Genomic DNA, 115,343 nt, shown 5'->3' with positions numbered 1-115,343 from the left:
CATGGCTTTAACGACTGGAATGTTATACCAGAACATAGCTACCGTATTTATAAAGCTGCCACAGAAAAAGGCTTGCCTACGCAAATATACTACCACCAAAACGGACACGGCGGACCACCACCAATAAAAATAATGAACCGTTGGTTTACACGTTATTTACACGGTGTAAAAAATGGTGTAGAAAATGACAAAAAAGCGTGGATTGTTCGTGAACATGATACTCAAGACAACCCTACTCCCTATGATGCATACCCTAATCATAATGCTTCTGACATTACTCTGTATTTAAAAAACGGAGCTCCTACGCAAGGAAAATTAGTTTTAGAGCCTACAAAAAAGCAAGCTCCAGAAACTTTAATAGATGACCATAACATTGCTATGGAAGATTTAGCACAAGCTGCTTCATCAAAAAACAGGTTAGTATTTACTACACCTACACTAACAAATGATGTTCATATTTCCGGATTAGCATCTATTACCATAAAACTTGCAAGTAGTAAACCTGCTGCAAACTTATCTGTAGCTTTAGTTTCTTTACCTTGGAACACAACTGAAGGTGCTGTTATTACAGATAATATTATTACTCGTGCTTGGGCAGATCCTCAAAATCACAAATCTATTTCTGAGAGCAAGCCTTTAAAACCTGGTAAATTTTATACTATGACATTTAATTTTCAGCCAGATGACCAAATAATAAAAGCAGGACAGCAGATAGGATTAGTTGTGTTTTCTAGCGATAATCAATTTACTATTTTACCTAAACCTGGAACAGAATTATCTGTAGACACTAATAACACAAAAATTACTTTACCAATTGTAGGCGGACAAGAAGCATACAAAAAAGCGGTAAACTAATAACAACTATGGAAGATAGAAATTCGCTTACATTTAAAGGTTTTTTAAAAGTAATGTCTGTTATGCACATTGCTTTTTCTGGCGGACTAATACTATTTACAGCAATATTATATTTTCAGCAAGAAAAATGGACATATAGTATTCCTGTAAGTAGTATACATATTGTAATTACTCCTCTTGTTGCCATTACAGGCATTTTTTTAGGTAATTACATTTTTAAAAAGAAAATTGAACCCGTTTTAGGAAAAAAATCTTTAAAACAGAAACTAGAGGTTTATCAATCTGCATTATTAACCAAATATGCTTTTATAGAAGGTGCTGCCTTTATTAGTTTGCTTTTTGCTTTATACAACAGTAATTTATTTTACTTATTTATTACTATCGCTGTTATTATTTACTTTTTATTTTTAAGGCCAACAAAAGGTAAAATAGAAAAACAACTACAACTTAAAGGAGAACAAAAGGAACAGTTTAAAAGAGAAAATGATGTAATAACTTAACATTAATTACACCCTTTTTTACGTCTTGTATCTATTAGATAAATAATTTTCCACTTACCATTATTCTTAAATAATTGAAAAGAATTTACACCACAGTGACTAAATTTTCCATTTAACCAAAATTCATACTCTGTCCAAGCATTTGCCATATCTCCATCTACCTTGATACTGTAAGAAATTAGCTTTTCTCTAAAATTTACTTCTTTAGGTATGCTTACAATGTTTTTTATAAAATCTGAATAATTCTCTGTTTTCACAACTGTATTACCATCTTTATCTACCCCTATAGTTTGTAATATAACAGTGCTAGTAGTTAGCGCTTTTAATTGCACAGAATCTTGCTTATGAAAAGCATCAAAAAACAAGTTTATTGTATTTTTAACATCAACTTCATTAGCTTGTGCAGATACAAAAACGCTAAATAAGATTGTAAATACGAGTAAAATATTTTTCATCATATTAATTTTTATCAATTTATAAAAAATATATCACATTCTTAAGTTTGATAAACGCCATAATTCTTAATCTTTTTTCATAATTTTAGACCATCTAAACTAAATAAACTTACAATGTCAGTTGCCAAAAAAGAATACAAGAGAGTTACTGTAAAGTCGCTCATAGATATGAAAAAAAACGGAGAACGTATCTCTATGCTTACTGCTTATGATTACTCTATGGCTAAGATTATAGACGATGCCAATGTAGATGTAATTTTGGTTGGTGATTCTGCTAGTAATGTAATGGCTGGTCATGAGACTACATTACCTATTACTCTAGACCAGATGATTTACCACGCATCTTCAGTAATACGAGCTATAAACAGATGTTTGGTTGTTGTGGACATTCCTTTTGGTAGTTACCAAAGTGACCCTAAAGAGGCTCTACGTTCTGCAATACGTATTATGAAGGAAAGTGGCGCACACGCTATAAAAGTAGAAGGTGGTATAGAAATTAAAGATTCTGTAAAACGTATACTCAATGCCGGAATACCTGTTATGGGGCATTTAGGATTAACGCCACAATCTATCTATAAATTTGGTACTTATACCGTAAGAGCTAAAGAAGAGGCTGAAGCTAAAAAACTTAAAGAAGATGCCTTATTGTTGCAAAAATTAGGATGCTTTGCTATTGTTTTAGAAAAAATACCTGCTAACCTTGCCAAGGAAGTAGCTGCAAGCTTAACAATACCAGTTATTGGTATTGGTGCTGGTGGTGATGTAGACGGACAAGTATTGGTTATACACGATCTTTTAGGTATGACAAAGGAATTTAACCCTCGCTTTTTAAGACGTTATATGAACTTATATGAAGAAATGGGTTCTGCTATTTCGCAATACGTAGATGACGTAAAAACTAAGGATTTCCCTAATGAAGAGGAACAATACTAAGTAGTTAATACAAATTATCAATAGCTCTTTTTAGAATATATTTTAAATGAAAACCGTTTCTACTCCTCAAAATCTTCAGGTATTATATGAAGACAATCACCTTATTGCTATTAATAAACGTGTTGGTGATATAGTACAAGGAGACAAAACTGGTGATGCTCCTTTAAGCGATATTGTAAAAGCTTATATTAAAGAAAAATATAACAAACCAGGCAATGTATATCTTGGTGTAGCGCATAGATTAGACAGGCCAACTACTGGTATTGTAGTCTTTGCAAAAACATCTAAGGCACTACCTCGTTTAAACAAGCTTTTTGCAGAAAAAGATGCTAAAAAAACTTATTGGGCTGTTGTTAAACAGCAGCCTAAAAAGCAAAAAGATACACTTGTAAATTGGCTTAAAAGAAATACAAAACAAAATAAATCTTACGCCAATATAAAGGAAGTTCCAGATAGTAAAAAAGCAATTTTAGATTACTCAATTCTTAAAAAGCTAGACAATTATTACCTATTAGAAATAAATTTACAAACCGGAAGACACCATCAAATTAGATCTCAATTATCTGGTATTGGTTGTCCCATTAAAGGCGATTTAAAATACGGATTTAACCGCAGTAATTCTGATGGAGGTATACATCTACACGCTCGTAAATTATCTTTTACTCACCCAGTTAAAAAGGAGCCATTAGAAATTATAGCTCCTTTACCTAAAGATCCTATTTGGGATGCTTGCTCTTAGTTTACCTTGTTAATTTTTTAGCTTTTTCGCGTACAATTTCACCAACAGGTTTATTGTATAAATGACTCTCTAACCAAGAGATAATATCTAAATATAAAAAGGCTCTTTTCTCGTATGGATGATTCTCATACTTTTTTAACTCGGTATGCAATTTTTTAAACTCGTTACGCAAATCTGTTGGGTAAATGTCTCGTAAGTTTCTTAAAAACTTTATCATCTCCTTTTGTACAGCGTGCATATCATTCATCTTAATTAAGAATTTATAAGTACTTTTTAACTGTACCTCTAAATGGTAATCCATACCTGCTTCATAATGTGCAACCAGACTTAAAACACGAGAAAAACACATAAGATCTTCTCTCATTTTTAAGTTTTTATTATTTATAATTTTCTTTAAATACTGTATACATAATTTATTATCACCAACACCAAAATACAAACAAGCACACTTGTAATAAAGCAACATTATATGATGCTCATCTATACGGTCTTTATGCTTATTAATACCATATTCTACAATACGTACCAAGTATAAACCTTTTTCAAAAGTACCTTCTAAAAAGTGCTGATTTAGTTTGTTAGAATTTAAATACAAGAAAGCCAGCGAAGAAATATTATCATTTTTAGGAAAACTTTTACTCTCTATCATTGCTTCCATTTTTGTTAATGTAGCTTTAAATTGAGTACTATACTTTACGTAAAATAAAGATTCTAGTAAATAATGGTTTCCTTTTAAAAAGAATACTGGATTTAAGTAAATCATATCCTTATTTTCATAAAAAAGATCTACCCATTTATTAGCGTATTTGTAACAAGATAAAAAATCCTGTATTAAAAAACTATACCATAAATATGCCTTGTATAACCATAGTTTTTCTCTAAAACCTAAATCTTCAATATTGTAAATTGGCAAATGATCATTAAAGTAGGTTTTTACTTTTTTTAAGTCTTCATCACTACGTACATACCCTACTTTTAACATCATACCATACAACTGCAAAGACAAGTTGCTAAGTTTACTTGTCATTACATTATGCGCAGACAACTCTTTAGCTTGTACAGCCAACTCATTAGCCCTGTCAGGAATACTACGCGTTATATATTGAGTTTCAATTACTTTTTCTAACTCTACTATTTCATAAGCTATATTTTTTTCCTCGTTTTCTATAGCTATACCTTTTACTTTATCTAAAAGTTTTAAACTCTGTTTATATAATCCCTTTTGATATAAAATAGTAGCAAAATCTAACTGCTCTCTAATTTGAACACGGATATTTTGATTAACTGGATTTAATCTAAGACTAACAAGAATTTGCTTATATAGGTGTGCTTTTAAGTTAGATAGCTGTGCTTTTTTCACAATACCACTATCTAAAATAACTTTTTCGCTATAGGTTTTTGCTTTATCTAAAAGATTAAAAAGAGATAAAAACTTGGCATCTGTATTAACCCCTAAGCGTCCTACATACAATTTAAACTGTCGCTTTTCTGACTTAGAAAGTGACTTTACCAATACAAACAAGGCATCTTTATGAGGAGTTGTCATCGTAAAAAAATGAATTTAAATAACTGATTATCAATTAATTAATATTTCAAAAAAGCACTTAAACGTTGTAAATGTTTTTTTGCTGATTCAATATTAATAATAAAGGACTATATATTCGTATAGCAGCCCAAAATTAAATAAAATAAAATGAGTAAAGATAAAGTTCAAATATTTGACACCACACTAAGAGACGGAGAGCAAGTCCCAGGATGTAAGTTAGACGCTAAGCAAAAGCTAATAATAGCAGAGCGTTTAGACTTATTAGGGGTAGATGTAATAGAAGCTGGTTTCCCAATATCTAGCCCAGGAGATTTTAATTCTGTAATGGAAATATCTAAATTAGTTAAAAATGCAACAGTTTGTGGTTTAACTAGAGCTGTAAAAAAAGATATAGAAGTTGCTGCAGAGGCTGTAAAATACGCTAAAAGACCAAGAATACATACTGGTATTGGAACATCTGACTCGCACATAAAGCACAAATTTAATTCTAACAAGGATCAAATTATAGAAAGAGCTGTGGCTGCTGTAAAATACGCAAAAACATTTGTTGAAGATGTAGAGTTTTATGCAGAAGATGCAGGTAGAACAGACAATGAATTTTTAGCAAGAGTATGCACAGAGGTTGTAAAAGCTGGTGCAACTGTATTAAATATACCAGATACAACTGGATATTGTTTACCTGAAGAATACGGTGCTAAAATGAAATACTTATATGAAAATGTAGAAGGCATTCACAAAGCAATTTTATCTTGTCACTGTCACAACGATTTAGGTTTAGCAACTGCAAACTCTATTGCTGGTGTTATGAATGGCGCAAGACAAATAGAATGTACTATTAACGGTATTGGAGAACGCGCTGGTAACACTTCATTAGAAGAAGTAGTTATGATATTAAGGCAGCATCCAAACCTTAATTTAGATACAGATATTAATAGCAAACTACTTTATGATACTAGTTTAATGGTATCTAGTAAAATGGGAATGCCAGTGCAACCAAACAAAGCAATTGTTGGCGCAAATGCATTTGCACATAGTTCTGGCATACACCAAGACGGCGTAATTAAAAACAGAGAGACTTACGAAATTATAGACCCAGCAGATGTTGGCGTTAACGAATCTTCGATAGTACTTACTGCACGTAGCGGTAGAGCCGCTTTAGCTTACAGAGCTAAAAATATTGGTTACGAACTTACTAAAACACAATTAGATGTGGTTTACACAGAGTTTTTAAATTTTGCTGATAGAAAAAAAGAAGTAGTAGATGAAGACATACATGAAATAATAAGTGTCTGTAACATACAAATAGAAACAACCGTATAATATGAATTTAAAAATAGCTCTTCTTGGCGGTGATGGTATAGGACCAGAGGTTCTTGCACAAGCTGTTAAATGTCTACAATCTGTAGAAACTACATTTAACCACCATTTCACCTTTTCCCCTGCCTTAGTTGGCGCTACTGCTATAGACCAAACTGGCAATCCGTTGCCAGATGAAACCTTAGAAATCTGTAGAAACTCAGATGCTGTTTTATTTGGTGCTATTGGCGCTCCTAAATATGATAATGATCCTAATGCTAAAGTACGCCCAGAACAAGGTTTACTTAAACTTAGGAAAGAGTTAGGCTTGTTTAGTAATGTTAGGCCTGTACATGTGTACCAGAGCCTAATAGACAGATCACCGCTAAAAAAGGAAATTATTTCTGGAGTAGACTTTACCATTTACAGAGAATTAACTGGTGGTATCTATTTTGGAGAAAAAAAATTAAACGAAAAAGGAACAGTTGCATCTGACCTTTGTGAGTATTCTGAAAAAGAAATAAGCAGAATTGCTCATTTAGCATTTAAAGCGGCTAAAAACAGAAGAAAAAAAGTAACACTTGTAGATAAAGCAAATGTATTAGAGTCTTCTAGATTATGGCGTAAAGTAGTTACTAGAATAGGTGAAAGTTATCCTGAAATAGAATTAGACTTTTTATTTGTTGATAATGCTGCTATGCAAATGATATTAAATCCATCACAGTTTGATGTTATTTTAACTAACAATATGTTTGGCGATATTATTTCTGATGAAGCTAGCGTTATAACTGGTTCTATTGGTTTACTTGCCTCTGCATCTGTAGGTGCAGAAAATGCAATGTTTGAGCCTATACACGGTTCTTTTCCTCAGGCAACGGGCTTGGATATTGCCAATCCAATTGCCGCTATATTATCTGCCGCAATGTTACTAGAACATCACGGTTTAAATGAAGAAGCACAAGCCATACAAATGGCTGTAGAAAATGCTATTATTAATAATGTTGTTACATCAGATCTAAATCCAGATAGCACATTAGGAACAGATTATGTTGGCGATTATATTGCTAACAGCATTGTAGATACAGATGAATATTTACACTTAAACAACGAAAACATAGGCTTAGGAAAATCTACTATTATTTAGTAGATTTTTCCTTTAATAAGCTATTTATTGTTTGCGTAAAATCGGTTTTAAATTCTGTGTATTTTTCTCCTGTAGCAGGCCCATCAAACCCTGTGTGTATTTTACGCACATTACCACTTCTATCAATTAGTATTGTTGTTGGGTAAGACAAAATATGATTTAACATTGGTAATTTCTGTTGTGCCTTTTGCTTGCTAGAATTACCATATTGCGCCAATAAAATAGGATACTCTACTCCTATTTTTTCTTTTAAACGCTTTATTTTATTAAAAGCACTTTCTTTTGTTTTAGCATATTCAAAAGCTAATGAAATTATTTTTAAATCTTCATTTTTATTGTCTTTTAAAAACTGAGTTAAAAACTTTGTTTCATCTAAACAATTAGGACACCAAGTACCCATAATTTGTACTATTACCACTTTATTTTGATAAACCTTATCACTTAAAGAAACAGTCTTGTTATTTACATCAGGAAAAGAAAAATCTAACTTTTTGTAACCTTCATTTAAATAGGTAAGTGTGGTATCTGCAGGCAGCTCATAACTTTCATTTCTTTTTGCTAAAAAAGGTTCTTTAAAATGATTACCAGAATAAAAAGTTCCTTCTAAAACCGAATCTGTTAATTTACCAGTAAACAAAAACGCATGTGCACCATCAAAAGTAGAAAGTTTTAAAGAGTCGCCATCTACAACCCCCTCTAAATACCTATAATCACCCGTAGTGGTTCTAAAAGTACCTGTTACTTTAGTATTATTCTGTTTAAAAACACCTTTAGCAATGTAACTATCTTCTGTTTCTGGACTAAAAATAGTCTCCCAAACTCCACTAACATTTTTATTTGGAGTTTTATCCACTTTAAATCGTTCTACATCATTATTAAAAACAGCTTTAAACGGCACTACCCTATCTAAACTTTCTTTAATAAAACTTCCACTAATTTCTGTAGCTGTAAATTTTCCTTTTAAATACCCTTCAAAAACCGGCATTTTAATCGTTATAGAATCGTTTTTTATACTAATTTCATCTACATCTATTACTTCCTCTGCATTAAAAACTTGTATTGCAATTACATTTTTATCGTTATAATTTAATGCAAAAATAAAGGGTAGCACCTCATTATCTTGCACTTGCAGTTGAGCCAACCATTTACCTTCTTTTAATTTTTCTGTTTTAGGTGTTGAACAAGAATAAACAAAAAATAAAACAATAGTTAACAGCCCTAATTTCTTCATAATAAAGTGGTTTTTGTAAAAATCGTAATATAAACTAAAAGCTTACAATAAAAAATGGAAAATGGTTTAAATATGTGTTGAATGTCTTTACGCATTGTCCTATCTTTGGGGCTTTAAATTTTTAGAATGAAAATATCTTACAACTGGTTAAAACAGTTTTTACATATTGATTGGGAAGCTGATAAAACGGCAGAATTATTAACAGATTTAGGTTTAGAAGTAGAAGGCATTTCTGAATTTGAAAGTGTTAAAGGTGGACTAAAAGGTATTGTGGTTGGGCACGTATTAACATGCGTAAAACACCCTAACGCAGATAAACTAAAATTAACTACTGTAGATATAGGCGCAGATGCTCCTGTACAAATAGTTTGTGGCGCTCCTAATGTAGACAAAGGACAAAAAGTACCCGTTGCTACTATTGGCACTACCCTTTACACAGAAGAGGGTGAAGCTTGGAAAATTAAAAAGGGAAAAATACGTGGTGAAGAAAGCCACGGAATGATTTGTGCTGAAGACGAACTTGGTTTAGGCAAAGGTCATGATGGTATTATGGTTTTAGCAGAAGACTTAAAACCTGGAACTCCTTGTGCTGAAATTTTTGAAATAGAATTAGATACCGTTTTTGAAATTGGTTTAACACCAAACCGTGCAGATGCAATGAGCCACTTTGGTGTTGCAAGAGATTTAAGAGCCGGATTAATTCAGCAAGAGATTAAAAAAGAATTAATTACACCTCCTGTAACAAATTTTAATGTTGAAAATAGATCATTAAAAGTTGCTGTAGATGTTTTAGATAAAGATTTAGCACCTAGATATTGCGGTGTAACCATAAGTAACTTAGAAGTTAAAGATTCTCCTGATTGGTTAAAAAACAGGTTACGATCAATAGGGTTAACTCCTAAAAACAACGTTGTAGATGCTACCAACTATGTACTACATGAGTTAGGACAGCCATTACACGCTTTTGATGCTAATAAAGTTAAAGGTCACAAAATAGAAGTTAAGACTGTTGCTGCTGGCACAAAATTTACAACTTTAGATGATGTAGAAAGAGAACTACATGAAGAAGATCTAATGATATGTGATGAAGAAAAACCACTGTGTATAGCTGGTATTTTTGGAGGCAAAGACTCTGGCGTAACAGAAAATACTACTGCTATATTTTTAGAAAGTGCTTATTTTAATCCTGTTTCTGTACGTAAAAGTGCCAAAAGACACGGTTTAAATACTGATGCTTCTTTTAGATTTGAAAGAGGTATAGACATACAAAATGTAGAATATGCATTACGCAGAGCAGCTTCATTAATTAAAGAAATTGCTGGTGGTGATATTACATCAGACATTGTAGATCTTTATCCTAAAAAAGTTGAAGATCACGAAGTATTTTTAACTTACGAAAAAATTAACAAGTTAATTGGACAAAACATACCAGGAGAAACTATAAAATCTATTTTAACATCTTTGGATATTAAAGTAAAAAATGTTTCTGAATCTGGAATGGGACTTGCCATACCTTTTTACCGTGTAGATGTACAAAGACAAGTAGATGTTATTGAGGAAATTCTTAGAGTTTATGGTTATAACAACATTAACTTTACAACAAAACTTAATGCATCTATAGCTTCTAAATCTAGGTTTGAAGATTATAAGTTACAAAACGTAATTGGAAACCAATTGGCTAGTCAAGGTTTTTATGAAATTATGGCAAATAGCTTAACAACTATAGACTATAATAAACACTCTGAAAACTTAAAGGATGACAACTCTGTTGTTATGCTAAACCCTCTTAGCTCTGACTTGTCTGCATTAAGACAATCTATGCTATTTAGCGGCTTAGAAGCAATATCACACAACATAAACAGAAAAAACTTAAACTTAAAGTTTTTTGAATTTGGAAAAACGTACCATAAATTTTTAGACAAAAGAATAGAAAATAAGCATTTATCTTTATTCTTAACAGGCAAACAGGAAGATGACAACTGGTATGCTACACAAAACAAATCAGATTTCTTTTACCTAAAATCTTATATAGAAACTGTTTTTAGTAAACTTGGAATACTTAAAACAAATTCTTCTCCTGTTGAAAACGATATTTTCCAAGAAGGTTTAGTATTAAAATCTAAAAAAATTACTCTTGTAGAGTTTGGTGTTATTAAACCATCTATTACATCAGATTTTGATATAAAACAAGAAGTATTATTTGCAGATTTTAACTGGGATAATATTATAAAGTTAGCAGCAGAAAATACAGTTGTATTTAAAGAAATTAGCAAATACCCTACTGTAAAAAGAGATTTTGCTTTATTGCTAGATACAAAAGTTAACTTTAAAGATCTTTATGATATAGCTTTTGAAACAGAAAAGAAGTATTTAAAAGAAGTTAATTTATTTGATGTGTACACAGGAGATAAACTTCCTGAAGGTAAAAAATCTTATGCGGTAAGTTTTACCCTGTCTGACGATAAAGACACATTAAAAGACAAGCAAATAGATAAAATTATGTCTAAGCTTAGAAACAACTACGAGAAAAAGTTAGGAGCAGAATTAAGATAGTATCTTAAATCTGCTTTGGCAAAATTACGCTGTCTATAAGATGCATTACACCATTACACTGTTCTGCATCTGCAGCTGTAATTTTTGCAGAATGCCCTAAAGCATCTGTAAGTATGATATCTGTACCTTTCATTGTAGCAACAATTTTTTTACCTTGTATAGTAGTATAAGTTGCAACACCATTACCCTGGCACATTGCCTTTAAAATTTTTGATGCAGATATTTTACCTGCAATTATATGATAAGTAAGTAAAGAGGTTAAATCTTTTTTATTTTCACTTTTAAGCAACTTAGTTATTTTCTCTGACGATATTTTACTAAAAGCTTTGTCATTAGGTGCAAACACCGTAAAAGGACCATCGTTACGTAACAAGTCTTCTAAATCTGACCCTTGCATTGCTGCCAATAAAGTCTTATGTGTTTGTGATTGCTGTGTATTCTCTACAATAGAAAAATTGGGGTTCATCCCTTGATTTGTAGTAGTTGTAGAAGAATTTTGAGCTGATAAATAGCCTGCAGATACTAAGGCTAGTAGTAGATGAATTAGGGGGAATTTCATACGAATGTAAAAGTAAATATAATTAAGATTGTCGGTGAACGGTGAAGTTCACCTACAATATACAACTTTTACATTACTGTACAACTATAAAATGTGTATTTTATCGATAAGATAACCTTAAATTAAGATTGGTACAGCTTTTCTCTCTGCTCTTTTATAGACTTATCAGACATATACTCATCAAAAGTTAAGTATCTATCTATAGCTCCATTAGGCGTCAACTCTATTATTCTATTAGCAACTGTATTAGCAAACTCATGATCATGTGTAGTAAACAATACTGTTCCTTTAAAGTTTTTTAATGAATTGTTAAACGCAGTAATACTCTCTAAATCCAAGTGGTTTGTAGGTTCATCTAGCATAACAACATTGGCCCTAAGCATCATCATTCTACTTAACATACAACGTACTTTTTCACCTCCAGAAAGTACTGTACATTTTTTTAACCCTTCTTCTCCACTAAAAAGCATTTTACCCAAAAAGCCTCTAATGTGCACTTCTTCTCTTTCTTCTTCAGTTTTTGCCCATTGACGCAACCAATCTACTAGGTTTATTGGTTTATTAAAGAAATCTGAGTTATCTGCTGGCAAATAAGATTGTGATGTTGTAACACCCCATTGAAATTCACCTGTAGTAGCTTGTTTGTTATTATTTACAATTTCATAAAAAGCAGTACTTGCTCTAGAATCTTTAGAAATTATAGCCACCTTATCTCCTTTGGCTAAATTTATATTTACATCTTTAAAAAGTAAATCACCATCTTCTGAGGTTGCTGAAAGATTTTCTACATTTAATATTTGATCTCCGGCTTCTCTTTCTCTTTCAAAAATAATTGCAGGATACCTTCTACTTGATGGTTTAATATCATCAATTTTTAATTTAGAAAGCATCTTTTTTCTAGACGTTGCTTGTTTACTTTTTGCAACGTTAGCACTAAAACGCATAATAAACTCTTGTAGTTCTTTTGCTTTTTCTTCTGCTTTCTTATTTTGTTGTGCTCTTTGTCTTGCTGCAAGTTGACTACTCTCATACCAGAACGTATAGTTACCAGAATACAAGTTTAGTTTACCAAAATCTATATCACCTATAGAAGTACAAACAGCATCTAAAAAGTGTCTATCGTGAGATACTACAATTACAGTATTATCATAACCAGCTAAAAAGCGCTCTAACCAATTAATGGTTTCATAATCCAAGTCGTTAGTAGGCTCATCCATAATTAAAACATCAGGACTACCAAATAAAGCTTGAGCTAATAACACACGTACTTTTAATTTTGAATCTAAATCTGCCATTGAAGAAAAATGAAACTCTTCAGATATACCCAAGTTAGACAACATTGTAGCGGCTGCACTATCTGCATTCCAACCATCCATTTCTTCAAAAAGAACTTGCAACTCCCCTATTCTGTCTGCATTAGCATCATCATAATCTGCATAAAGGGCATCAATTTCTTTCTTAATTTTATATAATGGCTTATTACCCATTACCACTGTTTCTTGCACTGTAAACTCATCATAAGCATTGTGGTTCTGCTCTAGAATAGACATTCTTTTTCCTGCCTCTAAATGTACGTGTCCAGAAGTGGCATCAATTTGCCCAGATAGTACTTTTAAAAAGGTAGATTTACCAGCACCATTGGCACCAATTATACCATAACAATTTCCTTGAGTAAAAGTTACGTTAACATCATCAAAAAGGATTCTTTTTCCAAATTGAACAGATAAATTAGATACTGATAGCATAGTTTTATTTTAAAATTTGTGCAAAAATAGTGAATTTAAACCCCTAATACCAATACATTTTAACCAATAAACTATGTATTTCATCTTTGTATTAATTTTTTTAACTACACATTAACAATAGTACACCCTAAGGTTCATTAAATTTGTGTGTAACGTTAGCTATTACTATATGAATAAATTTTTACTCTTTCTTTCCATTTCTTTATTAATAAGTTGTGGTGAGAAACAAAAAAACTCCCCATACATATACTTTGCTGGTGAAATTGTAAACCCCAAAAACGACAGTGTTGTCTTATATAAAGATGACCGTAAAGTTTGCTCTAGAAAATTAGACAATGATAATAGGTTTGCTTTTGAATTAGATTCTTCTGCTGAAGAAGGTTTATATCATTTTGGGCATAAAGAAGTACAATATATATACCTAGAAAAAGGAGATAGCCTATTAATACGAGTTAATACGGTAGATTTTGATGAGTCGTTGGTATTTGATGGTATTGGTCAAGAAATAAATAACTTTTTACTTGAAATGTTTTTGATTCATGAGAATGAAGAATTAAACATTGTAGATAAATTATATGTTTTAGAGCCTAAAGCATTTAGTAAAAAAGTTGACTCCTTACACAGTATAAAAATAAATGCATTAAATAATTTAAAGATCGATGCTAATTTATCTGATAACGCGGTAACAATTGCTAAAACAGGAATAGATTACACTACCTATTTATACAAAGAAAAGTATCCTTTTAAACACAGAAGAGCTTTAAAAGAAAAGGCACTTATGCAACCGCCTGAAGATTTTTATGCTTATCGAAAAGATCTTACATACAACAACCCAAATTACACTTACATTACTCCATATTATAATTTTATGAAGCAACACTTTGGAGGTATGTCTTATATTAATTGTAAAGAAGGTTGCGAGCTAAATGGCAGTTACTACATAAACCAATTACATTTTAGCGAACACCAGCTTAGGCTTATAGACAGTATGGTTGGAGAAAAAAATTTAAAAGACAACCTAATAAGAAATGTAGCTTTAAATTACCTTTTACGTTCTGATGATACTTATGAGAACAACAAGGCATTTATGACAGACCTACATAAGATTGCTAGCAAAAACAAACATATAGCAGAAATAGATTCTTTATTTGTTAATATAGAAAAACTACAACCAGGTTCAGTTTTACCAGGAATATACGTTCAGAATATTAACGGAGAACAAAAGACACTAAAAACAATTAGCGAAGAACAAAAAAATGTAGTTTTTTACTTTTGGATGGGAGAAAATAATATTCATTTTAAAAATATCATAAACCGTGTGAATGATTTAAAAGAAAAAAACAAAAACAACTATACTTTTGTTGGTATAAGCTTAAGAACAAATAAGAAAAACTGGGAAAATATTGTAAAAGCTAACAACTTAACCAAAGAAACTCAGTATAGAGCAGATGATTTAAAAAAGATAAACAATGCTTTAATAATAAACGGTAAGCTTAACAGAGCTATAATAACTAAAAATGGTAAAATTACTAATGGCTTTGCTAATATGTATGGTCAGTTCTAGAGAGTAAAAATCCTAACTTATATATAACTAAAAAATCCCCTAGAAGCAATTCTAGGGGATTTTTTTATATTAGAAAAAGAAATGTTAGTTTCCTTTTTTGTAATCTTCTAAAAATTTAGCCAATCCGCTATCAGTTAAAGGATGTCTTAACAAACCTTCTATAGATGATAAAGGCCCTGTCATAACATCTGCACCAATTTTAGCACAATCTATAACGTGCATTGTGTGCCTTACAGATGCGGCTAATATTTCTGTTGAAAAAGCATAGTTATCATAAATATGTCTAATTTCTGCAATAAGATTTAAACCATCTGTAGAAATATCATCTAACCTACCAATAAAAGGAGAAACATAAGTTGCACCAGCTTTTGCAGCTAATAATGCCTGCCCTGCAGAGAAAACTAAAGTAACATTAGTTCTAATTCCTTTATCAGAGAAATACTTACACGCCTTAACACCGTCTTTAATCATTGGTAATTTAACAACAATTTGCTCGTGTAGTTCAGCCAACTCAGTACCTTCTTTTATCATTGCTTCATATTCCGTAGCAATAACTTCTGCAGAAACATCACCATCTACAATGTTGCAGATATCTACATAATGTTTTAAAATATTATCTCTACCTGTAATGCCCTCTTTGGCCATTAAAGAAGGGTTAGTTGTTACACCGTCCAAAACACCTAGTTCTTGTGCTTCTTTTATTTGTGCCAAATTTGCTGTGTCAATAAAAAATTTCATCTTTTTGTTATTTTAAAAATTATGATTTAAATAATAGGTTCACTGTTAATCAGCTTATTTTACAATTTCTGCAAAATTACAATTTGTAATGATTCAATAATAATTTTTCATATGTTTTATCTGGCAAAATACTCTTTAAAAACAATGAAAATTTCTGCATAAAAGCACCTACTTTGTAATGCACTTTTGGCTTTTTTGTATTTATTATCTTAAACACCATTTTAGCAACTTGTATTGGATCCTCGCCAGAATCTACATGTTCATTCATTACCTGTAATGTATTACCATAAGGAGTTTTATAAGCAGAATCATTTAAAAGCGGTACATGGTACCTACCAGAAGCTATATTTGTAGCAAAATCTCCTGGTGCAACAGTTGTTATATGCACTCCAAAATCTTTAACCTCCATACGCATTGCCTCTACCACAAGCCCCAAAGCTCCTTTACTTGCAGAATAAATTCCTCTGTAGGGCAAGCCCATATAACCAGCAATAGAAGTAATATTTATAATTAGACCATTGTTTTGCTTTCTCATTTGTGGCAAAACAGCCTTCATTAAGTGTATTGGTCCGTTTAAGTTAATATTAAACGCATTTAAAATTTCTTCGTTAGGAGTTTCTTCTATTGGTCCAGTTATACCAACACCAGCATTGTTAACCAAAACATCTAATCTCCCCTCTTTTTCTATCACAAAAGAAACGGCAGACTTTATTGTTTCTGGTTTTCTAACATCTAAATCGACTAAATTAAAATGATTAAAATCTGGATATTTTTCTTTATTCCTTGTTGTACCATATACGGTATAGCCTTTAGCAGTTAAATATATACCTATAGATTTACCTATACCTGAAGAACCGCCTGTTATTAAGACTACTTTATTACTCATATTACTTTAAATAATTATGAGTGCAAATTAACAAATAAATAAAGGATGGTGGAAATTATGCTTTGCTAAATTTAGCGCATAAAAAAAGGCAAGCTACCTACATCGCACCGCTCAACCGCGTACCCTTGCTGCGTTCCCACCCTGGGGGATTAAACAGGAGCTGGTCGTGTAGGACTTGCCGGTTGCAAATATACAATCTTTTAAATTTTTCGCAATCATTTTTCATTCTAATTTTAATTAAATACCTTGCTAATACTAACACCATTATTATGAAAACACTTAAGCTTTTAACTTACAGCACACTAACAGTTTTATTATTTTCTTGCGGAGGAGCAAATACTCCTGCTTCTAGCCTATTTGAAATTCAAATTACAGGCAAAAAAGCTAAATTTAACCAAAATGAAACAGTAGATATTAACCTTAAGAACAAAAAAAACAAAACTATTAATGCTATAACATATACTATAGATGGTGAAAAAGTTGAAGTAAATAATAATAAATTAGTATTAAATTCTAAAAAAGTAGGCAACAAAACTATTACCGCAGAAGTAAGTTATGATGATACTACAGCTAAGGTTTCTAAAAAAATAACCGTGTTTGCTGGTACATCACCTAGTATTTATACTTATGAGATTTTAAATGAGTATCCGCATAATCCAAACTACTTTACTCAAGGCTTAGAGTTTTACAAGGATACCTTATATGAGAGTACTGGAAAGAGAGAGAAATCTGTATTGGTAAAAAAAGATTATAAAACAGGTACTATTTATAAGGAGCATAAATTAAAAGATACCCAGTTTGGAGAAGGTATAACTATTTTAAAAGATAAAATTTACCATTTAACGTGGCAAAGCAACATTGGATTTGTTTACGATGTAAATACTTTTAAAGAAATAGACCAATTTACATACGGAAAAAGTAGAGAAGGCTGGGGTTTTTGTAATGATGGAGAAAAATTATATAAGAGTGATGGTTCCGAAAAAATATGGACATTAAATCCTGATACTTTAATTGAAGAAGATGCTATTGAAGTATATACAAATAGTAAAAAACTTATTAAAATAAATGAGTTAGAGTATGTTAATGGAAAAATTTACGCTAACACTTGGCAATCTGGCCAAGATGTAGCTGTAATTATAGATCCAAAGAGTGGTGTTGTAGAGGGCATAATTAATTTTAACGGTTTAAAAGATAAGGTTACAAAAACTGATGATGTAGATGTTTTAAATGGTATTGCATATAACCCAACCACCAAAACATTTTTTGTTACTGGTAAAAATTGGGATAAAATGTTTGAGGTAAACATTTTAAAAAAATAAATAGTGAAAATCTACAACAAAACTATTACTGTCACCGCAGATGATTTAGACGATTTAAACCACGTTAATAACGTTAGGTATTTGCAGTGGGTACAAGATATATCTAAAGAACATTGGCAAGCATCTGCTAGCAAAGAAATACAAAACAACCATATGTGGGTTGTTAGCACTCATTTTTTAGAGTATAAATCTGCTGCTGTTTTAAATGATATTATTAAGGTTAAAACCTATATTAAAAAATCTGAAGGAGCAATATCTATTCGTATTGTAGAAATGAGAAATGCAGAAACAAACAAACTTATTTTAAAATCTAAAACAGAATGGTGCCTTTTAAATGCTAAAAGCTTAAAACCTATACGTGTATCAGAAAAAATAAAGAATATTTTCATTGATACCAATCAATAAAATATAAAATTCTACTCCTTATTATACAGCTATAATTTTTTATTACTATATAATAAGGATATTACAAATTACCATTACAGTTTAAAAAACTTCACTCTTAATTTCTTTTTTAAACAAACCAAAGTGACTCTAAAATTTCACCAGTAAATAATAAAAATTTATCATCTTAAAATTAATGCTTACAGTTTTCTAGAAAACAACTATTTATTCTATTTTCCTTTTTATTTGTAAGTTTTTACCCCTAAAAGGCAAAAAAACAGACATTTTAACACTCAAAACCACAAAAAATTAGAGGTTTACGTGTAATCTGTTTCATAAATGTATATGTAATTTTATGCTAGAGAATATTAGCAATGAATTACTCATACACAATAATAGGTAACTCTGCTTCTTCTAATTTGCAACTTCAGCATTTTTTAGAAGAGTATAATGACTTTATGTGTGTAGATATTTCAGAAAATTCTAACAGTGCATTAAATAGTATTTTAAAATATAGTCCTGATATTATTTTCGTTGACCTACAAAAAAATGCTGAAGAATATTTTAGAATGGTTTCAGATTTATATCAATATATAAATAACATTCCTTTAATAATAGGTGTAAGTAAAAATAAGGAACACGCCTATGATGCTATAAAGAATGGATTTTTTGATTATTGGCTACTACCATATAATGAATTTGATATTAGGAAATCTGTTTTAAAAATAAGAAAGCAAACTCCAGTAAAGGAAACTTCACCAACATTATGTCTTCAATCTTATAAAGATTACCAATATATTGACACTTCAGATATATTATATTTAAAAGCAGACAACAACGCCACAGATATATACTTGCATAGTGGTAAACGAATAAGCGCTTTTAAAACATTAAAGACATTTGAAAACAAATTACCCGAAAATTTCATAAGAATACATCAAAGTTACATCATAAATAGCAGCTACGTATCCGGAATTAATTACGGAAAAAGCGTATGCGTCATAAGAAAAAGTGATGTAAAACTACCCTTTTCAAAATCATACAAAGAAAAAATAGATACTATAAAGAATAAGATTAGTAAAAATGCTATTTCTACACATAATTAATCAAATACTAATAAAAATAAACTATAGACTCACAAAAACCAACTACATACTAATGAAAATAAATTCTTACTATTTTTATAAGATATTGATTATACTTTAGCAAAGCAATAAAAACATATTTAACCTAAAACAAAAATTATGAAAAATCTAATTAACCTACTTGCCTTGTTTATTTTCAGTCTATTATTATTTTCTTGTGATGCTGATAGTAATTCTAATGATGCTCTGTATGAAAATGTAAGCCTTACTGATGACGATGAAGTAGAAGGCCCTAAAGGTAGCGGTGGTGTAGCAGCTACAGATGACGATGAAGTAGAAGGCCCTAAAGGTAGTGGTGGCGTAGCAGCTACAGATGATGATGAAGTAGAAGGCCCTAAAGGTAGTGGTGGTTCTGTAGATTAAATACCAACTAAGAAATAAAAAAGTAAAGCCTTAAATGTTAAATTTAAGGCTTTTTTTATACCTTAGGCTATTCTAAAATCCAATTTTCGTGCAAAAAATATGTACTCTACTTATTATAACTACATTACTCTTTTCATGTAAAAATGAAAAAGAAAAAATAGAGACCACAGTTAACGTAAAATACGAGCAAAAAAATAGTGATACAACTAATTTATTACAACATAAAAAAGATTCCTTGTATAGAAAAAGGTTACACTCATTAGCTTATACATATTTAACACAAAATGATTCTCTAAAATTTAGAAAAACGAACCAAAAAGTAATAGAGTTATCTAAAAAACAAAATGACTCTACCATATTAGCAAATGCATATTGGGATTTGGGATATTTTTTTGACAAAAAAGTAGAAATAGATAGTAGTTATTTTTACTATTTAAAAGCTCAAAAAATTTTTAATCTTCAAAAAAAACAAATAAAAGAAGGTAAGGTATTGCGATCTATTTCCCTTATACAATCTAATGTTAAGGACTATAGAGGCAGTGAAATATCTACCATAAAAGCTATTGAATTATTTGACAACAAAAAAGGAACAGATATAGATTTATATCACTCTTATAACAACTTAGGGTCTGTTACTAATGCTTTAAAAGAGCATGATAGAGCCTTAAAATATTACAACAAAGCTCAAGAATACTACAAAAAAATAAAACCTAAAAGCAAAATAAATACTGCATTAGTTAATAATATAGCAAATGTATATAGAGATAAAGAAGATTATAATAGCGCTATTAAAAACTACAAAAAAGTACTTGCTGTAGATAGCCTATATGAGAAAAAAACTTTGTTCTACGCTAAAGTATTAGACAATTACGCCTACACAAAGCTAAAACTAAAAGATACTGCTAATGTAGAGCAACAATTATTACAATCATTAAAAATAAGAGATAGTTTAAATGACATTTCTGGTTTAGCAGTGAGCCACTTTAACTTAGCAGAGTTTTATATTCTAAAAAAAGATACTTCAAAGGCTTTAGATAATGCTAAAAAGGCTGAAGAATATTCATTAAAGACAAAAAACAATAAAAGATTATTACAGGCTTATGACCTACTTACATCTATAGACCCTATTAACGCCAGTAGTTATGCACATAAGTACATTGTGTTAAACGATAGCTTAATTGCAGAAGAAAGGTTACTACAAGATAAGTTTACCAGAATTAAATATGAAACAGACGAAGTTTTAGAAGAAAAAGAAGTTTTAGAAGAGCAAAAACAGCTACTTATATACTTTGTTATTGGTGCACTACTACTGGCTTTTGCAGTTTTTGTAATTGGTAGTCAATATATAAAAAATCAAAAGTTAAGGTTTGAACAAGAGCAGCAAGAAACCAACTTAGAGACTTTTAATCTAATGCTAGATCAAAAAGGTAAACTAGCAAAAGCTAAACAAGAAGAGCAAATACGAATATCTCAAGAGTTACATGATGGTGTTTTAGGCAGTTTAACAGGAATAGGTTTAATATTAAAAGCTACTAACAAAAGAGCAGACCAAGAAGCCATTGATGAACGCTTAGATCTTATAAAACAATTACAAGAAACAGCAGAAGAAATTAGAACAATTTCGCACACCTTAAGTGCTGCTTCTTCTAAAAAAATGCAAAACTTTACAAATTCTATTATCGAATTACTACATAACACTGGCAAAGCTTCAAACATAAAAACAAGTTTTACATTTGATAATAAAATAGATTGGGATCATTTAAATGCTGAAATTAAAATTAACCTTTATAGAATGATACAAGAAGGGGTTCAGAATTGTGTAAAATATTCTAAAGCAGAAAATATTTTATTAGATTTAAGTATGAAGAATTCAAATTTATCAGTAATTTTATCTGATGACGGTGTAGGTTTTAACCTCCAAAAGAAAAAAAGAGGCATAGGGCTTAAAAATATATTTTCTAGAGCTAATAAAATAAACGCTAAAGTAAATATTGACAGTACATTAGGAAATGGAACAAAAATTCACATTTCTATACCGCTAGATAAAAAAGATACATTTAATACATAACCCAGATCAAAGTTTAATAAAATATGCGAACCCTAAAAATATTAGCTGTTGATGATCATCAACTTATACTAAAAGGATACCAGTATACATTTGCAGATATAAACCCAGCTAAATATAATATAAACTTAACCACAGCAGGTAGTTACCAAAAAGCAAAACAATTAATAGAATCTAACATTTTTGATGTTGCTTTTTTAGATATTCAGATTGAAAGGCCTGATAAAGATAATATTGATGGTAATAAAACAGGAGAAAACTTAGGAATACTTTTAAGAGATATTTCACCAAAAACAAAAATAATATTTCAATCTTCATTTAGTGATAGTTTAAGAATTAGTAACATCTTTTCATCAGTAAATCCAGATGGTTACATTGTTAAAACAGAAGTTAACGAGGAGGTTATAGAAAAAGCATTAGACAATGTTTTAAACGACAGCACCTACTATTCTAAGTCTGCTATAGATGTTTTTAGAAAAACAATGACTAACAACATTATGATTAATGAAGATGATAAAGAAATTCTTTACCGTTTATCATTAGGTATAAAAACTAAAGATTTGGTTGACTATGTAAATTTATCTGTTACGGGTATAGAAACAAGAAAACGTAAATTAAAATTTATTTTTGATATTGAAAATGAAAACGACCTTGCTTTAATTAACGAAGCAAAAAGGAGGGGTTTTATTTAAAAGCTTGTAAGTACCAACTTACCTTGTTAAAAAATTTAACATATTTTTTGCCGTTTGAGCTAATAACCTCAAAAAATCCAAGGTTTACGTATAATCCAAACTCAAAAAATCATCATAGTTTTGTAGTAAGTATAACCTACAATTCATACTATGATGCCTAACCCATCGAGATATAAAGACATACGGTATTCTAATAACGTCCCAGAATGCATATTAGAACAACTAGAAATTTTTAGGAATGAACTAGAGAAAGCATATTTCTCTAAAGTTCTAATTAGAGTATTAAATAATAAGCCTGATGCCTATGAAATTGGAATAGAATTTCAATCTAACTTTTGGTTATCTGAAAGCGTTTGCTATTATAATAACTCTAATTGGCTAAAAGACAAGTTAGATATTAACTCATCTAGATTAGAGCAATTTTATAAGAGCTTAGAAAAACTAAGGTGTAATACAGAACAATTTGTAGATATAGCAGAATGCGCAATATATTTAGCAGATACATCTGTAATTATAAGCAAGGTGTGCACTAACAGTATTATAAACAGTTTAGATGCTATATTAGATACCTTAGTTACTAATGTAGAGTGTTTAATGACTGAAAATTTAGAACTACCTACAGAAATACACTTACCAATTTTATCTGAAGATAATATAAACTTAACCAATAATATAACTGAAAAATCTTACTTCGGGTTCTGGGGACTTTATTATGAGTCTGAAGAAGATGCCGTTATTTATGATGTGCGCAACAACAGCACAAATAGAGGTGACCTATTTATGATAGATCATATATAATAAATGGAAAACCAATTAAGGTTTTCCATTTATTTAACGGTTTTTTATTTAAAATATTAATTAAACAATGCTCTACCTTCCATTAGAGCATTTACTTTATCTCTAACATTTAAAATAACCTCTTCATCTTCTGGGCTATTAATTACGGCATCTACAAAGTCTACAATAGTTTGCATATCTGCTTCTTTTAAACCACGTGTTGTAATAGCTGCAGTTCCAAAACGGATACCAGATGTTACAAAAGGAGATTTATCATCAAAAGGAACCATATTTTTATTTGCAGTAATATCTGCTTTTACCAAAGCATTTTCTGCATCCTTACCTGTAATATTTTTATTTCTAAGATCTATAAGCATCATATGGTTATCTGTACCACCAGATATAATTTTATAATCTTTTTTAACAAATGCTGCGGCCATAGCTGCTGCATTTTTCTTTACCTGAATCATATAATGTAAATACTCATCAGTTAACGCCTCTCCAAAAGCTACTGCTTTTGCGGCAATAATATGCTCTAAAGGTCCGCCTTGGTTCCCTGGAAAAACTGCCAAATCTAATAAAGCAGACATTTTACGCAAGTTTCCGTTTTTAAGCTTAATTCCAAATGGGTTTTCAAAATCTTTCCCCATCATAATCATACCTCCTCTTGGACCACGTAATGTTTTGTGCGTAGTTGTTGTAACAATATGGCAATGTGGCATAGGATCATTTAAAATACCTTTAGCAATTAAACCAGCTGGATGAGAGATATCTGCTAACAACAAAGCACCAACACTATCTGCAATTACTCTAAAACGCTCAAAGTCTATATCTCTAGAGTAAGCAGAAGCACCAGCAATAATCATTTTTGGCTTTTCTTTAGTAGCTATCTCTTGTATTTTATCATAATTTAAAACTCCTGTTTCTTCCTCTACTCCGTAAAAAACTGGGTTATACAAACGACCAGAAAAGTTTACTGGAGAACCGTGAGTTAAGTGTCCACCGTGAGACAAATCAAAACCTAAAATAGTATCTCCTGGTTTTAAACAAGCGTGGTATACAGATGCATTTGCTTGTGAACCAGAGTGTGGCTGTACATTTACATATTCTGCACCAAAAAGCTCTTTAGCTCTATCAATAGCCAATTGCTCTACTTCATCTACAACCTCACAACCACCATAATAACGCTTTCCAGGATAACCTTCTGCATATTTATTGGTAAGCACAGAGCCTGCAGCTTCCATAACTTGTGGACTCGTAAAATTCTCTGAAGCTATTAATTCTATTCCTTCTAATTGACGTTCTTTTTCGTCATTAATTAAATCAAAAATTTGGTTATCGCGTTGCATAGATATTTTATTGCGTTAATAAAGTGTAAAAATACAAATTGCGATTCTTTAATCAGAAGAAAATAATATATTTGAAAAGAAATTTATCAAAAAAAAATTAACACGTACAATATGCCTATAAAAACTAACGATCCTTCAAAAAAATCTTGGATTTCTGTTGATTCTACTTCAGATTTTCCAATTCAGAATATTCCTTTTGGTGTATTTTTAACTAGGGAAGATATTATTACCATAGGTACTCGTATAGGAAACTATGCTATAGATTTAGGTGCATTGCACCAATTAGGGTATTTTGATGGTATACCGTTAACAGATGATATATTTTTACAAGATTCTTTAAATGATTTTATATCAGACGGAAAAAAAACTTGGCGTTTAGTTCGTAACAGAATTAGCGAAATATTTGATATAAATAATACAGCATTACAAAACAACGAAGAGCACAAAAAAATTGTGTTATTTACTATGGACGAAGTAGAGATGCAACTACCAGTTCAAATTGGTGATTACACAGATTTTTACTCTAGTAAAGAACACGCTACTAATATTGGTACAATGTTTAGAGATCCTAACAATGCATTGTTACCTAACTGGCTGCATATACCTGTTGGTTACCACGGTAGAAGCTCTACAATTATACCAAGCGGAACTCCTGTACATAGACCTAACGGGCAAACATTACCAAAAGGAGCAGAAACACCTGTATTTGGACCTTCTAAACTAGTAGATTTTGAATTAGAAACAGCTTTTATTACTACTGATGCTAACCTTTTGGGTGAGGCAATACCTGTAAACGAAGCTGAAGACTATATTTTTGGAATGGTTGTTTTTAACGACTGGAGTGCCAGAGATATTCAAAAATGGGAATATGTACCACTAGGGCCATTTTTAGCTAAAAACTTTGCTTCTTCAATCTCTCCTTGGATTGTTACTTTAGATGCTTTAGAACCTTTTAGAACCGCTAGTCCTGTACAAGAACCTAAGCCACTACCCTATTTACAGCAAACAGGAGAAAAGTCTTTTGACATTAATTTAGAGGTAGATATTACACCAGAAAATGGTGAACCAACAACAGTATCTAAATCTAATTTTAAGTATATGTATTGGACAATGGCACAACAACTTGCACACCACACAGTAAATGGTTGTAAAGTTAATAGTGGAGATATGATGGGGAGCGGTACAATTTCTGGTCCTACACCAGATTCTTACGGCTCTATGTTAGAACTATCTTGGCAAGGAACTAAGCCTGTAGAATTAGCCAACGGAGAAACTAGAAAGTTTATACAAGATAATGATACAGTTACCTTAAGAGGTTACTGTGAAAATAACGGTGTACGTATTGGTTTTGGAGAAGTTTCTACAAAATTACTACCTGCTATTCCTTTAAAATAAAATAGCTCAACTTTTAAAAAATTCCCTTTATAAGGGAATTTTTTTTGCCTAATAATTATACTATAAATCAAAATAGTAGACAATAAGTTTAGTCTTACAAGAAAAATAAAAAGGCTAAAACCCCTTGTAAAATATACTATTAAGCAGCATACAGCGTTTGCTCTTTTGTATATTGGCACGACTATTGAAAATGTACCTACAATATTAAACCAAATGTTATGAAAAAAATTCTACTATTAACCGCAGTATCTATTTTTTTAGCCTCTTGTAGCGGAGTTAAAAAAACACAAGAAGCTATTAATACAGGTAATTACTTATCTGTAATACAAACATCTGTTAAGAACTTAGCAGCCAACAAAACTAAAAAAAGCAATCAGCCATATATAAGCTTATTAGAAGATGCTTTTAAAAAAAATACAGATAGAGAATTAAATCAAATTGAGTTTTATAAAAAAGATGGTAATGCTTCTAATTACGAGCATATTTTTAATGCTTACAATCGTCTTAAAAATATTCAAGAGCAAATTAAGCCACTATTACCTTTAAGAATTATAGAAGAGAATAGAAATGCTAATTTTACCATAACTAATTATGATGATAAAATTTTATCATCTAAAAAGCAACTAGCGGAGTATTTGTACAATAATGCTAGTAACTTACTTGCAAATGCCGTAAACAAAGATGATTACAGAAGAGCTTATGATGATTTTAATTATTTAAATGAATTAAGTCCTAACTATGCTGACACTAGGTTAAAGATTGAAGAGGCTCACAATAAAGGCATAGACTATATTAAAGTTAAACTTGTAAATAGTACAGATAAAATTATACCTGTACGTTTAGAGGACGACCTATTAAACTTTAATACTTATGGTTTAAATGATCTATGGACGGCATACCATACACAACCTATAAACAATGTAGTGTATGATTATGAGATGAAAGTTGATTTTAGAGAAATTAATATTTCACCAGAACAAATTAGAGAAAAAGTGCTAGTAAAAGAATCACAAATAAAAGATGGTTATAAGTATGTATTAGATGAAGATGGACAAGTTGTTTTAGATGAAGATGGCAACAAAGTAAAAACAGATAAATTTAAAACTGTTAGATGTAACTTTTATCAATTTACACAATCTAAATCTGCTCAAGTAACCGGTGTGGTTAGCTTTACAGACTTAAACACAAAACAACAAGTAAATACTTACCCATTAGCTAGTGAGTTTATTTTTGAACACAATTACGCTAATTATAGAGGTGATAAAAGAGCTTTAACAAGTGATTTAATTTCTATGTTAAGTTTAAAATCTGTACAATTTCCAAGCAATGAACAAATGGTTTATGATGCCGGAGAAAGTTTAAAAGCTAATTTAAAAAACATTATAACTAGACATAAATTCTAACATTTAAAATTTACAAACAACAAAAAAGCCCTTGCAATTGCAAGGGCTTTCTTTTTAAATATACTTTTCAAAATCTAGTTCAGAAATACTACCGTGAGATGCATTAGCAACTGCAACACCATTTTTTATAACTAATAATTGTGGTGATTGGTGAATAACTTGAAACTTATAACCTGTTTCATTAGACACCTCTCTGTATTGCAACAAGTCTAAATAATACAAATCTGCCTGCTCCTCTGTAAAATTATACGTATCTCTAAACATTTTAATTACCATACGGCTAATACCACAAGTAGTAGAGTGTTTAAAAATAATTTGAGTTTTGGTTTTAGATTTTTCTTCAATCTCTTGCAATTGTGCAACTGTAGTTAAGGGTATCCAAGGCAATTGTTTTTCCTCTTTTTTATTTTCATCCTTACTTCCAAATATACCTTTAAATAATCCCATTTTATTCTTAATTTTATAGTTAAGTCGATGCAAAGCTACAACCTTACAACTGACTATTTGTCTTGCAAAAACAAGTAATAACAGCCATTTTGTCCGTCTTATCGCTTTGGTAAGATAATTGACTTTAATCTTGTAAAAATACTAATACTATAAAAAATACAACATATATGAACATTAATAATTTTACAATAAAATCTCAAGAGTCTTTGCAGCAAGCGCAATTGCTAGCACAGGAACTTGGGAATCAGCAAATAGAAAACGAACATTTATTTAAAGCTTTAATTAAAGTTGATGAAAACGTAATGCCTTTCATCTTAAAAAAATTAAATGTAAATGTTGCACTATTAACACAGATTGTAGACAAAGAACTACAAAGTTTACCTAAAGTAACTGGCGCAGATATTATGATGTCTCGTGAAGCTGGTAAAACAATTAACGAAGCAATTATTGTTGCTAAAAAAATGAATGATGAGTATGTATCTACAGAACACCTACTCTTAGCCATTTTTAAATCTAAAAGTAAAATATCTCAAATCTTAAAAGACCAAGGAGTAACAGAAAAAGATTTAAATGCTGCAATAACAGAATTAAGAAACGGAAACAATGTAACATCTCAAAGTGCAGAAGAAAACTACAATTCTTTAGAGAAATACGCTAAAAACCTAAACAGACTAGCAGATGAGGGCAAATTAGACCCTGTAATTGGTCGTGATGAAGAAATTAGACGCGTACTACAAATTTTATCTCGTAGAACAAAAAATAACCCTATGCTAGTTGGTGAACCAGGCGTTGGTAAAACAGCCATTGCAGAAGGTATTGCACACCGTATTATACAAGGTGATATTCCTGATAATTTAAAAGACAAAATAATTTATTCTTTAGATATGGGAGCCCTAATTGCTGGTGCAAAATACAAGGGTGAGTTTGAAGAACGCTTGAAATCTGTAATTAAAGAAGTTACAAGTGCAGACGGACAAATTGTGCTGTTTATTGATGAAATACACACATTAGTAGGTGCTGGTGGCGGAGACGGTGCTATGGATGCGGCTAACATACTTAAACCTGCATTAGCTCGTGGAGAATTACGTGCTATTGGCGCCACTACTTTAGATGAATATCAAAAGTATTTTGAAAAAGATAAAGCACTAGAACGTAGGTTTCAAAAAGTAATAGTAGACGAGCCAAGCACAGAAAGCTCTATCTCTATTTTACGTGGTATTAAAGAAAAATATGAGGCTCACCATAAAGTACGTATTAAAGATGAAGCTGTTATTGGAGCCGTAGAACTATCTCAACGTTACATTACCAATCGTTTTTTACCAGATAAAGCAATAGATTTAATGGATGAAGCTGCTGCTAAATTGCGAATGGAAATTAATTCTAAGCCAGAAGAATTAGATGTTCTTGATCGTAAAATAATGCAATTAGAAATTGAGATTGAAGCCATTAAAAGAGAAGACGATAAAGACAAACTAAAAATACTTAACGTAGACCTTGCAAATATTAAAGAAGAACGTAATGAAATTTTTGCAAAGTGGGATAGCGAAAAAACTGTTGTAGACAACATACAGCAAGTTAAACAAGATATAGAAAACTATAAGTTAGAAGCAGAACGTGCAGAACGTAATGGAGATTATGGTAAAGTAGCCGAAATACGTTATGGTAAAATTAAAGAGTCGCAAGAAGCTTTAGATAAATTACAAAACACCTTAGCAGAACAACAAAGTAACGGTACTTTAATACAAGAAGAGGTTACATATGAGGATATTGCAGATGTAGTTGCAAAATGGACAGGTATTCCGGTAACTAAAATGCTACAAAGCGAAAGAGAAAAGTTACTAGACCTTGAGTCTGTTTTACACAAACGTGTAGTTGGACAAGAAGAAGCTATAGAGGCAGTATCTGACGCCATTAGAAGAAGTAGGTCTGGTTTGCAAGATGCAAAACGCCCAATTGGCTCTTTCTTATTTTTAGGTACAACAGGTGTTGGTAAAACAGAACTTGCTAAAACTCTTGCCTCTTATTTGTTTGATGACGAAAATGCATTAACCAGAATAGATATGAGTGAGTACCAAGAAAGACATTCTGTAAGTAGATTAGTTGGTGCACCTCCAGGTTATGTTGGTTATGATGAAGGCGGACAGTTAACTGAGGCTGTAAGACGCAGACCTTATTCGGTAATTTTGTTAGATGAAATTGAAAAAGCACACCCAGATACTTTTAATATTTTATTACAAGTGTTAGATGAAGGTAGATTAACAGACAACAAAGGTCGTGTTGCAGATTTTAAAAATACCATTATTATAATGACAAGTAATATGGGTAGCTCTATAATACAAGAAAGTTTTGATACGCACAAAGATGCTGTAAAAGCAACAGAAGCTGCTAAAACAGACGTATTAGGTTTGTTAAAAGCAAACATTAGACCAGAGTTTTTAAATAGGATAGATGATATTGTAATGTTTACACCATTATCTAAAGACAATATAACTCAAATTGTACGTTTGCAATTAAATGCTCTTAAAAAACTAGTAGCAGAACAAAACATAACTATTGACGCTACAGATGAAGCTATTGCATTTTTAGCTAAAAAAGGATATGATCCACAGTATGGAGCAAGACCAGTTAAGCGAATTATACAAAAAGAAGTATTAAACAATTTATCTAAAGAAATATTATCTGGGAAAGTAACTACAGACAGTATTGTTTTAATAGATAGTTTTGATGATAAATTGGTGTTTAGAAACAATAATTAATATAATTTAACAAGAATAGTAAAAAAAGCTTCCTTTAAGGGGGCTTTTTTTATGGTTCTATTTTATAGATTTTATATATTCGTAGAAACAACAAAGAGCATATGTCCACCAAGGCAGAAAAAACCAAAGAATTTATCATTAAAACTTCTGCGCCAATATTTAGCAAACAAGGCTATGTTGGTACAAGTATGAGTGATATTACCAAAGCAACCAACCTCACAAAAGGGGCTTTATATGGTAATTTTAAAAATAAAGAAGAAATTGCTCTAGCTTGTTTTGAGTACAACACCAATAAACTTTTAACAAAAATAGACGAACGCTTAAATATAGACGGCACTTCTTTAGATAAAATATACAACTTAACTAGTTTTTACAGGCAGTATGCTGTATTTACTTTAGATATGGGAGGATGCCCCATAATAAATGTTGGTGTAGATGCTGAGTATAATAATAAAATACTATCCAGTGCAGCCAAAGAAATTGTACGCACTATAGAAGGTAAAATTGCTGCTGTATTAGAAAATGGTGTAAATAACAACGAATTAAAGTTACCTGTTACTCCTTTACAGTTTGCAAAACAATTATATACAATGCTGCAAGGCTCTGTTGCAATGGCTACCATTACACAAGATCGCAAGTATCTTTTAAATACAGTTAACTACATTAATCACTTAATAGAAAAGGAAGTTAAGTTATAAGTTTTCTTTTTTCTTGATAATAAAAGGCAGCATAAATTATATACTTTTTTGGCTAAAATTTAGTTATTGTATATACAACAACATCAAAAAAAATATTACATAAATGAAATTTTTAAAACCTACACTTTTAATATTACTTTTTTCAGTAATACTTGCTTGTAAAAATGATAAAAATGGCGCTTCTAATGATGAAGTTAATAATACAGTTTCTACCTTCTATTTTATAAGACACGCAGAAAAAGATAGGTCGGACCAAGAAAACCAAGATCCAGAACTAGCCCAAGAAGGCTTAGGAAGGTCTATTTTTTGGGCTAAGGTTTTTGAGCCAATTGCTCTAGATGCCATTTATTCTACGGACTACCAAAGAACACAAATGACAGCGGCACCTACATCTGTACAAAAAAATATTTCTGTTACAAGTTATGATCCTTCAACCATAGAACCACAGCAATTTGTAACCGATAATTACGGTAAAAAAGTTTTAGTAGTTGGCCACAGTAACACTGTACCTAAGTTTGTAAATGCAATTATTGGTGAAGAAAAATTTGAACAAATAGATGATTATGACAACAGCGGCTTATTTATAGTAACAATAATTGGTACACAAGCCACTGCTGTAAAACTTAACTTAGATATTAGTAGACAATAATATTATCTAGTTCAATTTTAGATAATAATTCCAATTCATTGTTTTGGAACATTTTATCAATCTCTAAAATATTCATAGACTCGGTTTTAGGTTTGTAATTTTCATAATCTACAAATCTAATTCCGTTTACATAACGTTCGTTATAAGCAACTCTAAAACGCATACCTCCATCATTAACAAAAAACTTGTACGCTAAATAGTCTGGTTTAGTAGTTTCTTTATTAAACCAATACAAGTAAGTATCCTCAAAATCATCCCCTCCGTTTTCCTCACTAAAAGTTATTTTTACCTTATAGTATTGTTTTTCTTTAATAGTAACTTCTCCTAAAAATTCTTTTTTAACAGCTGCATCATTTAAACCATAAGGCAAAAGAGCAAAGTAAAAAACAGAGTTAATAGCATTATCAAACTTAACAGCCATAGAATCTGGCACGCTAACCAAACTATCATTTACTAAACGTGTAAACTTAGCTGATTTAATATCTGTAATAGTAGAAGAATCTTGTTTAAAAATACGCTTCATTATTCTACTACCGTTGTCTTGCAATAAAACATACTTTTTGTTTCTAAAATCAAAAGATATATTTTTAGTTTTATACAAACTGTCGCCTGTAGTTTTAATTGCATTGTCAACAACAGACTGCGCTGTTACTTCTTGTTTCTTTTCATTCTTACAAGCCGAAATTACAATCAGCAATAAGAAAAACATACTTTTTTTAATCATAAAATAAAATCTTTAGTGCATTAGTTGTAATGCTTTTAAAATCTTTACAAAGTTGGTTTAAAATATTCTATTTTTGCAGTCTATGATGCAGAAAAAAATCAATATTAAAAATAAAAGAGCTAGGTTTGAGTATGAGCTATTAGATACTTATACAGCGGGCTTAGTTTTGTCTGGTACAGAAATAAAATCTATAAGAGAAGGTAAAGCAGCTATTACAGAAAGCTTTTGTGAATTTAATGACAGAGGAGAACTTTTTATAATTAATATGCAGGTTGATGAGTACTCTCACGGATCTCACTACAATCACCAACCAAAAGCATCTAGAAAATTATTACTAAATAAAGGAGAGCTTAAAAAACTTGAAAAAGAAGTTAAAAATACTGGATTAACTATAGTACCGTTAAATTTATTTTTAAATGACAGAGGTTTGGCTAAAATTAACATTGCATTAGCCAAAGGTAAAAAACTGCATGATAAAAGAGACTCTATAAAAGATAGAGACAATAAACGAGACTTAGACCGTATAAAAAAGAGCTTTAATAATTAGTTTTTATTCTCTAACAGTGGTACAAATTTAAAAGAACCAAATTCTTGTTTCTCAAATTCTAAATCGGATTTACGTACAAATAAAGTCATTATTTGGTCTTCTACCCCTACAGGTATCACCAACCTACCTCCTATTTTCAATTGCGCTAGTAATGGCTTAGGAACTATTGGCGCGCCAGCAGTAACAATAATACCATCAAAAGGAGCTTCTTCTGGGTAACCTTTATAACCATCTCCTAAAATTGCCTTTTTAGGCCTAATTCCCATTTTAGGAAAAAACAACTTATTTTTTTTAAATAATTGAGATTGCCTTTCTATAGTAAATACACGAGCACCTAACTGTAATAAAACAGCAGTTTGGTATCCACTTCCTGTTCCTATTTCTAAAATAACATCATTAGGCTTTACCTCTAATAATTGTGATTGAAAAGCAACTGTGTAGGGCTGAGAAATAGTTTGCTCTGCACCTATAGGAAATGCTTTGTCTTGGTAAGCATGATCCTCAAAACTACTATCTAAAAACAAGTGTCTAGGAACCTTTTTTACAGCTTCAATAACCTTTGTATCTGTAATACCTTTTGCTACTAAAGTGTTAGCCAAAAGATTACGTTTACCACGATGTTTTAAGGTGTCTTTCAAAAGAGAATATTGGTTTAGTTTGAGCTACAAATTTAAGAATAAAAAGAAGATTTTACGGTAAAAACCAACTGTAGATATAAAATTAAAATTAGGTTTAATTAAAGTAATCAACATAGCAAGCCTAGTAGAAAGATTATATGTATTTTTGGCAATAATTAATAAAAAAATACCTAATGAGCATTGAAAGAGAATTAAGTAAAAGAAGCCAAAACAAATGCGAACTTTGCTCCAATGAAGAAAACTTAAAAGCTTACCAAGTTTCACCTACAAAAAATGGAGATTTACAAGATACAATATTTGCGTGCAACACGTGTATCACACAAATTGAAGATCCAGAGCAAACAGACCCTAACCACTGGAGATGTTTAAATGATAGTATGTGGAGTGAACAAATACCTGTACAGATTATTGCTTGGCGTATGCTAAACAGATTACGTAAAGAAGGTTGGCCACAAGATCTTTTAGATATGATGTATTTAGATGATGATAATTTAGAATGGGCAAAAGCTACAGGTGAAGGTGAAGATCCTGAAGACAAAATAATACACAGAGATAGTAATGGTGTTATTATTAATGCAGGTGATAGCGTAGTGCTTATTAAAGATTTACCTGTAAAAGGCTCTAGTATGGTTGCTAAAAGAGGTACTGCCGTACGTAGAGTATCTTTAGATCATGAAAATGCAGAGTACATAGAAGGTAAAGTAGACGGGCAACAAATTGTGATTATTACTAAGTACGTAAAAAAAATATAAGTACTAACAAATACTAAAGTACAAGCAAATAATGTTTCATTTTTTTAGTAAAAAATATTTTTTAGTCGATTATTTAGAAGGCTACACAGACATACACAACCATATTTTACCAGGTATAGATGATGGTGCAAAAACACCAGATGAATCTTTAGAAATATTAGATGGCTTTAGTGACTTTGGAGTAACCAACTTTATATGCTCACCTCATATAATGAGTGGGTACTACCCTAATAATCCGCATACTATAACTTCTTCTTTAGCTGTATTAAAGAATGAATTAAAAAATAAAAATAAAACAGGTTTTACTATAGATGCAGCCGCAGAACATATGGTAGATCCTTATTTTGAAGAGCTTATAGCAACTAAAGAATATATGCCTCTAAAGAAAGATTTTATACTAATTGAAATGTCTTTTTTACAAGAATCAATAAACTTTAAAGAAGCTGTACAAAAATTAAATAAAATACCGTTGTCTCCTATCTTAGCCCATCCAGAACGCTATGCATTTGCACATAACAGATTTAAAGATTACAATTATTATAAGGAGCTTGGTACGTTTTTTCAATTAAATCTATTGTCTTTGTGTAATTATTATGGTCCAGATGTACACAAAACAGCTTTAAAGTTATTAGATAGCAAAATGTATAACTTTATTGGGTCAGACATACATAATATTAGACAATTAAAAGTCCTAAAGGAGATTAAACTTCCGCTTAAAACAATAGAGTTGTTAAAACCTATTATAGAAAATACCAACTACAATTTTGGTTAAAAAAAAGTCCCAGTTAAAACTGGGACTTTTTTTATGTTAATTAATGTGCACTTATTTTTTAAATATATGCCACCATCTTTTTTTATTAATTCCATAACCATAGCCATATTTACCTCCGTAGCCTAAATCAGATTCAGGAACATCATTAACAATAAAACTCAGGTTATTAATTTTACCCTCTTCTTTTAAATGAATTGGGTGCTGAATTACTTTATTTTCTGTAGAACCAGCTCTAGTAACATATAGTAACTGATCTGCATACTTGCTAATTAATAAGGTGTCTGTAACTACAACCATAGGAGCTGTATCTACAATAACATAATCATATTGCTCTGATACTTCATCTAATAAAGTTTTCATTTTATCACTCATTAATAATTCTGCTGGGTTTGGCGGAATTTTACCTGAATAGATAATATCTAACTCTGTTTCACCATGCACAGTAGACTTAATAATATCTTTTACGTTTATATCTGATGTCAAATACTCTGTTAAACCAACGTTCTTAGATCGTTTATTTCCTTTTTCCTCTGAAGCATCAAAAAAAGTATACAGTTTAGGGTTTCTTATATCAGCACCTATCAATAGAACCTTCTTTTCTGTATTAGCAAAAATAAGTGCTAGATTAGAAGCTAAGAAAGTTTTACCCTCTCCAGAAACACTAGAGGTAACGTATACAATATTATTCTTTTTACTATTGTTTTTAGACTGTATTAGATAATCTATATTAGTACGTAAAATTCTAAAAGACTCAGCTTGTACAGATCTATCATTCTTTTTAACTAACCCTGGATTTTTACCCAAACTTGGTATCTCTGCTAAAACAGGAATTGAACCAACTAACTTTTCCAAGTCCAGTTTATTATGAATTTTATTATCTAACAATTCCTTAATGTATATTATAGAAAAAGGAAACAATAACCCCAAAATTAGAGATGCCAAATAAACAATACCTTTTTTGGGTGACACAGGATCTTTACTAGAATTGTAAGCGGCATCTATAACATCACATTTAGGACTAGTGGAAGCTGCAGTAATTTGAGCTTCCTCTCTTTTTCTAATTAAATATTGATATAAAGCAGCCATATTATCTTGATCTCTAGATATCTCATTTAAACCTCTAGAATTACCAGCTGCAGAGTACAATTTAGAATTAGATTTTGCTAACTGCTTACTTAAATTATTAGCTCTTACACTATAATTACTTGCTACACTTTTTAAGTTAGATACAATATTACTTTTCATACTATTCATCTGCTGTGTAAGCTGAATAACATCTGGGTGTGATTCACCAGTACTCTCCAACAATCTTTTACGTTGCATTGCTAATTGATTGTAACTGCTAACTGTACCTTGCACGGCACCATTATCCAAGTTTGACACTATTAGTCCATAACCAGATTCATTAGATATAGAGTTTACCATTGACTTAGCAATATCTAATTGCACGGTTGTAGCCTGTAATTCTTGCTCACTTTGCGCACTAATATTCATATTTAAGTTAGACTGGGAAGCAATATCTGTAATTCCTCTACCCTCCATAAAATTTTCTGCAGTAGAATCTATCTCTGTAAGGCTAGAATATATTTTTGATATTCTATTGTTGATAAATTCAGAAGTTCTATCTGCTAGTATTTTTTGGTTAGATATAGCATTCTGATTATAAATCATTATAAGCGTATTTAAGATATCCCTACCCTTTTCCTTATTAGGGCTATCTATACTTAAATTAACAATATTCGATTTTTCTTTAATTTGACCTATTAACACTTTACCTTTAAAATATTCTGCAGCTTCATCTATAGGAGTCAAAGAAATTTTATATTTAAAACCAATATACTTTTCAATAATATCACTTTTAGGTTTTATGATTACATTGCCTATTTCTGTCTTTAACTCACCTCCAAAATCTTGATTTTTTGCAGGTTCATCCTCTGTATCACTGAAACCTATTTTATCCTTAGAAACTATATTTATATAGAAACTCCCTTTCTGTCTAAATAAAACAGAGTCCTTATCCTTAAAATCTAATATAAAAGGATATGCCTCATTATATACCTCAGAATTAATGACTTTACCAATTGTCTCTATTTTAAAATTAAGATTTAATGTCTTTACAACTTGTATAAAATTAGACCTAGAAACTATTGTTTCTATTTCATCTTCCACTTTATTTTTACTACCAGATAAAACTTCTAAATCTTGAAAAGCACTTAACTCAGAAGTTGATGTTTTATCTTCTATAATTTGAATTCTAGCTGTAGAATTATATAATGGCACAGAATATCTAAGCTTTAAAAAAGCTATAGTAAAAGCAATAAGTAAGCATACAGCAAACCACTTCCAATGTCTAGTATAAGTTGAAATTATAGACTTTAAATCAAAAGACTCTTTTGGAAAATTTTTATTATTTGAACTCATTAAGTAAATCTATAAAATAATTTAATTACGTGTTATTAATAAAACAGTAGAAGTTATCAATACAGATGCTACCGATACAATAATACCTGCTCTACTATCTTGGTTAGATGCATTAATTGCAGACTTATTAGGCTCAACGTAAACAACATCATTCTGAGTTAAATAAAATGCAGGAGAGTTAACAGCATCCTTAGAGGTTAAATCTATTCTAATGTAATTACGAACTCCATTAAAATCTCGCATTACCAAAATATTATCTCTACGTCCTTTTATTCTTAAGTCACCAGCCAAACCCAATGCCTCCATAATACTAATACGCTCACCATTAACAGCGTATGTACCAGGCCTATTAACCTCTCCGCTTATTGTAACTTCAAAATTCTTTAAGCGTATATTTATAATTGGATCCTTAATATATGATGCTAATTTTTCGCTTAATTGATTTCGTAATTCATTTGGAGATAAACCTGCAACTTTTATTCTTCCTAGAATAGGAAAATCAATCATACCTTCCAAATCTACCAAATAATCAACTTGTTGTGGAGTAATACCACCTTCTTGTGCTCCTCTGTATAAATTAAAAGGTCTTCCTGCTTCTGGAGTTATTCCTGATACAAAAATACTTAGTAAATCATCTACTTTAAATTTAGTAACAAAAACATCCTCATTCACTATAGTTTCGTAATTGGAAGCATCTTGAAAATAAACCACGTCCTTTTTTGATGCACATGAAATGGTCATTACAACTATAAATAACGGTATTATTTTTTTAGAAATAAATTTAAAAATTTTCATAATTCAGTTTAGTTAATGTTTGTTAGTATTTCTTTATTAGTGTTTTTTTCTTTTTCAATATCTACCTTACAAAGGTCTGAATTGCTAGAAATAAATTCAGGCACAATATCTTTCATTAGACTTACGGTGTTAGATTTAAAAAACATATTGTTTACACAAAGCTCATCTATTAAAGAGCGTATTTTCACATAATCTAATTCTCTAACCTTACTAATCATTATTTTTTTATGATAAGTTGGCATTGTATTTTCTCCGTTTGCTAATAGTTCTTCATATAACTTTTCACCTGGCCTAAGTCCGGTTATCTTTATATCCATTTCTTCTGGATACTTTAAACCACAAAGTTTAATCATATTTTTAGCTAGATCAAATATTTTAACAGATTTACCCATATCAAATATAAAAATCTCTCCTCCTTCTCCCATTGCTCCAGCTTCTAAAACCAATTGAGATGCTTCAGGAATAGTCATAAAAAAACGAGTCACATCTTTATGAGTCACTGTCAAAGGACCTCCTTTATCTATTTGTTTTTTAAACAATGGAATTACAGAACCATTAGAGCCAAGCACATTTCCAAAACGAGTAGTAATAAACTTTGTTTTATTTTCTTGTTGCATACAGCTAATATACATTTCTGCAATACGCTTAGTGCCTCCCATCACATTTGTTGGGTTTACTGCTTTATCTGTAGATACAAAAACAAACTTATCTACATTATGTTGCATAGATAAATCTGCCAATACTTTAGTGCCAGCTACATTAATTTTTATAGCTTCATAAGAATTATACTCCATCAAAGGCACATGTTTGTATGCTGCAGCATGAAAAACAATATTAGGTTTATGCTCATTAAAAATATAGTTTAATCTATTTTTATCTCTAATATCTCCAACTATAGGAAAAAAGTTATGATATCCATTTTGCTTTAACTCTTGCTGTAGATCATAAAGGGCAGATTCTGCCTGATCTATTACAATTAAAGATTTGTAATTATACTTGCAAATTTGCCTTACAAGCTCACTACCAATAGATCCTGCTCCACCAGTAACAACAACAACTTTATCTTTTAACTCATCAGAGATTTTAGAGTTTTCAATAGTTATTGGTGCCCTATCCAATAAATCTTCAATCTGCACTTGCTTAATCTGAGAAAATTTAAGCTCACCATTAATCCAATCTTCTACTGGTGGAACAATTTTCACTTCAACAGGATAATCTACCATACTCTCAACCAACTCTCTAAGGGCAGTTGGATTTATATTTTGAATTGAGAATATTACTTCAGAAATACTATTATTAACTAAAAACTGTTCATTTAAATCATTTTTAGCATAAACATTAACTCCATTAATACTTTTCCCAACTTTTTTACTATTATTATCTATATAACCAACAACCTTAACGTTTGACTTAGAATGGTTTGTTATGGCACTATGCGTAATAATACCTGACTCTCCAGCCCCATATATCAAAACTCTTTTAGTATTATGTAAATTTTTATTTATGATGTTATTATATAGAGATTTAAATAAATATCTGGAAGCTGATAATGCTAAGAAAGCAATTAAACTATGTACAATAATTATTTGCAATGGAATTGTTATCCAATTGAATAAATCCATTTTCTTATTAGCTAATACTAATAAAATCATTAAAATACTAGACAAACAAATAGCATTAAAAATATTATACACATCTTTTACTCCTGTATGCCTTACTACTCCTTTGTAAGACCCTGTAATTAAAAAAGCAATGGCAGCAACTACTGCTACAATTGGAATTTGATATGGTAATTGCGCTACATCAAATTCTAAGGTTAAATTATATCTAATTAAATAAGAAAGTATAAAAGCTACTATCATAACTACAACATCTATAGCTAAGACCAACCATTTAGAGGCGTATCTTGTTACATTGTTGTTTAAGTAATTTTTAATCATTTTAATACTGATTTTATTTTATCTATTATTCTTTGCTGATCTTCTTTTGATAAATTTGATCCGCTTGGTAAGCATAAACCTCTATCAAATAAATCTTCAGAAGTACCATCAACATAACTTGGATAACTTTCAAAAACAGGTTGTTTATGAAGCGGTTTCCATAATGGTCTTGATTCAATATTATCAAGCTCTAAAGCTAATCTTATTGATTCTCTAGTTTCATAAGAGTCAGTTAAAATACAAGTTAACCATCTATTAGAGTAAAAGCCTTTTGGCTCTTCTAAAAAAGAAATGTTACTATATTTCTCTAATTCTTTCTTATAGGTATTATAAATGCCTCTTTTTGCCTTAATACGATCCTCCAAAACATTCATTTGAGCTCTTCCAATACCTGCCAAAATATTACTCATTCTATAATTATAACCAATTTCAGAGTGTTGATAATGTGGTGCAAAATCTCTGGCTTGAGTCGCATAAAAAATAGCCTTCTCCTTCAATTTTGAATTTTTAAATATAATGGCTCCACCCATAGAACACGTTATAATTTTATTTCCGTTAAAAGAAAGAATACCTAAATCTCCAAAACTACCACACTTCTCATTTTTATACTCACTTCCCAATGCTTCTGCACTATCCTCAACAACAGGTATGCCATATTTTTGCGCAATACAATTAATTTCATCAATCATATAAGGCATACCATAAAGATTAACCGCAATAATAGCCTTAGGCTTTTTCCCTTTCTTTAACCTATCTTTTATTGCTTTTTCTAACAACAAAGGAGACATATTCCAAGTACCACTTTCACTATCAACAAAAATTGGTGTCGCTCCCAAATAAATTATTGGATTAGATGAAGCACAAAATGAAAAACTTTGACATAAAACTTCATCTTCTTTTCCAACACCTAATAACATTAATGACAAATGTATAGATGCGGTTCCAGAACTAAAAACAGCAACATCCATCTCATTATTTATATAACCTCTAAGAGACTCTTCAAAAGAAACAACATTAGGTCCCAGTGGAGCAATCCAGTTAGAATCAAAAGCTTCATTAATATAGCGCTGTTCCTCTCCACTCATATGTGGTGGTGAAAGCCATATTCTTTTGTTAACACTCATATAAATAATAAATTAATAAATCAGATAATACTTTGGGGGATTTACCAATTACAAATCTAAATAATAGTAAGGCCTTGTTATACATTTTTTTTTTTATTTCGGCAAACTAAATATTATTCTCGCTTAACGGCAAACAACTACACGAATGTATTTATTTTTTAAAAAATTATAATCCACAATAAGATACAAAACGTATGTAATACTGTAATTAACAACTGATAATCAATTAACCAACACTAAAAACAACTTTCCCAATACAAAAAGGTCAGTTTAACAGCATAAAAGTGGTGTTCAACTAAAATAGTATTCAATTAACTAAAATGATACTTAAATATTAATTTTAAAATTTAAATTTGAAAAAAAGTTACGATTTATAATGAGTAAAAAAATTAATATCTGCTTAGTTGGAGGAGAAGACTCTTACAAAAGAATTGATCTTTCGCAACACCTCATTGCAGACAACTTTAATGTAACTATACTTGGAACAAAACAGCATAATTTCCCAAGAAATATTAACTTTATTAAATACAATCTTAATAGAAAGTTTAATCTGATATCTGATTTTAAGACAATCATAGAATACAGGCAAATTATTAAAAAAAATTCTTTTGATATAATACAAACGTTTGATACAAAACCTGCTTTTTTACTACCTATAGCTGCTATTGGATTAAATACAAAAATAGTACGCACTATAACTGGTTTAGGTACTATTTTTATGGGTAATTCTTTTAAATTCAAAATATATAGATTCCTATACAAAACCTCTCACTTATTCATAAAAAACAAAGTAAAACATACTACTTTTCAAAATGAAGACGATAGAAACTACTTTTTAACAAATAAATTAGTTTCTAAAGAGAATAGTTCTCTAATATATGGTAGTGGTATTGATTTAAATAAAATTAACAAAAAAGCAGAGCGAAAAAATATAGATTTCACCTTCTTACTTGTTGCTAGATTAGTATATGAAAAAGGCGTAATAAATTACCTGGAAGCTGCAAAAATTTGCAAGAAAACAGGGCATAATTTTAATTTCTTATTAGTTGGCCCTTTAGAAGAAGATTCGACAAAATTAAACAAAGAAATTTTAAATTCATATAAAGATGTAGTCACTTGGGTTGGACCGAAACCTGATGCCTTAGATTATATGTTAAAGGCCGACTGCTTTGTTCTCCCAACATTTAGAGAAGGTTTTTCTAGAGTATTACTAGAATCATCTGCTATAGGATTACCAATGATTACAACGAATGTCCCAGGAACAAGAGAAATTGTTACTCACGAAAAAGAAGGTTTACTTGTTAATGTAAACAACTCACAAGAACTTGCAAATGCAATGATACGTTTAACTAGCGATAAGAATTTAGCTGACAAAATGGCTATAAATTCTATTAAAAAGGTTAAACAATTTAGTCTAAACGTAATAAGTAAAGAATACACTAACCTTTATAAAAATATAGCATGAAAATTCCTTTTTCTCCCCCATTAATTAACTCATACGTCAAGGAAGAAGTTAATGATTCATTAGATTCTGGATGGATTACTACTGGGCCAAAAGTAAAAAAATTAGAATCACAAATTAAAAATTTAACTAATGCCCCAGAAGTATTATGTGTTAACTCTTGGACATCTGGTGCAATTTTAATTTTAAAATGGCTTGGAGTAGAAGCTGGAGACGAAGTTATTATACCCGCGTATACTTATTCTGCAACAGCACTTGCGGTAATACACGCTGGTGCAACGCCCGTTTTTGTAGATATTAGTGATGATTTTAACATCTCTACAACAGAAATAAAAAAAGCTATTACAGCAAAAACAAAAGCAATCATACCTGTTGACATTGCCGGATGGCCTTGTGATTATACCGAATTAAATTCTATCGTCGAGACTAGCAAAAAGCTATTTACTCCCAATGGCGACGTTCAAGAAAAGTTAGGGAGAATTATGATTATTTCTGATGCCGCTCACTCCATTGGAGCAACATACAACAATTTAAACACGGGAGTTCTTGCAGACATAACTATTTTTTCTTTGCATGCTGTAAAAAATGTAACTACTGCAGAAGGTGGTGCTATATGTTTAAATATGCCATCTCCTTTTAATAACGAAGAGTTATATGGGGTTTTGAGGTGTTACTCCTTAAACGGACAAACAAAAGATGCCTTTTCAAAAACTAAGGCAGGTGCCTGGAGGTATGACATTATCTACCCTGGTTTAAAAATTAATATGCCAGATGTTTTAGCTGCAATTGGAGTAGGACAAATGAAAACATATTCAAAAGAAACTTTACCCAAAAGAGTAGAAATTTTTGAAAGTTATAATGCGCATTTTTCTTCTAAAAAATGGGCCATTATACCTCCTTACAAATCAGAGAATAAGCAATCATCCTGTCACATTTATGCCTTAAGAATAAAGAACATTAGTGAAGCACAAAGAGATGAAATTATTAATTTAATTTCCGAAAAAGATATTGCTGTAAATGTACATTTTCAGCCATTACCGTTGCTAAGCGCATTTAAGAATATGGGATACAAAATAAATGATTTTCCTGTTGCTTACAATCAATATAAAAATGAAATATCCCTTCCAATTTATCCTCAGTTAAAAACAGAAGAAATAGAATACATTTCTAAAGAAATAGTAAATGCAATTGAAAAAGTAGTGTAATGAAAAGATTATTTGATTTTATTTCATCTTCTATTGGTATTTTTATACTTCTTCCTGTTTTATTATTAATATCCATACTAATTGTTTTAACCTCTAAGGGAGGTATTTTTTACAAACAAAAAAGAGTTGGTATAAACGGAAATGATTTTTTTATCTTAAAGTTTAGGACAATGCTCATTAACTCTGATAAAAAAGGGTTGTTGACCGTTGGAGATAGAGACCCAAGAGTTACCAAAATAGGTTACTATCTTAGAAAATCTAAACTAGATGAGCTACCTCAGTTATTTAATGTTCTTTTAGGAGAAATGAGTCTAGTTGGACCAAGACCTGAAGTGCGTAAATATGTAGACTTATATTCTAAAGATGACATGCAAGTACTAAGTGTTAGACCTGGAATTACAGATTATGCATCAATTCACTTTAGAAATGAAAATGAAATATTAAAAGGAGCCACAAATCCAGAGAAAAAATATATTGATGAAATTATGCCTATTAAGTTAAACTTAAATAAGAAATATATTTCAGAAAAAGGTTTTATAAAAGACATTAAAATTATTTTTAGCACAATAGCATCAATCTTCAAATAGAAAGGTTGATGCTAAAATACTTTTCTTCAATCTTTAAAAGATAAACCTCACTTACTTTACTTTTAAATAAGTCTATATTATCTATTCCTACGGGGTTAGAGTACAAAACATCATTTACAGCCCCTTTTATATTTTTTAATTTAATTATTTTCTTTGTAGACCCTCTTTCTATTTTTTCATAATTCTCACTAGACAAAGAAAAATTATTCAACCTTTTAAAGCTTAAGTTAGTCAACTTCATTTCTTCTTTTTTAAACATAAACTTAGCTTTAGAATATAAAGTATTAACTTTTTTATCTCTTAAAAACTGCTTAAAAACAAAGTAATTATATAGGTATCCTCCTATTAGCCTGCTCTTAAATGATTTTGAATCATAAATTATATGATTTTCAAAACTATAAGATTTATTTGACCACCTTTTCTTATAATCATATTCTCCTTTAGAATAATCAAAAATTAAAATATCATTTTGATAACACCATTTCATCATATTAAAAATAAGAATATGTCCTAGATTATAACGTCTGTAATCTATATCAAAAGTAGTAATTGCAAAGAAAAGCTCCTTATCTGACAAAAACGACATTGATATTGCAATCGGATCTTCATCTACATAAAGCACATTAAAAGAAGCCTTATTTTCTAAAATAAGCTCGTAACAAAGGCTATAATAATAATCTCTTAAATTAACTATATTATTATCTTTCCCTAAAGAGTAAAACCTTTTTTTAATTAACTCTATTAATTTTTCAAAAATAAAATCGTATTCAGATTTATCTATAGCTCCTTTAAAAACCTTAAAAGAAACATTAAAATTAGATTCTAATATTCTATAATTTTTTCTTATGTTATACCTACTCTTAGAAGAAAATTGATTATTAAAGTACTCATCAAAATTATCATAATCACCCAAAAAAGACATAAAACCTTGGTATTGAGAAACCTTTTTTACTACAAAACCTTTATTTTTAGTCCTATATTGCTGATGCCTATCTGAAAGAACATCATAAATTAAAAAAACGGATTTTTTATAATCATCTTCATTTTCGTTAATATTATACAATTGACCGTTAGTAATATTTTTACCTATATTAAAGTAATAGCCAAAAGTTTTATTTTTAGAAAAGGGAATAGGAGTTACAGACTTAAAAAAAGACTTTTGAGTTTCATTAAAAAAATTAAGCCAATTATTTATAAAAACTTTATTGTAAAAAGGATGCTCTTTTTCTATTATATCTACACTTTCTCTATTATCCATAAATTATTCATTCAAAAAACAGCAACAATATACTACAATCAAACTCCTTAAAAACAAAAAAAAATATTTTTTAACCTCCAACATTTACTCGTCGTATTATCTCTTCATTTCAACGATTTTTAAAACGATTAAAATAAAATGATAGTAAATCCAGTTTTTTTTAAACATCTTTGCTATTCTAAATTTAATGATAATGAATATTGAAAAATTAAACTTAAATCCAAATTACCATATTTTAGTAACTGGTGGTGCTGGTTTTATTGGGTCAAACATCTGTGAATCACTTTTAAAAAACGGCAATAAAGTAACTTGCCTTGATAATTTTGCCACAGGTAAAGAAGAGAATATCAATCACCTTCTAGACCACACTAATTTTACATTATTACGAGGAGATATTAGAAATTTAGAAGATTGCCATACAGCCTGCAAAAATGTAGATTACATTATGCACCAAGCTGCATTAGGGTCTGTACCAAGGTCTATTAATGATCCTATTACAAGTAACGCCGTAAATGTATCTGGTTTTTTAAATATGCTTGTTGCCGCTAGAGACGCAAACGTAAAACGTTTTGTCTATGCCGCAAGTTCTTCTACTTACGGAGATTCTGAAAGCTTGCCAAAAGTTGAAGATAAAATAGGAAGACCACTTTCTCCTTATGCTATAACAAAGTTTGTGAATGAATTATATGCAGATATTTTTAGTAAAACTTATGGACTAGAGACTGTAGGCCTACGTTATTTTAATGTTTTTGGAAGAAAACAAGATCCAAAAGGAGCTTATGCTGCTGTAATACCAAAATTTGTAATGCAGTTCATGAAACATGAATCTCCAACTATAAATGGAGACGGTTCATACTCTAGGGATTTTACCTACATAGATAACGTAATTGAAATGAACGTTAGATCTATTGTTACAGAGAACAAAGAGGCAGTAAACACTGTTTACAATGTTGCTTTTGGTGAACGTACAGATTTAAATGAATTAATAGGTCTATTAAAAGAAAACTTAAGTAAATTTGATCCTAAAATAAAAGATGTTGAGATAAGGTATGGTACAACTAGACAAGGAGACGTACCACATTCTCTAGCATCTATAGATAAAGCTAAAGAACTTTTAGGTTATAATCCGCAGTACAATATTAAAAGTGGCTTAGAAGAGGCTGTTAATTGGTATTGGGATAATTTAAAAGAATAATTTTATCTAATTTAATTAATAAAAAAATAATAAACACAACCATATGAATACATCTAAAATTGCAGTAATAGGTTTAGGATATGTTGGCCTACCACTAGCTCGTTTATTTGCTACAAAATACCCTGTTATAGGTTTTGATATTAATGAAAACAGAATTAAAGAATTACAATCTGGAACAGATAGTACTTTAGAGGTTGAAGATACTGTTTTACAAGCTGTATTATCAGAAACTAGAGATATAAAAAATACTGGTTTATTTTGCAGCAATAATTTAGATGATATTAAAGATTGTAACTATTATGTAGTTACAGTACCTACACCAGTAGATAAAACAAATAGACCCATACTTACACCTTTATATAAATCTAGTGAAACAGTTGCTAAGGTTTTAAAAAAAGGAGACATTGTTATATATGAATCTACCGTATATCCTGGTGTTACTGAAGATGAATGTGTTCCTGTTTTAGAAAAAATTAGTGGATTAAAATTTAATGTAGATTTCTTTGTAGGTTATTCTCCAGAGCGTATTAACCCTGGTGATAAGGAGCATACAGTAGAAAAAATATTAAAAGTAACTTCTGGTTCTACACCAGAAATAGGCATAAAAGTAGATAACTTATATAAATCTGTTATTACTGCTGGTACACACCTAGCTCCTACTATTAAAGTAGCTGAGGCTGCTAAAGTTATAGAAAACTCTCAAAGAGACATTAATATTGCTTTTGTTAATGAACTTGCAAAGATTTTTAACTTAATGGACATTGATACACATGATGTATTAGAAGCTGCAGGTACTAAATGGAATTTTTTACCTTTTAAACCAGGCTTAGTGGGTGGACACTGTATAGGTGTAGATCCGTATTACTTAGCTCAAAAAGCTCAAGAATTTGGCTACCATCCAGAAATTATTTTAGCTGGTAGACGTATGAATGATGGTATGGGTAAGTATGTTGCCTCTGAAGTTGTAAAACTTATGGTACAGAATGACATTAAAGTAAAAGGAGCTAATATATTAGTTTTAGGAATTACGTTTAAAGAAAACTGTCCGGATGTACGTAACACTAAAGCTGTTGACGTAATTAGCAATTTAGCATCTTATGGTACAGAAATAGATATTTATGATCCTTGGGCTTCACCTGAAGAAGTTATGCATGAATACAAATTAGAAACCTCTAAAAATATACCTACTAAAAAGTACAATGCTGTTGTATTAACCGTTGCTCATAAAGAATTTTTAGATTTAGATTTAAAACAATTCTTAAAAGACGATGGAGTATTGTATGATGTTAAAGGTATTTTAAATGATAAGCTAGTAAAAAGGTTATAATATAATTTTTAAGCAAAAACAATTTTGGAGCAAAGAGCACAAATTGAAAAAGTAATTTCTGTATTCTTATTTGCTGGTTTATTTTTAAACCTGTTCTTTGTTTATTTTGCTCAAGAACGTTTATATAGAACTGAAACTTTTGGAGATAATAGTCTTGGTGCTGAAAAGTACATAAGAATATTATCTGTAGTTTTTATTTTCTTTACCGTATTCTTATCTCTTTTTGCTGCACGTGCTAAATACAAAATCTCTGTATTTTTCCCCTATTTGTTATTATTATTCACTCTAACATTAAATTTTTTAATTAGTGGAGCTGATATAAGTAATATGACCCATGTAATGAACACCAAAGGTATTGGTACATGGATCTGCTTAGGGGTTATATTTGTAAGCTATAGCGATAAAAGGTATGAAAATTTTAAAAAATTTATATTTCTTGCCGCTATTTACATCTCAATACTAACGCTATACAATTTTGTAGATTTTGGTATAGGTGGTTGGCGGTCACAAGCCTTAAGTAAATATAGAGTATACGGCGTAAATTATATTTGGATAGCTCCTTATGCCTTCTTAATATTAAAAAATTATAAAAAATTAAAATGGCTAAGGGTTTATATTCTTATCATAGGAATTGTGCTATCCTTAGTTATACAGACAAGATCTTTCTTAATAATATATTTTGTAACTGTAATGTTCGACTTTTTTAATACTAAAAAGAAAGGCGGATATCTTGTACTTCTTGGTATAGGAAGTCTTATACTAACCTACTTAGTAATAAACACAGAAATTTTAAGTGCTTCTTTTGATTTGTTAATGAACAGAGGAACACATGATTCAAGAACAGAACAATTAAAAGTTTTCATTTCTCAACTAGATTTTTCCCATTTAGTAACAGGAAGCGGTGTTTTTGCTTCTTATTCTTTAGGTGCAGAAGCTTGGACTTCGGTAGATAATCAATGGCTCTATTTAATATGGTGGGGAGGGCTTATACCTTTTTTATGCTATGCGTTTTTAAGTGGTGGTATTCCTATTTATATGTTATTTAGAGGAGGCTTAAGTTATGAAACTAAGGTAGAGTGTTTTGTGCTTGTAATTTGGTTTTTAGGATTATCGGGCTTAGCTATATTTTCTACAATGTCTGTAGATCTGTTTTTTATAATTATGAGTATTATATTAGGGCGTGTACTGTATAAATTTAGTAACAACATTCCATGATAAAACAACTCTTAGCATTTAAAAAAACTTTTGCTATGTATGGCGCTAGTTTTATTGCTGTTCTTTTAGGTTTTATAATAAGCATACTTAATACAAAAGTTTTAGGTCCAGAAAAATTTGGGGATTTTAAATATATAGAGACTGTAGTACGTTTAATTGCAAGTTTAGTTTCTGTAGGTTTCTTTATATCTATTACGCGCTTAATAGCAATAAACAACAATGCTGTAAAAGAAAAAAAATATTTAGGATTATTTGTAGTTATACTTAGCATAATATCTGCCGTAGGTGTCCTTTTAGTTTTTATTTATTCTTTTATAGAACCCCTATTTTTTAAAGAAACTTTTGGATCTACATTTAGAACTTATTTTTTTATTGTACCTGCAATTATAGCCAATTTAGCATTGTTAGAAATTTTAAAAGGACTTCATAAAATATACACCTTAGCTTTATTAACTATTATACCCTTGATAGCATACGCTATTGTAGCCTACACTATAAGCGCAACTACAACTTTAAATGTTAATAATGTTTTACTACTATATTATGGTTTATTATTTATCACCACCATAATTGTATTAATCACCATTAAACCAAACTTTAACTACAAAAAAAGCTTAGTTAAAGAATTATACAAAGAAAACAAACACAATGGCAGGCCAATATACTATGGCAGTTTGGCGGGCGTTGCTACAGCTAATATTGCAGGTATTTGTATTTCTTATTTTTTAAACGATAATAAACAAGTTGGTTTTTTTATGCTTGCATTAACTGTATGTAGTCCGTTACTAATAATCCCTTCTGTAATGGGCACTACCTATTTTAAACAATTTGTTCACCTCCCTAAAATACCAACTAAAGTTGTTCTTTTTAGTATTGCTGTAACAGCGTTTGCTCTTGTAATTTTTTACTCATTAATAGATTATGTGGTTATACAATTTTACTCTAAAGACTACCTACCTGTTGCAAATATTGCTAAATTTTTAATCCTTGGCTTTATTTTTCATGGCTTAGGAGATTTAATTAATCGATTTTTAGGAGCCAAAGGTGAAGGAAAAAAGTTACGCAATGCAGCATTTTTTGTTGGTGCTATAAATATTTTAGGATATACACTACTTATAAAATACTTTCAAATGAATGGCGCCATAATAACTAAGATATTGGCGAGTTGTCTATATTTAATTGTGATGCTATATTATTATATTAATTTTATAAAAAAAAATAAACATGTTTAAAGGTAAAACTCTCTTAATAACTGGTGGTACTGGTTCATTTGGTAATGTTGTTTTAAATCGTTTTTTAGAAACAGACATTAAAGAAATACGAATATTCAGCCGTGATGAAAAAAAACAGGATGATATGCGTAACAGACTAAAAAATGATAAAGTAAAATTTTACATAGGAGACGTTAGAGATTACAATAGCATTTCTAGAGCTATGTCTGGTGTAGACTATGTTTTTCATGCCGCTGCATTAAAACAAGTACCTTCGTGTGAGTTTTTCCCTATAGAAGCCGCAAAAACAAACGTATTTGGAACACAAAATACAATTGATGCTGCTATAGCGCATGATGTTAAAAAAATTATTTGCCTAAGTACAGACAAAGCTGCTTACCCAATTAATGCAATGGGTATTAGTAAAGCCTTAATGGAAAAAGTAGCCGTTGCTGCTGCAAGAAATATTCCAGAAAATAAAACAACTGTATGTTTAACTAGATATGGTAATGTAATGGCCTCTAGAGGTTCGGTAATACCTTTATTTGTAAATCAAATTAAAGAAAATCAACCACTTACTATTACAGACCCTAACATGACTCGTTTTTTAATGTCTTTAGAAGATGCTGTAGATTTAGTTTTATTTGCGTTTGAACATGGTAACCAAGGAGATTTATTTGTAAACAAAGCTCCCGCTAGTACAATTGGAGAGTTAGCACAAGCTGTAAAAGACATTTATAAAGCTGATAATGATATTAAAATTATTGGTACCAGACACGGTGAAAAATTGTATGAAACCTTGTGTACGCGTGAAGAAATGCAGAAAGCAGAAGATATGGGCGAGTTTTATAGAATTCCGGCAGATAACAGAGATTTAAATTACAATAGATATTTTTCTGAAGGTGAAACTGATATTAGTAAGATTGAAGATTACCACTCTCACAACACAACTCGCTTAAACAATACACAAATAAAAGAAACTTTATTAGGTTTAGATTATATCAAAGAAAATCTTTAAATGGTTTCACACAATATAATAACGGGAAATTCTCATACAGATGAGAGAGGCAAACTAAATTTCTTTAATGATTTTGATCTTAGAGATGTTGTTAGGATGTATGAGATTTCTCCTGCTTCAGTAACAAACATAAGAGGTTGGCAAGGGCACGCTAAAGAACACAAATGGTTTTATTGTTCTGCTGGTTCTTTTACTGTTTATTTAGCTCCGTTAACATATTTTAATAATTCCAAAGAAGAGCAACAAAAACAAAAAATAACTCTTTACTCTAATTCACCATCTGTTTTACATATTACTGGTGGTTATGCAACAGCTTTTAAAGCAAAAGAAGAAAATTCTACACTTTTAGTTTTTTCTAATTTTTCTGTAGAAGAATCTGTTGCTGATGATTTTAGATTTAATTTAGAGGAATGGCCTATTAACCAATAACTATAAGAAACACTACCATGAAAAAAATTGGAATTACGGGGCAAGCTGGTTTTGTTGGAAACCACTTGTACAACACTTTATCTTTAGATGAAAAGGTAACATTAATCCCATTTGAGAGAGCTTTTTTTTCTGATAAAGAAAAGTTAGAGAATTTTGTAGCATCTTGTGATGTAATTGTTCATTTAGCTGCAATGAACAGGCATGAAGATGCTAATGTTATTTACACTACAAATACTGCATTAGTAGATGACTTACTTACAGCTTGTAAAAACAAAAATGTAACACCCCATATTTTATTCTCTTCTTCATCACAAGAAACAAAAGAGAACCTGTACGGTAAATCTAAAAAAGAAGGTAAAGAAAAATTTATAAATTGGGCTAACAACACTAATGGTAAATTTACTTCTTTAACTATACCTAATGTTTTTGGGCCTTTTGGGAGGCCTAATTACAACTCTGTTGTAGCTACGTTTTGCCACAAGGTAGCCAATGGTGAAGAGCCTACAATTATTAATGATAGTGATGTTAACTTAATATATGTTAATGAGTTAATTGCCATTATCATACAAGCTATAACTGGTAAGGCAGAAAACACCATTAATATTGGTAAAAATGCTTCAGAAGTAGCTATTGCTGCTCCACACACTAAAAAGGTTTCTAAAATATTAGATTTACTTAAACAGTATAAAAAAGATTATATGGAAAATGGTATTTTCCCTAGTCTTGAAGAAACTTTTGAAAAAGCACTATTTAATACATTTCGTTGTTATGTACCTACAGATCATTACCCGGTAAAATATACAAAACACACAGACCCAAGAGGTAGTTTTGTAGAAATTGCAAGAACACAAACTAGTGGTCAGTTTTCATTTTCTACAACAGTCCCTGGTATTACCAGAGGAAATCATTTTCATACAAGAAAAGCAGAACGTTTTGCGGTAATTAGCGGTAAAGCACTTATACAATTGCGTAAAATTGGTACTGATGAAGTAATAGATTATTATTTAGATGGTAAAGAACCTGCATATGTAGATATGCCTATATGGTATACACACAATATTAAAAATATTGGAGAAGAAGAACTAATTACGCTATTTTGGATTAATGAACCTTACAATCAAGAAGACGCAGACACATATTTTGTAAATGTATAACAGTATCTAATTAAAATTTAAAAAATTGAAAAAGCTAAAAGTACTTACAGTAGTAGGAACAAGACCAGAGATAATAAGATTAGCATGTGTTTTAAATGCATTAGATGCTAACCCTGCCATAGAACATATACTTGTACACACAGGACAAAACTATGATTATGAATTAAATGAAATATTTTTTGATGATTTAGGGATTAGAAAACCAGATCATTTTTTAAATGCTGCTGGAAAAAATGCAACAGAAACAGTAGGTAATATTTTGATAAAAATAGATCCTGTTTTAGAAGATGTAAATCCTGATGCCTTTTTAGTTTTAGGTGATACAAATTCTTGCTTATGTGCTATTCCGGCTAAAAAGAGAAAAATCCCTGTTTTTCATATGGAAGCTGGTAACAGATGTTTTGACCAGCGTGTACCAGAAGAAACAAACCGTAAAATTGTAGATCATGTTGCAGATGTTAATTTAACATATAGTGATATTGCTAGAGAATACCTACTAAAAGAAGGTTTACCTGCAGACCGAATAATAAAAACAGGTAGCCCAATGTTTGAAGTTTTAGATCAGTTTAGAGCTAAAATTGAAGCCTCTAACGTTTTAGAAAAATTAAATCTAGAAAAACAAAAGTATTTTGTGGTTTCATCTCATAGAGAGGAAAACATAAGTAATCCTAAAAATTTTGAAGGACTAATTACCTCTTTAAATCAAATTGCCGAAAAGTACAATTTTCCAATTATTGTATCTACACATCCTAGAACTAGGAATATGTTAGATGCTAAAAAAATGGAAACTCATAAAAACATACAATTTTTAAAACCTCTAGGTTTTTCAGATTACAATGCTTTACAATACAATTCTTTTGCTGTTTTATCTGATAGTGGAACAATTTCTGAAGAATCTTCTATCCTTAACTTTAATGCATTAAACATTAGAGAAGCACATGAAAGACCAGAAGCTATGGAAGAAGCATCTGTAATGATGGTAGGTTTAAATCCTGAGCGTATTATGCAAGGTTTAGAAGCCTTAGAAGTTCAAAAAAGAAATCCTGAACGTAACTTTAGACAAGTAGCAGATTACTCTATGCCTAACGTTAGTGAAAAAGTAGTACGTATAATTATATCTTACGTAGATTATATAAACAGAGTTGTTTGGCGTAAAGGCGAATAATATAGTAAATAATACTAATGAACCAACATAATATTTTCATCTACAGTAATGATGATTTTTTTGAAAGAAGTGCAGGTGCTACACGTGTGTTATACTATGCAAAAGCACTGGCTAATAGCAATAACAAAGTATATTTAACAACTTGTTGTGCAGAGGCTTTTAACGATAAAGATTTTGAAGAAGTAGATGAAAATATTTTTGTTCACAAGCAAAAAAGTAAAGTCTTTCACAATCCAATAAAGACCTACAACTATTTAAAAAATCTTTACTCCTTTGCTAAACAAAAAGGTAAAGCTACTTTTATACATTACCCTTCTCCTTTAGTTGTTTTAGAAACTCTTAGTTTATTTTACTTAAAAGGATTAAAAAAACAAGCTGTATTTTTTGAGAGCAATGAAGTACGTATGTATTCTGCTGCATTCCATGATCCTATTTCTATTAAAAATATTAAATATTCATTAAAAAAAATAGTATTTAAATCTTCTTTTTTTTTAATGCAAGCACTACTCTATTTTTATAACGGACATATATGTATCTCTACCGCCATAGAAAAATATGGTCATAAGTTTAATAAAAATACAATACGTATTCCTATACTTACAAACCCATATAAAGAGTTAAAAAATTCTACTACTAAATACATAAAGCAAAACGCATTTAATATTGGCTTTTCTGGCAGTATAGCTCTTAGTAAAGAAAACTTAACCTCTTTTATTGCTGTTATTGCAAAAATTAAAGAAGCTGGGCATAACATATCATTTAACTTATGCGGTAGTGCAAACCCAAAAAACAAAGCTTTGTTAGACAAGGCCATTCTTAATTATAATTTACAAGACACTATTACCTATTACGGTAATTTAGGAGAAGTAGAGTTTAACACTTTTTTAAGCCAACAAAACTTATTGGTTATACCTAGAGGATATACAAAGCAAAATAAGTACGGATTTTCTACTAAGTTATCTGATTATTTAAATCATAAAAAAATGATTTTAATTACAGATATTAGTGACAATAGTTTATACATAAAAGATGGTATTAACGGGTTTATTGTTCCTCCAAATAATGAAAAAGCAATGTTTAATAAATTACTTTACATTGTAGAAAACTATACACATTTAGAAACAAAAATAGCAGCAGAAGCTTATAATACTGCCAAAACTGACTTTTACTATATGAATTACAAAGACAAATTAAAGTCTTTTCTAATTTCATAAACCAATTATAACCTAACTCAATTAGCTCATACTACATTATGTCTAAAGAACCAATACGTATACTACATGTACTTTCCAATATGGGAAGAGGCGGTGCAGAATCTATGGTGATGAATTACTACAGAAATGTAGATAGATCAAAAGTGCAATTCGACTTTTTATTACATAGAGCTTACAAGAGTGCTTACGAAGACGAAATAGAAGAATTAGGCGGCCGTATTTATAAAGTTTGTGCTATATCGCCTAAAAACTATTTTAAATATAATAAACAATTAAAAGATTTTTTTGCTAGCCACCCAGAATATACTATTGTACACTCGCATTTAAATGCATTAAGTTTTATGGTCCTTAAACATGCACAAAAAACATGCAGTATACGTATAGCACACAGCCATACCACAATAAACCCTTATGCAGTATTTAATATACTAAATAAAAATGTACAAGCGGGTAGAACAATTAAAAACACTTTGTACCATTTAATTAGAAAAAAAACCAGTACTTATGCAACACATTATTTTGCTTGTGCAGAAAAAGCTGGAGAATGGCTATACGGTACAAAAAATAAAGAAATAAAAGTAATTAAGAATGCTATAGACTCTGCTACTTTTATACCAAATAAAGAAAAATACACAAGTTTACGCACAGAGTTAGGCATAGACTCTAATTTTGTTATTGGCCATGTTGGCAGGTTTGACACGCCTAAAAACCACTATTTTTTACTGCATATTTTTAAAGAAATAGTAAAAAAAGAGCCTACTGCTAAACTAGTGCTAGCTGGTGATGGTCATTTAAGAGACATTATAGAAAAAGAAATAAAAGAATTAGATATTAGTAATAACGTTTTGTTATTAGGTATGCGAAGTGATGTTCCGGAACTACTACAAGCTTTTGATGTCTTTTTATTTCCGTCATTATATGAAGGTTTACCGGTAACAGTTGTAGAGGCTCAAGCTAGTTCTTTACCTGTAATAGCTTCTGATACTGTTACCACAGAAGTTAAAGTTACCAATTTGGTACATTTTATGTCTCTAACAGAAAGTGCTAAAAAATGGGCTGATAAGGTTATAGAACATAAAGATAATGCAAAAGTAGATCGTACCAATGAGATTGTTACCTCTGGTTACGACATTAAAACCGCTTCTGAAGAATTGCAACGTTTTTATTTAACTAGCAAAATTTAATTTTCCATCTACAGAAGAAAAAAAACAAGTTTCATTACGGAAATCCGTAAACAAATCCATTAAAACCTCACTAATTTTACTGAAACAGTTAACTCTATAAGTTAAGTTTAATTATTAGTAAGATGAAGGCAACTATAAAAAAAGATTTATATAGATACGGAGGAACTACTTCTTTTTTAACGGGGATAAGAAAAGAAGGTTTTAGATATACCTATTTTTTAAGAAAAGCGAGTACTTATAAGAAATTTTCACCATTTGGCTTAACTTATAGATTAATCCTCAAAAGGTTAAGTTATAAATATGGATTTCAGATTCCTATTAATACAAAAATTAAAGAAGGATTTTACATTAATCATTATGGACCACTTGTTATAAATGAAGGGGCTACAATTGGCAAAAATTTTACTGTAAGTCAATCTGTTACTGTTGGGCAGGCAAACAGAGGAAAACGTAAAGGCTGCCCTATTATAAAAGACAATGTATTTGTTGGTGCAGGATCTGTAATAGTAGGTAATGTTGTTATAGGTAACAATGTATTAATTGCTCCTAATTCATATGTTAATACAGATGTACCAGATAATAGTATTGTTATGGGAAACCCTATAACCGTTATACAAAAAGAAAATGCCACTGAGGGTTACATAAACTTTACTGTATAAAAATATAATAACTATATATTAAACATTAAAAACTCATGCCAAAAGGCGTGAGTTTTTTTGTTTTAAAACATAATGGATGTTAGTCATATGTTAAAAACGGGCACAAAAAGTTAACAAAAGATGCATTACGTCGAAAATATGATCGATTAAGTACTTTCTACACGATAAAGTGATCTTTTTATACGTTTAACTACGTATGTTAGAAAGATATAAAAGATAACCCCCTTATCTACCTTATAAAGAAGTTAATAGAACAATAAACTGTACCTAAAAGTTATGAGTGCCCCAAAAAGAAAAAATACGCCAAAAAAAATGATAACATTACTATGTTTTGCATTTTTAACACTTGCATCTTGCAGCCAAGATGAAGAATTATTTGCACAAGCTATAGACCAAGATATAGCAAAGTCTAATAATCAAACTGACCCTAATTCTGGTGGTAACACCAAAATAGATGAAACAGTTTCTAAAGAATTAAAAGCATTCCCTACTGCTTACGGAGCAGGCGCTTACACAACAGGCGGAAGAGGTGGTAGAGTTATACATGTTACCAACTTAAACGATAGTGGTACAGGCTCTTTAAGAGAAGCTGTAATGGCCTACGGTCCCCGTATTGTTGTTTTTGATGTTTCAGGTACTATTGAATTATTAACAGATTTAAATATATATGAAGGCAACCTTACTATTGCAGGACAAACAGCACCATCACCAGGTATTACAATAACTGGTAGATCTATAAAAATGTCTAGCAACCAGTGGACTAGTGCAGACAATATGATTTTTAGATATTTTAGAGTTCGTCCAGATTTTATTCGTAATGGTTTAGAAATGGGTATACAATTAAATAATGCAAAAAACATTATTATTGACCACGTTAGCATTAGCTGGGCTGGAGATAAAGCTATTGGGATTAGTGATGTTGCCGAAAATGTAACTGTACAAAATGTATTAATTGGCGAATGCAACACAGGAATGATTGTTGGTCAAAATTTAAAAGGAACTGGATATACTAGCCAAGATATTTCAGTTTTACGAAATATATTTTATGACTCAAGTCACAGATTTCCCAACCCTGGAGGAGAAGGTCGCTTTGACGTTATAAATAATGTAGGTTATAATTATAGATACAGATTAATAAACGTATCTGGTAATGCTAAAATAAATATTATAGGAAATTATTATGATAGAGGTACAAGAACACCTGTATCTAATTTAATGCATAAAGTTTCTGGAACCTTATCTCCAGTAGAAAATATGGAAGTTTTCCTAAATGGTAACTCTCATAAAAATTATTCTAATGCAAACAATTGGAATATGTGGACAGCACATGGTGGAGGAACAACCGGTTGGTTTTTAAAAGGTATAGCTTATAAGTTTAATGACCCATTACCTGAAAAAGAGTTTAAAACAGATTCACAATTCTCCCTAATTGGGGCTGAAATTGATATTTTAAAAAGTGATACCTTAATTGATGAGTTAATTAAGAACATCGGCGCTAATAAAACTATTGATGCTAATGGAAGCACTATTGATGTTACTGATATTATAGATAAAAGGTATACAACAGCAATGGCTAATAGAACGTATACTGAATATGAATGGAATGAAGATTGGGCAACGTATCCACATTACATACAGTGGCACAGTAAAGTTTCCAAAACACCTATAAATACAAGAGCAGCTAACTTTGACACGGATGGTGATGGTATGCCAGATGAATGGGAAAAAGCGAATGGCTTTGACTTAGGTACAGATGACAGTAAACTTGACAAAGATGAAGATGGTTACACTAATATAGAAGAGTATTTAAACTCAGTTGATAATTAATCAGAAAAAAGGAGCATATTATTATGATCCTTTTTTACCTAATAATATTTTTTATTTCACTTGTAAAAATTTTAGCTCCTTTATTTGACAAATGAATTTTGTCTTTCCAATAATCAAAACTATTATCAGTTTTAAAAAAATCTGTGTAATCATAGTAAATAACGCTATTTTCCTTTAAAAAATTTTCAAGTAAAATGTTATCCTTTTTACAAGGATCTGAATACGCAGGTGAAGTAAAAATTATAAGCTTTTTGTTATTCTCTTTTGCAAATTTCTTTACGTCTAAAATACCATTTTTAAATATTGGGTTAATATTTAACGAAGTACAATCATCTGTGCTTGTTGTATTTAGTATTTTATTTAAATTGTTTTTTTGTTCCCTATTTAACTTAAGAGGATCATAACCGTTGTATGTTTTATAATTATACTTTGGAAAAAAATAATTTTTTAAAACTGGCAAAACAACACCATTATAATCTAAACTCCAATAAAAAGACTGTAACGTATTGTTTAAATTAAGCTCATCTATTTCTTTTTTAACAATACTATTTCTGTGGTATTTAGTAGCTAAAAAATTGATATCAGCTCCTGCGTACATACTATCAATAGCTCTGTTAGGATCTATATGTAAAACAATAGTTTGCTTTTTATTTATTGGTAATTGTTTAATTAAAACCTTAGCATTACTTATTGTTTTACCATCTACCCCCATATTAAAAGATGATTTTTTAATCATTGAAGGATCTATGCTATGATTAACCCTAGAACTCCCGTAAAATAATATATCTGTAGTATCTTTAATTTTTAAGTAATGATTAACCTTACCCACGCCTTGACCAGAAAACACATGGTCACTAAAATAGTTTAAAGTATAGAATACACATTTATCTACTATAAAAGTTACAATAAGTATACCTATAATAAGTTTAAGTGTCTTCATAATATTAAAATTGAAAATAAATAAAATTATTAGATGTAGAATAAAACAGTATAATTAACATAATTAATACTGTTAGTATTATTGTTAATTTTGTATTAGACATATTTCTTCCTAAATGTTCTACACTTTTTCCATTTTTAAATAATAGAAAATCTAATATAAAACCAATAGTTAGCATTAAAAGAGACACACTCATTGTGCTTATGTCTCCTAGAAAAGGAAAATAAAAATTGAAACTACATATTTCTTTAATTATAGCAAAAGATTGCGTAACATCTGTAGCTCTAAAAAATACCCAAGCAAAAATTACAATAATATAGGTATATATAGCTCCTAAAAAATTAAAGTTCTTAATATTTAATAAGGAAAAACTATATTTTTCTGCGCTTAAAAACAGTCCATGTATGGCACCCCAAATGACAAAATTCCATGAACTTCCGTGCCATAAACCACCAAGAAGCATGGTAAGTAGCAAGTTACGATAGGTGATTTTTATTCCTTTTCTATTGCCACCTAAGGATATGTATAAGTAATCTCTTAACCAAAAAGATAAAGACATATGCCATCTTCTCCAAAACTCTGTTATAGATTTAGAAAAGTAAGGGAAATTAAAATTAGGAGCAAAATTAAACCCAAATAATTTAGCTGTTCCAATAGCTATATCTGAATAACCAGCAAAATCATAATAAATTTGAAACGAGTAAAAAACTGTAGCTAGCAATAATGTACTAGAATTATGTAATTCAGAATTAGCATAAACAGTATCTACATAAACAGCTAAATTATCTGCAATTACTACTTTTCTAAAAAGACCTATGCTAATTTGTAAAATTCCCTCATTAAAGCTTTCTCTACTAAATTTTCGCTTTGTCTCTATTTGTGGTAACAGATTGGATGCTCTTTCTATAGGTCCTGCAACTAGCTGCGGAAAAAATGAAACATAAGTAAAAAAAGAAACTATATTTTTAGTAGGCTCTAAAGTTCTTCTGTATATATCTATAGAATAACTTAAAGTTTGAAATGTGTAAAAACTAATTCCTACAGGCAATATTATGTTTAAGGTAAGATCATCTACTTGCCAGCCAATGCCCTGCATAGCTACAGCAAAAGAATCTGCAAAAAAATTATAATATTTAAATAACCCCAGTAATCCTAAATTAGAAAATAGACTAACATATAACCATAATTTTCTTTTTTTTTCGTCAACAGCTTCAAAAAGTTTAATCCCGACAAAATAATCTAAAAAAGAGCTAAATATTATTAAAGATAAAAAACGGTAATCCCACCAACCATAAAATAAATAACTAGCTAAAAGAAGTAATATATTTTGAAGTTTTAAATTTTTATTGACTACAAACCAATATAAAATAAAAACAATTGGTAAAAATATGAGATATTCTATTGAGTTAAATAACATTATTTTTAATTAAAATTATTGTTACTTCCAATCATTTCTCCAGTATCTTTCATTGTTTTACTTTCAAAACCGTATTTTTTATTTAAAAACTCATAATACTTTAAAATTTCTTCTAAAGTTTTAAAATTTTCTTCTGTATTGGCTCCAAAATTATGTGGGTGCCACCACAAATGATATAATAACCCATTTTTTGCTGCGTGTTTCATAGCTTTTTTAACACGTCTAATTTTTAAACTTTCTAAACGCTTCAATTTATTAGAATAGGGTCTTAAAAAACGACTTGAAGGAATGTTATAAGGTTCTTCCTTTTTTAAGTCTGACAATTTATAGCAGTGTTTACCAGATATGTTTACGTAACAATCTAAAGTACGTGCAATTCTTTTGTAAATAGTTGTATTCTCCTCACTTTCTGGCCTACAAAACCAAACATTTTCATTGCCTCTATAAGTTAATATATTATTATTCTTACATATTTTTAAATACTCACGGCTAAATTGATTTCTTGGAAAAGCTAATGAATCTAACTTAATTCCTTTGTCAGTAGCAATAGATATTGCTGCTTTTAAATCTGCTTCAAAATCTGCTGCTGTTTGCCCTTCTTCTTGGCAGTAAAAATGAGAGTAGGTATGAGTAGCAATTTCATGATTAGAATCTTTTTTTAATATTGAAATTAACTCTGGAGCATAATGAAAAGGATCATTAGAGCTTTTATCTTTAACTTGAACAAAATTATCTGTGTAAGGCGATAAATTAGGATCTTTGTATTTTGGCTGTATATTAGGGTTATGCCTAAGTATTTCTTCTTTTGTATCTGCAAATAAAAAGCCAACTGTAGCAAAAGTTGAGCTAACTTTATATTTATTAAACATTTGGAGCATACGTGGTACAACTAGATGTGTTTCTTTAAGAGTATCACCATAATTTTCTATTGATCTCTTGTCTCTTACTCCCCAGAATAATTCAAAATCTAGAGAAATAACAAATACACCCTTATCCTTCATTTCGTTTTTTTTATAAATAAAATTCTAATTTAGATACTACTTACCTTTAATACGATTAAGTGTAGGTTTAATCGCTAAAAAACAATTAAAACCAAGCTAAATTTATTTAATTTCGTATTTGTTATGGAAGATATAAAAATTAGAAAAGCAACTATAGAAGATACTTCAGAAATAGTAACTTTAATTAAAGCTGCATTAGGTGAAAATATAAAAAAATCTGATGATATATGGATTTGGAAACATTATAAAAATCCTTTTGGAGAATCTTTAATTTACGTTGCGACCTTCAATAACAAAATTGTTGGTATGAGGTCATTTATGCAATGGAGTTGGATAAATTCTAAACAAGACTATAAAACATTAAGAGCCGTAGATTCATCAGTAGACACCAAATTTAGAAGAAAAGGAATTTTTTCTAACTTAACGAAATTTACTCTTAAAGAGGCAAATGCAGAGGGATTTGATTTTGTATTTAACACGCCTAACGAAAAAAGCATTGGAGCTTATTTAAAATTAGGTTGGGTTGTTAATAGAAAAGTAAAAGTCAACTTACTTTTATCTCCTTTTTCTGTTTTTAGCTCCACTAAAAAACTAGAAAATTTTTCTAAAAAAGCAAAAAATATAATTATTAACGAAGTAAAATCCTTTTCTAAAACTTCTTCTAAAGAACAACTTAGTACACCAGTTACACTACCTTTTTTAAAGTGGAGATATCTAGAAAATCCAATTGTAGATTATAACTATTTAATTAATGGTAATATTTTATTAATATATAGAAAGAAGAAAATAAAATTTATAACTGAATGTAGAATTGTAGATATTTTAATTTTAAATAATTCTGAGGTAACAGAAAATGATATAAAAAAAGCAATAACTATTCTAAGTAATAAATACATTATTACAACACTATCTAGTAATATTTATAAAAAATTATTTCACGTAAATTTCCCACATATAGTATTTAATTACAAACACAATGGGCCTAATTTAACCACTAAAGAAATAAACATAGAAAAAACTAATTATGATATTCTTTTGGATAATAAATCAGATTATTGGGATTATAGCCTTGGTGATATGGAACTTTTTTAAAAAATGGAAAGAAAGAAAATTATTCGTATTACAACTGTTCCGGTTTCATTAAAAGGCCTTTTAAAAGGGCAGCTTAATTACATTAATAACTTTTACAACGTAATAGGCATTTCATCTAATGATAATGGTGTTCTAGAGTCAGTAGCAGAGCAAGAAAACATACAAGTTATACCTGTAGAGTTAACACGTAAAATAACTCCTATACAAGATTTAAAATCTTTGTGGGTATTGTATTGCGTTTTAAAAAAAGAAAAACCATATATAGTACACACTCATACCCCAAAAGCTGGTACAATTGGTATGATTGCTTCTTATTTAGCAAGAGTACCTCATAGACTACATACTATAGCTGGTTTACCATTATTAGAAGCAACCGGAAAAAAAAGAATACTTCTTAATTTTGTAGAAAAAATCACTTATAAATTTGCAACAAAAATATATCCAAATTCTTTTGGGTTACAACAAATAATTTTAGATCATAAATTTACCAAACAAAATAAGTTAAAAGTGCTTGGCAACGGCAGTTCTAACGGAATAAATACTTCTATTTTTAATCCAGATTTAATTTCTGCTAACCAAAAAAATGAATTAAGAAATTCCCTAGATATAAAAAAAACTGACTACGTTTTTATTTTTCTAGGTAGAATAGTAGCAGACAAAGGTATAAATGAATTAGTTACAGCTTTTTGCAAACTAAATAAAGAAAACAAGAATACTAAATTACTTTTAGTTGGTACTTTTGAAGAAGAATTAGATCCACTAGATACTACAACAGTATCTAAAATAAAAGAGAATAAAGATATTATTGTTACTGGTTGGCAAACAGATGTTAAGCCTTATTTATCTATTGCCAATACACTTACCTTTCCTAGCTATAGAGAAGGCTTTCCAAATGTAGTTATGCAAGCCGGAGCAATGGGTTTACCAAGTATAGTTACTAACATTAACGGTTGTAATGAAATTATTATTGAAGAAGTTAATGGCACTATTATTCCTGTAAAAAACAGTGATATATTATACAAAAAAATGTTATCTTTTTACTTAGATAAAACTGGCAAATACAATACTACACATTGTAGACAACTAATTATAGATAGGTATAACCAAAGTTATATCTGGAAAGAGATTTTAGAAGAATACAATTCTTTGTCTAAATAAATATACAATACACCTTTTATTTAGTTTATACTATTATTTTTTTTGGTTAATTTACATATAATTTTATACTTAAATGAGCAATAATAGCCAAGTAAAATCTATAGGTTTAGGTTCTTTTTTTCACAAGACCGCAAGTGAAAATATTCCCCAATATGACTTACACACACATATACCTAATTATGAGTTGTTTTATACAGGAAGACACGCTATAAAATACCTATTAAAAGATTTGATTTCTAAAAGTGCTTATAGTACTATTTGGCTACCAAAGTACTATTGCCAACACGTTACCAATTGGCTACAACAAAACTTTAGCAATATAAATTTTTACTCCATTAATGCTTTCTGTAAAACGGAGGAACAATTAAGAATTTTAGATTTTGCTACGGAAAATGATATTGTTATTTTAAATAATTTTTGGGGTGTTTTTGAATATCAATTACCTACTACTAAAAAAAAACCTGTTATAATTGAAGATCATTCTCATGGATGGCTTAGTACTGGTTGTTTACAAAGTAAAGCCGATTATTGTTTTGCTTCATTAAGAAAAACTTTACCAATACCTTTAGGAGGTATTTTATGGAAACCTAATGGACAAAAAATTAATATAAATGGTCTTTTGCTTAAACAAGACCAAAATTTTTATGAAAATTGGAACACCATAGAAGAGGCTATGTTATTAAAAGCTGACTATTTAAAAAACAACATAACAAATAACAAAGACGTTTACTTAAACTTAATAGCAAAGTCTGAAAATTACTTGCATAAACAATACGATGTAATACAACTTAAAGAGGAACACAAACAGTATATTAAAACTTTTTTGAATAAAAATTACACAAAAACAAAAACATTAAATTTAGAAACTATATACACTGCTATTAAACCCAGTGATAATTTTAAAGTATTACGCTACAAAAATCTTGTTACATTTGGTCTGCAATTAGCTTTTAAAGAGCGTACGCTCTTTAATTCATTAAAACTATACTTAATATCTAATAACATATACCCGTCTGAATTATGGCCTGGTAATGAAACTAACATCGTAAACTATAATTTTATGCTAAACATACACATAGATTTTAGATATACTAAAAATGAAGCTGAGTATATAGTAGAGACTTTAAATAAATGGACTAAAACTAATAATTAATTTTATGTATTTAAATTATATAAAAAGGATAGAAGATTTAATAATAGCAATAATTGCTTTTTTATTACTTTTTCCAATTTTTGTAATTGTAGCATTTACCCTATTGATTTTAAATAATGGTAAATGTTTCTTCTTTCAAGAAAGACCTGGTAAAAATGGCAAAGTTTTTAAAATGATAAAATTTAAGTCTATGAATGATAAGAAAGATAAAAACGGTGAATTTTTACCTTTTCATTTAAGAGTTACTAAGTTTGGACATTTTATAAGAGATTATTCTTTAGATGAGATACCACAATTATTAAATGTGATTAGCGGAGAAATGAGCATTGTAGGCCCTAGACCATTACTAGTACAATACTTACCATTATATAGTGATTTTCAGCAACAGAGACATAATGTAAAGCCCGGAATTACAGGTTGGGCGCAGGTTAATGGTAGAAACGCCCTAAGTTGGAATGAAAAATTTAAACTAGATGTTTGGTACACTCAAAATGTGTCTTTTAAGACTGATGTTTTAATTTTATTTAAAACATTAAAGAAAGTACTAATTAGAGAAGGAGTTAATAATAGTGAAAATTTAAATATGACCACTTTTGATGGTACAAATTAAAACAATAAAAACGTACTACAAATGACTACAACTTATACTTTAGAGTGTTATTCTTTGACTAATACTGAAGATGTTAAAAGATATCAAGAATTTTTATACCACTTTAATGGCTTTGATGTTTTTTACAAAGTAGAATTAATAAATACAGGTATTGAAAGCAACCAAGAAAAAAAGTATTTTGTATTAAAAGATAAAGATCAAGTTATTGTTTTAATGCCTTTTATACAGCGCAGTATAACTATAAATAACAATATGACTCATTATTTTGATGTTGTTTCTCCTTATGGTTATAGTGGCCCTTTGTTTACTCAAAAAATAAATACAGATTTATTACAAAATTTCTGGGTTTTAGCAGACAAATGGTACCGTAAAAACAACGTTGTTGCAGAATTTATAAGGTTTAATTTAGATGGGAACCATATAAATTACAGTGGTCATTTATTACCTACATTGTCTAATGTAAAAGGATTGATATTAAAGGACAAAGAACAACAGTGGACCAGTTTTATACCAAAAGTAAGAAACAATTACAGAAAAGGAGAAAACAACCAACTAACTGCTAAAATATATAAAGGAAACATAACCCTTGATATTATAAATACCTTCCACACTATTTATATTGGTACTATGGATCGTAATAATGCAGATGACTCCTATTATTTTTCTTTAGAATACTTCAATGAATTTATTTTAAAAAACCCAACAAACTGTGCTTTAGTTCTTATTTATAAAGAAAACATAGCTATATCTACAGAATTAATATTACTAAATAAAAATAGTATGTATTCATTTTTAGGTGGTACTATAGCAGATTATTTTAGTTTGAGACCTAATGATTTTTTAAAGATTGAAGCTATGAATTGGGGCAGAGAAAATAATTATGAATATTATATTTTAGGTGGTGGAAGATATGATTTTGATGGATTATATAAATACAAGAAAACATTTTTTCCAAAAGAAAAAGATGCTATTTACTATACTGGCAGAAAAATAATTAATAATAAAGCTTATTTAGAACTTTGTGAAAAACTATCCCCAGTATTAAAAGAATCTAATACAAAAGATTACTTAAAAATATCAGAAGGGTTCTTCCCGGCGTACAGACAATAAAAAAAGCCCGTATGGGCTTTTTTTATTAATAAATTAAAAGTATTACAAATTAATTTATTTCATATTACTTTTAATATAGCTTGCAACCTGCGATGCTGCTCTTTCATGTCCGTAACATGTCCAATGATGATCATACTCAAAAGACCAGTTTTTATCTCCTTCATCATTTAATAATAAAATATTAAAATCTAAACTTTTTAATAAGTCAACAACACTTCTTTCTGTATGTGGTTTTAAAACCAACAATGTATTAGTAGTGTCGTAATTAGATTTAATATATTCTAAAAGTGCCTTATATTCATCTATATAACTGTCTTCTTTAAGTTTTTCTTCTTCATTTGTATTTATAGGTGTCTTTTTAGCTAAGGAACCAGAGAATCTTCGGTATAAATAAAATGGAAACTTTAAATTATAAATAATTTTTTTTAATCCTGGAGATCTCATTACTCCATAGACTATTTTATTTTCTTTTAGATTTAATTGTGTAACATCACCTACTCTACCTATGTCAGTTAAACTTTGTTTTAAATCTGATTCATCTAAATAAATAATTTGCAATTCTGGTTTTTTAACATAAAATTGTTTAGAAATTTCAAAAGCCTCAATTAAAGTAACTCCAGATCTTGCTGCTTCAGTAAAATTATATGATGGTACCTTTTCTTTTAAATAAGCCATTTGATGGCATTCATCAGGGTTCATAAAGTTCTCTATAAATGAATCACCAATTATTGTAATTAAATTATCTTCACTCTTTGGCAGCGGTCCTACCCATCCATTTTTATTTACTTGCCATGTGTGATCTCCTCCTTTGTAATATCCATCTTGATTGGGAATATAACGCTGTATTCCATATTCATCAATTTTTCTATTAGGCACCTCTGTTGTTAGTACAAATATTCTAGCTATTATTTCTCCTGCAATTAGACCTACTGCTAAAAAAACGATTATGGTAAATAGAAATTTTTTCATCTTTTAAAATTGAAAGTAAATAAATTCTTGCTCTTCTCCCGTGTAAACAAACATCAAAACAATTATACCTATATAAAATGCCCACCTAACAACTCTATGCTGTTTTGTAATGTTTTCTAATGCAAATTGTGTTGCTCTTCCAAACCATTCTATCATCATAAAAAACAAAACTAAAACCAAAACCTCTTTGGGGAAAATCTCTGGAAAAGAAAACAAATTAACATTAAAAATACCTCCTAAATAACTAAATGCATGAGTTAAATTATCTGCTCTAAAAAAGACCCAAGCCAAAACTGTAATTAAAAATGTAATAAACATTTGTGATAATTCTTTTGCATTAGCAAACATTTTACCTTCAGCCACAACATTAGTATTAACCCTGTTGCGCTTTAAAAGCAGTAATGGTAAAAAGTATAATGCATTTAAAAAACCCCAAGCTACAAATGTCCAGTTTGCTCCATGCCAAAAACCACTAACTAAAAATATAATAAAGGTATTTCTTATCTTCATATTTATTCCCCCTTTACTTCCTCCTAAAGGAATGTATAAGTAATCTCTAAACCAAGTAGATAAAGAAATGTGCCAACGTCTCCAAAACTCAGCTATATCCCTGGAAAAATAAGGAAAAGCAAAATTCTGTTTCAGCTCAAAACCAAATAACCTAGATGTTCCAATAGCTATATCTGAGTAACCACTAAAATCTCCATAAATTTGAAATGTAAAAAATAAAGCTCCTAATAGTAATGTACTACCAGAATAATCATCTGAGTTATTAAAGATAATGTTTGCATATTTAGCACAATTATCAGCAATTACAATTTTCTTAAATAAACCCCATAGTATCTGTCTCATTCCATTTACGGCATTGTCGTAAGTAAAATTCCTTTTAACATAAAACTGAGGCAATAAATTAGTAGCTCTCTCTATAGGGCCAGCTACTAATTGAGGAAAAAAGCTCACAAAAGCAGCAAAAGCAATAAACTTTTTAGTAGGTTCTAAATTTCGTTTATATACATCTATAGTATAACTTAAAGTTTGAAAAGTGTAAAAACTTATACCTACTGGTAAAATAATGTTTAGAGTACCTATTTCTATTTCTTGTCCAAAAAACGTAAATGCATCTACAAAGCTCTCTACAAAAAAATTGTAATATTTAAAAAAGCCTAAAAAGCCTAGATTAACTACAATACTTAACCATAAATATAATTTACGTTTACCTTCTTTTTGTTCTTTACCTAATAAAACACCTAAAGTATAATCTACTAATGTGCTAAAAGCTATTAGAGATAAAAAACGCCAATCCCACCAACCATAAAACACATAACTTGCAACTAAAAGTAAAAAGTTTTGTAATCGTAAATTTTTATTTAAAACAAACCAATAAAGTAAAAATACTATTGGTAAAAAAACAACAAAGTCTATTGAATTGAAAAGCATTTAAATAATGGTTAGTTAGGTTATATTTTATCTATTATAATTTCTATTCTACGATTAATACTATGCTCTTGCTCCGTACAATAAACATCATCTTCACAGTTATTTAGCAATACTTCTTCTCCATAAGCTTTAGCTGTTACTTTTTCTGCTACAACCCCCTTAGAAATTATATAATCTAAAGAACGCTGCATTCTCCTTTGTGACAACCACAAATTGTATTTATCTGTACCTCTAGAATCTGTATAAGCACCCAGTTTTACTGTAACTGTTGAGTTTTCTTTTAATAACTCTGCGATAGAGTTTAATGTTTTTTTAGTTTTAGGATCTAAGTAAGAACTGTTTAAAGCAAAGTTTATACTACCAAAACTATTAATTTTTGCTTGTAAATCTTCTCTTCTTTTCTTTTGTGCAGCTGCCTTTTCTTTTTCTGCTTCTACTAAACGTAATGCTTCTTGCTCCTTTTTAAGTTGCTCTGCAAGTAATCTAGCCTCTTCTTCTTGCTTTTTAGCAATTGCTGTAGAATCTGCAACGCGTTGCTGCTCTTTTAAAATTTCTTCAATCTGAGCTTGTTTCTCTAACCCTTTTTTAGATAATCCTTTTTCTACTTTAAACTGATATACAACCCCTACTGCATGTTGTAAATGGTTTGTTACCCCATCTCCTTTATTCATTGCCCATTTACCTGAAGAGTTGAAATCTAAACCAATGCGTTCTGTAATCCAGGTTCTAAAACCTAAAACTCCGTTATACGTTCCTCTTCCTTTATTATTGGCATCTGTGTATCCTAAACCAACGCCTAGATAAGGATCAAACCAAGCGGTTTCTCCTATAATTTTGTTTAAATCGTAACTTACTCTTGTATCAACAGCATAATAATCTGTTTCCTCTAAGTTTACAGAACCATCTACAGTTTTACCAACCTTATACTTATTATAACTACCAATAGCCTCTACACCTATTCCACTCTCAAAATATTTTCCAATGCTAATTCTAGACGGAAAAGCTACTGCATTCCATTGCTTATCCACATCTAATAATTCATCAAAAACATCTCCAGAATCATCAACAAAGTTATAGCCTAGACCAAAGATCCAAGAACTCTTAACAATGCTATCTTTTGCCGTAAGTTGTAAATCTTGAGCCCATACGGACCCAATTGAGTGAAGTAAAATAACTAATACACCAATCTTAATCTTTTTCATAATCTAATTTTCCCAAATAAGATTACAAAGTTATTCTGTTACAAAACTCTTAACAATAAAATCTTGTAAACAGTAGCTTTCATCGATGTAGAACAGCTTTTAACAAAACTTATTGATGCAAATTTTTGTAGTACTTTTCAAAGGCTTCTTCATAGACATTTTCATACATTGGGAGAATGTTTACAATATCAAATTTATGCGCCTCTTTTTCTGCATTATCCTTAAACATATTTAAGGTATCATCATCCTTTAAAATCTTTAAAGCATTTAGTGCCATACTATCCACATCCCCAACATTACTCATATAACCAGTTACACCATCTACATTAACTTCTGGTATACCACCAGTGTTACTAGATATAACAGGCACTCTATGCATCATTGCTTCTAGAGCTGCTAAACCAAAACTTTCTGTTTCTGAAGGTAATATAAATAAATCTGTGAAGCATAAAATACGATCTACCTCATTGCTATTTCCTAAGAAAACAACTCTATCTTTTATGCCTAGATCTTCAGCTAATTGTTCTGCTTTTTCTTTTTCAGGTCCTTCGCCAACCATAATTAACTTGGCAGCTGTTTTATCTACTATTTGCTTAAATATTTGTATTACATCTGGTATTCTTTTAACTTTTCTAAAGTTACTAATGTGTGTTATAATTCGCTCATCATCATTTGCCATTAAAGAACGTTGACAATCTGTATAGTCTGCATTATAGTTGCTCTTATCTATAAAGTTGGGTATTACATTTATCTCTTTTTTAATATGAAAAAGATCTAACGTACTCTGTTTTAAATTTTCTGAAACAGAAGTAACTACCTCAGATTTATTAATGCTAAATGTTACGGCTGGCTTATAAAACGGATGCTTACCCACCAATGTAATATCTGTACCGTGTAAGGTAGTGACCATAGGTATATAAATACCTTCTTCCTCTAGCATTTTTTTAGCCATATAGCCTGCATATGCGTGCGGAATAGCATAATGCACATGTAATAATTCTATACCAAAAAACTTAACTGTATCTACCAATTTACTAGACAAAGCAAGCTCATAAGGTTGGTACTGAAACAAAGGGTATTCTGGCACATTTACTTCATGAAAATGTATGCGTTCGTTTAATAATTCTAACCTTACCGGCTGCCTATAGGTAACAAAATGTATCTCATGTCCTCTATTTGCAAGAGCAATTCCTAATTCTGTGGCAACAACACCACTTCCTCCAAAGGTTGGGTAACAAACTATAGCTATTTTCATTCTCGCAAAATTAATATTTTAATTCAGTATAGAGTCGTAAATGACTTGCTGAATTCTGGTTCTTAACCCAGATTTAACTAAAAGGTTGTTATTTTGAGTAGGATAAGTTCTGTTAGATAGAAAAACATATACAATTTCCTCTTCTGGATCTGCCCAAGTATAGGTTCCTGTAAATCCACTATGTCCAAAACTTTTTCTAGAAACGCAACCACAAGTAGAACCAGATCCTTTTATTTGTGGCTTATCAAAACCTACTCCCCTACGCACATCTTCGTCACAAAAATAACAGGTATTAAATTTTTTAATGGTTCGTTCTTTAAAGTAACGTTTACCACCATAGTAACCACCTTGTAAATACATCTGCATAATTTTAGCAACATCATTAGCATTGCTAAATAAACCTGCATGACCACCTACTCCACCCTGCATAGCTGCTCCCATATCATGCACATAACCTTGTACGGTTGCATAACGGTAGTAATTATCTTTTTCTGAAGGAACTATCATATCCTTAGAAAATTTATTAAGTGGATTGTAAGCTGTACGATTTGCTCCTATAGATTGATACAAGAAACCATCTACCAATTTATCTAAATCATCTTTATAAGTGTCTTCTATGTACTTTTTAAATACATAATAGCCAACATCACTATACCTGTACCTATTAGATTTTAAATCTTGTCTACCTATTCTATTATACATAGAATCTTTGTAAGCTTTTGTTAAATACAAATGATCAAAAACTTTATACGGATAATCATCAGATTTTTCACTACTATAAAATTCTCTAGAGGGCTTTCTATTTTTATCCAAGGTACTCACATAAAAAGCTATCCAAGCAGGTAATCTACCGTAATGAGACAATGCTTTTAGTACCGTAACATCTTTTAATTCTGTATCTGCATACTCCGGAATTAAATCTTTAAATGTATTGTTTAATGCTATTTTATTCTCCTCTTCCATTTTCATAACCATAGGAAGTGTTCCTAAGATTTTGGTCACAGAAGCAAGATCATAAATATAATTATTGGTTATTTTATCAGAAGACTCATACGTAGGCTTACCAAAACTTTTATTATAAATTATTTTCCCTTTACGAGCCACTAAAACTTGTGCTCCCGGAAACATTAAAGAATCTATACCAGCACGCACCATTGTATCTATTTTTTGCAAACCATAGGTACTTAAACCTACTCTTTCAGGATAATCATACCCTAATCTTTTTAAAGATTCAAATTTAACACCCGTACCTACAGGATACTCAACACTAATAGATACTGGCAACTTACCTTTAGCTCCTATTGCTCCAAATAACATTTGTGCTGTTTTTTGCTGTGCTAAAATACTATTCTGATACCCTATTACAACAGCATCTAAGCTAGACAAATTTTTATTTAAAAGCGTGTACGGTTTTGCAAAGTTTACCAAAATAGAGTTTGATGTTCTTAATGCCGAAACAGCCTTTACAATTTCTGCATCTTTGGCTGAAAATTGATACGATTTCCAAGGGCTACCATTACTTTTATGATGACCTATAATAACAATATTATACTGTTTTAATTTTTGAAGCAGAATTTGAAGGTTATCTTCTTTTACCTCTGTTACAGTTGTATAATTTTTAAGTTCTTGCAAAAAACTCTTTCCAGAGGCATCGCCAAGGTTCAAGTATGCTATTTTTTTATTCTCTAACTTTACAATTGGCAATAAATCTAGCTTATTTTTTACAACAGTAATAGCTTCTTCTATAGCCTCTTCATACACTAAATCATTTTCTAATGTATTTAAATCTTCATACAAGTTTTTAAGATCTACTAATTTATGTTGATGTAAACCTACTTTATATTTTGCTTTTAAAATCTTTTTTACAGAACGCGCTAATCGTTCTTCTGTAATAACACCGTAATTATATGCCTCAATAATTTTATGTTTTCCTTTTGCTACATCTAAAGGCATTAATAAAATATCATTACCAGATAAAAAAGCAGATAAATCTGCGTCTCCAGGGTCTGTATGGTCTGCAACACCCTTCATATTTAAAGCATCAGTAAAAACCAAACCTTTAAACTGTAATTCTTTCTGTAATAAGTTTGTTACTATTTTTTCTGATAGAGATGATGGGTAGTTAGGTTTATCATCCAAACTAGGAATATTTAAGTGCGCTACCATTACGCTACTTAATTTTCCGTGATTAATTAGTTTTTTAAAAGGATAAAGTTCTATACTGTCTAACCTTTCTCTACTAAAATTAATTACAGGTAATGTTTTATGAGAATCTGTTGAAGTATCTCCGTGTCCAGGAAAATGTTTACCACTAGATAATATTCCTGCTTTTTCAAATCCGTTTACAAAAGCTATTCCTTTTTTTGCAACATTTCTTTTATCTTCTCCAAAAGATCTGTTACCTATAATAGGATTTAATGGGTTGGTATTAATATCTATATCTGGTGCAAAGTTAATATGAACACCCAAACGTTTAGAGTGCTTACCAATTTGCTTAGCAACTTTTTCTACAACAGCATTATTTCTAATAGCTCCTAAAGTCATATTCCACGGAAAAGCATAAGTAGAATCTAAACGCATTGCCAATCCCCATTCTGCATCCATACCTACTAAGAGTGGTAATTTTGCTGATTTTTGGTAGCTGTTTGTTAATTTTGCTTGACGCACAGGTCCACCTTTAGAAAAAATAACACCACCAATATGCTCTTTAGCAACTAACTCTTTTATTTTATCTGTACTTGTTTTATTTTGATTAGATGCTACACTTACCATAAACAACTGCCCTACTTTTTCATCTAAAGTCATTGCATTGTACTGCGCATCTACCCATTTTTTTTGCAAAAGAGAATCCTTTGTGATTAAAGGGTCTACTGTTACAACTAACGAGTCTAATTCTTGACCATTAACAACTAATAAACTAAAAAAAAATAAAGAAATTGATACAAATAACCGCATAAACTGATATAAAACAGGTTTATTTTTAAGTAAATCTGTAGGTTAAGAACTCTGTATATAAACAAAGAAGTATAAAAAGGATTGGGGAAACTTTTTATACTACCATAAATCTACTGTGCCAGCTCTCTTCTGCAGGAACTTCCCAGTGATTTAAATACTCATGCTTATTAGCAACAAGATTGTTAAATACAATAGTATTTTTAGAAACCGATTTATTTTTGGCCATCTTTTTAAAATCTACCAATGTCTTGTATGCTACAAACTCTCCTTGCTTGTAAGATACATTCATCTTATCTAACAAATCTATATTATATTTCTGCTCTAAACCTTGTATAAAACGTACTGAAGCATCTATAGAACAACCTGTTGCAGATGCATTAGTTTGGTCTAAAGCTAAAATGATAAAACGTTTGTATTTTATCTCGTAACCAGCGGTAAGGTTACTTCCGTGAGCTGTCCAATCTACTATAAAAGCATCTAAACCTTCTTTTATCTCTGCTAACTCTTCTGGAGTTAAAGACCTATTGGCCTGGTATATCCAAATACGAGATGTATCTGGTAAATCTTTAAAATCTACTAGCATAATTAATTTTATTAAAAGTAAATAGACGTTAATTATTTAAAAAACTTCCAATCTACCTAAAAGATTATTTTACAAATCTTCTGCATTAGCAATAAGTTCTGCTATATCCAAAACTTCTACTTCTCCTTCTTTTTCTTTACTCTTAACACCGTCTGTCATCATTGTATTACAAAAAGGACAACCTGCAGCAATAATCTCTGGTTTTGTACCTAAAGCTTGTTCTGTACGCTCTACATTAACATCTTTGTTACCATTTTCTGGTTCCTTAAACATTTGCGCACCACCAGCTCCACAACACAATCCTTTTTTCTTGCAGTTTTTCATTTCTACAAGTTCTGCATCTAACTTACGTATTAAGTCTCTTGGCGCTTCATAAACACCATTTGCTCTACCTAAATAACAAGGATCATGAAAAGTAATACGTTTTCCTTTGTATTGTCCGCCTTCCATAGTAATTCTACCTTCAGACAATAAATCTTTTAAAAACTGAGTATGGTGTACAACCTCGTAATTACCGCCTAATCCTGGGTATTCATTTTTTATTGTATTAAAACAATGAGGACAAGCAGTTACTACTTTTTTAACTTCATATGCGTTCATCACCTCTATATTGGTAACAGCTTGCATTTGAAATAAAAACTCGTTTCCTGCTCTTTTTGCAGGATCTCCAGTACAACTTTCTTCTGTTCCTAAAACAGCAAAACTTACGTTTGCTTTATTTAATATTTTAACAAATGCTTTGGTAATTTTTTTTGCTCTGTCATCAAAACTTCCTGCACATCCAACCCAAAATAAAACTTCTGGTTGTTTACCCTCGGCAAATAACTCTGCCATTGTTGGCACTTTTAACTCGTTACTCATAAATATTTTGGATTTCTATTTAAGATTCGTTTTTCCAGTTTAACCTATCCATTTGATTAAATGGCCAAGGCGCTCCGTTGTTTTCTATATTCCCCATCATATTATTTAAGTCTGATGGTGCCGCAGATTGCTCCATTACCAAGTAACGACGCATATCCATAATTATAGATAAAGGATCTATGCTTACAGGACAAGCTTCTGTACAAGCGTTACAAGATGTACACGCCCATAATTCTTCTTCTGTAATATAATCTCCTAATAATTGTTTGCCATCTGCTACAAACTCGCCTTTATTTTTGTCAATATTATTTCCTACTTCTTGCAACCTATCTCTGGTATCCATCATTATCTTTCTTGGCGATAATAATTTACCTGTTTGGTTAGCAGGGCACTCACTAGTACACCTACCACATTCTGTACACGTATATGAATTTAGTAGTTGTACCCAATTTAAATCTGTAACATCTGATGCTCCAAACTTGTCTGGCTCACCAGTTTCTTCTGCTCCTTCTGCTGGTGCTGCAAAAGGATCTGCATCTGGGTCCATCATCATTTTAACCTCTGCAGTAACAGCTGCTAAATTATCTAATTGACCTTTTGGTTTTACTTTACCGTAGTATGTATTAGGGAATGCTAATAATATGTGTAAGTGCTTAGAATAGTATAAGTAATTTAAGAAAAGTAAAATACCTGTGATGTGTAACCACCAAGCAGAACGTTCTACTATAATTAAACCCGCCTCTGACATACCACTAAATATTGGTGCTATAAACTGGCTAATAGGGAAAGAACCTGCTTTTACATAATGTATAGCATCTATTGTTTGTAATTGATAATCTGCCGCATTCATTGTTAAAAAAAGAGTCATTAATACAAGCTCTATATATAGAATCATATTACCATCTTTTTTAGGCCATCCTTTCATTTCTGGATTTAAAAAACGCTTAATTTTAATAACATTTCTTCTTATCCAAAATATAACTACAGATACAATAACTAAAAAGGCAAGAATCTCAAAAGAACCTATTAGAACATCATACACTACACCTAATGAAGCAAAAATACGGTGTGTACCAAAAAGTCCGTCTATAATAATTTCTAAAACCTCAATATTTATAATAATAAAACCAACATAAACAACTATATGCAATATACCAGCTACAGGGCGTACTACCATTTTTGTTTGGCCTAGCGCAATACGCGCCATATTTTTCCATCGTTGTGGTTTGTTATCACTTACATCTACATCTCTACCTAACTTAATGTTACGAGATAATGCTTTTACGTTTTTAGCAAAAAATCCTATACCAGCAACTAAGACTAGTAAGAAAATAATGTTGGGAAGGTACTCCATATATAATAGTTAGTTATTTAGTTTTTAATGTATCTGCAGGATCATTTTCTGGTAAGGTGTATTCTTTTTGTTTTTTACCAAAAACAGAAACGTTTACATACCTTTTTGGGTTTAGCCTAAAGTCTTGCAATAGTAAGTCTAGCTCTTTAGATGCACCTGCCAAGTTATTGTAAAGTTCTTCATTGTTCATTAATTTTCCTAATGAACCTTCACCTTTATCTATCTTAGTTAACAAATTATCTAAATTGGTTACTGTTTTTTGCAAACCAGCAATGCTCTTATCTAACTCTGCTTCAGACAAGGATGTAGATATTTTTGCAAAATCATCTGTAATTTTTTTAATATTAGCCATAGACCCCTCAATCTCATCTTTATTAGTAGCCATTATGCTATTTAATGAGTTTGTAGTTACTTTAAAGCTTTTTATTAAATCGTTTAAACCTGCAATACTACTTTGTAAATCTTTTTTAGTTTTTGCATCTAAAACATCATTTACATTTATCAAAAGTGAATCTGCATTTGATATTGCTCCTTCTACTTTTGTTTGTAATGGTGCTAAATTTTGCTGTACAAGATCTGTTAAACCTGGTTTTGTCTTAGTTACTAATGTATCTCCAGATTGGGCCAGTTTAGCATCATCAAAAACTGGTATAATTTGTATTCCTTTGCCTCCAATAATACCTGTATCATATAATTCTGCTACACTGTTTTTAGAAAACTGAAAATCATTATCTACAGTAAAGGTAACTAGCAATTTTCCGGATTTATCCTTAAATCTTATATCATTTACTTTACCAACACTAAAGCCATTTATAGACACTTGTGTTCCTGGCTGTAAACCTCCAACATCATCATAAACTGCATAAAATGTTTTACTGTTATCAAACAAAGGTGTTGCTTTTAAATAGCTAAAACCTAATATAAATAGCAATATTCCGCCAATAACAATTATTCCTGTTTTTAATTCTCTAGATAGTTTCAATAGAAATATGTTTTACTCTAAATTTAATTAGAATTATTCTTTTAAATATTTAATAGCGTCCTCTACATTAATTCGCTTACCATCTTTATAAGCTACAATGTATGAAGAAGTATATCCTTTTATATCTGCATTAGATTTTATCATTTTAGCATCATAATACGTTTTTGCTCTACCGCTCATATAACGATACAAATTATTAACTGGCTCTTTTGTTAACGTATTTAAACCTTTAAAATTATCTGGTTTTAAAGGTATAGATTTTCCGCTTGCAAATAGCTGAACTCTAAACTCAATATTTTTATTTAATGCAGTTGTCTCTGTTTTACTAACTACTTCTTCTGTTTTTTTTACAACAACAGGCTCTTTTACCTGAGGCTTCTTTACAACTACAGCCTCTTTTTCTTTAACAACCTCTGGTTTTTTCTTTACCACAACTTTAGCTACTTCTTTCTGTGGTTCTGGTTCTGGTTCTGGCGTACTACTAGATGCTGCTAAAGCATTAGACACTAACTGATCCATATATCCTAAAACAGACTCTGCAATTGCCGTTCCCATTTCTAACTGTCCAGATTTAGAATTTAAATAAGCCCCTTCTCCCTTATTTGTTAAAAAGCCAGTTTCTACTAAAACACTCGGCATAAAAGTTTGGTGTAGCACTATAAAACCAGCTTGCTTTACTTTACGGTCTGTGCGCTTTAGTTTATTAGAAAACTTGTCTTGCATAAGTTTTGCCAAAGCAATACTCTGGTCTAAAAACTCTTCTTGCATTATAGTTAGTCCAATAACAGACTCTGGAGAGTCTATATTATACTCAGAGTACTTAGCTTGGTAATTATCTTCTAAGTAAATAACCGAGTTCTCTTTTTTTGCAATTTCAAAATTTTGTTTGTTTGCGTGTAAACCTAAAACAAAGGTACCTGCTCCATGAGCATCTGATGTATGAGAATCACAATGCACAGAAACAAATAAATCTGCGTTTGCTTTGTTTGCGATTTCGCCACGCTCAAATAGGTCTACAAAAGTATCATCCTTTCTTGTGTATATTACTTTTATATTAGGATTTTGCGATAGCAACTCACCTGCCTTTAAAACAATGTTTAATGCTATGTTTTTTTCTAGATAACCATTACCTAAGTTACCTGGATCGTGACCTCCGTGACCAGCATCTAAAACAACAACAAACTTATCTTGCGCTGTGGTAGAATTAAAACTGATACTAAAAGATGATACTAAAAAAGTAAGCAACAATAGCCTTACAGGTAAAAAGCTGTTAAATTTTGATATATAATTATTAAATGTTTTATTCATTTAGGTTAAATTTATTCTAATGCGTATTCTAAAATAAAAAATATGCGTAAGTTTGAAGCCCAAAACGTAGAGCCAAATCAATACAAAAATAGGATTTATAGCCTTGCAATCAAATAAACATCGTTTACTTTTTTCTTTACTCCTGTTTTTAGGGGTTTTAAGCCTATCTGCACAAGAGGATAAGGTTATCCCATTAACAATAAAGAAACAAAAAGATACTATAGTAGCACCTTTAATCCCTGTGGATATTTTAGGAGCAACCGTTAAACAAGATAGTACTATACAAGACTCTACAAAAGCAAAAGCTCCATTACTGGCAGACATTGTAAAGAGAAAAGCTGAAGGTTATATGCGTTATGACCGTAAAGAGCAAAAAATTTACTTGTATGACAAAGCTGAGCTTTATTACCAAGATACGGAATTAAAAGCCGGAATTATAATAATGGACCTTGCTAAAAACGAAGTCTACGCAGGTAGAATTAAAGATTCTACTGGTGTATACTCTCAATTACCAGATTTTAAACAAGGTAGCCAAGTTGTAAAACCAGATTCTATTAGGTTTAATTTTGATACACAAAAAGCGCTTATTTGGAACTCTAGAACAGAACAGCAAGCTGGTTTAGGTAGTATTGGTAGTGATGCTATGAAGGTGTACGCCGAAAAAACTAAAAAAGAGAACGACTCTGTTTACTTTATGAGTAGAGCCAAGATTACTACATCTAATGACACTATAAATCCAGATTACTATATTCTTGTACGTAAAGGTAAATTTGTACCTGGCAAAAAAATGATTGCCGGCTATAGTAATATGTTTATTGCAGATGTACCTACACCTATTGCGTTACCTTTTGCTTATTTTCCTATGACAACTGGTAACACTGCTGGTTTAATTTTCCCTACTTTTGGTAGTGATCCAAATCGTGGTTACTTTTTACAAAATGGTGGTTACTATTTTCCTATTAATGACCACGTAGACCTTACATTACAAGGTGACTTTTACACCAATGGTAGTTATGGATTTAGGGGGCAGTCTGTTTACACAAAACGTTATAAATACAAGGGTAATGTTAATATTAGATATGAAAACCAGATTAACAGCCAAAAAGGGTTTGAAGATTATTCTATTGCAAGAAACTACAACATACAAATATCTCATACACAAGACCCTAAAAACAACCCTAATTCTAGATTATCTGCCAGTGTAAACTTAGGTAGTAGTGATTATTACAGAAGTTCGTTAAACCAATATAACGTACCCAACACACAAAATAATAACTTATCATCATCTGTATCATACTCAAAAACATTTCCAGCATACCCTTCTGTAAATATGAGTTTAACAGCTACACATAACCAAAATACAAATACAGACGTTATAAACCTTACACTGCCAACAATGCAGGCTAGTATGGAGCGTATTTTTCCGTTTGCAAAAAGAGATGGTTTAAAAAAGGGAATTATACAAAATATAAATTTTCAGTATGATGTAAATGCCCAAAACCAAATAACAACAGTAGATTCTCTTTTCTTTAAGTCTGAAATGTTTGATGACGCACGTGTGGGTGCTAGACACAGAATTCCAATTAGCACCAACTTTAAAGTATTTAAACAATTAAGTGTGAGCCTTGGTGGTTCTTATGAAGATATATGGACGCTAGAAACGTACAACAAATCTTACGATGCTACTACAGAGGAGGTTGTTTCTGAAAAAATAAATGGTTTTGATCGTTACAACAAATATAGCTTTAGTGCTAGTTTAGGAACAACTATTTATGGTACTTGGACTTTTGCTGAGGATAATAACATACAAGCAATAAGACATACTATGAGGCCTTCTATTGGCTATAGTTATTCTCCGTCTTTTGAAAAAACGTACGACGAGTATATGAATGCCGACGGTGAATACATACAATATAGTAGATTTGAGGGTACGTTAAACGGTGCTCCTGGACTTACGCAGAGTAGCGCTCTTAGTTTCTCTTTACAAAACACATTAGAAGCAAAAGTAAAAGACAAAGACTCTACTGCTACAGAGCCTAAGAAAATATCGTTATTAAGTAGTTTTAATATTTCTACTAACTATAACTTTCAGGCAGACTCACTACGTTTAAGTCCGTTTAGAGTAAATGGTGGTACCACTATTTTAAATAAAAAAATGTCTATTAACTTCTCTGCAAACCTAGATCCTTATGCAATAGACAACAAAGGAACAAGAATTAACACTCTTAACGTTAATAATGGCGGTAGCTTATTTAGACTAACAACTGCAAGAGCCAATGTTGGATACTCTATAAGCAGTAAAATGTTTGACAAAGATAAGGATGAGAAAGAAGACGAAGAAGATGATGACTCTTATGTAGCAGCCAGTGGTGGTAGAACAGATGATTTATTTGGTACTGCAGACAACTTTAACACTGGTAGACCAGGAAATCCCGACGAAGACGATGATGAAGTAAAAGAAAACCCATTATACAAAAATGCTATTCCTTGGGATTTTAGACTTGCTTATGCCGTAAGTTATAGTAACCCTAATAGGCAAGATGAAATTAGTAACCACTCTTTGATGTTTTCTGGAAACATAGATTTAACACCTAGATGGAAAGTTGGCGTTTCTTCTGGTTACGATTTTAAAAATCAAGGTTTTTCTTTAACTCAATTACGTTTTGAGAGAGATTTAAAGAGTTTTAGACTTAACTTTAACTGGACACCTTTTGGTACGTATGAAAGATGGTATTTCTTTATAGGAATTAAGAGTAGCATACTTAAAGACCTTAAATGGGAACAAAGAAGTCAGAGATAAAATACTATTTATCTTTTTAAAATAATTAAAAAACACTTAATTAAGATGAAAAAAATTATCACAACAACAAATGCACCTGCTCCAATTGGTCCTTACAACCAAGCAGTATTAACTGGTAACACATTATATATATCCGGACAAATACCTATTAACCCTAAAACAGGAGATTTAGTAGAAGGAGATATTAAAGCAGAAACAAAACAGAGTATGGAAAACTTAAAAGCTATACTTACAGAAGCTGGTATGACGTTTGAAAACGTTGTAAAATCTTGCATATTTGTTAATGATATTCATCAGTTTGCAGAAATTAATGAGGTTTATGCTTCTTATTTTAATGCAGATACTGCACCAGCAAGAGAAACTGTAGAAGTAGCTAATTTACCTAAGTTTGTAAATGTAGAAATTTCTATGATTGCTGTACAATAACATCAAACTATACAATAAGCATAAAAAAAGCGCAATCCATAACAGATTGCGCTTTTTCAGTTTATGTGTTATTGTAAACTTATGTATTAAATTGTGCTTTTATGAAAATCTACCAAACCTTCTATTGGTCTTCTTCTTATAACACCTAAAATAAGATCGTTTCTCTCTATCACTTTAGCTAACTCATCTCTTAAAAAATAAGAAATACTACCTACAAAATTCACAGGAACTTTAGTAGCTAAATCAAACTGCATTACATTATTATTTATAAACTGCTGCAAACCTTTGTTAATAACACCTTTACAATAAGGATGATCTTTATTCTCTATTATAAACTTAGCAAAGGTTGCTAAATATGTATTAGGATTAGGCTGCTTGTATAAGTTTTCCTTAATAAGATCTGCTTCTAAATCATATTCAGATGCAAATTTGTCTGCCAAATCTTTAGGTATTTTATGAAAATAATAGTCTCTTAATAATTTTCTACCAAAGAAATTACCACTGCCATCATCCATTAAAATATACCCAAGTGATGTTACTTTTTGATGTACATTTTCACCATCATAATAACTACAATTAGAGCCCGTACCTAAAATACAAACAATACCAGGATCACCTAATTTAGTAGTAGCGTGTATTGCAGCATAAGTATCTTCTTTTACTTGAGCTTCTGCATTAGGAAAAAAGGTTTTAAAAATATCTTTTAAAAACAAACGCATACGTTCTGTTCCACAACCAGCACCATAAAAAAACAATTTAGTGACTTGTTCTTTGTTTTTAGATAATTCAAAATTATTTGCCAGTCTGTCTTCAATAACCTCTCTAGTTAAAACTTCTGGGCTTAAACCTAATGTTTGCGTCACAAATAATTGTTCACCTTTTTCATCCAAGGCAATCCAATCTGACTTAGTAGCACCGCTATCTACAATTAATATCATACGTTATTACTTAAAATTAATGTATCCTGAAAAAAAGTAAATTTTCACCAATTTTCAGGATACTATATCACAATTATAAAATAGGTTTATAAACTAGCTACGTGCTGAGCTAAATCTACTAACTTATTAGAATAACCAGCTTCATTATCATACCAAGAAATAATTTTGAAGAAAGTTGAGCTTAACTCAATTCCTGCTCCAGCATCAAAAACACTAGTTTGTGCTTCTCCTACAAAATCTTGAGAAACCACATCTTCTTCAGTATATCCTAAAACACCTGCTAACTCTCCTTCAGAAGCAGCTTTAAATACCTTTTTAATTTCTTCATAAGAAGTCTCTTTTTTAACTCTTACAGTTAAATCTACTACAGAAACATCTGGAGTAGGAACTCTAAAAGCCATACCAGTTAATTTTCCGTTTAATTCTGGAATAACCTTACCTACCGCTTTTGCAGCACCTGTAGAAGAAGGAATAATATTTGCCATTGCAGATCTACCTAATCTATAATTTTTTCTAGATGGAGAATCTACAACAAACTGAGTAGAAGTACTTGCGTGGATAGTAGTCATTAAAGCTTCTTCTATACCAAAATTATCATTTAAAACTTTGGCTACAGGAGCTAAACAGTTTGTAGTACAAGATGCATTAGATACAATTAAGTCTGATGCTTTTGCTTCTTTATGGTTTACACCCATTACAAACATTGGCGCATCTGCAGAAGGTGCAGAAATAACCACTTTTTTAGCACCACCATCAATATGCAATTGTGCTTTTTCTAAAGTTGTAAAAATACCAGTACACTCAGCTACAACTTCTGCACCAGCTGCATCCCACTTAATGTTTTTAGGCTCACGCTCAGCTGTAATACGTACAACTTTACCGTTTACTACTAAATTACCATCATTTACTTCAACAGTACCATCAAACTTTCCGTGAACAGAATCATACTTTAAAAGGTATGCTAAATGTTCTACATCTAATAAGTCATTAATTGCAACAACATCTACGTCTCCTCTTTTTATTGTTGTTCTGAAAACCAACCTACCTATTCTTCCAAATCCGTTGATTCCTATTTTTAAATTTGACATTTTCTTACTTTTTGTTATTAATTATGTTGACATTATGTCTGAAACTCTAATGAGTTCTTTATCTATTTTTGTGTGTCCTTTTATAGCTTGTTCTATTGGTGTAAGTATAATTTTATTATCCTGTATACCTACCATTAGATTGCTTTGACCTTCTAACAAAGCTTCTACCGCTTTAACTCCCATTCTACTCGCTAATACACGATCAAAACAAGAAGGAGAACCACCACGCTGCATATGACCTAGAACAGATACACGTACATCGTAAATTGGTAAATGTTCCTCTACATACTCCTTAAGTTCAAAAACATTTTTACCTGTTTTATCTCCTTCAGCAACAATTACTATACTAGAAGATTTACCAGATTTTTTACTACGTTTTAAAGATTCTAACAAACGATCTAAACCTAAATTTTCTTCAGGAATTAGTATTTCCTCTGCTCCTGCTCCTACACCCGCATTTAATGCAATGTGTCCCACATCTCTACCCATTACTTCCACAAAGAAAAGTCGGTTATGAGAACTAGCAGTATCTCTAATCTTATCTATTACATCTACAACTGTATTTAAAGCCGTATCAAAACCTAAAGTGTAGGTTGTACCAAAAATATCATTATCTATGGTACCCGGAATACCCATTACTGGGAAGTTGTATTCTTTATTAAAAATCATTGCTCCGGTAAAGCTACCATCACCACCAATTACAACAAAAGCATCTATATTATTTGCTATTAAATTATCATAAGCTTGCTTACGACCTTCTTCTGTTCTAAAAGAATCTGAACGTGCAGACTTTAATATAGTACCTCCTTTATTGATAATATTGTTTACACTACGAGCATCCATTGGTTTAAAGTCACCTTCAACCATACCTTCATACCCTCTATAAACACCTACACATTCTACTTTTAAATAAGCACATGTACGAACTACAGATCTTATTGCTGCATTCATTCCTGGAGAATCTCCTCCAGAAGTAAAGACTGCTATTTTTTTAATTTTTGAAGCCATTTATTAATTTATAGTAGTAAAGCTAGGAAACTTATTTTAATAAATTAGTGGTATGAACCCTAAATTTTGACGCAGCTAAAACTTCAAACGTTTTCGTTAATAAGTTTTATCAAAAGCTCTTAAAAATGTGTGATTTTAAATTGAAAAAAAGGAAGAAATTGAAGAAAAAAGATATTTCCCTTGCTACTTTTCAAGTATGTGTAATTTTAGTTTTGAGGCATTTTTTTATTTTCCTCTACTTTTAGCTCTTCTTCTTTACGTGCTTTTTTAGGAAAAATTTTAGTCATCAACTCTTTAAATGTATCAAAATCTACTTGATAACTTAAACCAACTCCTTGTGTGTATCCTTGACGTTCTGCTAAAAATTGCTGAATCTCGTTTTCTCTATTAAATACTTTAGCACTAAGTGTACCTTTATCATTTAAAATAATTTGCACTTCCATATCACCAGCAACAACAGACTCGCCTACACCACCTACAGGAACACCAAACTTACCATTAAACAATATACGCTCTCCTAACTTTGTAGATACAGTAACACCTACTCTATTTTCTGTTTGTATGGCATTAGGGTTTAAGTTTCCTTGCTCGTAAACTATACCTAAATCTAAATTTTCTCCGTTGCTTTTAAAAACAGAATTTAATAACCCAGATGCTGTTTGGGTTAAATTACCACTTAACGCGGTTGCATTTAAACCACTTTCTTCATTTACAAATGTACCTTGCATTAATAAGTAAAATGCATTGTTTTGCTCAAAATTATGGTCTAATAGTCTATATTCTAATTCGGATTTTACTATTGAACTAGTGCTTGGAAACTCTATATTAAAATCTACTTCAGTTTTTTCTAACGGGCCTACCAAACTAACAACAACATCTACAGGTATACGGTTTGTATAGTTAGAGTTATCTAATAAAGGTGCTGGGTTAGCATCTAAAGAATAAATTGCGCGCATATTAACCTCTGCGTTTAAAGGTGAGCCATCCCAAATAATTGTACCTCCAGGCTCTACAGTGAATTTACGATTTATTATACCTCCATATTTATAATTATACTCACCTGTAGCTACAGCAAATTCGCCATACATATTAAATTTATCGTTGGTATTAATCTCCATTAATATAGTACCACCACCAGTACCTTTTAAGGAGCTTTTTGTACTAGGATCTATTACTATTTCTACTTCAGCCTCTGGGGTAACATCCAAGTCAAACATAAGTTCTAGGCCTTCATACTTTTGCAACTCTCTATTTTTTTCTTCTTCTGTTTTTTTAGTGACAAAATTTATAAAACTATAATCGCCAACTGCTGCAACATCACTTAAAGGTATTTTTAAAGAAGTTCCCTTAGCTGTAGCTCCTATAACGTCTATATTTAATGCCTTGGTAGAACCGTAAATTCTGCCTGTACCATTTAAATATCCAGTACCGTAATACAAACTCTCTTCTGTATAGTCTGTATTTAATATTAAAAAACGATTGTTGTTTGTATTTACTTTTAAATCTAAATCCCAAGCTGCAAAATCTTTATGACCAATAGTACCATCTAAAGTTGCGCTTGTATTTTTAACTACATCAGTTAATTGTATGTTTTCAAAGTCAAAAGTTTGCTTGTATAGATTTACTACAGAATTTTTTCCAAAGCTATAATCTACATTTAAGTACTCTATACCCAAACCTGCATTATTTAGTAGTAATTTACCATTAATATCTGGGTTACTTAAACGCTCTGTAATTTTAGCTTTACCACTTATAGAGCCTCTAATATTAGATATTATACCTTCTCCTAAGTTAGAAAAAGGTTCCATTAAAAAATCTGCAAATTCTACGTCTAAGTCTGCTGTAGGTATATTATTATTGTTATTAATTTTACCCATTACAATTAACCTATCTTCTCCCTTATTACGCAAGTGTGTTTCTACATCAAAAGAAGTTAAATCATCATTACCAACAATTTCTACACCCAAATTACCTAGTCTAATATCATTAACGGTAAAATCTGTCATTGTTAAGTTACTAGAAGGTAAATATTTACCTTCTTCTTGGTAAATATTTAAAGAACCGTTTACCTCTCCCTTAAGATCTATATTTTTTAAAGCAGGAGTTATTTTATGTAAAGACACATCATTAAATTCTAACAATAAATCTTTATAAGTAGAATCTATCACCTTACCACTTAAACGTATTTGTTCATTAGCATTGTTATTAAATACAATTTCTTTAATATCTATACTATCTAATGTTCTATTAACAATTACTTTGTTTTTCTTATCTCTATTTTTATTGACAACCCACTCATTACCCTTTAGTAAAATAGAAGAACGTTTAAGACCAATTACAGATCTATTGTCTTTATTAAATGTGTGGTAAAAGTTTAAAAAATAGTTATCATCATACCCACGACCACCTGCAAATTCTGTTCTAAAAAACAGTGTATCTTTTAACTTGGTATTTATCAGTTTAAAATCTTTAACATCATAAAAATTAGTTGATGCATCATTTACTGATATAAAAGTATTGAAAAGCGGATTTTTATTATCAATCTTTACGTTAATACTGTCTAGCTTGTTACCAAAAGCTTCAATTTTTGGCGACTTAAATGTAAGTTTAAAATCGCCCTCATCTGCAACTACTTTACCCCTAATAAATGTATTGGAACCAAACTTTACTTCAGGAAAAAATACGTCTACAATTTTGTTATAAATATTAAATTTAAAGTCTACTTTTTGCCCTTTGGATATCTCAAACGGTCTATAATTGGTATAAATACTACCAATAGAGTTTTGTATAAGCTTATCTAACTCATTTACTTTAAAATTACCTTCTAAATAACCAGTTATAATGTCTGGAGAATTAATGGTTATTTTACGCAGAGAGTCGGTCTCAAAATTAGAAGTAACTTCAAAATCTTCAAAATAATAGGTATCGTTTTTATTTTGATAACTAGTTTCTCTAAACTTTATAGCTCCAACAATATTATCTAGTGTATTACCTGTAATATCCATATTAATATTACCCTTAAAAACAGAAACGCTATCATTAATAAAATTTAAAGCCTTAAAATTAGCGTGGTCTACAGAAGCTATAAAATCAAATGTATTATTAGTTGATGAAAAATCTGCTAAACCTTTAAAATTTAGTTTTAAATTAGGATCGTTACTAATTAAGGCCCCATCAAAAAACTGTTCTTTTAACGTACCAGAAACTACTTTTATATTTTTATAGGTGTATTTGTTAAAATAAATACTATAAACTTCTCCAGTTATTTCTGTGTTCATAGTTTCTGCAACAAAACCTTTACCATCTACATTAATATCTACTGTTGCTTTACCAACTGTATTGTTATCTAAAAACTTACCTAAATCAAAATCTATAAGTGATATAAACCCGTGGTAGTTTGCATTATCTATATTATTAATATTGGTAAGTTCTACATCAGAATAACTACTACCTATAGCTGTGTTTATATTTACTTTAGCTTTTACTAAAGTTTCTGTAATAGAGGTTGTCCCCCTAACCGTAAACTGACCAAATTTTGCAAATGAAGATGGTAACACATTACCAAGTATGTTTGGCAACAGAGAACGTAACTCATAATAACTAGTAGTTACACTTTTCATATCTGCATCTATAACATATGGCTTGCTTAAAGTAAATAGGTTTTTAAAGTTAAAATCTCCTCTAACACCTGTATTATCAGAAAAAAGCATTAATCTTTTTGTAGTAAGATCGTTTAAAACACCACTAACATTTGTAGACAGACTAACTTTTTTACCACTACCAAACTGGTTGTAAAGCATATTTATATCATCTAAAGCAACTTCAGAATCTGTAAAATTGGCATCTATTTGTACTTTATTTATAAAATCTTTAAAGTCTTTACGGTCATAATTAAAAACTAAATTCCCTTTTAAGTCAGACTCCTTTGTTTTTATCTGCAACGCATCAAACCTCATTTGTGTTCTAGAGTATTTAAATGCTGTGGTTAGGTTTTCAACCTTTGGTCCTCTTCTACTTGTAAACGTAAGTGTGTTAATTTGTGTAGACACATCTGGACCTAGAATTAAAAAATCTGTTGCTCCTATATTTAAATTTTTAAAATCTAACTGCTTTGGCTTTTGTAAATTCTCATTAATTAATTGAAATCTACTGTTACCAATATTTACATTACCAGAAACCATTTTAAAGGGTTTAGCTCCTTTGGCTCTAGGTTTTTTATTATCTAACTTATCTATAAAAATCTCTAAATTAGAGGCGCTTTGTCCCTTGTATGTTTTTAATTTTAAATGAAGGTTATCTACGTCTATATCTCCAAACTCTAACTGCCCTTTAATTAAATTATTAATATCTAGGATAGATGTTGTTAAATCTCCAATGTAAAAAAGAGTATCTTTTTGTTCATCTGCCGCATAAATACCTTTTGCAGATGTATTCCAAGTAATTAAATTAACCTTAAGCTTGTCTATATTTAAATTAGTGCCGTATTCTTTATTAATATTATTTGTGGCATAATTAGCCAAACGAGTTTGCACAGATGACAACGAGAAAATAAAGGTCGCTAAAAGACAAAGCAGTAATAAAACCAACAATATTCTTAGTAGTATTTTAAATAGTTTTTTGATAGCCCTTTATGTTTTACCTTTGTTACTTCAATATTTATTCCAAAAATACGTGGAAAAAAACAATATCTATATACTTGCAATAGAATCTTCTTGTGACGATACGTCTGCTGCCGTTTTACACAATAGTAAAATGCTTAGCAACGTGGTTGCTACGCAAAAGATTCATGAAGAATACGGTGGTGTTGTTCCCGAGCTAGCCTCTAGAGCACACCAACAAAATATTGTACCTGTGGTGCACCAAGCCTTAGCTAAGGCAAATATCAACAAAAAAGACTTATCTGCAATAGCTTTTACAAGAGGACCAGGATTAATGGGATCTTTGCTTGTAGGTACCTCTTTTGCTAAATCTTTAGCTCTTGGTTTAGACATACCTTTAATAGAGGTAAACCATATGCAGGCGCATATTTTGGCCCATTTTATTGATAATGAAACAGGTAAAAAGCCAGAGTTCCCTTTTATAGGGATGACAATTAGTGGCGGACACACACAAATTGTGTTGGTTAAAAGCTATTTTGATATGGAAATTCTAGGTCAAACTCTAGATGATGCCGTTGGTGAAGCTTTTGATAAAAGTGCTAAAATTTTGGGTTTACCTTACCCTGGTGGACCATTAATAGACAAATATGCACAGTTAGGTAATCCAAAAGCATTTCCTTTTCCTAAATCTAAAGTAGGTGAATTAAATTTTAGTTTTAGCGGTTTTAAAACAAGTGTACTCTATTTTATACAAAGAGAAACACAAAAAAACCCTAATTTTATTGCAGAAAATTTAAATGATATTTGTGCATCTATACAGTATACAATAATTAATGTGTTGCTAACAAAGCTAAAAAAAGCAGTTGCACAAACTGGTGTTAAGCAAATTGCAATTGGCGGTGGCGTGTCTGCAAATTCTGGTATTAGAAAAGTGTTACAAGAAGCAGAACAAAAACACGGTTGGAAAACCTTTATACCACCTTTTCAATTCTGTACAGACAATGCTGCTATGATTGGTATAGTTGGTTATTTAAAGTACAAGGAAGAATTATTTTCTACACAAGAAATAACAGCAAAAGCACGTTACGTAATTAACGAATAAATAAAAACAGTAACCTAATTAATATATTTTATGCAATTATTTTATAACAGCACTTTAGATAACAGTATTTCTCAATTTGTTTTTTCTCCGGAAGAAAGCAAACATATTGTAAAAGTGTTACGTAAGGTAGAAGGAGATGAATTGTACATTACAAATGGTAAAGGCTATTTATTTACTGCTAAAATAATGGTTGCTGATATTAAAAAATGTAAAGCACAAATTACATCTAAAGAAAAAAAACACAGGCCAATGCATTGGATGCATATAGCTGTTGCACCAACAAAAATGAATGATAGGTTTGAGTGGTTTTTAGAAAAAGCAACTGAAATTGGTGTAGATGAAATTACGCCTATTATTTGTGACCACTCTGAACGTAAAGTTTTAAAGTTAGAACGTATGGAGAAAGTTTTACAATCTGCAATGAAACAGTCTTTACAAACCTATTTACCAAAATTAAATGCTCCTGTTCCTTTTTCTGAATTTGTAAAAAAAGAACATAAAGATTTGCTGTTTATTGCTCACTGTGAAGAAGAAGAAAAGGCAGAACTAAAAAGAAGAGTAGCTGCAGATAAAGATGTTACCGTATTAATTGGTCCTGAAGGAGATTTCTCTGAGTCTGAAATTACACAAGCTTATGAAAATGGTTTTGTTCCTGTATCTTTAGGTAAAAACAGATTACGTACAGAAACAGCCGCTATAGTTGCTTGTACTACTGTTGCAATGATAAACAACGGATAAATTACTTTTTAAATAACCATAATTTTATGAAAAAAATAGCAACTCTATGTTTGTTTCTTTTACTAGCTTTTATGACAAAGTTACAAGCCCAAGAAATTGCTATTCTAAAATATAATGGTGGCGGAGATTGGTACGCTAACCCTACTGCTCTACCCAATTTAATTGCATTTTGTAATAAAGAGATAGCAACCAAAATAAATTCTAAACCACAAACTGTAGAGGTGGGTAATATTGGTGTTTTTCAGTATCCTTTTTTACATATGACAGGGCACGGAAACGTTGTTTTTTCTAATGAAGAAGCAGAAAATTTAAAAACCTACTTACTATCTGGTGGGTTTTTACATATAGATGATAACTACGGTATGGAACCGTATATTAGAAAAGAAATAGCTAAGTTATTTCCTAATAAAAAGCTTGAAGAGTTAGGTGCAAATCACCCTATTTTTAATCAGAAATTTAAATTTAAAGATGGTTTACCTAAAATACACGAACATAACGGAAAAAGACCACAAGCTTTTGGCATAACTCACAATAATAGACTTATATTGCTATTTACTTTAGAGAGCGATTTAGGTGATGGATGGGAAGACCCAGAAGTACATAACGATGGTCCTAAAGTACGAGAAAAAGCACTGCAAATGGGTGCTAATATTATAAAATACGTTTTTAATAACTAAGTATAAATGAAAGCAAAAACAATAGCAGATGGTATTTTACGTGCATTGGGCATTATAGTAGGTATACTATTACTTTGCTTTTTTTTATATAAAATTAGTTCTGTTTTAGTCTATATATCTATTGCTGCCGTAGCTTCTTTAATTGGCAGACCTATTGTTTTATTTTTGCGCGACAAATTAAAGTTTAACAACACCTTAGCCGTTATTATTACAATGTTGTTTTTAATAGGTATTGTTGGTGGTATAATTGCACTTTTTATTCCGCTTATTATTCAGCAAGGACATAATTTAGCGTTATTAGATATTAACCAACTACAAGGTAACATACAAGATTTATATACAGAGATTGTAAATTACTTTGGTGTAAGCACTAGTGAGCTTGAAGAAAATGTAAAGTCATCAAACTTTTTAACAAGTCTAGATTTTGCTTTTATTCCAGATTTTCTAAACTCTCTTATAGGTGTACTTGGCAGTTTAAGTATTGGTCTGTTTTCTGTTTTATTTATTACTTTTTTCTTTTTAAAAGATCGTAAATTATTTAGTGACGGACTATTAATGTTAACGCCTCAAAACAAAGAAGGAAGATTTAAAAAATCTATGGATACCATAAGTAGTCTACTATCTAGATATTTTGTTGGATTGGTTTTTCAGATATTAATATTATTTGTTATTTACACCATTGTTTTACTAGTTGTAGGTATAGAAAATGCCATTGTAATAGCATTTTTATGCGCTTTGTTAAACTTAATACCATATGTAGGACCTATCATTGGTGGTGCTTTAATGGTTACACTTACAATGTCTAGCAACTTAGGCGAAAGCTTTAGCGATGTTATTTTGCCAAAAACAGGCTATGTAATGATTGGTTTTGTTATTGGGCAGTTAGTAGATAATTTCTTTTCGCAACCTTTTATATTTTCAAGTAGTGTAAAATCTCATCCATTAGAAATTTTTCTAGTTATAATTATTGGTGGTTTACTTTTTGGTATCACTGGGATGATTATTGCTGTACCTGGTTACACTGCAATTAAAGTAATTTTAAAAGAATTTTTTGCAGAAAACAAGATTGTAAAATCTATGACAAAAAATTTATAGTTTTAGTTTGAATACCGCTATTTTACATACCAACGTACAAAATTTTATTGCTGAAAATTTAGAAACAGACATTATGTCTATTCTACTTAAAAAAGATACATTTAACGATGTAACCAATAAAGAATTAGCAGTACAAATTGAAGCTAAAAACAAGTGTAAAAGCAAACTGCCAACGTGGTTTACAACGCCAAATATCTATTATCCCAACAAGTTAAACATAGAGCAAACCTCATCAGAAAAAACAGCTACATACAAGGCTTCCCTAGTAAAAGGAAAAACGCTTATAGACCTTACTGGTGGCTTAGGAGTAGATTGCTTTTATTTTGCTAAAAAAATAGCTTTAGTTTACCATTGCGAAATTTCTGAAAACGTATCTAAAATAGCAGCACACAATTTTAAAACTTTAGGTGTAAAAAATATTAATACGTGCAGTGAAAATGGGATAGATCATTTAAAAAACACAGATTTATTTTTTGATTGGATTTACATAGATCCATCTAGAAGAAATGACGCCAAAGGAAAAGTGTTTTTTTTAGAAGATTGTTTACCAAACGTACCAGAACATTTAGATTTAATTTTTAGCAAAGCTGATAATATACTTATAAAAACATCTCCGTTATTAGATTTTTCAGTTGGTATAAAATCATTACAAAATGTAAAAGAAATACACGTTGTGGCACTTAATAATGATGTAAAAGAATTGCTTTGGGTTTTAGAGAAAGACTATACAGGAGACATACATATTAAAACCATAAATCTAACTAAAACTGAAGATTTGGTTTTCTCTTTTAATTATACCAATGAAAAAGAGGCTGTATTTACCTATAGTGAACCTCAACAATACATTTATGAACCTAATTCTGCTATTTTAAAAGCAGGAGCATTTAAGTCTGTAGCAGCACATTATAAATTACACAAATTGCATGAGCATACCCATTTGTACACCTCTAATGACTTAATAGATTTTGCAGGAAGATGTTTTAAAATTGAAACACAAATTGCATTTAATAAAAAAGAAATTCAGCGCTTACAACTAACAAAAGCTAACATTACCACACGTAACTTTCCAGAAAGTGTAGCTAATATTCGCAAAAAATTTAAAATAAAAGAAGGCGGTAATATTTACTTATTTTTTACAACAGACTGCAATAACAAAAAAGTTGTTTTATTGTGTAGTAAAGCTTAATCTAAGTTATTAATCCAATTTACAAGTAAGTTAGTCCAATTAGACAGTTTTTTATTTTTAAGCCCTAACGCAAAACCGTGACCACCAGACTCGTAAATATGCATTTGTACTGGTACACCTTTATTTTTTAAAGCACTATACATAAGCAAACTATTTTCTACAGGAACAGCAGTATCATCTGTAGCATGTACCAAAAATGTTTTAGGAGTTTCTTTTGTTATATTTAATTCTGCCGAAAATTGTTTTTTACTAGCTTCAGAAGCTACTAAATTTTGCAATAAGTTATTTCTACTTCCTTTGTGTACGTATTCTTCTTTAACAAAAGTAATTACAGGGTATGCAAGAGCCATAAAACTTGGCTTTGCAGAAATAGAATCTATTTTATCTTTTGCTTTATATATCTCATCATTAAAGTGTGTTCCAAGTGTAGATGCTAAATGTCCTCCTGCAGAAAAACCTAATATACCTAGTTCATCAGAATTTATATTCCATTTTTTTGCATTGCTACGCACAAGTCTTATTGCTCTTTGAGCGTCTTGCAAAGGAGCGTTAGAGCCTACCTTTAAAGATTTAGAATTTGGCAACCTGTATTTTACAACTATACCTGCTATACCTTTAGCGTTTAAAAATTTAGCAATATTTATACCTTCCCAGTCATAAGCTATAAACCCATAACCTCCTCCTGGAAAAATTACAACAGCCTTTCCGTTTGCAATTTCTTTTTTAGGCAAGTAAACTTCTATTGTAGGTTTTTGAACATTACTAACTTTTATAATTTTATCTGTAACTGCTTTCTCTACCTCCTTAGTTACTTTTTGATTAGGAATTTGATCATTCCATAGTGGTAAAATTATATTTTGAGAATATGTATTTACACAAAAGAACAGAAATACTGTTGCTGTAAAAAGTAACTTTTTCATACGTATAATTATTTATTTACAATCCCATTTAAAGTTAGCCACTTTGGCATTAGACATAGCGGATAAATTGTAATGCCACCACTCTGTACGTATAGACCAAAAACCGTGTTTTTCCATTGTTTCTTTTAACAACTTTCGGTTGGCTAAAATTTCTTCTGGTAAATTGGTATTATCGTGATATGCTTTTTTACCAAAAAAATCAAAATCTGTTCCCATATCTACTTCTATACCGTCTAATGTCTCTAGTGTAATATCTACAGCACCACCTTTATTGTGTATAGACCCTTTTTTAGGGTTTGCAACATATTGCGGGTTTGGTACAATCTTCCACATTTTATATTGCACAGAATTTGGTCTGTAACAATCAAAAAACTTAATACGGTATCCAAGCTTTATAAAATCTGAATTAGCTGCTAAAAGTGCTATAGCTGTTTTTGCACGAGTATAACACTCTGGACAATCATATACTTTTTCTTTTAAAAAATTATTAGTAGTTGCATATCTCAAATCATAAGCAAAATCACCACTAAAATCTGCTATACGCACAAATGTAGTATCTGCAATACCTATAAGGGATTTGTACTTTATTTCTGTTTTAACTGGTGGTACAACAACAGTATCTTTTTTAACTAGCGTAGTGTCTTTAGTTATTGTATTGGTAACAGCTGTTGTTTTACTGTCTTTACAGGCAATAGTAATACAAATTAGTAATATTGGTAATAAGTGTTTTGGTGTCATTTAAAATTGTTCTAATGGTAGCTAAATTTCTTAAAAACAAAAATTGCCTTTAGATTATAACTCTAAAGGCAATTTAACATTCTTAATTTAAAACCAAATGATTTATGTAATTAAATTCATATCATCATCCCATTCTGCCATAATATTACGTTTACTTTGGTCTACAAACTTAGGCATCCAATCTTTTGGATAAGATTTTCCGTGTTTGTCTAATACATCTTGTGGTACACCATCCCAAACATTAGGCGTATTTCCTTTATAACCTAAGTCTTCTAAGCCTTCTTTAGATGTGTAATAACCAGTAACAGTTAAATTACGCATTAGAGAAAAGAAGTTTTGCTCGTACGTAGGCTCTTTCTCATCTGGGAAAGCTATACCGTCTAAAATAACTTTTTGTTGTTCTGGGGTTGCTTTTTTAAACTCTACACTATAATCTTTATTACTAGTATGGTCTAACCACATTAAGCCTCCTTTAAGCTGAGTTTGATAAGCTGGTATATCTTTTGCCATAAACTCTATAAAATCTGGCACACCTGCATCTGTAGCACTACCGTACTTTTCATTAGCAGGTAAAATTAGAGCACATAGTACACCTAATGTTTCCATTTGGTGCTCGTTAAAAAATTGTTCTGCTTGTAACTTTGCTATTTGTTCTTTTTCTTCTGGTGTACGTCCAAAATACTTTTCGTCTATAGCAGCTTCTTCAGGTGCAACAGCATCACTATCTGTACCTGGTTTACAACCGTTTAAAGCTAAACCACCGGCAACACCGCCAAGAATAATAGATTTTATACTTTTTCTTCTATCCATAACTTAGATATTTTGCTTTTTAAACTGTTCTACAATATAATCTGATGTTCTCCAAGCCAATGCTAAAATTGTCCACGTAGGGTTTTTATCTGCTTGTGATACAAAAGGGCCAGCATCTACAATAAAAACATTGTCTACATCATGCATTTGCTCGTATTGGTTTACTACAGATGTTTTTGGGTTATTACCCATACGTGTAGTACCAACCTCGTGTATAATTTCTCCTGGTTTGTTTAACCCATAATCTTGTTCTGCGGTTGGTGTATCTCCTAACACCTTACCACCCATATTATGAATTATTTCTTCAAAAGTTTGCTGCATATGCTTTGCTTGGTTACGCTCATAGTCTGTCCATTTATAATTAAAACGTAATACTGGTATACCAAATTCATCTACAGTTGTTGGGTCTATCTCACAGTAATTACTTTCTTGTGCTATAGATTCTCCTCTTCCACCAAAACCTAGTGTAGCTCCGTAGTACTTTTTAACATCAGAACGTAAACTATTACCATAGCCACCTACTTTTTCTCCAAAGTACTCATTAAAACTATTTGGGTTAAAGCCAAAACCATAATTAGGCATACCCATACCTCCCCAAACCTCTATGTGGTAACCTCTAGGGAAATCTAATTTTTTATTATCTAACCACCATGGCGAATATACGTGCATACCACCTACTCCGTCTTCGTTATACATTTTACGATCCATCATAGCTGGTATAAAACCACCTCTACTGGCACCGGTAGAATCATGGAGATATTTACCTATTAAACCGCTGCTATTACCTAAACCGGCAGGGTGTTGTTCACTTTTAGAATTTAAAAGAATACGAGCAGAACTACAAGCAGAAGCAGCCATTACTACAACCTTACCTTTTAATCTATACTCCTTACGATCTTCTTTATTAATATATAATACACCGGTTGCTTTACCCTCATCATTGGTAGTAACCTCTCTAACCATAGAGTTTACAAACAAATCTATTTGTCCGCCATTATTTTGGGCCGGAAAAATTAAACAACTCCCAGAAGAGAAATCTGCATAGTACTGGCAAGATCTACCACATTGACCACAGTATACACATACGCCACGATCTTTGTTTACTTTTTTAGTTACCATAGACATACGAGCAGGAATTACAGGAACACCCGTTTTTTTGGCTCCATCCATATAATACAACTCGTGTAACCTAGGTTTTGGTGCAGGTAAAAAGAATCCGTCTGGCTCGTTTACCAAACCTTCTTTAGAGCCAAAAACACCAATTAACTTATCTACTTTATCGTAATACGGTTTAACATCGTCATAACCAATTGGCCAGTTATCTCCTAAACCATCTACATCTTTATGTTTAAAATCTCTTTCGCTAAAACGTAAAGAAATACGTCCCCAGTGGTTGGTTCTACCACCTAACATTCTAGATCTAAACCACGCAAATTTAGAACCGTTTTTTTGTGTGTAAGGTTCTCCTTCTATATCCCATCCTCCAAGAGCCATATCAAACTCTCCAAAATCTCTAACGGTATTTGCTCCTCTACGTGGAGACTCATAAGGCCATTTAAATTGTGTTTGTTGTTTAGGGTCTTTAGGATCAAAAAACGGACCTGCTTCTACTACAGCAACTTTAAGTCCGGCTTCAGACAAAACTTTGGTTGCCATACCTCCACCAGCACCAGAACCAACTATGATAACGTCATACATAGTTGAAGATTCTATTATCTGCATATTATTTTTATTTGAGTTAATTTGGTTAATTGCAATAATCAAAGTGGCTAATTAAGCCCTTTAATTTTATTTTTTGTTTGGTAATCTTCAAAAAACTGAAGTCACTAATTTAGAATTTTTAATTCTAATACAATTTAAAAATATGTTAATACGAGTAAATCTTTGTGTATTTATAGACGGATAACAAATTATCATCGACTAGCGTAAAAAAATAAAAAGCATTAGCAACTTACAATTTCTGCAGCATAAATTTAGAGTTATAGTCCCAAACAGTACCTATAATATTAGTCAACTTAAAAAAAAGACAACACATTTTGTAACAAGTTAGGAATAGGAACACTAACCTTTTATAGTTTATTTAACAAAATAATTATAAGGGTTACACTTTGTTTTAACGTCTTTTATTAAATACTCATTAAAAACTAACAAATTTAAAGAATGAAAAAAATTACAACATTACTTAGTTTATTTCTTTGCATTGGGTTAAGTGCCCAACAGCTAGATTTAAACCAACCATTGCCTGTAAACACTAAATTTAAAAAAGGTGTTTTACCTAATGGAATGACCTATTATATATACAGTACAGATGTAACCAAAGACGTTGCCAGTTACTATATTATACAAAATGTAGGATCTGTTTTAGAAAAAGATAATCAACAAGGTTTAGCTCACTTTTTAGAACATATGGCCTTTAATGGCACAAAAAACTTTGCTGGCAAGGGAATTTTAAACACCTTACAAAAACACGGTGCTGTATTTGGAAGAGACATTAATGCTTACACAGGTTTTGATGAGACTGTTTATAATATGGATAACATACCTACTAAAGATGGTTTAATTGATACTTGTTTATTAGTATTACATGATTGGTCTAATTACCTATTACTTACTGATGAAGAAATAGATGCAGAGCGTGGTGTTATTAAAGAAGAATGGAGAACACGCCAAAATGGTAGAATGAGGATTTTACAACAATCATTACCTGTTATGTTTAACAACTCCAAATACTCTAATAGACTACCAATTGGTTTAATGGACGTTGTAGAGAATTTTGAATACAAAGCTTTACGAGATTTTTACCACGATTGGTACCGTACAGACTTGCAAGCTATTGCAATTGTTGGTGATATTAACGTAGATGAAATTGAGCAAAAAATTAAAGATAAGTTTTCTAAAATACCTGCTGTTAAAAACCCTAGAGAACGTTTTTATGTAGAAATTCCAGGCAATAAAGAAATGCTATACAATATAGCTATGGATGAAGAAGTTTCTACAGCTGGTATAAGTTTTAGTATTAATCACCCTAAAAAAATAAAAGAGCAAACTATTGGAGATTTAAAAACATCTCTTTTAAGAGGTATGGCTACATCTATGGTCTCTACAAGACTTAATGAAATACAGCAACAACCAAATGCTACCTTTTTAGCTGCTAGAGTAAAATTTGGAGAAAAAGCTAAATTAAATAACGACTTTTCAATTGATATTACTCCTAAACCAGGACAGCAACAAAATGCTTTTGCTGAAGTAATGAACGAAGTTAATAGAGCTTTAAAATTTGGTTTTACAAAAGGAGAAATAGATCGTATAAAAAAACAATACGTTAACTATTATGAAAATGCAATTAGTAAAGAAGATGATACGTCTCACGGACAATTAATAAATGCTATAAAGGCAAATTATTTATCTAAAGAAACTATTACCCCTATTGCAGAAGAATATAAAATTGTACAAGCAATATTTGCATCTGTTACTAAAGAAGATTTTAATAATACTTTTAAAGCCCTATACACCAAAGAAAACAGAACGCTAAGTGTTACTGGTGTTAAAGGAAAAAACAATCTTACAAAAGAAGAAGGATTGGCTATTATTGCTGCATCAGAAAATAATAATGAGTTAACAGCTTACACTGATAAGTTTAGTGGCAAAACATTAATCTCCGGTGTAGATATTAAAGCGGGTAGTATTGTATCTGAAGAAGAAAATAAAGATACAGGAGCTACAATATTTACATTAAGCAATGGTGCTAAAGTATATTACAAATTTGCAGACAAAAATAAAAATGACGTTAGACTAACTACCACTAGTTATGGTGGTACATCTTTATTGAATACAGAGGATTTACCATCTGCAAATATTATGGGGAACATAGTACAAATGTCTGGTTTAGGAAGTTTTTCTGCTACAGAATTGCCAAAAGTACTTGCAGGTAAAACAGCTAGTACAAGTGTTAACTTATCTAGCTTATCAGAAAGCATTAGTGGTTCTTCTACAACTAAAGATGTAGAGACTATGCTACAAATGGTTTATTTACGTTTTGAAAAACCAAGGTTTGATGAAGATGCGTACAAAGTTTTACAAGGTAACATTACCAACTATTTGGCACGTAAAAGCAAAGACATAAATTCTAAAATGCAAGATAGCGTTACCGTAACTTTATACGGTAATAACAATCCTAAAGTTCGTCTTATGGACAAAGCTTATATGGAAGATGTTACGTTTAATAAAATGAAATCTGTTTACTTAGATAGATTTAAAAATGCTGCTGATTTTACTTTCTTTATCGTTGGCGATATTCAAAAAGATGCTTTAAAGCCGCTATTAACTAAGTATATTGCTAGTATTTCTGCCAGTACAACAAGAGAAAATTACAAAGTAGATCCTAATGTTTGGGTAAACAATAGTATAGACAAAGATATCTTCTTAAAAATGGAAGACAAAAAAGGTTCTATTAGAATTGGGTACAAAAACAAAATGAAATACAGCATAAAAAATGCTATTTTAGCTAGTGCTTTAGGAGATATTTTACAGTTAAGAATTACAGAAACCGTTAGGGAAGCAGAAGGTGGTGCATACTCTCCAAGAGCAGGTGCTAGCTTTAGCAAAAGACCTATATCTGAAGGTTCTATTTCAGTTAGTTTTGATTGTAATCCTGACAAAGTAGACCAACTAATTAAAATTGTACATACTGAAATTAAAAAAGTTGCTGATGGTAAAATTAACCAAGTAGACTTAGACAAAACCTTAACTAACTTTATAAAAGAACGTAAAGAATCTAAAGATTATAATAGGTATGATATGAGCCTATTACAAAATTATGTTTTGGAAGGTTATAACATGAACGATCCTAAGAATTTTGAAAACATTGTAAACTCAATTACAGCTAAGGATGTTCAAAAATTTACTAAAACATTATTAAAAGGTGCAAAAACTTACGAGATTGCGTTTAAACCAAAATCATAATAATACCAAATAACTATTTATGAAAAAATCATTATATATATTAAGTCTTGCTGTAATTAGCTTAGCAGCTTGCAAAACAGAAAAACCTGCCCCAATAGATTATGCTATTGTTAGCGGAAAAATTACCAATGCAAGTAACACAGAATTATTAATTGCAAGCTATAAAGACAGGAGTGCTATAGATACTTTAACAATAGCTGCAGATGGTACTTTTACAGATACTATACAATCGCCTAAAGGTCAGTATGCATTAGTTAACGATAAAAATAGAACTAATCTTTACTTAGAAGAAGGTTTTAATTTAGCTGTTAATGCAGATGCTAATAATTTTAATAAGAGTGTAACTATTACAGGTAATGGTTCTGCAGAAAATAATTTCTTTAAGAGCAAAAGCGAAAAAGAAGCTAGTTTTAGAGGAGGAGACAATCCTTATACTTTAGAAGAAGTAGCTTTTAAAGAGAGAATGACTAATCAAAAAAATGCTATTAACTCATTAATTGATAGTACCAAAGGGCTATCTGAAAGTTTTAAAACGGCACAAAAAAAAGATGCTAATTATAGCTACCTACTAAACTTATCTAATTATGAAAGTTATCACCAGCACTATGCTCAAAAGCCTGACTTTAAAGTTTCTGAAAACTTTTTAACTGAGTTAAATGCTGTTGACTTAACTAACAAAGAAGATTTTAATAACTCTACTTCTTACAAATCTTTAGTAGGTGCACACTATGGTAAAATTGCAGGAGAAAAAGCAGAGAAAGATTCTATGTCTTATGACCTTGCTATGTTAAAAACAATTGCGCCTATAGAGTCAGAGGTTATTAGAAATGGTTTATTAAAAGAATCTGTTTTTGGAATTACAGTTACAGAAAAACTAGATGAGTATTACACTACTTTTATGGCAGCATCTACAGATGAAGATCAGAAAGAAACAATAAAAGAGTATTACACTAAATTAAAAGCTGTAGAAACAGGCAATCCTTCTCCTAAGTTTGTTGGTTATGAAAACCACGCTGGTGGCAAAACATCTTTAGAAGACTTAAAAGGAAAATATGTATATATAGATGTTTGGGCTACTTGGTGCGGACCTTGTTTAGCAGAAATCCCTGCTTTAAAAGAAACAGAAAAAGCATACCACGGTAAAAACATAGAGTTTGTAAGTATTTCTGTAGATAGACCAGATGCATATGAAAAATGGAAACAAATGGTTGTTGACAAAGAATTAGGTGGTATACAACTAATCGCCGATAATAATTTTGATTCTAACTTTATACAAGACTACGTTATACAAGGTATTCCTAAGTTTATTTTATTGGATACAGAAGGTAATATTGTAAATGCAAATGCTCCTAGACCATCTGACCCTAAGTTAAAAGAAGTTTTAAATAGCCTGTTGTAATACAGTAAACTATACACTTTAAAATATAAAAATCATCTTGGTAAATTATCAAGATGATTTTTTTTATTGAATATTTTTATTTTTTTGTCACCCAAACCACTTGTAATCTACTCTTATATTAACAAAGCGTAAACTTAACTTTAAAATATTAACCAAATTTAACAACATTAAAGTAAGGGTTCTTTGTTATTTTTACGTCTTAAATTATATATCCATAAATATTATATTTTGAACAAACGTACTTTTTATTTTCTCCTAGTTATTTTTACTACTATTTTTAGTAGTAATGTAAAAGCACAGATATTAGATCCTGTTAGTTGGTCTACATCTGTAGAAAAAATTTCAGAAACAGAATACGACTTAGTAGTAAAAGCTACTATAGATGGTTCTTGGCATTTGTATTCTCAACATTTAGAAGAAGGCGGACCCGTAGCTACTGAATTTACTTTTGCAGAAAGTGAGGACTATACATTAGTAGACTCACCAACTGAAGAAGAAGGACATTCTGCTCCAGAACCTGCTTTTGATAATATGATGGTTAAATATTTTGAAAACTCTGCAATGTTTAAACAACGTATAAAACTTGTTAACAAAGAGTTATCTATTGTAAACGGAGAAGTAAGTTATATGGTTTGTAATGACTCTAAATGCTTACCTCCTACTTACAAAGACATTGTATTTAATGTAAAAACAGAAAAAACTCCTGCAACAACAGAAGCTAAAAAAGACGAAACTAATACTAGCAAAGAATCTAAAGAAAAAGATAGTTCTAAAAAGGGATTATTTTCTATATTCTTTTTAGCATTTTTATCTGGGTTTGCAGCCTTGCTAACTCCGTGTGTATTTCCTATGATACCTATGACAGTTAGTTTCTTTACAAAACAAAGTAAAACTAAAGCTAAAGGTATACGTAATGCAGTTATTTATGGCCTTTCAATTATTATAATATACCTTTTATTAGGTATTATAGTTAGTGCAGTTTTTGGTGCAGATGCATTAAATGCGCTTTCTACCAATGTATGGTTTAATGTTATTTTCTTTTTACTATTATTAGTATTTGCAGCGTCATTCCTTGGAGCTTTTGAAATTATGCTACCAAACTCATGGGCAAATAAAGTAGACAAACAAGCAGACCGTGGTGGTTTGGTTGGTATTTTCTTTATGGCTCTTGCTTTAGCTATAGTTTCGTTCTCTTGTACAGGTCCAATTGTTGGTACATTGTTAGTACAAGCGGCTTCTGGTGGTAGCCAAATAGGACCAATTGTAGGTATGTTTGGTTTCTCTTTAGCAATTGCATTGCCATTTGCGTTATTTGCAGCTTTCCCTGGTTGGTTAAACTCTTTACCTAAATCTGGTGGCTGGTTAAACTCTGTAAAAGTTGTTTTAGGGTTTTTAGAACTTGCATTAGCATTTAAATTTTTATCTAATGCAGATATGGTTTTACAAATGCATTTATTAGAGCGTGAAGTATTTATAGCAATATGGATAGCTGTTTTTGGAGCCTTAACTTTATATTTATTTGGAAAATTACAATTACCACATGATTCTCCTTTAAAACATATTTCTGTAGGTAGATTAAGTTTAGGTTTGGTAACATTGGCATTCACAATTTATATGATACCTGGTTTATGGGGAGCTCCATTAAACTTAATTAGTGCTTTTCCCCCACCACAACATTATAGTGAGTCTCCTTACGGTGTTGGTAATATGCAAAATGGTGGTGGCGCAGCTACACATACTCAAGAAATACCAGAAGGTGCACATTTAATGGCACCCCATAACATACTTGCTTTTAATGACTATGAAAAAGGATTAGCTTACGCTAAAAAAGTAAACAAGCCCGTTATGATAGATTTTACAGGTCACGCTTGTGTAAATTGCAGAAAAATGGAGCAAAACGTTTGGGTAAAAGACAACGTATTAGATGTTTTAAAGAATGATGTTATTTTGATTTCTTTATATGTTGATGAAAAAATTAAGTTTGAAGGCGAAGCTCCTGACTCTAAATTACGCCCTGGAAAAAAACTACGTTATACTGGTCAGCAATGGAGTGAGTTACAACAAATACGTTATGGCACAAACGCCCAACCATATTACGTTCTTATAGACCATGATGAAGAAAATTTAAATGATCCAGTTGCTTATACACCAGATGTAACTGAGTATCACAACTGGCTAAAAGAAGGAGTAGGTAATTTTAAATCTAAAAAATAATTGGTATGCATTTTGCAAACCTAAACTATAACCTTAAAAAAAATATAATGAAAAAATACATTTTAGCAGCCGTAGTTTTAATGATTAGTATAAGTTCTTATGGACAAATATTAGAGCCAGTAAAATGGACAACATCAGTAAAAAAAATATCTTCAACAGAGTACGATTTAATTGCTACCGCAACAATAGATACTGGTTGGCATTTATATTCTCAAAATGTTCCTGAAGGCGGGCCAATAGCTACTACTTTTATTTTTGAAGAAGGTAGTAACTATAAACTATCTGGAAAAACAATAGAAGAAAAAGGACATACTGTAGATGACAAAATGTTTAATATGAAAATTACATATTTTGAAAGTAAAGCAAAATTTACACAACGTGTTAAATTAGCAAAACCAGGAAAAACAAATGTTATTGCAGAAGTAGAATTTATGGTTTGTGACGACACTAGATGCTTACCTCCTACATACGTAGATTTAGATTTTGCAATACAGTAAAAAATAATTCATAAATAACTTTTAAAAAGAGAGTAGCTAATTGGCTACTCTCTTTTTTTTACAAAAAACTCAATTTAGTTGGCTAAAAGATTAACCATCATTTGCTACGGTCTTAAAATTTCTTAAATTTGCTTTTATACTAATTTTTATAGCATTTTAATTTATGGGAAGAGCGTTTGAGTTTAGAAAGGCACGTAAAATGAAGCGTTGGTCTGCAATGTCTAAAGCATTTACTCGTATTGGTAAAGACATTGTAATGGCAGTTAAAGAAGGTGGTCCAGATCCAGATTCTAACTCTCGCTTAAGGGCTATTATACAGAACGCAAAGTCTGTAAATATGCCTAAAGATAACGTAGAGCGTGCTATTAAAAGAGCATCAGACAAAAGTTTAGGAGACTTTAAAGAAGTTCTTTTTGAAGGATATGCACCACACGGTATTGCTATTTTAGTAGAAACAGCTACAGACAACAATACAAGAACTGTTGCTAACGTACGTAGTTACTTTAATAAATGTAACGGTAATTTAGGTACTTCTGGTTCTGTAGAATTTATGTTTGACCATACTTGTAACTTTAGAATACCTGCTGAAGGTTTAGACCCAGAAGAACTAGAATTAGAGTTAATAGATTTTGGTGCAGAAGAAGTCTTTGTAGATGATGATGGCATTTTAATATATGCTCCTTTTGAAAGTTTTGGTGCCATACAAAAAGAATTAGAATCTAGAGAGTTAGAAATATTATCTTCAGGTTTTGAGCGTATACCACAAGTAACAAAAGCTCTTGATAATGAAGAGCACGTTGCAGAAGTAGAAAAGCTTTTAGAAAAATTAGAAGAAGATGATGACGTACAAAACGTTTATCATTCTATGCAAGAATAATATACAGTAAATACAATACAAAAGGCCTTCAAAATATTATTTTGGAGGCTTTTTTATATCAAACAACCACATTAGCAACTACCTATGAGCTAATGCAGCTTAATTAATAAAATATTAAATTACATCTAAATACATTTTTTGTAAGAAAATTAATACATTTATAATAGGTTTAATAACCTACTATGATTTTATATTAACCTATTAATTTTTAAAAATGAAAAAATGTATTACTTTTTTTTGGCTGTTACTTACTTCAATTATTTTAAACTCACAAAACCATAATTGGCAAAGAACAAACCCCGGAGGTGGTGGTTGGTTTGGGTCTATTGGAGTAAGCAAATCTGGCATTGTATTAGCCGGAAGTGATTTAAGTGGAGCTTATAGAAGCAAAGATGGAGGAAAAACTTGGGACGTTTGTGGTAACTCTAGAGGAATTAGTGGAACTCATATATCTGGTATGGGATTTCATAAAACTAAAGGTAATGTAATGTTTGTGGCCAGTAACGGACTTTACAAAACTACAAACGGAGGAGATTCTTGGAGAGTTGTGCTACCTGATGGTAACAAAGGATATATAAGTGATATTGAGTTTGGCACCAATAACCCATCTATAGGTTATGCTGCAAGACATCAAGGAAACTGGAACACTTTAAATGCCGAAATTTGGCGTACTGTTAATGAAGGAAATACTTGGAAAAGAGTAGATGTAGATTTACCTAATACTAGAATAATTAAAGTTGTAGTAAATCCTAAAAAAGCAAATGAAGTGTACGTTATAACAGGAAAAGGAAGACCTGTATGTGCTGTAGCAGATGTTTATAAAAGTACCAATGGAGGTAAAAATTGGAAAAACATAACTGCAAACAATAATTTTGGAGGATTTACAGAAGTAGCAGATTTTGCAATTGACCCAAATAATCCTAATACACAGTACCTTACTGCTGTAAAAGCTGACTGTAGTAATAAATTCTGGACAGAAGGTTTAGATAGTAAGCTTTATAAAAGTACTAATGGCGGTAACTCTTGGTTTCAAATACAAGAAAGAGGAGGTATTATATTAATTAATCCAAGAAATTCTAATGTTACAACTATAGACACTAGGGCTACTGCCACTTGGAATCCTCGTTCGGGAACTTGGGTCTCACAAAATAAGGGTACAAATTTCACAAAACTAGGAGATGTATCAACCTGGGAAACAGCATCTCAAGGAAATACACAAGGTACTTACGGCAGTATTGGCGATGGGTATAGTAGAACAATAGCACAAGACCCGTCTAATCCAAATAACTTATACTGGACAAATTCGCAATGGGTATTGGGATCCAAAGACGGAGGTGAAAAATTTACTGTAATGCACAGTAATAAAGAAGGAGCTAAAGATTGGCAAAGTACTGGGGTAGACAATTTGGTTAACATAGATGCAGAAATAAGTAAAAAAGACCCAAATTTAATTTATCTAGCACTTGCTGATATGGGTATATGGAGAAGCTTAAATAAAGGAAAAACTTGGGAGAACTGTAACACTGACGACGCAAAATACGGTTGGGGAAATGGAAGAGGTGGAAACTTTCATTCTATTGCATCAGACCCTTCTAGGTCTAATGTTGTTTGGGTTACTTGTAAAGAAGGTTACATACTTAAAAGCACAAACAAAGGAGAAAGGTCTAGTTGGGTAGAAAAAAATAAAGGAATTTTATCTAAAAAATATGTAAATGGCCTTTCTATTAATACAAAAAGCCCCGTTAGCAATAGAACCCTTTATGTAACAGCTAATGGAGATGTATATAGAAGTAAAGATGACGGAAATAATTGGTCTAGAGTATTACAAGGAAAATTTTGCAATCATACCCAAGTAGATAACTTTAACGGTAACATTGTTTATGCAGGAGGCACTAAAGGTTTATGGAGGTCTACAAACGGTGGGGACAATTGGCAGAAAGTAAATCAATTAAGTGATTTACCAAGTAATAATAATGATTTAGACATTAGAATTAAATCATATAAAGGGATTAGTGATATTGTTACAGATCCAAACAATGCAAATTGGGTATATGTTGTAGTAACAGGTTTTGGAGAAAACAGAGGTTTATACCGTAGTAAAAATAAAGGAAACAGCTGGGAAAAAATTCTTACGGATAAGTATATGAGAAAAGTAGCTATTATGCCAAAAAACTCAAATATTATTTATGCTACATCTTCAAGTGCCATTGGTTCTGGAGGATTACTTAACGGAAGTAATGGTATATGGTTTTCTAACAATGCCGGCGCTACGTGGACTAAACAAAATAATGGCGCTGCTTACCCTTTATTTAATGCCATAGACGTATCAAACGAAAACAAACCCTATGTTTTAGCTGGTTCTCAGGGTACAGGTTTTCAAAAAGCCGAAGTTGTATTGCCTAACACCAGAAGTTTAATTAATACTGGAGGTAATTTAGAATTAGAAAGTAGTACTCCTAAAAAGCTAAGTATACACCCAAATCCTGTAGATAATATTTTATATATAAGTGGATTATCAAAAAAAGAACACTTATTCAATATCTATAACTCAACCGGAATAGCTATTATAAACGGAAGTATTGCTGTTTCAGAAGATATAACATCTTTAGATGTAAGTAACTTAAAAAAAGGTGTTTATATTTTATCTATTGATAATGAAACAATTCGTTTTTTAATTAAATAGATGAACTATATAAAATCTAATTTTAGTTATAATTTTTACCCGAAATAAATTAAACATATTAAAAAAGCTGAACAATTTAAAATTGTTCAGCTTTACTTATTTTATTATCAATACAAAAACTACATATTATTTTTAACCCTACCTTCTACTCCTTCAAAAAAAGCTTCGTAGGTTTTAAAATCTAATTCTGTATTACCTGTAGTACCTAGAGCTTCAGATATTTTTATTTCTTTTTTACCATAATCAAATGCCACCATAACTATAGGTACATTTGCTTGTTTTGCAATGTAATAAAACCCTGTTTTCCATTTAGAAACTTTACTACGTGTACCTTCTGGTGCTAAGGTTAAATGTATTTTGCTAGTGTTTTTTATCAAGTCTGCACAAGCATCAACAAAATTATTACTCTTTGTACGGTCTATTGGCATACCGCCTTGCCATCTAAAATACCAACCATAAGGCCATTTAAACAAGCTTTTTTTTCCAACAAAATTAAACTCTTCATTAAGAACTCTACGTATAAGCAAGCCTAAGAAAAAATCTAAATTGCTAGTGTGTGGTACAACTATTACAACACATTTATCAATTTTTGGAAAAGACCCATTTAGAGTCCACCCCATTATTTTAAAATATATAAATTTAGCTATTGCGTGCATCATCAATCTCTCTTCTTAAAATTTATCTCTTTTTCTACCGCAAAAATACACTACTCGTTATCTAATTTATAAACGTAATGCATTTTTTTATCAATTAAAGATTTAGGAAGGTTTTTAAAAACCATATTCCTAATTATAGATCCAAAGCCTAAATGTGCTATTTTACCTGTTATCCAAGACTGGTTTACAATAGAAGAAACTTTTTTATAACGTACTTTTTGAAATTCTTCAAATGCATTTTCCGTTTTATTTTTAGCAATAATTTTAGCTAAAAAATAGGCGTCTTCAATTGCTTGCGCACCACCCTGCCCCATATTTGGTGTTGTAGCGTGGCCTGCATCACCTAACAAACATACCTTATCTGAATACCATTTTTTAATTGGTTTAAGATCTATAATGTCATTTCTAAGGATATTACTTGTTTCTGTATTCTCAATTAAATCTTTAACTACAGTTGTATAATCATTATACTTTTTAAGTAAATCCTCCTTTAAAGTCTCTCTATCATCCGTTAAAAATGGCTTACTTTTAACTACCGCAAACCACGAATTTTTATCTTTAGAAAGCTTAGAAATACCAAATCTTGTTTCTTTTCCCCACATTTCTAAACCACGATGATTAAATTCTTCTGGCAATTTATACTCTGTAACGCCACGCCAACAGGTTTGTCCGCTGTATCTAATTTTACTTTCTGGAAATAGTTGCTTACGTATTACAGAGTTTATACCGTCTGCTGCAATTACAAAATCTACCGTAGTTGTAGTAGCATCTAAAAACTGAAGTTCTACTCCTTTATTAGTTTCTGTGTAACTCTCCAGACCTTTTCCCCAGCTAATATTAGAATTAGCTACATTTTTAGCCAGTACTTTTTGCAATTCTGCCCTATGTATAGCTATAGTAGAATAGCCATACTCCTCTTTAGCTTCATCTTGTCTACTGTCTGTAAGTGGTTTTAAATCTGCTGTTGCTATTGTTATGCGATCTATAGAGTTACCTGCATCTTTAATCTGATCTAAAATACCCAACCACTCATACACTTTTAATGCATTTGGAGCCAACCATATTCCTGCTCCAATAGCATTAATACTTTCTGCTTTTTCGTATAAATGATACGGTATACCTAACTTTTTAAAAGCCAAAGCCGTTGTTAAACCTCCAATACCAGCACCTATTATAGCGTACATTTTATTTTATTTATAGTTATTTATAAAATTACTACAAAAAAAGCCGAAAGTGCATACACACTTTCGGCTTTTTTTAAATTATATAAAAGTCTATTATATTTTTGCGTAAATAGATCTTAATTTCTCTGGTGTTGCAGTTTTTTTCCAATCTTTACCTAAAGCATTTTCCCAAAGCGGCTCTAAGCTTAAGGCAACATTAATCATAGTTGTAAACTCATCTTCAGTAAGATCTTTACAAATACCAGTAGGTAATGTAATATTATGTTTATCCATCATTTTATAAAACAATTTTACACCTTCAGGATAAAACTCTTCTAAATGATTAAACACTAAACAGTTTCCTATACCATGTTTTACTCCTAATAAATAAGACAATCCATAACTTAACGCATGTGCTACACCTACTTGTGAGTAAGCAATACTCATTCCACCGTGCCAAGATGCCATCATTAATTTGTCTCTAGACTCGTCTTCTGGAATATCTTTTAAATACACATCATTACAAAGCTCCATTGCTTTTTCGCCATAACTTTGACTAAATGCATTTAAAAAAGTACCTTCTAAAGACTCTACACAATGTATGTAGCAATCCATACCTGTGTAAAACCACTGATCTTTTGGTACGCCTTGTGTTAAATCTGGATCTAATACAACCTGATCAAAAGGAGTGTAATCTGAGTTAATACCTAATTTACGTTCTGGTCCTAATAATACTGTTGTTCTAGAAACCTCTGCACCTGTACCACTAATTGTAGGTACACCAACGTGATAAATAGCAGGGTTTTTAACCAAATCCCATCCTTGGTATTCTGCAGAACTACCTGGATTGGTTAACATAATAGCTACAGCCTTTGCCATATCTAACAATGTACCACCACCAATACCAATAATACCAGAAGGCAACTCATTATACTCTGCTTTAATTTGTTCTACTAAAGCATCTACTTGGTACGTTTTTGGTTCAAATTCTGATGAAACAAATATAGCTTTATCATTCTCTACCAAAGGTATTCTGGCAGCTAACTCTTTGCCTTTAAAAACATCATCAATTAAAAAAATAAAAGGTGCATTAGCACTTTTACGTTTCAATTTTAAAATATCTCCTATTTGGCTAAAACTACCGTTCCCAAAAATTACTCTAGGTACCATTGGGAAATTTCTATATGTTGTCATAGTATTATATCTATTAAGTATGATAAGACAAATTTAAGCAAACCTATCTTGTTATATGAATTTCTTATTCTAAAAAAATGTTATTTTAAATAGTCCAAAATATCTTCAATCTTGTCTAAAGTTAAATAGGTATTAGATTCCTCTTCTTCTTTAGATACCGTTTCATGAACCCAAGTGG

Annotated in this window: 97 protein-coding genes and 1 other RNA gene (2 of these 98 running past the window's edge); 56 read left to right on the top strand and 42 right to left on the bottom strand. The window is 30.7% G+C overall.

Features of this window, described 5'->3' with window-relative positions; translation table 11 throughout:
- Both Q4487_RS01350 and Q4487_RS01345 read left to right on the top strand, forming a co-directional pair.
- A protein-coding gene (locus Q4487_RS01350; protein WP_303542570.1) for a Xaa-Pro dipeptidyl-peptidase crosses the window boundary here: on the top strand, window positions 1-855 show its end. Its footprint begins 993 nt before the window's first position; 855 of the gene's 1,848 nt are visible here — the last part of the coding sequence; its start codon lies beyond the left edge, outside the window; it ends in the stop codon at window positions 853-855.
- A gap of 8 nt (window positions 856-863) precedes the next feature.
- The gene (locus tag Q4487_RS01345; protein ID WP_100896201.1) at window positions 864-1,355 is read left to right on the top strand and encodes a hypothetical protein; all 492 of its coding nucleotides are present in this window, start codon (window positions 864-866) and stop codon (window positions 1,353-1,355) included.
- Between the two features lie 2 nt (window positions 1,356-1,357).
- Here the strand turns inward: Q4487_RS01345 and Q4487_RS01340 are convergent, their stop codons facing one another.
- Window positions 1,358-1,813 carry a nuclear transport factor 2 family protein gene (locus Q4487_RS01340; protein ID WP_336622661.1) on the bottom strand — a complete coding sequence of 152 codons (456 nt, stop codon included), beginning with the start codon at window positions 1,811-1,813 and terminating at the stop codon, window positions 1,358-1,360.
- A 111-nt stretch (window positions 1,814-1,924) separates the two neighbouring features.
- On the opposite strand from Q4487_RS01340, the gene panB reads away from it, so the two are divergent.
- A complete protein-coding gene (gene panB / locus Q4487_RS01335; protein WP_100896203.1) occupies window positions 1,925-2,743 on the top strand; it encodes a 3-methyl-2-oxobutanoate hydroxymethyltransferase in 819 nt (272 codons plus the stop codon).
- A gap of 46 nt (window positions 2,744-2,789) precedes the next feature.
- Window positions 2,790-3,482, top strand: coding sequence for an RluA family pseudouridine synthase (locus tag Q4487_RS01330; RefSeq protein ID WP_303542568.1), 693 nt, complete (start codon window positions 2,790-2,792; stop codon window positions 3,480-3,482).
- Between the two features lies 1 nt (window position 3,483).
- Here Q4487_RS01330 and Q4487_RS01325 read toward each other — a convergent pair whose 3' ends face one another.
- Window positions 3,484-5,028 (bottom strand): hypothetical protein, encoded by a 1,545-nt coding sequence (locus Q4487_RS01325; protein ID WP_100896205.1) that lies wholly within the window; start codon window positions 5,026-5,028, stop codon window positions 3,484-3,486.
- Between the two features lie 147 nt (window positions 5,029-5,175).
- Here Q4487_RS01325 and Q4487_RS01320 point away from each other — a divergent pair, with 147 nt between their 5' ends.
- Window positions 5,176-6,348 carry a 2-isopropylmalate synthase gene (locus Q4487_RS01320; RefSeq protein WP_100896206.1) on the top strand — a complete coding sequence of 391 codons (1,173 nt, stop codon included), beginning with the start codon at window positions 5,176-5,178 and terminating at the stop codon, window positions 6,346-6,348.
- A gap of 1 nt (window position 6,349) precedes the next feature.
- A complete protein-coding gene (gene leuB, locus Q4487_RS01315) occupies window positions 6,350-7,468 on the top strand; it encodes a 3-isopropylmalate dehydrogenase (protein WP_100896207.1) in 1,119 nt (372 codons plus the stop codon).
- On the opposite strand, the gene Q4487_RS01310 is transcribed toward leuB, so the two are convergent.
- Window positions 7,461-8,699 carry a peroxiredoxin gene (locus tag Q4487_RS01310; protein WP_303542564.1) on the bottom strand — a complete coding sequence of 413 codons (1,239 nt, stop codon included), beginning with the start codon at window positions 8,697-8,699 and terminating at the stop codon, window positions 7,461-7,463. The two genes, leuB and Q4487_RS01310, sit on opposite strands and share 8 nt — an antisense overlap.
- A gap of 126 nt (window positions 8,700-8,825) precedes the next feature.
- Between Q4487_RS01310 and pheT the strand changes: the two genes are divergently transcribed.
- Window positions 8,826-11,252 (top strand): phenylalanine--tRNA ligase subunit beta, encoded by a 2,427-nt coding sequence (gene pheT / locus Q4487_RS01305; protein WP_303542562.1) that lies wholly within the window; start codon window positions 8,826-8,828, stop codon window positions 11,250-11,252.
- Between the two features lie 4 nt (window positions 11,253-11,256).
- Here the strand turns inward: pheT and Q4487_RS01300 are convergent, their stop codons facing one another.
- Window positions 11,257-11,811, bottom strand: a complete 555-nt coding sequence (locus Q4487_RS01300; RefSeq protein WP_303542561.1) for a fasciclin domain-containing protein — start codon at window positions 11,809-11,811, stop codon at window positions 11,257-11,259.
- A gap of 122 nt (window positions 11,812-11,933) precedes the next feature.
- Window positions 11,934-13,556 carry an ABC-F family ATP-binding cassette domain-containing protein gene (locus Q4487_RS01295; protein ID WP_100896210.1) on the bottom strand — a complete coding sequence of 541 codons (1,623 nt, stop codon included), beginning with the start codon at window positions 13,554-13,556 and terminating at the stop codon, window positions 11,934-11,936.
- 169 nt (window positions 13,557-13,725) lie between these two features.
- On the opposite strand from Q4487_RS01295, the gene Q4487_RS01290 reads away from it, so the two are divergent.
- Window positions 13,726-15,120 (top strand): thioredoxin-like domain-containing protein, encoded by a 1,395-nt coding sequence (locus Q4487_RS01290; RefSeq protein ID WP_303542555.1) that lies wholly within the window; start codon window positions 13,726-13,728, stop codon window positions 15,118-15,120.
- Window positions 15,121-15,204: 84 nt separating this feature from the next.
- Here the strand turns inward: Q4487_RS01290 and fsa are convergent, their stop codons facing one another.
- The 3 genes from fsa to ffs form a co-directional block, all read right to left on the bottom strand.
- Window positions 15,205-15,858, bottom strand: coding sequence for a fructose-6-phosphate aldolase (gene fsa, locus Q4487_RS01285; RefSeq protein WP_303542553.1), 654 nt, complete (start codon window positions 15,856-15,858; stop codon window positions 15,205-15,207).
- Window positions 15,859-15,934: 76 nt separating this feature from the next.
- Window positions 15,935-16,744, bottom strand: coding sequence for an SDR family oxidoreductase (locus Q4487_RS01280; RefSeq protein ID WP_303542551.1), 810 nt, complete (start codon window positions 16,742-16,744; stop codon window positions 15,935-15,937).
- 83 nt (window positions 16,745-16,827) lie between these two features.
- An RNA gene (gene ffs / locus Q4487_RS01275) (signal recognition particle sRNA small type) lies at window positions 16,828-16,925 on the bottom strand.
- Between the two features lie 88 nt (window positions 16,926-17,013).
- On the opposite strand from ffs, the gene Q4487_RS01270 reads away from it, so the two are divergent.
- From Q4487_RS01270 to Q4487_RS01240, 7 genes are all read left to right on the top strand, one after another.
- Window positions 17,014-18,063 carry a glutaminyl-peptide cyclotransferase gene (locus Q4487_RS01270; protein ID WP_303542549.1) on the top strand — a complete coding sequence of 350 codons (1,050 nt, stop codon included), beginning with the start codon at window positions 17,014-17,016 and terminating at the stop codon, window positions 18,061-18,063.
- 3 nt (window positions 18,064-18,066) lie between these two features.
- The gene (locus Q4487_RS01265; protein WP_303542547.1) at window positions 18,067-18,468 is read left to right on the top strand and encodes a thioesterase family protein; all 402 of its coding nucleotides are present in this window, start codon (window positions 18,067-18,069) and stop codon (window positions 18,466-18,468) included.
- Window positions 18,469-18,821: 353 nt separating this feature from the next.
- Window positions 18,822-19,553, top strand: coding sequence for a LytTR family DNA-binding domain-containing protein (locus tag Q4487_RS01260; RefSeq protein WP_100896216.1), 732 nt, complete (start codon window positions 18,822-18,824; stop codon window positions 19,551-19,553).
- Between the two features lie 138 nt (window positions 19,554-19,691).
- Window positions 19,692-19,955 (top strand): hypothetical protein, encoded by a 264-nt coding sequence (locus tag Q4487_RS01255; RefSeq protein WP_303542544.1) that lies wholly within the window; start codon window positions 19,692-19,694, stop codon window positions 19,953-19,955.
- A gap of 88 nt (window positions 19,956-20,043) precedes the next feature.
- Window positions 20,044-22,023, top strand: coding sequence for a sensor histidine kinase (locus Q4487_RS01250; protein ID WP_303542542.1), 1,980 nt, complete (start codon window positions 20,044-20,046; stop codon window positions 22,021-22,023).
- Between the two features lie 23 nt (window positions 22,024-22,046).
- Window positions 22,047-22,712 carry a response regulator gene (locus Q4487_RS01245; RefSeq protein WP_100896219.1) on the top strand — a complete coding sequence of 222 codons (666 nt, stop codon included), beginning with the start codon at window positions 22,047-22,049 and terminating at the stop codon, window positions 22,710-22,712.
- A gap of 150 nt (window positions 22,713-22,862) precedes the next feature.
- Window positions 22,863-23,510, top strand: coding sequence for a hypothetical protein (locus tag Q4487_RS01240; RefSeq protein ID WP_100896220.1), 648 nt, complete (start codon window positions 22,863-22,865; stop codon window positions 23,508-23,510).
- Between the two features lie 56 nt (window positions 23,511-23,566).
- Here Q4487_RS01240 and glyA read toward each other — a convergent pair whose 3' ends face one another.
- Window positions 23,567-24,838 carry a serine hydroxymethyltransferase gene (gene glyA, locus Q4487_RS01235; protein WP_100896221.1) on the bottom strand — a complete coding sequence of 424 codons (1,272 nt, stop codon included), beginning with the start codon at window positions 24,836-24,838 and terminating at the stop codon, window positions 23,567-23,569.
- Window positions 24,839-24,949: 111 nt separating this feature from the next.
- Here glyA and fahA point away from each other — a divergent pair, with 111 nt between their 5' ends.
- Together fahA and Q4487_RS01225 are read left to right on the top strand one after the other, a co-directional pair.
- Complete coding sequence (gene fahA / locus Q4487_RS01230; RefSeq protein ID WP_303542537.1) at window positions 24,950-26,233, top strand: fumarylacetoacetase; 1,284 nt, start codon at window positions 24,950-24,952, stop codon at window positions 26,231-26,233.
- A gap of 218 nt (window positions 26,234-26,451) precedes the next feature.
- Entirely contained in the window at window positions 26,452-27,636 is a 1,185-nt protein-coding gene (locus Q4487_RS01225; RefSeq protein WP_303542535.1) for a hypothetical protein, read from the top strand.
- A 54-nt stretch (window positions 27,637-27,690) separates the two neighbouring features.
- Here Q4487_RS01225 and ytxJ read toward each other — a convergent pair whose 3' ends face one another.
- Complete coding sequence (gene ytxJ / locus Q4487_RS01220) at window positions 27,691-28,083, bottom strand: bacillithiol system redox-active protein YtxJ (protein ID WP_100896224.1); 393 nt, start codon at window positions 28,081-28,083, stop codon at window positions 27,691-27,693.
- A 167-nt stretch (window positions 28,084-28,250) separates the two neighbouring features.
- Here ytxJ and clpB point away from each other — a divergent pair, with 167 nt between their 5' ends.
- The 3 genes from clpB to Q4487_RS01205 all read left to right on the top strand — a co-directional run bounded on the left by clpB (window position 28,251) and on the right by Q4487_RS01205 (window position 32,186).
- A complete protein-coding gene (gene clpB, locus Q4487_RS01215; protein ID WP_303542533.1) occupies window positions 28,251-30,839 on the top strand; it encodes an ATP-dependent chaperone ClpB in 2,589 nt (862 codons plus the stop codon).
- A gap of 101 nt (window positions 30,840-30,940) precedes the next feature.
- Window positions 30,941-31,537 (top strand): TetR/AcrR family transcriptional regulator, encoded by a 597-nt coding sequence (locus Q4487_RS01210; protein ID WP_303542531.1) that lies wholly within the window; start codon window positions 30,941-30,943, stop codon window positions 31,535-31,537.
- Window positions 31,538-31,640: 103 nt separating this feature from the next.
- Complete coding sequence (locus Q4487_RS01205) at window positions 31,641-32,186, top strand: phosphoglycerate mutase family protein (RefSeq protein WP_303542529.1); 546 nt, start codon at window positions 31,641-31,643, stop codon at window positions 32,184-32,186.
- Here the strand turns inward: Q4487_RS01205 and Q4487_RS01200 are convergent.
- Window positions 32,173-32,910: a DUF6503 family protein gene (locus tag Q4487_RS01200; RefSeq protein ID WP_303542527.1), complete on the bottom strand. Its 738-nt coding sequence runs from the start codon at window positions 32,908-32,910 to the stop codon at window positions 32,173-32,175. The two genes, Q4487_RS01205 and Q4487_RS01200, sit on opposite strands and share 14 nt — an antisense overlap.
- An 85-nt stretch (window positions 32,911-32,995) precedes the next feature.
- On the opposite strand from Q4487_RS01200, the gene smpB reads away from it, so the two are divergent.
- Entirely contained in the window at window positions 32,996-33,457 is a 462-nt protein-coding gene (smpB, locus tag Q4487_RS01195) for an SsrA-binding protein SmpB (RefSeq protein WP_198519469.1), read from the top strand.
- Here the strand turns inward: smpB and Q4487_RS01190 are convergent.
- On the bottom strand, window positions 33,454-34,095 hold the full coding sequence (locus Q4487_RS01190) for a protein-L-isoaspartate(D-aspartate) O-methyltransferase (protein ID WP_303542525.1): 642 nt from the start codon (window positions 34,093-34,095) through the stop codon (window positions 33,454-33,456). The two genes, smpB and Q4487_RS01190, sit on opposite strands and share 4 nt — an antisense overlap.
- A gap of 173 nt (window positions 34,096-34,268) precedes the next feature.
- Between Q4487_RS01190 and Q4487_RS01185 the strand changes: the two genes are divergently transcribed.
- Both Q4487_RS01185 and Q4487_RS01180 read left to right on the top strand, forming a co-directional pair.
- Window positions 34,269-34,847: an alkylphosphonate utilization protein gene (locus Q4487_RS01185; protein WP_100896230.1), complete on the top strand. Its 579-nt coding sequence runs from the start codon at window positions 34,269-34,271 to the stop codon at window positions 34,845-34,847.
- Window positions 34,848-34,878: 31 nt separating this feature from the next.
- Entirely contained in the window at window positions 34,879-35,619 is a 741-nt protein-coding gene (locus Q4487_RS01180; protein ID WP_303542522.1) for a tyrosine-protein phosphatase, read from the top strand.
- Window positions 35,620-35,670: 51 nt separating this feature from the next.
- Here the strand turns inward: Q4487_RS01180 and Q4487_RS01175 are convergent, their stop codons facing one another.
- Genes Q4487_RS01175 through Q4487_RS01160 form a run of 4 tightly spaced genes read right to left on the bottom strand, consistent with a single transcriptional unit; the run spans window position 35,671 to window position 41,860 of the window.
- Window positions 35,671-38,040 (bottom strand): tyrosine-protein kinase family protein, encoded by a 2,370-nt coding sequence (locus Q4487_RS01175; protein WP_303542520.1) that lies wholly within the window; start codon window positions 38,038-38,040, stop codon window positions 35,671-35,673.
- A 21-nt stretch (window positions 38,041-38,061) separates the two neighbouring features.
- Window positions 38,062-38,835: a polysaccharide biosynthesis/export family protein gene (locus tag Q4487_RS01170; protein WP_303542519.1), complete on the bottom strand. Its 774-nt coding sequence runs from the start codon at window positions 38,833-38,835 to the stop codon at window positions 38,062-38,064.
- An 8-nt stretch (window positions 38,836-38,843) separates the two neighbouring features.
- Complete coding sequence (locus tag Q4487_RS01165; protein WP_303542517.1) at window positions 38,844-40,775, bottom strand: nucleoside-diphosphate sugar epimerase/dehydratase; 1,932 nt, start codon at window positions 40,773-40,775, stop codon at window positions 38,844-38,846.
- A complete protein-coding gene (locus tag Q4487_RS01160; protein WP_303542515.1) occupies window positions 40,772-41,860 on the bottom strand; it encodes a DegT/DnrJ/EryC1/StrS aminotransferase family protein in 1,089 nt (362 codons plus the stop codon). The genes Q4487_RS01165 and Q4487_RS01160 overlap by 4 nt, the downstream gene beginning before the upstream one ends.
- A gap of 415 nt (window positions 41,861-42,275) precedes the next feature.
- Here Q4487_RS01160 and Q4487_RS01155 point away from each other — a divergent pair, with 415 nt between their 5' ends.
- The 3 genes from Q4487_RS01155 to Q4487_RS01145 are packed head-to-tail and all read left to right on the top strand — an operon-like array spanning window position 42,276 to window position 45,153.
- On the top strand, window positions 42,276-43,364 hold the full coding sequence (locus Q4487_RS01155; RefSeq protein ID WP_303542513.1) for a glycosyltransferase family 4 protein: 1,089 nt from the start codon (window positions 42,276-42,278) through the stop codon (window positions 43,362-43,364).
- Window positions 43,361-44,566 (top strand): DegT/DnrJ/EryC1/StrS aminotransferase family protein, encoded by a 1,206-nt coding sequence (locus Q4487_RS01150; RefSeq protein WP_303542511.1) that lies wholly within the window; start codon window positions 43,361-43,363, stop codon window positions 44,564-44,566. The genes Q4487_RS01155 and Q4487_RS01150 overlap by 4 nt, the downstream gene beginning before the upstream one ends.
- A complete protein-coding gene (locus Q4487_RS01145; RefSeq protein ID WP_303542508.1) occupies window positions 44,566-45,153 on the top strand; it encodes a sugar transferase in 588 nt (195 codons plus the stop codon). Before Q4487_RS01150 ends, Q4487_RS01145 begins: the two co-directional genes overlap by 1 nt.
- On the opposite strand, the gene Q4487_RS01140 is transcribed toward Q4487_RS01145, so the two are convergent.
- Window positions 45,146-46,411 (bottom strand): GNAT family N-acetyltransferase, encoded by a 1,266-nt coding sequence (locus tag Q4487_RS01140; RefSeq protein WP_303542506.1) that lies wholly within the window; start codon window positions 46,409-46,411, stop codon window positions 45,146-45,148. The two genes, Q4487_RS01145 and Q4487_RS01140, sit on opposite strands and share 8 nt — an antisense overlap.
- A 193-nt stretch (window positions 46,412-46,604) precedes the next feature.
- Between Q4487_RS01140 and Q4487_RS01135 the strand changes: the two genes are divergently transcribed.
- The 12 genes from Q4487_RS01135 (at window position 46,605) to Q4487_RS01080 (ending at window position 60,009) form a co-directional block, all read left to right on the top strand.
- The gene (locus Q4487_RS01135; RefSeq protein WP_303542504.1) at window positions 46,605-47,606 is read left to right on the top strand and encodes an SDR family oxidoreductase; all 1,002 of its coding nucleotides are present in this window, start codon (window positions 46,605-46,607) and stop codon (window positions 47,604-47,606) included.
- A gap of 43 nt (window positions 47,607-47,649) precedes the next feature.
- Window positions 47,650-48,933: a nucleotide sugar dehydrogenase gene (locus Q4487_RS01130; protein ID WP_303542501.1), complete on the top strand. Its 1,284-nt coding sequence runs from the start codon at window positions 47,650-47,652 to the stop codon at window positions 48,931-48,933.
- 24 nt (window positions 48,934-48,957) lie between these two features.
- Complete coding sequence (locus tag Q4487_RS01125; protein WP_303542499.1) at window positions 48,958-50,148, top strand: hypothetical protein; 1,191 nt, start codon at window positions 48,958-48,960, stop codon at window positions 50,146-50,148.
- Window positions 50,145-51,380 carry a lipopolysaccharide biosynthesis protein gene (locus tag Q4487_RS01120; RefSeq protein ID WP_303542497.1) on the top strand — a complete coding sequence of 412 codons (1,236 nt, stop codon included), beginning with the start codon at window positions 50,145-50,147 and terminating at the stop codon, window positions 51,378-51,380. Before Q4487_RS01125 ends, Q4487_RS01120 begins: the two co-directional genes overlap by 4 nt.
- Window positions 51,373-52,377 (top strand): polysaccharide biosynthesis protein, encoded by a 1,005-nt coding sequence (locus Q4487_RS01115; RefSeq protein WP_303542495.1) that lies wholly within the window; start codon window positions 51,373-51,375, stop codon window positions 52,375-52,377. The genes Q4487_RS01120 and Q4487_RS01115 overlap by 8 nt, the downstream gene beginning before the upstream one ends.
- Entirely contained in the window at window positions 52,378-52,806 is a 429-nt protein-coding gene (locus tag Q4487_RS01110) for a WxcM-like domain-containing protein (RefSeq protein WP_303542493.1), read from the top strand. It begins immediately after the preceding gene.
- Between the two features lie 17 nt (window positions 52,807-52,823).
- Window positions 52,824-53,960, top strand: a complete 1,137-nt coding sequence (locus Q4487_RS01105; RefSeq protein WP_303542492.1) for an NAD-dependent epimerase/dehydratase family protein — start codon at window positions 52,824-52,826, stop codon at window positions 53,958-53,960.
- A 25-nt stretch (window positions 53,961-53,985) separates the two neighbouring features.
- Window positions 53,986-55,125, top strand: coding sequence for a non-hydrolyzing UDP-N-acetylglucosamine 2-epimerase (gene wecB, locus Q4487_RS01100; protein WP_303542490.1), 1,140 nt, complete (start codon window positions 53,986-53,988; stop codon window positions 55,123-55,125).
- Between the two features lie 17 nt (window positions 55,126-55,142).
- On the top strand, window positions 55,143-56,339 hold the full coding sequence (locus Q4487_RS01095) for a glycosyltransferase (RefSeq protein WP_303542488.1): 1,197 nt from the start codon (window positions 55,143-55,145) through the stop codon (window positions 56,337-56,339).
- A gap of 38 nt (window positions 56,340-56,377) precedes the next feature.
- A complete protein-coding gene (locus Q4487_RS01090; protein ID WP_303542486.1) occupies window positions 56,378-57,523 on the top strand; it encodes a glycosyltransferase family 1 protein in 1,146 nt (381 codons plus the stop codon).
- Between the two features lie 122 nt (window positions 57,524-57,645).
- Entirely contained in the window at window positions 57,646-58,182 is a 537-nt protein-coding gene (locus Q4487_RS01085; RefSeq protein ID WP_303542484.1) for a serine O-acetyltransferase, read from the top strand.
- 312 nt (window positions 58,183-58,494) lie between these two features.
- Entirely contained in the window at window positions 58,495-60,009 is a 1,515-nt protein-coding gene (locus tag Q4487_RS01080) for a hypothetical protein (protein WP_303542483.1), read from the top strand.
- A 34-nt stretch (window positions 60,010-60,043) separates the two neighbouring features.
- On the opposite strand, the gene Q4487_RS01075 is transcribed toward Q4487_RS01080, so the two are convergent.
- From Q4487_RS01075 to Q4487_RS01065, 3 genes are read right to left on the bottom strand one after another with little or no spacing between them, the layout of a single operon-like run.
- Window positions 60,044-60,949, bottom strand: coding sequence for a hypothetical protein (locus Q4487_RS01075; protein WP_303542481.1), 906 nt, complete (start codon window positions 60,947-60,949; stop codon window positions 60,044-60,046).
- 4 nt (window positions 60,950-60,953) lie between these two features.
- Entirely contained in the window at window positions 60,954-62,366 is a 1,413-nt protein-coding gene (locus tag Q4487_RS01070; protein ID WP_303542480.1) for an MBOAT family protein, read from the bottom strand.
- Window positions 62,367-62,371: 5 nt separating this feature from the next.
- On the bottom strand, window positions 62,372-63,367 hold the full coding sequence (locus Q4487_RS01065; protein ID WP_303542478.1) for a DUF2334 domain-containing protein: 996 nt from the start codon (window positions 63,365-63,367) through the stop codon (window positions 62,372-62,374).
- 123 nt (window positions 63,368-63,490) lie between these two features.
- Here Q4487_RS01065 and Q4487_RS01060 point away from each other — a divergent pair, with 123 nt between their 5' ends.
- From Q4487_RS01060 to Q4487_RS01040, 5 genes are all read left to right on the top strand, one after another.
- Window positions 63,491-64,459 (top strand): GNAT family N-acetyltransferase, encoded by a 969-nt coding sequence (locus tag Q4487_RS01060; RefSeq protein WP_303542477.1) that lies wholly within the window; start codon window positions 63,491-63,493, stop codon window positions 64,457-64,459.
- A 3-nt stretch (window positions 64,460-64,462) separates the two neighbouring features.
- Window positions 64,463-65,617: a glycosyltransferase family 4 protein gene (locus tag Q4487_RS01055; RefSeq protein ID WP_303542475.1), complete on the top strand. Its 1,155-nt coding sequence runs from the start codon at window positions 64,463-64,465 to the stop codon at window positions 65,615-65,617.
- 73 nt (window positions 65,618-65,690) lie between these two features.
- Window positions 65,691-66,770, top strand: a complete 1,080-nt coding sequence (locus tag Q4487_RS01050; RefSeq protein ID WP_303542473.1) for a hypothetical protein — start codon at window positions 65,691-65,693, stop codon at window positions 66,768-66,770.
- 4 nt (window positions 66,771-66,774) lie between these two features.
- A complete protein-coding gene (locus Q4487_RS01045) occupies window positions 66,775-67,380 on the top strand; it encodes a sugar transferase (RefSeq protein ID WP_303542471.1) in 606 nt (201 codons plus the stop codon).
- A gap of 21 nt (window positions 67,381-67,401) precedes the next feature.
- Window positions 67,402-68,490, top strand: coding sequence for a peptidogalycan biosysnthesis protein (locus tag Q4487_RS01040; protein ID WP_303542469.1), 1,089 nt, complete (start codon window positions 67,402-67,404; stop codon window positions 68,488-68,490).
- Window positions 68,491-68,544: 54 nt separating this feature from the next.
- Here the strand turns inward: Q4487_RS01040 and Q4487_RS01035 are convergent, their stop codons facing one another.
- From Q4487_RS01035 to Q4487_RS00990, 10 genes are all read right to left on the bottom strand, one after another.
- On the bottom strand, window positions 68,545-69,459 hold the full coding sequence (locus tag Q4487_RS01035) for a hypothetical protein (RefSeq protein WP_303542467.1): 915 nt from the start codon (window positions 69,457-69,459) through the stop codon (window positions 68,545-68,547).
- Window positions 69,460-69,462: 3 nt separating this feature from the next.
- Window positions 69,463-70,896, bottom strand: coding sequence for an MBOAT family protein (locus tag Q4487_RS01030; RefSeq protein WP_303542465.1), 1,434 nt, complete (start codon window positions 70,894-70,896; stop codon window positions 69,463-69,465).
- Window positions 70,897-70,916: 20 nt separating this feature from the next.
- Window positions 70,917-72,098, bottom strand: a complete 1,182-nt coding sequence (locus Q4487_RS01025) for an OmpA family protein (RefSeq protein WP_303542463.1) — start codon at window positions 72,096-72,098, stop codon at window positions 70,917-70,919.
- Between the two features lie 109 nt (window positions 72,099-72,207).
- Complete coding sequence (gene bshA / locus Q4487_RS01020; protein ID WP_303542461.1) at window positions 72,208-73,353, bottom strand: N-acetyl-alpha-D-glucosaminyl L-malate synthase BshA; 1,146 nt, start codon at window positions 73,351-73,353, stop codon at window positions 72,208-72,210.
- 18 nt (window positions 73,354-73,371) lie between these two features.
- Complete coding sequence (locus Q4487_RS01015) at window positions 73,372-76,308, bottom strand: glycoside hydrolase family 3 N-terminal domain-containing protein (protein ID WP_303542459.1); 2,937 nt, start codon at window positions 76,306-76,308, stop codon at window positions 73,372-73,374.
- A 94-nt stretch (window positions 76,309-76,402) separates the two neighbouring features.
- The gene (locus Q4487_RS01010; RefSeq protein ID WP_100896259.1) at window positions 76,403-76,891 is read right to left on the bottom strand and encodes an ABC transporter ATPase; all 489 of its coding nucleotides are present in this window, start codon (window positions 76,889-76,891) and stop codon (window positions 76,403-76,405) included.
- Window positions 76,892-76,960: 69 nt separating this feature from the next.
- A complete protein-coding gene (locus tag Q4487_RS01005) occupies window positions 76,961-77,752 on the bottom strand; it encodes a (Fe-S)-binding protein (protein WP_013622165.1) in 792 nt (263 codons plus the stop codon).
- 19 nt (window positions 77,753-77,771) lie between these two features.
- Window positions 77,772-79,106, bottom strand: a complete 1,335-nt coding sequence (locus Q4487_RS01000) for a (Fe-S)-binding protein (RefSeq protein ID WP_303542457.1) — start codon at window positions 79,104-79,106, stop codon at window positions 77,772-77,774.
- A gap of 13 nt (window positions 79,107-79,119) precedes the next feature.
- Window positions 79,120-80,088, bottom strand: a complete 969-nt coding sequence (locus Q4487_RS00995; protein ID WP_303542456.1) for an MlaD family protein — start codon at window positions 80,086-80,088, stop codon at window positions 79,120-79,122.
- A 33-nt stretch (window positions 80,089-80,121) separates the two neighbouring features.
- Window positions 80,122-81,396, bottom strand: coding sequence for an N-acetylmuramoyl-L-alanine amidase (locus Q4487_RS00990; protein WP_303542455.1), 1,275 nt, complete (start codon window positions 81,394-81,396; stop codon window positions 80,122-80,124).
- A gap of 103 nt (window positions 81,397-81,499) precedes the next feature.
- On the opposite strand from Q4487_RS00990, the gene Q4487_RS00985 reads away from it, so the two are divergent.
- A complete protein-coding gene (locus tag Q4487_RS00985) occupies window positions 81,500-84,196 on the top strand; it encodes a putative LPS assembly protein LptD (protein ID WP_303542454.1) in 2,697 nt (898 codons plus the stop codon).
- A 45-nt stretch (window positions 84,197-84,241) separates the two neighbouring features.
- Window positions 84,242-84,622, top strand: coding sequence for a RidA family protein (locus Q4487_RS00980; RefSeq protein ID WP_303542453.1), 381 nt, complete (start codon window positions 84,242-84,244; stop codon window positions 84,620-84,622).
- Between the two features lie 86 nt (window positions 84,623-84,708).
- On the opposite strand, the gene Q4487_RS00975 is transcribed toward Q4487_RS00980, so the two are convergent.
- From Q4487_RS00975 to Q4487_RS00960, 4 genes are all read right to left on the bottom strand, one after another.
- Window positions 84,709-85,560: an N-acetylglucosamine kinase gene (locus Q4487_RS00975; protein ID WP_100896265.1), complete on the bottom strand. Its 852-nt coding sequence runs from the start codon at window positions 85,558-85,560 to the stop codon at window positions 84,709-84,711.
- An 86-nt stretch (window positions 85,561-85,646) separates the two neighbouring features.
- Complete coding sequence (gap, locus tag Q4487_RS00970; RefSeq protein ID WP_100896266.1) at window positions 85,647-86,648, bottom strand: type I glyceraldehyde-3-phosphate dehydrogenase; 1,002 nt, start codon at window positions 86,646-86,648, stop codon at window positions 85,647-85,649.
- 21 nt (window positions 86,649-86,669) lie between these two features.
- Window positions 86,670-87,656, bottom strand: a complete 987-nt coding sequence (gene pfkA, locus Q4487_RS00965; protein ID WP_100896267.1) for a 6-phosphofructokinase — start codon at window positions 87,654-87,656, stop codon at window positions 86,670-86,672.
- A gap of 206 nt (window positions 87,657-87,862) precedes the next feature.
- Window positions 87,863-92,176: a translocation/assembly module TamB domain-containing protein gene (locus tag Q4487_RS00960; protein ID WP_303542449.1), complete on the bottom strand. Its 4,314-nt coding sequence runs from the start codon at window positions 92,174-92,176 to the stop codon at window positions 87,863-87,865.
- A gap of 151 nt (window positions 92,177-92,327) precedes the next feature.
- Here Q4487_RS00960 and tsaD point away from each other — a divergent pair, with 151 nt between their 5' ends.
- Genes tsaD through Q4487_RS00935 form a run of 5 tightly spaced genes read left to right on the top strand, consistent with a single transcriptional unit; the run spans window position 92,328 to window position 97,052 of the window.
- Window positions 92,328-93,356, top strand: a complete 1,029-nt coding sequence (tsaD, locus tag Q4487_RS00955) for a tRNA (adenosine(37)-N6)-threonylcarbamoyltransferase complex transferase subunit TsaD (RefSeq protein WP_303542447.1) — start codon at window positions 92,328-92,330, stop codon at window positions 93,354-93,356.
- A 30-nt stretch (window positions 93,357-93,386) separates the two neighbouring features.
- Window positions 93,387-94,094 (top strand): 16S rRNA (uracil(1498)-N(3))-methyltransferase, encoded by a 708-nt coding sequence (locus Q4487_RS00950; protein WP_100896270.1) that lies wholly within the window; start codon window positions 93,387-93,389, stop codon window positions 94,092-94,094.
- 26 nt (window positions 94,095-94,120) lie between these two features.
- Complete coding sequence (locus tag Q4487_RS00945) at window positions 94,121-94,771, top strand: DUF4159 domain-containing protein (RefSeq protein WP_303542441.1); 651 nt, start codon at window positions 94,121-94,123, stop codon at window positions 94,769-94,771.
- Window positions 94,772-94,777: 6 nt separating this feature from the next.
- Window positions 94,778-95,866, top strand: coding sequence for an AI-2E family transporter (locus Q4487_RS00940; protein WP_303542439.1), 1,089 nt, complete (start codon window positions 94,778-94,780; stop codon window positions 95,864-95,866).
- A gap of 7 nt (window positions 95,867-95,873) precedes the next feature.
- Window positions 95,874-97,052: a class I SAM-dependent methyltransferase gene (locus Q4487_RS00935; RefSeq protein ID WP_303542437.1), complete on the top strand. Its 1,179-nt coding sequence runs from the start codon at window positions 95,874-95,876 to the stop codon at window positions 97,050-97,052.
- On the opposite strand, the gene Q4487_RS00930 is transcribed toward Q4487_RS00935, so the two are convergent.
- From Q4487_RS00930 to Q4487_RS00915, 4 genes are all read right to left on the bottom strand, one after another.
- A complete protein-coding gene (locus Q4487_RS00930; protein WP_303542434.1) occupies window positions 97,049-97,972 on the bottom strand; it encodes an alpha/beta hydrolase in 924 nt (307 codons plus the stop codon). The two genes, Q4487_RS00935 and Q4487_RS00930, sit on opposite strands and share 4 nt — an antisense overlap.
- 12 nt (window positions 97,973-97,984) lie before the next feature.
- Window positions 97,985-98,710, bottom strand: coding sequence for a M15 family metallopeptidase (locus tag Q4487_RS00925; RefSeq protein ID WP_303542432.1), 726 nt, complete (start codon window positions 98,708-98,710; stop codon window positions 97,985-97,987).
- 102 nt (window positions 98,711-98,812) lie between these two features.
- Window positions 98,813-99,520, bottom strand: coding sequence for a gluconate 2-dehydrogenase subunit 3 family protein (locus tag Q4487_RS00920; protein WP_100896277.1), 708 nt, complete (start codon window positions 99,518-99,520; stop codon window positions 98,813-98,815).
- Between the two features lie 3 nt (window positions 99,521-99,523).
- The gene (locus Q4487_RS00915) at window positions 99,524-101,242 is read right to left on the bottom strand and encodes a GMC family oxidoreductase (RefSeq protein ID WP_100896875.1); all 1,719 of its coding nucleotides are present in this window, start codon (window positions 101,240-101,242) and stop codon (window positions 99,524-99,526) included.
- Between the two features lie 438 nt (window positions 101,243-101,680).
- Between Q4487_RS00915 and Q4487_RS00910 the strand changes: the two genes are divergently transcribed.
- From Q4487_RS00910 to Q4487_RS00885, 6 genes are all read left to right on the top strand, one after another.
- Complete coding sequence (locus Q4487_RS00910) at window positions 101,681-104,482, top strand: pitrilysin family protein (protein ID WP_303542429.1); 2,802 nt, start codon at window positions 101,681-101,683, stop codon at window positions 104,480-104,482.
- A 19-nt stretch (window positions 104,483-104,501) separates the two neighbouring features.
- On the top strand, window positions 104,502-105,881 hold the full coding sequence (locus Q4487_RS00905) for a TlpA disulfide reductase family protein (protein ID WP_303542427.1): 1,380 nt from the start codon (window positions 104,502-104,504) through the stop codon (window positions 105,879-105,881).
- A gap of 261 nt (window positions 105,882-106,142) precedes the next feature.
- A complete protein-coding gene (locus tag Q4487_RS00900; protein ID WP_303542829.1) occupies window positions 106,143-108,095 on the top strand; it encodes a protein-disulfide reductase DsbD in 1,953 nt (650 codons plus the stop codon).
- Between the two features lie 47 nt (window positions 108,096-108,142).
- On the top strand, window positions 108,143-108,592 hold the full coding sequence (locus Q4487_RS00895; RefSeq protein ID WP_303542426.1) for a protein-disulfide reductase DsbD domain-containing protein: 450 nt from the start codon (window positions 108,143-108,145) through the stop codon (window positions 108,590-108,592).
- A 163-nt stretch (window positions 108,593-108,755) separates the two neighbouring features.
- Window positions 108,756-109,469: a YebC/PmpR family DNA-binding transcriptional regulator gene (locus tag Q4487_RS00890; protein WP_100896281.1), complete on the top strand. Its 714-nt coding sequence runs from the start codon at window positions 108,756-108,758 to the stop codon at window positions 109,467-109,469.
- Between the two features lie 214 nt (window positions 109,470-109,683).
- Window positions 109,684-112,152 carry a T9SS type A sorting domain-containing protein gene (locus tag Q4487_RS00885; protein ID WP_303542423.1) on the top strand — a complete coding sequence of 823 codons (2,469 nt, stop codon included), beginning with the start codon at window positions 109,684-109,686 and terminating at the stop codon, window positions 112,150-112,152.
- A 119-nt stretch (window positions 112,153-112,271) separates the two neighbouring features.
- On the opposite strand, the gene Q4487_RS00880 is transcribed toward Q4487_RS00885, so the two are convergent.
- From Q4487_RS00880 to Q4487_RS00865, 4 genes are all read right to left on the bottom strand, one after another.
- Window positions 112,272-112,808, bottom strand: coding sequence for a 1-acyl-sn-glycerol-3-phosphate acyltransferase (locus Q4487_RS00880; protein ID WP_303542828.1), 537 nt, complete (start codon window positions 112,806-112,808; stop codon window positions 112,272-112,274).
- Window positions 112,809-112,858: 50 nt separating this feature from the next.
- Window positions 112,859-113,992 carry an FAD-dependent monooxygenase gene (locus Q4487_RS00875; RefSeq protein WP_303542420.1) on the bottom strand — a complete coding sequence of 378 codons (1,134 nt, stop codon included), beginning with the start codon at window positions 113,990-113,992 and terminating at the stop codon, window positions 112,859-112,861.
- A 93-nt stretch (window positions 113,993-114,085) separates the two neighbouring features.
- On the bottom strand, window positions 114,086-115,165 hold the full coding sequence (locus tag Q4487_RS00870; RefSeq protein ID WP_303542417.1) for an iron-containing alcohol dehydrogenase family protein: 1,080 nt from the start codon (window positions 115,163-115,165) through the stop codon (window positions 114,086-114,088).
- Window positions 115,166-115,245: 80 nt separating this feature from the next.
- Window positions 115,246-115,343: the final stretch of an HAD family hydrolase gene (locus tag Q4487_RS00865; protein WP_100896286.1), read on the bottom strand. Its footprint extends 607 nt past the window's final position; only the last 98 of its 705 coding nucleotides appear in the window; its start codon lies beyond the right edge, outside the window; its stop codon occupies window positions 115,246-115,248.

The sequence above is a fragment of the Cellulophaga sp. 3_MG-2023 genome (genome assembly GCF_030546975.1).
Lineage (GTDB): Bacteria > Bacteroidota > Bacteroidia > Flavobacteriales > Flavobacteriaceae > Cellulophaga.
Note: the sequence above shows the minus strand (reverse complement) of the source record. Positions and strands in the feature narration are given on the sequence as shown.

Excerpts from the sequence above, each read along its gene's own strand:
- Q4487_RS01345 (WP_100896201.1), top strand. The coding sequence starts at position 864 with ATGGAAGATAGAAATTCGCTTACATTTAAAGGTTTTTTAAAAGTAATG.
- Q4487_RS01340 (WP_336622661.1), bottom strand. The coding sequence starts at position 1,813 with ATGATGAAAAATATTTTACTCGTATTTACAATCTTATTTAGCGTTTTT.
- panB (WP_100896203.1), top strand. The coding sequence starts at position 1,925 with ATGTCAGTTGCCAAAAAAGAATACAAGAGAGTTACTGTAAAGTCGCTC.
- Q4487_RS01330 (WP_303542568.1), top strand. The coding sequence starts at position 2,790 with ATGAAAACCGTTTCTACTCCTCAAAATCTTCAGGTATTATATGAAGAC.
- Q4487_RS01325 (WP_100896205.1), bottom strand. The coding sequence starts at position 5,028 with ATGACAACTCCTCATAAAGATGCCTTGTTTGTATTGGTAAAGTCACTT.
- Q4487_RS01320 (WP_100896206.1), top strand. The coding sequence starts at position 5,176 with ATGAGTAAAGATAAAGTTCAAATATTTGACACCACACTAAGAGACGGA.
- leuB (WP_100896207.1), top strand. The coding sequence starts at position 6,350 with ATGAATTTAAAAATAGCTCTTCTTGGCGGTGATGGTATAGGACCAGAG.
- Q4487_RS01310 (WP_303542564.1), bottom strand. The coding sequence starts at position 8,699 with ATGAAGAAATTAGGGCTGTTAACTATTGTTTTATTTTTTGTTTATTCT.
- pheT (WP_303542562.1), top strand. The coding sequence starts at position 8,826 with ATGAAAATATCTTACAACTGGTTAAAACAGTTTTTACATATTGATTGG.
- Q4487_RS01300 (WP_303542561.1), bottom strand. The coding sequence starts at position 11,811 with ATGAAATTCCCCCTAATTCATCTACTACTAGCCTTAGTATCTGCAGGC.
- Q4487_RS01295 (WP_100896210.1), bottom strand. The coding sequence starts at position 13,556 with ATGCTATCAGTATCTAATTTATCTGTTCAATTTGGAAAAAGAATCCTT.
- Q4487_RS01290 (WP_303542555.1), top strand. The coding sequence starts at position 13,726 with ATGAATAAATTTTTACTCTTTCTTTCCATTTCTTTATTAATAAGTTGT.
- fsa (WP_303542553.1), bottom strand. The coding sequence starts at position 15,858 with ATGAAATTTTTTATTGACACAGCAAATTTGGCACAAATAAAAGAAGCA.
- Q4487_RS01280 (WP_303542551.1), bottom strand. The coding sequence starts at position 16,744 with ATGAGTAATAAAGTAGTCTTAATAACAGGCGGTTCTTCAGGTATAGGT.
- Q4487_RS01270 (WP_303542549.1), top strand. The coding sequence starts at position 17,014 with ATGAAAACACTTAAGCTTTTAACTTACAGCACACTAACAGTTTTATTA.
- Q4487_RS01260 (WP_100896216.1), top strand. The coding sequence starts at position 18,822 with ATGAATTACTCATACACAATAATAGGTAACTCTGCTTCTTCTAATTTG.
- Q4487_RS01255 (WP_303542544.1), top strand. The coding sequence starts at position 19,692 with ATGAAAAATCTAATTAACCTACTTGCCTTGTTTATTTTCAGTCTATTA.
- Q4487_RS01245 (WP_100896219.1), top strand. The coding sequence starts at position 22,047 with ATGCGAACCCTAAAAATATTAGCTGTTGATGATCATCAACTTATACTA.
- Q4487_RS01240 (WP_100896220.1), top strand. The coding sequence starts at position 22,863 with ATGATGCCTAACCCATCGAGATATAAAGACATACGGTATTCTAATAAC.
- glyA (WP_100896221.1), bottom strand. The coding sequence starts at position 24,838 with ATGCAACGCGATAACCAAATTTTTGATTTAATTAATGACGAAAAAGAA.
- fahA (WP_303542537.1), top strand. The coding sequence starts at position 24,950 with ATGCCTATAAAAACTAACGATCCTTCAAAAAAATCTTGGATTTCTGTT.
- Q4487_RS01225 (WP_303542535.1), top strand. The coding sequence starts at position 26,452 with ATGAAAAAAATTCTACTATTAACCGCAGTATCTATTTTTTTAGCCTCT.
- ytxJ (WP_100896224.1), bottom strand. The coding sequence starts at position 28,083 with ATGGGATTATTTAAAGGTATATTTGGAAGTAAGGATGAAAATAAAAAA.
- clpB (WP_303542533.1), top strand. The coding sequence starts at position 28,251 with ATGAACATTAATAATTTTACAATAAAATCTCAAGAGTCTTTGCAGCAA.
- Q4487_RS01210 (WP_303542531.1), top strand. The coding sequence starts at position 30,941 with ATGTCCACCAAGGCAGAAAAAACCAAAGAATTTATCATTAAAACTTCT.
- Q4487_RS01205 (WP_303542529.1), top strand. The coding sequence starts at position 31,641 with ATGAAATTTTTAAAACCTACACTTTTAATATTACTTTTTTCAGTAATA.
- Q4487_RS01200 (WP_303542527.1), bottom strand. The coding sequence starts at position 32,910 with ATGATTAAAAAAAGTATGTTTTTCTTATTGCTGATTGTAATTTCGGCT.
- smpB (WP_198519469.1), top strand. The coding sequence starts at position 32,996 with ATGCAGAAAAAAATCAATATTAAAAATAAAAGAGCTAGGTTTGAGTAT.
- Q4487_RS01185 (WP_100896230.1), top strand. The coding sequence starts at position 34,269 with ATGAGCATTGAAAGAGAATTAAGTAAAAGAAGCCAAAACAAATGCGAA.
- Q4487_RS01180 (WP_303542522.1), top strand. The coding sequence starts at position 34,879 with ATGTTTCATTTTTTTAGTAAAAAATATTTTTTAGTCGATTATTTAGAA.
- Q4487_RS01175 (WP_303542520.1), bottom strand. The coding sequence starts at position 38,040 with ATGAGTTCAAATAATAAAAATTTTCCAAAAGAGTCTTTTGATTTAAAG.
- Q4487_RS01170 (WP_303542519.1), bottom strand. The coding sequence starts at position 38,835 with ATGAAAATTTTTAAATTTATTTCTAAAAAAATAATACCGTTATTTATA.
- Q4487_RS01165 (WP_303542517.1), bottom strand. The coding sequence starts at position 40,775 with ATGATTAAAAATTACTTAAACAACAATGTAACAAGATACGCCTCTAAA.
- Q4487_RS01160 (WP_303542515.1), bottom strand. The coding sequence starts at position 41,860 with ATGAGTGGAGAGGAACAGCGCTATATTAATGAAGCTTTTGATTCTAAC.
- Q4487_RS01155 (WP_303542513.1), top strand. The coding sequence starts at position 42,276 with ATGAGTAAAAAAATTAATATCTGCTTAGTTGGAGGAGAAGACTCTTAC.
- Q4487_RS01150 (WP_303542511.1), top strand. The coding sequence starts at position 43,361 with ATGAAAATTCCTTTTTCTCCCCCATTAATTAACTCATACGTCAAGGAA.
- Q4487_RS01145 (WP_303542508.1), top strand. The coding sequence starts at position 44,566 with ATGAAAAGATTATTTGATTTTATTTCATCTTCTATTGGTATTTTTATA.
- Q4487_RS01140 (WP_303542506.1), bottom strand. The coding sequence starts at position 46,411 with ATGGATAATAGAGAAAGTGTAGATATAATAGAAAAAGAGCATCCTTTT.
- Q4487_RS01135 (WP_303542504.1), top strand. The coding sequence starts at position 46,605 with ATGAATATTGAAAAATTAAACTTAAATCCAAATTACCATATTTTAGTA.
- Q4487_RS01130 (WP_303542501.1), top strand. The coding sequence starts at position 47,650 with ATGAATACATCTAAAATTGCAGTAATAGGTTTAGGATATGTTGGCCTA.
- Q4487_RS01120 (WP_303542497.1), top strand. The coding sequence starts at position 50,145 with ATGATAAAACAACTCTTAGCATTTAAAAAAACTTTTGCTATGTATGGC.
- Q4487_RS01115 (WP_303542495.1), top strand. The coding sequence starts at position 51,373 with ATGTTTAAAGGTAAAACTCTCTTAATAACTGGTGGTACTGGTTCATTT.
- Q4487_RS01110 (WP_303542493.1), top strand. The coding sequence starts at position 52,378 with ATGGTTTCACACAATATAATAACGGGAAATTCTCATACAGATGAGAGA.
- Q4487_RS01105 (WP_303542492.1), top strand. The coding sequence starts at position 52,824 with ATGAAAAAAATTGGAATTACGGGGCAAGCTGGTTTTGTTGGAAACCAC.
- Q4487_RS01095 (WP_303542488.1), top strand. The coding sequence starts at position 55,143 with ATGAACCAACATAATATTTTCATCTACAGTAATGATGATTTTTTTGAA.
- Q4487_RS01090 (WP_303542486.1), top strand. The coding sequence starts at position 56,378 with ATGTCTAAAGAACCAATACGTATACTACATGTACTTTCCAATATGGGA.
- Q4487_RS01085 (WP_303542484.1), top strand. The coding sequence starts at position 57,646 with ATGAAGGCAACTATAAAAAAAGATTTATATAGATACGGAGGAACTACT.
- Q4487_RS01080 (WP_303542483.1), top strand. The coding sequence starts at position 58,495 with ATGATAACATTACTATGTTTTGCATTTTTAACACTTGCATCTTGCAGC.
- Q4487_RS01075 (WP_303542481.1), bottom strand. The coding sequence starts at position 60,949 with ATGAAGACACTTAAACTTATTATAGGTATACTTATTGTAACTTTTATA.
- Q4487_RS01070 (WP_303542480.1), bottom strand. The coding sequence starts at position 62,366 with ATGTTATTTAACTCAATAGAATATCTCATATTTTTACCAATTGTTTTT.
- Q4487_RS01065 (WP_303542478.1), bottom strand. The coding sequence starts at position 63,367 with ATGAAGGATAAGGGTGTATTTGTTATTTCTCTAGATTTTGAATTATTC.
- Q4487_RS01060 (WP_303542477.1), top strand. The coding sequence starts at position 63,491 with ATGGAAGATATAAAAATTAGAAAAGCAACTATAGAAGATACTTCAGAA.
- Q4487_RS01055 (WP_303542475.1), top strand. The coding sequence starts at position 64,463 with ATGGAAAGAAAGAAAATTATTCGTATTACAACTGTTCCGGTTTCATTA.
- Q4487_RS01050 (WP_303542473.1), top strand. The coding sequence starts at position 65,691 with ATGAGCAATAATAGCCAAGTAAAATCTATAGGTTTAGGTTCTTTTTTT.
- Q4487_RS01045 (WP_303542471.1), top strand. The coding sequence starts at position 66,775 with ATGTATTTAAATTATATAAAAAGGATAGAAGATTTAATAATAGCAATA.
- Q4487_RS01040 (WP_303542469.1), top strand. The coding sequence starts at position 67,402 with ATGACTACAACTTATACTTTAGAGTGTTATTCTTTGACTAATACTGAA.
- Q4487_RS01035 (WP_303542467.1), bottom strand. The coding sequence starts at position 69,459 with ATGAAAAAATTTCTATTTACCATAATCGTTTTTTTAGCAGTAGGTCTA.
- Q4487_RS01030 (WP_303542465.1), bottom strand. The coding sequence starts at position 70,896 with ATGCTTTTCAATTCAATAGACTTTGTTGTTTTTTTACCAATAGTATTT.
- Q4487_RS01025 (WP_303542463.1), bottom strand. The coding sequence starts at position 72,098 with ATGAAAAAGATTAAGATTGGTGTATTAGTTATTTTACTTCACTCAATT.
- bshA (WP_303542461.1), bottom strand. The coding sequence starts at position 73,353 with ATGAAAATAGCTATAGTTTGTTACCCAACCTTTGGAGGAAGTGGTGTT.
- Q4487_RS01015 (WP_303542459.1), bottom strand. The coding sequence starts at position 76,308 with ATGCGGTTATTTGTATCAATTTCTTTATTTTTTTTTAGTTTATTAGTT.
- Q4487_RS01010 (WP_100896259.1), bottom strand. The coding sequence starts at position 76,891 with ATGCTAGTAGATTTTAAAGATTTACCAGATACATCTCGTATTTGGATA.
- Q4487_RS01005 (WP_013622165.1), bottom strand. The coding sequence starts at position 77,752 with ATGAGTAACGAGTTAAAAGTGCCAACAATGGCAGAGTTATTTGCCGAG.
- Q4487_RS01000 (WP_303542457.1), bottom strand. The coding sequence starts at position 79,106 with ATGGAGTACCTTCCCAACATTATTTTCTTACTAGTCTTAGTTGCTGGT.
- Q4487_RS00990 (WP_303542455.1), bottom strand. The coding sequence starts at position 81,396 with ATGAATAAAACATTTAATAATTATATATCAAAATTTAACAGCTTTTTA.
- Q4487_RS00980 (WP_303542453.1), top strand. The coding sequence starts at position 84,242 with ATGAAAAAAATTATCACAACAACAAATGCACCTGCTCCAATTGGTCCT.
- Q4487_RS00975 (WP_100896265.1), bottom strand. The coding sequence starts at position 85,560 with ATGATATTAATTGTAGATAGCGGTGCTACTAAGTCAGATTGGATTGCC.
- gap (WP_100896266.1), bottom strand. The coding sequence starts at position 86,648 with ATGTCAAATTTAAAAATAGGAATCAACGGATTTGGAAGAATAGGTAGG.
- pfkA (WP_100896267.1), bottom strand. The coding sequence starts at position 87,656 with ATGGCTTCAAAAATTAAAAAAATAGCAGTCTTTACTTCTGGAGGAGAT.
- Q4487_RS00950 (WP_100896270.1), top strand. The coding sequence starts at position 93,387 with ATGCAATTATTTTATAACAGCACTTTAGATAACAGTATTTCTCAATTT.
- Q4487_RS00945 (WP_303542441.1), top strand. The coding sequence starts at position 94,121 with ATGAAAAAAATAGCAACTCTATGTTTGTTTCTTTTACTAGCTTTTATG.
- Q4487_RS00940 (WP_303542439.1), top strand. The coding sequence starts at position 94,778 with ATGAAAGCAAAAACAATAGCAGATGGTATTTTACGTGCATTGGGCATT.
- Q4487_RS00930 (WP_303542434.1), bottom strand. The coding sequence starts at position 97,972 with ATGAAAAAGTTACTTTTTACAGCAACAGTATTTCTGTTCTTTTGTGTA.
- Q4487_RS00925 (WP_303542432.1), bottom strand. The coding sequence starts at position 98,710 with ATGACACCAAAACACTTATTACCAATATTACTAATTTGTATTACTATT.
- Q4487_RS00920 (WP_100896277.1), bottom strand. The coding sequence starts at position 99,520 with ATGGATAGAAGAAAAAGTATAAAATCTATTATTCTTGGCGGTGTTGCC.
- Q4487_RS00915 (WP_100896875.1), bottom strand. The coding sequence starts at position 101,242 with ATGCAGATAATAGAATCTTCAACTATGTATGACGTTATCATAGTTGGT.
- Q4487_RS00910 (WP_303542429.1), top strand. The coding sequence starts at position 101,681 with ATGAAAAAAATTACAACATTACTTAGTTTATTTCTTTGCATTGGGTTA.
- Q4487_RS00905 (WP_303542427.1), top strand. The coding sequence starts at position 104,502 with ATGAAAAAATCATTATATATATTAAGTCTTGCTGTAATTAGCTTAGCA.
- Q4487_RS00895 (WP_303542426.1), top strand. The coding sequence starts at position 108,143 with ATGAAAAAATACATTTTAGCAGCCGTAGTTTTAATGATTAGTATAAGT.
- Q4487_RS00890 (WP_100896281.1), top strand. The coding sequence starts at position 108,756 with ATGGGAAGAGCGTTTGAGTTTAGAAAGGCACGTAAAATGAAGCGTTGG.
- Q4487_RS00885 (WP_303542423.1), top strand. The coding sequence starts at position 109,684 with ATGAAAAAATGTATTACTTTTTTTTGGCTGTTACTTACTTCAATTATT.
- Q4487_RS00880 (WP_303542828.1), bottom strand. The coding sequence starts at position 112,808 with ATGCACGCAATAGCTAAATTTATATATTTTAAAATAATGGGGTGGACT.
- Q4487_RS00875 (WP_303542420.1), bottom strand. The coding sequence starts at position 113,992 with ATGTACGCTATAATAGGTGCTGGTATTGGAGGTTTAACAACGGCTTTG.
- Q4487_RS00870 (WP_303542417.1), bottom strand. The coding sequence starts at position 115,165 with ATGACAACATATAGAAATTTCCCAATGGTACCTAGAGTAATTTTTGGG.